The sequence below is a fragment of the Streptomyces sp. NPDC001493 genome, assembly GCF_053597235.1.
The window spans coordinates 170,353-285,695 of sequence record NZ_JBSFHV010000004.1 but is presented as its reverse complement, the minus strand read 5'-3'; the positions used below and the strand labels follow the sequence as shown (position 1 = coordinate 285,695).

Below are 115,343 nucleotides of genomic sequence, written 5' to 3'. Positions count from 1 at the left end.
ACGTAACCGAGCTTGTCGTACGTGATGCCGGGCACCGAGCCGCTGACGGCGTCGAGCTGGCTCTTGACCTGCTCGGTCGCGCCGGGCTTCGTGGCGACCATCAGCGTGACGGACTTCTCGCCCTGGGCCTCGGCCTGCGCCAGGACCTCGGCGTCGGAGGTGCCGAGCTTGTCGCCGGACGGGCTCGCGGCGGCGGGCTTGACGGTGGTCGGGGCCGGGTCGTCGGCGGCGAAGACCGGGGTGGTGGCGGTGGCGGCGAGCGCGGCCACCAGACCCGCTGCGGCCGCCACCCGGGCGACCCGTCTCGCCGTCGGTATGGAGCCGGGGGAATCCTTGGTCATCAGCATCCCTGCGATCGGAAAGAATGAGTCCGGAATTCGGTACCGGATGACCGCTCACCCTTTCGTATCCGACAGGGTTTTGTGGAGAGTTGACGGAGGCGCGTAGACGACATGGCGTAGATCCGCCACCGTTGCCCCTGCGTCACCGGGGAGAAAAGGTGTCAGATCATGACCTTGTCGAAGCCTCCGGTCCCGTCCCGCCCGGAGCCCGCCCCTCCGGTCAGCGGGGCAACGCGACCACGTACGCAGCGGGTTCGCGGTCCCGCGCCGCGCTCAGCGCCGTCCGGACCGCGTCCGCCTGCTCCTCCATCGCCTCGCGCAGCCGCTCCGCGCGGAGCCGCACCACGGTGACCCCGAGCCGCTCCAGGTGCTCCCGCCGCACCGCGTGCGCGACCGGGGCCGGCTCGCCCTCCGCCCGGCCGCCGTCGCCCTCCGCCCGGCCGCCGTCGTGCTCGTGGCCCGCGCGGGAGCGGTCGCGTTCCGCCCGGCCGCGGGGCCCGCGCGGGGCGGGCCAGGGCGCGGAGGCGGCGGCGTGGCGGGACGCGTGGGCCGTGTCCAGCTCCACCGCCACCGCCTCCTCGGGCCAGTAGGCGTCCACGCTGCCCAGGTGCGGGCCGCCGGGCAGCCGCAGGTCCACGTTCCACACCGGCTCGGGCAGCCGGTGCAGCCGCACCATCGCGTACAGCCGCTCCTCGGCGATGCTCCGGCCCTCCGCGAGCAGCAGCTCCACCGCGCGGGTCACGGCGGGCCGGCCCAGCAGCTTCGCCGCGCTCAACTCGGCGACGAGCGGGCCGGGTTCGCAGTGTCCGTCGCGAACCGCCTCGGTCAGCAGCAGGCGTACCGCGACCGGCTCGTCGAGCCCGGCCACCACGTCGGCGACGGCCCGCTCCGCGGTCACCACCGGAATCCCGCCGACCGTCGTCCGCTCCCGGGGGAGGGCCGCGCGCACCACCCGGACGAAGCCCGCCGCCCGCAGCCGCCTGGTGCGCGGCACGAGCACGTCGACGCGGGTGAGCGCCGGTACGGGCGGGGCCGCGGCGAAACCGTGCAGCGCCAGCGCCGCCACCCCGGTGACGACGGCGTCCCCGGCGGCGGCACCCGTACCCGCCGTGAGGTCCGTACCCGCCGTGAGGTCCGTACCCGCCGCGGTGTCCGTGCCGCGGCGCCCGGTGGCGGGGCGCCCCGCGTACAGCAGCGCCGCGCGCAGCCGCTCCCGCCCGTCGGCCGGTCCGGTGTGCAGCAGGTAGACGCCGGGCAGCAGTCGCTGCCAGGGGCCGCGGGGCGTGCAGCGCTCGGAGACCTGGGCGGCGGTCAGGCCCCGCCGCCGCAGCTGCGCGCCGCTGACCACCCGGAGGTCCGCCCCGGGCGTGCGGGGGAGGGCGGCGCGGAGGGAGGACAGGGAGGTGTCGTGGTTCATGCACAGGGGCCTTCCGCCGACGGACCGGCCGCTAACCCCTGTTACAGGCCCGTCGCCATACCAGGACAGCCCGGCTCCGCTGCGTACGGACCGATGATCGAAATGGCCCGCCGTGCGGGGGTTGCCCCGGCGTCGGAGCCGTACGCGACCGGGGGTTCCCCCGGCATCAGGGTCGGCCGTACACGGCCGTGCGGGCCGCCCCCCCCGGGAAGAGGGGGGACGGCCCGCACGGGGAGCGGCCGGGTCAGGCCGCCGCGTCGCACTCCTGACCGCGCAGCGAGCGCGCCAGGTCGTCGCGGGCCTCCAGCACCAGACGGCGCAGCGCGGGCGCGGCGTCCTCGTGCTCCTTCAGCCAGGCGTCGGTGGCCTCCAGGGTCGCCGGGTCGTCCTGGAGCCCCGGGAACAGACCCGAGACCACGTCCATCCCGATCTGGATGGAGCGCTCCTTCCAGACCCGCTCGATCGCCGCGAAGTACTTACCGGCGTACGGCGCGAGGAGTTCGCGCTGCGAGGGCCGGACGAAACCGGCGATGGTCGCCCCCACCAGCGCGTTGGAGAGCCGGTCGGACTCCACGACCGCCGCCCACGCCTGGTCCTTGACCGCCGCCGAGGGGCGCGCCGCCAGGCACCGCACCTGGTGGCGCTTGCCCGACGCCGTGTCGTCGCGGGCCAGTTCGGCGGCGATCGCCGCCTCGCCGGCCACGCCGTGCGCCGCCAGCGGGAAGAGGAACGCCCAGCGCAGCTCTTGGTCGACGTCGAGTCCGTCGATCGTGGCGGAGCCGTCGAGCAGCTCGCCCAGCAGGCGGAAGTCCTCGTCCGAGGAGGCCGTCGAGGCGAAGAACCGGGCCCAGGTCAGCTGGTCCTGGCCGCCCGGCACGGCGAGCCGCAGCTCGCGCAGCGCGCCCTCGGCCAGCAGTCGGCCGCCCTCCTCGCGCCAGGCCGGGGCCGCGTAGTGGGTGAGCGCGGAGTGGGCCCAGTTGTGCAGCATCTGGAGCACCCCGATGTCCGTCTCGCGCCCGGCGAAGGCGAGGACCAGGGCGATGAACTCGCGGGCCGGCATCAGCCCGTCGCGGGTCATGTTCCACAGCGCCGACCAGCAGAGCGCGCGGGCCAGCGGGTCGGTGATCGCGCCGAGGTGGTCGCGCAGGGTGGCGAGCGACCGCTCGTCGAAGCGGACCTTGCAGTACGTCAGGTCGTCGTCGTTGACGAGGACCAGCTCGGGCTTCTCGGCCCCGGCCAGCCCGGCGACGACCGTCCGCGCCCCTGCCACGTCCGTCTCGACGCGGGCGTACCGCGTCAGCGCGCCGTTCCCGTCGTGCCGGTACAGGCCCACCGCGATCCGGTGCGGGCGCAGTTCCGGGTGGGAGGCGGCGGCCTCCTGGACCACCGCGAGCTCGGCGATCCGGCCCTCGGAGTCGTACGACACCACCGGGGTGAGGCTGTTGACGCCCGCCGTCTGGAGCCAGGCGCGGGACCAGGCCGTCATGTCGCGGCCGGAGGTGTCGGCGAGCACCGACAGCAGGTCGCCGAGGCGGGTGTTGCCGTAGGCGTGCTGCTTGAAGTAGCGCCGGGCGCCTTCGAGGAACGCGTCCCGCCCGACGTACGCCACGAGCTGCTTCAGGACGGAGGCGCCCTTGGCGTACGTGATGCCGTCGAAGTTCAGCTTGGCGTCCTCCAGGTCGCGGATGTCGGCCGTGATCGGGTGGGTGGAGGGCAGCTGGTCGGCCCGGTAGGCCCACGCCTTGCGGTTGTTGGCGAAGGTGATCCAGCCGCTGGTGAAGCGGGTCGCCTCGACCATCGAGAAGGAGCCCATGAAGTCCGCGAAGGACTCCTTCAGCCACAGGTCGTCCCACCAGCTCATGGTGACGAGGTCGCCGAACCACATGTGCGCCATCTCGTGCAGGATGACGTTGGCCCGGCGCTCGTAGGACGCGGTGGTGACCTTGCCGCGGTAGATGTACTCCTCGCTGAAGGTGACCAGACCCGGGTTCTCCATCGCGCCGAGGTTGTACTCCGGCACGAACGCCTGGTCGTACTTCCCGAACGGGTACGGGTAGTCGAAGTGGTCGTGGAAGAAGTCCAGGCCCTGCTTGGTGATGAGGAAGACGTCGTCCGCGTCGAAGTGGCGGGCGAGACCCTTGCGGCACATCGCGCCGAGCGGGATCTCCAGCGTGCTGCCGTCCGCGAGGGTACGGGAGTAGTGGTCGGTCACGTAGTGGTACGGCCCCGCCACCACGGCGGTGATGTACGTCGAGATCGGCTTGGTCTCGGCGAACCGCCACACCCCGTCCTCGTGGGACTCCTCGGCGCCGTTGCTCCACACCCGCCAGCCCTCGGGGGCCGCCACCTCGAAGCGGTACGGGGCCTTGAGGTCGGGCTGCTCGAAGTTGGCGAAGACCCGGCGGGCGTCGGCCGGCTCGTACTGCGTGTAGAGGTAGACCTCGCCGTCCTCCGGGTCGACGAACCGGTGCATCCCCTCGCCGGTCCGGCTGTACGCGCACCGCGCGTCGACCACCAGGACGTTCTCGCCCTCGGCGAGGCCGTCCAGCGCCACCCGGGTCCCGTCGAAGACGGCCGCCGGGTCGAGCGCGGTGCCGTTCAGGGTCACCGCGTCCACGCCCGGGGCGATCAGGTCGGCGAAGGTGGAGGCACCCGCGCGGGCCGAGCGGAAACGGATCGTGGTCACGGACCGGAAGGTGCGCGGGGCGCCCTCCTCCTCGGCCCCTCCGACGGCGGACCGCAGGTCGAGCGCGATCTCGTATCCGTCGACGGTCAGCAGCTCCGCCCGCTCGCGGGCCTCTTCGCGGGAAAGGTTCTCACCGGGCACCGGCACTCCTTCGTGACTCGATTTCGAATGTTTTGATCCTCGCATGCCGCTCCGTGGGGAATCCCCGGGGAATCTCCTCACGGTCCGGTCCCCGGGGAATCTCCCGACGGTTCCACGCGTTGTGCCGCGCGGAGACCGACGCTGCCAAGGAGAGACATGTCCGACACCACCACCGCACCCGGCAAGACCCCCGCGGACTTCTGGTTCGACCCGCTCTGCCCGTGGGCGTGGATGACCTCCCGCTGGATGCTGGAGGTCGAGAAGGTACGCGACGTCGAGGTCCGCTGGCACGTGATGAGCCTGGCCGTCCTCAACGAGGACAAGCTGGACCAGCTGCCCGACGAGTACCGCGACCTGCTGGAGAAGAAGGCGTGGGGCCCGGTCCGGGTCGTCGTCGCCGCCCAGCAGCTGCACGGTGACGAGGTCACCGGCCCCCTCTACACCGCGCTCGGCACCCGCTTCCACAACAACGGCGAGGGCCCGACCCGCGAAGCGGTCCTCGGCGCGCTCGCCGAGGTGGACCTGCCCGCCTCGCTCGCCGACTTCATGGACGACGCCACCTACGACGCCGAGCTGCGCGCCTCCCACCAGGAGGGCATCGACAAGGTCGGCCAGGAGGTCGGCACCCCGGTCATCGCCGTGCCCGGCGCCGACGGCGAGCAGGTCGCGTTCTTCGGCCCGGTCGTGACCCCCGCCCCCAAGGGCGAGGCCGCGGCGAAGCTCTGGGACGGCACGCTGCTGGTCGCCTCGGTCCCCGGCTTCTACGAGATCAAGCGGACCCGCACCCAGGGCCCGATCTTCGACTGATCCGCACCGCCGTACGGGGCACGGGTGGGCGCGGGGCCTGGACGGCCCGGCGCCCACCCGTATTCGTTCGCACACCCGCAACACGCGAACCCTTGTTCCCCCGGTGCGTCCGCCGCATGATCGGCGCATGCCCGCCGACAGACCCCCGCGACCCGCGCCCGCCCTGCCCCGCCGGGTGCGCGTCGGTTACGGCCTGGGTTCCCTCGCCACCGGCACCTTCTCCACCGTGCCCGGTCTCGTCCTGCTCTACTACCTCACCGACGTGCTGGCCGTGCCCGCCGCCGTCGCCGGGGCCGCCGTCTTCCTCCCCAAGGCGTGGGACGTCCTCGTCAACCCGCTGGTCGGCGCGGCCTCCGACCGCAGCCGGCTGCGCGGCGGCCCCCGCCGCCCCTTCCTGCTCATCGGCGCCTGCACCCTGCCGCCGTCCTTCGCGCTGATCTTCGCCGCGCCGGACCTGCGCGGGGGAGCCGCCGCCGGATACGTCGCCGTGCTCTTCCTGCTCGCCGCGACCGCGTACGCCGTGTTCCAGGTGCCGTACGTGACGATGCCCGCCGAGATGACCGAGGACCCCGTCGAGCGCGGCCGGGTACTGGCCTGGCGGGTCGCGTTCCTCGGCGTCGCCATCCTGCTCTCCGGCGCGCTGGCCCCCGCGATCGCGCACGCGGACGGCGACACCCCCGCGAGCTACCGGCTGATGGGCGTCGTCGTCGCCGTGCTCCTCGCGGCGGGCATGTTCGGCGCCTGGTTCACCACCCGGTGGGCCCCCACCGTCGCCCGCAGCGAGGCCGAACCCTCCCTGCGGGCCCAGCTCGCGGCCGCCCGCACCAACCGCCCCTTCCTCCACCTCGCCGGGATGTGGACGCTCCAGGCCCTGGCGATCGGCGTGATGCTCGCGGGCGTCCAGTACTTCGCCACCTACACCCTGGGCTCGGCGTCCGCGGTGACCCCGCTCTTCGCCTGCATGATCGGCCCGCTGGTGCTCTTCATGCCGCTCTGGAACCGGCTCGCCCGCCGCAAGGGCACCCGGTACGCGCAGTGGTGCGCCTCGCTGCTCTACATCGCCGGGGCCGTCGCCCTCGCCTTCACCGGGGTGGCCGGTCCGGTGGCCGGCTACCTCGCGGTGGCCGCGGTCGGCATCGCGTACGCCGGTCTCCAGCTGCTGCCGCTGACCCTGCTCGCCGACACGCTGGCCGCCGACGCGGTCCGCACCGGCAGGCGCAGGACCGCCACCTTCACCGGACTGTGGACGGCCGCCGAGACCCTCGCCTTCGCCCTGGGCGCAGGGGTGTTCGCGCTGGTCCTCGCGGTGACGGGGTTCCGTTCCTCGGACGCCGACCACGAGGTCGCCCAGCCCGCCGCCGCCCTCACCGGCATCACCGCCGGGATGAGCCTGCTGCCCGCCGTCCTCGCCGCCGCGAGCCTCTGGCTGCTGCACCGCTACCGCGAGGAGCCCGAGCCCACCGCCGTGACCCCTTCCGCCCCGAAAGCCGCCCCGAACGAGGACCTGACCCGTGCCGACTGACCCCGTACCCGCCCCCGCCGCGACCGGGCGGCCCGCCGCCGAGGTGCTGGCCGAACTCCGTGCCCTGCGCGGCGCCGACGCCCCCACCCGGGGCGGGCGCACCTTTGCCTACGTCTACGACGCCGGGCTCGACGGACTCGACGAGCTGACGGCCGAGGCGTACACCGCCTTCGCCACCGTCAACGGGCTCGACCCCACCGTCTTCCCCAGCGTCGCCCGGCTGGAGAACGACCTGGTCCGGGCCGCCGTCGACCTCCTCGGCGTCCCCGGTGCCCAGGGGACCTTCACCAGCGGCGGCACCGAGAGCATCCTGCTCGCCGTCAAGACCGCCCGCGACCACGCCCGTGCCGTACGCGGGGTGACGGACCCCCAGCTGGTGCTGGCGTCCACCGCCCACGCGGCCTTCCACAAGGCCGCCCACTACCTGGGCCTGGAACCGGTCGTCGTCCCCGTCGACCCGGTCACCTTCCGGGCCGACGCCGGGGCGATGGCCGCCGCCCTCACCGACCGCACCGCCCTGGTGGTCGCCTCCACCCCCTCGTACGCCCACGGGGTGATCGACCCGGTCGCCGAGATCGCCGCCGCCGCCTCCGCGCGCGGGGTGCTCTGCCACGTCGACGCCTGCATCGGCGGCTGGCTCCTGCCCCATCTGCGGCGCGCCGGACGGGACATCCCGGCGTTCGACCTGTCGGTGCCCGGTGTCACCTCGCTCTCCGTCGACCTCCACAAGTACGGGTACGCCGACAAGGGCGCCTCGGTGGTCCTCTACCGGGACGCGGAACTCCGCCGCCACCAGTACTTCGCGCACGCCGGGTGGCCGGGCTATCCGGTCGTGAACCCCACCGTGCAGGGCACCAAGTCCGGCGGACTGCTCGCCCAGGCATGGGCGGCCCTCCACCACGTGGGCGAGGACGGGTACACCGCACTCGCCGGCCGCGTTGCCGAGGCGTCCGACCGGCTGCTGGCCGGGCTGCGCGCCCTGCCCGGCCTCCGGGTCCTCGGCGAACCCGCCGCCGGACTGGTCGCGTTCACCGTGCTCGGACCGGAGGCGGGGGCCGACGGAAAGAGCGGGGCGGACGGGGACGGCGGAGAGGACGGGGCGGACCGGGCGCCGGGTGAGGGAGCCCCCGACCTCAGCCTGCTGCTCCACCTCGCCGACGAGATGCGCGAGCTCGGCTGGTACCTCCAGCCCCAGCTCTCCTTCGACGGCCTCCCGCCCAACCTGCACCTCACGCTCACCCCGGCCACGGTCGGCCAGGTCGACGCCCTCCTCGCCGACCTGGCGAAGGCGCTGGTCTCCGCCCGCGCGCTGGAACCGGTCGCGGTCGACCCCGCGCTCGCCGCGCTCGCCGCCGGTCTTGACGCGGACACGCTCGGGCCGGAGGAGGTGGCCGGGGTGCTCGCCTTCGCCGGGCTGGACGGGGACGCCGGTCTGCCCGGCCGGATGGCCCCGGTGCTGGTGCTGCTGGACGCCCTGCCGGGACGGCTGAAGGAGCGGCTGCTCGCGGAGTTCATCGGCGCGGTGTTCCGGGTCTGAGGGGTACGGCGCTCCCGAGGCGGACAGGGGAGAGCCCCCGCGGACCATGTCTCCGTGGGGGCTCTCCGTCCATCCGCCTGCCGGGTGAGGGTTGAGAAGACGATCACGAGGCAGGACGCTTCAGCGCCGGGGCTCGGCGGCCGGGCTCAGGGCGCGAGCAGCAGCACGTTCTCGCGCGCCTTGGCGGCGGCGTACCGCTGGGCCACGTCCTGCCAGTTGACGACCCGCCACATCGCCTCGATGAAGTCGACCTTCTGGTTCTTGTACTGAAGGTAGAAGGCGTGCTCCCAGGCGTCGAAGACGAGGATCGGTACGGACCCCTGGCCGACGTTGCCCTGGTGGTCGTAGACCTGCTCGACGATCAGCCGGCCGCTCAGCGGCTCGTACGCGAGCACGCCCCACCCCGAACCCTGGGTGGTGGCGGCGGCCTTCGTCAGCTGGGACTTGAAACCGGCGAAGGAGCCGAAGGAGGCGGTGATCGCGTCCGCGAGGTCGCCGACGCCGTCCGCCGCGAGGGGTTCGCCACCGCCGTCGCCGCTCATGTTGTGCCAGTAGATCGAGTGCAGGATGTGGCCGGAGAGGTGGAACGCGAGGTTCTTCTGGAGGCCGTTGACCGCGCCCCAGGCCTCCTTGTCCCGCGCTTCCTCCAGCTGCTCCAGGGTGTCGTTCGCGCCCTTCACGTACGCCGCGTGGTGCTTGTCGTGGTGGAGCTCGATGATCTGCGGGTTGATGACCGGTTCCAGCGCCGCGTAGTCGTACGGGAGTTCCGGGAGCGTGTAGGTGGCCATGGTGGGGACCCTTCAGATGCTCAGCAGTTGTTATTGCAACCTATGTGCAAGTGCAGGCTAGCAGGAAGAAGATCAGGCGAGGGAGAGGGGAGAGGGAGAGGGTCCGTCGGACCTGCCCGTACGCGAAAAGGAGCGGCGGCCCGGGGAATCTCCCCGGACCGCCGCTCCTTCCCGACGTACGGCCGTCAGCGCGTCGCCGCGCCCCGCCGCTGCCGGATCAGCCCGACCGCGATCAGGACCACCGTCAGCGCGCCGGTGGCCAGCAGCTGGTCGCGCGTGTCGGGCTGGCGGAGCATCAGCACGAAGATCCCGGCCATCGCCAGCAGCGCGACCACCGTCGCCACCGGGAACAGCCACATCCGCACCACCAGCTTCTCCGGCGCCTCGCGCTCGGTGCGGCCGCGCAGGACCAGCTGGGAGAGGGCGACGAAGACCCAGACGACCAGGATCACCGCGCCGATCATGTTGAGCAGCCACGGGAAGACGTCGTCGGGCCGCCAGTAGCTCAGCAGCACGCAGACGAAGCCGAAGAGCGAGGAGGCCAGCACCGCGTTGCGCGGCACGCCGGACGAGATCCGGCCGAGCACCTTCGGGCCCTGACCGCGCGCCACCAGCGAACCCGCCATCCGGGAGGCGCCGTAGATGTTGGCGTTCATCGCGGAGAGCAGCGCCACCAGGATCACCACGTCCATGATCCGGCCCGCCGCCGGGATGCCCAGGTGGTCGAGGGTGGCGACGTACGGGCCCTTCTCCACGACCTTCGGGTCGTCCCACGGCACCAGCACCACGATGACCGCCATCGACCCGACGTAGAAGAGTGCGATCCGCCACATCGCGGTCCGGACCGCCTTCGCGACCCCGCGCACCGGGTTCTCCGACTCGGCCGCCGCGATGGTGACCGTCTCCAGCCCGCCGTACGCGAAGACGGAGGCCAGCAGCCCGATGATGAACCCGTTCGCCCCGTGCGGCAGGAACCCGCCGTCACCGGTGAGGTTGGCGGAGCCGGGGGCGTCCACGTCGGGCAGCACCCCGGTGATCGCCAGTACGCCGAGGACCAGGAAGAGCGAGATGGCGCCGACCTTCAGCGCGGCGAACCAGAACTCGAACTCGCCGAAGTTCCGTACCGCCGCCAGGTTGGTGCCCAGGAAGGCGGCCATGAAGAGCGCCACCCACATCCACTGCGGGGTGCCCGGCAGCCAGCCCGTCACGATGTCCGCCGCGCCGATGCCCTCCAGCCCGACCGCGACCGAGAGCAGCACCCAGAACGACCAGCCCGCGGTGAACCCGGCCCACGGCCCGAGCGCCCGCTCGGCGTGCACCGAGAAGGAGCCGGACGCCGGGTGGGCGGCCGACATCTCGCCGAGCATCCGCATCACGAGCATGACCAGCAGCCCGGAGACCGCGTAGGCGATGACGATCGAGGGACCCGCCGAGGCGATGCCCGCGCCCGAGCCGACGAAGAGCCCGGCGCCGATGACCCCGCCGAGCGCGATCATCGACAGATGGCGCTGCCGGAGGCCGTTGCCGAGCGAGGAACCGTCCGGGGCGGCAGCCTGCGCGCCGGGCGGTACGGCGGCCGGGGTGGGGGACCCGGTGGGCGCCGGCGGACCGGCGGCGGGGGAGGAGGCGGGGGTGCGGGGCATCGACGAGCTCAGTTCGGTCGGCGGGCCCGGGGGCGGGTCCGCGAGGGCGGTCGAGCCGCTGACCAGGGAGGTTCCTGGCTTGGGGGTGGCGGCCCGGGGGACCCCTCAATCTGAGCGGAAGTACCGCTCAGCGGGCAGATGTGTCCGCCATACGGTCACCAGGTCCGCACACCACGTCCACCGGGCCCACCCCCGGGCCCGTCGCGACGTCTGCTCAGCGGCCCGCCGACGCGCCCCGCCGCCCCGCGAACTCACGTACCCACGCGACCAGGAGTACCAGCGCCGTCGCCCCCGCCGACCACAGCACCTGCCCGCGCGCGGAGCCGTCGGCGAGCATCAGCACGAGCACCGCGGCCAGCGCCGCCAGCGTCACCCAGGTCAGATACGGGAAGCACCACATGCGCAGCACCGGCCCCCGCTCCGGCCCGCGCGCGGCCGCCTCCCGGTCGATGCGCGGGCGCAGCCGCAGCTGGGAGAGGGCGATCAGCGCCCAGACGAACAGCAGCACCGCCCCGACCGAGTTGAGCAGATAGAGGAACACCGTCTCCGGCCACTCCAGATTGAGGAGTACGGAGACGAAGCCGAAGGCTACCGAGGCGAGCACCGCCCGGCGCGGCACCCCGCCGCCGTTCCTCGTCACCCCCGACACCTTCAGCAGCCCGCGCGGCGCCTCGCCCCGCTCGGCCAGCGAGAAGATCATCCGCGAGGAGCCGTAGAGGTTCGCGTTGAGCGCGGAGAGCAGCGCCACGAAGATCACGACGCTCATGATCTGCCCGGCGGACGGCACCCCGATCGAGTCCAGCACCTTCACGTACGGGCTCAGCCCCGCCTGCTGCGCGGTCCACGGCAGCACCGTCACGATCACCAGCATCGAGCCGACGTAGAAGAAGAGGATGCGCACCACCGCGCTGCGCACCGCCCGCCCCACCGCGCGCGCCGGATCGTCGGTCTCGGCGGCGGCGATGGTGAGGACTTCGAGCCCGCCGAAGGCGAAGACCACCGTCAGCACCCCGGAGACCACCCCGCTCCAGCCGTTCGGCAGGAACCCGCCCCGGCCCGTGAGGTTGGTCAGGCCCACCGGACCGGTGTCCGGCAGAACCCCGAAGACGGCGAGCGTGCCCAGCACCAGGAAGGCGACGATGGCGCAGACCTTCAGCGCGGCGAACCAGAACTCGAACTCGCCGAAGTTCTTCACCGCGGTGAGGTTGGCGGTGGTGAAGACCACCATGAAGAGCAGCACCCACGCCCACGGCTCGACCGCCGGCACCCAGCCGTTCGCGATCCGCGCCGCCGCCGTCGCCTCCACCGCCAGCACCACCACCAGCAGGAACCAGTAGAGCCAGCCCACGCTGAACCCGGCCCAGCGCCCCAGCGCGCGCTCCGCGTGCACGGAGAAGGAGCCCGAGGCGGGCATCGCCGCCGACATCTCCCCGAGCATCCGCATCACCAGCATCGCCAGGGCGCCCGCGATCAGGTACGACACGATGATGGCCGGTCCCGCGACCGCGATCCCGGCGCCCGAACCGACGAACAGCCCCGCCCCGATCACCCCGCCGAGGCCGAGCATCGTCAGATGCCGTTGCTTGAGTCCGTGGGAGAGGGGCTCGGCGGGGGCGGGGGGTGGTGCGTCGCGCATGGGGGGTGAGGCCGCTCTGAGTCGATTTAGTGGGGAACCTACAGCGTCTCACGGAGCGAGACAGCTCCGAGGAAGCCGTCTGTGCTGCACGTGCCGGAGTGATGAGGCTCACGCCGAGGCGTGGTTGCCCCGGCGTCTTTGTGTGAACCTCACCAAGTCACGGCCCGGCCCTTTGTGGGCGACACACGGTGATCAGCGGCAGGCCCTTCGACTAACGTCAGCCGCAGGCTCGCCTTCTCGGCTCCAGCCCTCCCGTCCGTCCCGCCCCACCCTCACCCGCGGAGTCCCGATGAGCACTGCTGCCGCCCCCGTCCGTACCGGAGTGGTCCTCGCCGACCTGCTGCCCGCGGTCCGCAACCGCGCCGCCGTCGACACGGCCCTCGTCCTGGGCGGCGCCGCCCTCACCGGTCTCGCCGCGCAGATCTCGGTCCCGATCCCCGGCTCCCCGGTCCCCGTCACCGGCCAGACCTTCGCCGCGCTCCTCATCGGCAGCGCGCTGGGCGCCCGCCGCGGCTTCCTCTCGATGGCGCTGTACGCGGTCGTCGGCATGGCGGGCGTGCCGTGGTTCTCCGGCGGCACCTCCGGCGCGGGCGGCGCCAGCTTCGGCTACATCCTCGGCATGCTGCTCGCCGCGACCGTCGTCGGCGCCCTCGCCCGCCGGGGCGGTGACCGCTCCGTGCTGCGTACCGCGGGCACCATGGTGGTCGGCTCCGCCGTCACCTACGCCGTCGGCGTCCCGTACCTCGCCCTCTCCACCGGCATGTCGGCGAGCGCGGCCGTCGCGGCCGGCCTGACGCCCTTCCTCATCGGCGACGCCGTGAAGGCCCTGCTGGCGATGGGCGCGCTGCCCGCCTCCTGGAAGCTCCTCGGCCGCCGCGGCTGACCCTTCCCGTACGACCCCGAAAGGCCCGCCGGACGCGTTCCGGCGGGCCTTTCGCGCTGTCCGCGTACGCGGGCCCTTCGCGCTGTCCGCGTACGGGCGTCAGCCCCGCACCGCCGCCCGGCGCCCGCGCCGCTCCCGTACCAGCGCCACCGCGACCACCACCGCCGCGACCAGCAGGGAGAGCAGCACCTGCTCGCGGCCCGCGTCGTCGGTCAGCATGTAGACCAGGACGAACGAGATCATCGCGATCGTCGCCCAGGTCAGATACGGGAAGAGCCACATCCGCACGACCGGCCTCCCGGGCGACTCGCGCTCGATCATGGGGCGCATCCGCAGCTGGGTGAAGCAGATGACCAGCCAGACGAAGAGCGCCACCGCCCCCGAGGAGTTCAGCAGGAAGGCGAAGACGGTGTCCGGCCACTGGTAGTTGAAGAAGACCGCCACGAAGCCGAAGACGACCGAGGAGAGGATCGCCGCCTGCGGGACGCCCCGCTTGTTCACCCGGGTGAAGGCCCGGGGCGCGTCGCCCCGGCCGCCGAGCGAGTAGGCCATCCGGGAGGCCGTGTAGAGGCCGGAGTTGAGGCAGGACAGCACGGCCGTCAGCACGATGACGTCCATCACCTGCCCGGCGTGCGGGATGCCGATGGAGTCGAGCGCGGCGACGTAGCTTCCCTTGTCCACGATCGACGGGTCGTTCCAGGGCAGCAGCGTCAGCACCACGAAGATCGAGCCCAGGTAGAAGACGGCGATCCGCCAGATGACGCTGTTGGTCGCCTTCGAGACGGCACGCCGGGGGTCCGAGGACTCACCGGCGGCGAGCGTGACGATCTCGCTGCCCATGAAGGAGAAGACCACCATCAGCACCCCGGTGAGGATCGCCCCCGGCCCCTTCGGCAGGAAGCCGCCGCTGTCGGTGAGATGGGCGAACCCGGAACCCGCGTTGTCCGAACCGGGCAGCACCCCGAAGACCGCGAGCAGCCCGACGATCACGAAGGCACCGATGGCGACGACCTTGATCCCGGCGAACCAGAACTCGAACTCGCCGTAACTGCCGACCGAGATCAGGTTCGTGGCGGTCAGCACGGACATCACGATCAGCGCCCACCCCCACTGCGGTACGGCCGGCACCCAGCTCTCCAGGATCGCGGCGCCCGCCGTGGCCTCCACGGCGAGCACGACCACCCAGAAGAACCAGTACAGCCAGCCGATGGAGAACCCCGCCCAGCGCCCGAGCGCCTGGTCGGCGTAGGCGGAGAAGGAACCCGAGCTGGGCCGCGCGGCCGCCATCTCACCGAGCATCCGCATCACCAGCACCACCATCGTGCCGACCAGGGCGTACGAGACGAGGATCGCGGGACCGGCCGCGGCGATGCCCGCGCCGGAACCCACGAAGAGGCCCGCGCCGATCACCCCGCCGATGGCGATCATCGAGAGGTGCCGGTTCTTGAGCCCGGCCTTCAGCTCGCCGCCCGGGCCGCTCTCGCCGCCCGGGCCCGGGCCCGGGCCCGGGCCGCCGGTTTCTCCCGGGCCGCGCGCACCTCCGGCCCCGGCGGCTCCGCCTTCCGGCTCGCCACCCGGCTCCGTCACCGTGGTCCCCGAGGTCATGGAGGTCTCCTCACGTGGTCCGGGCGGACCGCGAGGAACCGCCCCTGCCTCCGCGGCGGTTCCGGTGACGATCCGGCCGCCACCCCGCGAAGGGCTCCGACCCCGCTGACGGCTACCCTGCCGCGTCCGTGCCACACTTTCCGGCATGCGCGTGTACCTCGGATCGGACCATGCCGGCTACGAACTCAAGAACCACCTCGTCGAGTGGCTGACGGCCCACGGCCACGAGGCCGTGGACTGTGGACCCCACATCTATGACGCCCAGGACGACTACCCGCCGTTCTGCCTCCGCGCCGCCGAGAAGACGGCCGCGGACCCGGACAGCCTCGGCATCGTGATCGGCGGCTCCGGCAACGGCGAGCAGATCGCCGCCAACAAGGTAAAGGGCGTCCGTGCGGCGCTGGCCTGGAGCGAGCAGACCGCCGCCCTCGGCCGCGAGCACAACAACGCCAACGTGGTGGCCATCGGCGGCCGGATGCACTCCCAGGAGGAGTCCACCAAGTTCGTCGAGATCTTCCTGAACACGCCGTACTCGAACGAGGAGCGCCACTCCCGGCGCATCGAGATGCTCGCGGCGTACGAGGAGACCGGCGCGCTCCCGCCGATCCCCGCCCACCACCCGCAGCAGGGCTGACCCCCGGGGCCGCACCCGCCCGACCACCCACCGTGCCGCCAGGCCACCAGGCCCTGGCGGCACGTCCGTTTCCGCCGCCTCCCCACGCCGCCCGCCCACCGCGTCCGACGTCCGCGCCCGCCCCGCGGTCCGTCGTCCCCGTCCGTCCCAAGCCCGTCAGGAGAAGCCGCCCGTGCCCGAGGGACACACCATCCACCGCCTCGCCGCCGACCACCGCGAGCGGTTCGCCGGGCGGCCGGTGCGGGTCAGCAGCCCGCAGGGGAAGTTCGCCGCCGGCGCGGCGCTCCTCGACGGCCAGGTGCTCGACGCCGTCGACGCCCACGGCAAGCACCTCTTCCTCGGCTTCGGCCCCACCGGCTGGGTCCACATCCACCTCGGCCTCTTCGGGAAGCTCGGCTTCGGTACGGTCCCGGCCCCACCGCCCTCCGGCACGGTCCGCCTCCGGCTGCTGGGCGACGACCAGTACGCCGATCTGCGCGGCCCCACCACCTGCGCCCTGATCACCGAGCCCGAGAAGCTGGCGATACACGAGCGCCTCGGCCCGGACCCGCTGCGCACCGACGAGGACGGCACCCGCGCCTGGCAGCGGATCTCCCGCAGCCGGATCACCGTCGCCGCCCTGCTGATGGACCAGAAGGTCGTCTCCGGCGTCGGCAACGTCTACCGCGCCGAGGTCCTCTTCCGCCACGGCATCGACCCGTACCGCCCCGGCAAGGACCTCACCCGCGCCGAGTGGGACGCGATCTGGGCCGACCTCGTCCTGCTGATGCGCGAGGGCGTACGGAACAACCGGATCGACACCGTCCGTCCCGAGCACCTGCCCGAGGCGATGGGCCGCCCGCCCCGCGTCGACGACCACGGCGGCGAGGTCTACGTCTACCGGCGCGACCGGCGCCCCTGCCACATCTGCGGTACCGACGTCCGCACCGCCGAACTGGCGGCCCGCAACCTCTTCTGGTGCCCCACCTGCCAGAAGCGCTGACGCGCCGGCCGGTCCGGTGCCGGGCGTACGCCGGGGGCGCCGCGTACCCCGCTGCGCGCGCTTCCACCCCATCGAAAGCATGTTCCGGCAAGGTCGCACCCGGCGCCCGCCCCGGATGCTCCGGCCCGCTCCGTTCCGGGGGCGTACGCCACGCCTACCAGCCTCTCCACCGGCGGGGCGACCCTATTTCGTACCGCCGCCGACCGGGGTCCCCCTGCACGGGGAGCCGTTCGGTCGATAAGGTCCCGACAATGGCCTCTCGTGACGGAGTGAACGCGCACGTGGCCCGGTGGCGGCGAACGGCCCACCGGGCCCGCATCGCGCTGCGCCGGTCCGGGGTCGACTACTTCCGCGGTGACGGGTCCGACTGGATAGCCTTCGCGGGCCTGCTGCTGACGATCCCGGCCCTCACGGTGGCCACGGTGTGGAACCCGGAATGGTTCTCGCCCACCGCCCTGGTCCTGCCGATCGTCGCCGGCGGCCTGCTGCTCCGCCCCTCCAGCCTGCTCACCCTGTACGCGGTGGCGGCGGGCGCGCTGATCGTCGAGTCCTTCACCCTCGGTACGGCCCCGGCCGACGTCACCGTCACCCCGGGCAACGTGCTCGTGGTCGGCGCCTGCGGCTTCTTCGGGCTGGTGCTCGCCCAGTTCCGGGCCCGCGTCGGAGTGCCCTGGCGGCGCGGCGGCACCATGCTCTTCGACCTGCGCGAACGCATCCGGGTCCAGAGCGCGCTGCCCCGGCTGCCGAAGGGCTGGCACTGCGAGATGTCGCTGCGCCCCGCCGGAGGCCAGTCCTTCTCGGGCGACTTCGTCGTCGCGGCACGCACCCACGGCGGACGCACGCTGGAGGTCGTCCTCACCGACGTCTCCGGCAAGGGCATGGACGCCGGCTCCCGCGCCCTGCTGCTCTCCGGCGCCTTCGGCGGACTCCTCGGCTCGCTGCCCCCGCACGGCTTCCTGCCCGCCGCCAACGGCTACCTGCTCCGCCAGGACTGGGACGAGGGGTTCGCCACCTCGATCCACCTGGTGCTGGACCTGGAGTCCGGCGACTACGAGATCCTCTCGGCGGGCCACCCGCCCGCCCTCCAGCTCAACGCCGCGACCGGACAGTGGGAGGAGAAGGCCGCCGAGGGCCCGCTCCTCGGTGTCTACGACGGAGCGGATTTCGACGCGGTCAAGGGCTCCCTGGCCTCCGGCGACGTACTGATGCTCTTCACCGACGGCCTGGTCGAGGCGTCGGACCGGGACATCGCCGACGGCATCGACCGGCTGACCGGCGAGGCCGACCGGTACGTCACGACCGGCTTCGAGGGCGCGGCCTGGCATCTGATCGAAGCGTGCGCGAAGGACGTCAACGACGACCGCGCCCTGCTGCTGCTCTCCCGCCGGGGCTGACTCTCCCGCCGGGGGCGAACCGGATCGGGTCGGCAGCGGGGTCCGACCGTGCGTCCACCCGGCTCAGGCCGACAGCGGGACCGGGCCGTCGCCCCCGGGCCGGTCGGCCTTCCCGCCCGGCAGCACCCGCGCCAGCCACGAGGAACGGCTCGCGGCGAGCGGCGAGAGGACCGCGAGCACCAGGACGTACCCGGCGATGAACGGGGCCAGCCGTTCGTTCAGCCCGGCACCCGCCGCCATGGCGGCGAGGATCAGCGCGAACTCGCCCCGGGCCAGCAGCGTGGTGGCGATGTTCGCGACGGCCCGGGGCCCGAAGCCGTACACCTTCGCCGTGGCCAGCCCCGCGCACACGTTCATCGCGGCGGTCAGGGCGACGGCGGCCAGCACCGGCCAGACGACGCCGGTCAGGTCGCCCGGGTCGATGGAGAGGCCGAAGGAGAAGAAGAAGATCGCGCCGAACGCGTCCCGCAGCGGGTGGACCAGCCTCCGGATGCGCTCGCCCGAGCTGGTACCGCCGAGCATCAGGCCGACCATGAAGGCGCCGATGGCGTCCGCGACGCCGAACCACTCGGAGACCCCGGCGACGAAGACCGCCACGCCGAGGAAGGAGATCACCAGGAGCTCGTCGTCCTCGGTGCGGATCAGCCGGGAGACCGCCCGGGTGCCGAACCGGACCACCAGCGCGAGCAGCACCAGGAAGCCGAAGGCCTTCCCGCCGTCCAGCAGGGCCGCACCCAGGCTGTCCGCACCGGACAGGACGGGCTGGAGCGCGGCGAGATAGAGGGCCAGGAACACGTCCTCGACGACGATGATGCCGAGGATCGGCCGGGTCTCCGGGTTCCCGAGCCGCCCGAGGTCCACGAGGACCTTGGTGACGATCGCCGACGACGAGATACCGAGCACCCCGGCGAGGACCAGGGCCTCCGAGGCCCCCCAGCCGAGCGCGAACCCGAAGCCGAGACCGGCACCGACGTTCAGGGCCAGATAGACGCCGCCCGCGACCGCCATCCTGCGGCCGCCGGTCCGCAGATCGTCGAGGTGGAACTCCAGACCCAGGTAGAAGAGCAGCAGCACCAGGCCGAGGGCCGCGAGCATCTCCAGATCGTGCGGGTCGGCCACCAGCACGATGCCGGGGGTGTGCGGACCGAGGAGCATCCCGGCCAGGATGAACAGCGGGATGGTCGGCAACCCGATCCTGGCCCCGGCGCGGGCGAGCAGGGCGGCGGCCAGAAAGGCGCCTCCCATGGCGATGAGCGTGTCGGCGTGTCCGATGGGCCTGATCCTTCACTAGGTCGACAAGTCGAGACGGAAGGTAAAGAAGAGGTCAAAGAATCTCCTCTGTGGACGTTACCGAACGCACCTCGGAACGAGCGGCGCCCACGAGCTGACGGGCGTCCGACCGGGCCGGAAGCCGTCCGGACGGGGGCGCGGGAGGGATGGGTGGGCAGGGCGGCGGAGGGCCGCCGTACCGCTGCGGGAGGGGGAAGAGGCGGCGGTACGGGAGCGGGCCGGCCGGGACATGTGTCCAGGTGCGGCGACTTCCGGGTCTCCATGTCGATCAATCGCCTCCGGACCGAATGAATTCGGCCAACCCTGGCCCGAACTGGGACCGACCTGCGGTCCTGCGGCCCAGGTGGTTCGTCGGCCCAGGCGGTCCGCGGCCCGGGCGGCCCGGCCGGATCAGCGGGTGGCGGGGCTCCGGCGGAAGGCCCAGTCCATGTCCGGCTCGGTCGCGAACCGCATCACCCTGCGCACCGGCGGGGTGCACAGCAGCGTCACGGCCACGGCCGCGACGACGGAGACGACGACCAGCCCCGCGGGGCCGGAGAGCCACGCGTTCTCGTCGATCAGCCCCGCGTACTCGGCGCCCCTGATCAGGAAGCCGTGCAGGAGGTATCCGCAGATGGTCCCGGCGCCCAGCGCCGTGAACCAGGTCGTCCGGGACGGCACCCAGGACAGGAAGCCGACGGTGAGCAGCAGGGCGCAGCCGAACATCAGCAGTGTCATCACCACTCCGGACCACCAGGGCGCGCCCAGCTCCTGGGCGCTGTCGCTGCGGTAGAACCAGCCGAGCTGCATGTGCGGGGCCACCGCGTACGCGAACACCAGCGCCCCGGCGAACAGCGGCAGCGAGAGCAGCCGCACCCGGCGCCGGCGCACCCACGCGAAGTGCTCGGGCCGGGCCATGACGCCCAGGACGAAGAACGGCAGGAACTGCAGCACGCGCTGGAGGTCCAGATCGTCGCCGATGCCGGGGCAGACCGAGGCGAGCGCGGCTATGGCGAGGGCGACCGGGAGCGGATGGCGCAGTGTCCGCCAGAGCGGGGTGGTCAGCCGCCAGATCAGCAGGGCGGCCAGGAACCAGGTGAGGAAGAGCGGGTCGAGCAGGGTGATCGGAGCGTGCGGCTCTCCGCCCGCGTACCGCCTGAACAGCGAATAGGCCGTCTCGAAGACCACATAGGGGACCGCGACCCCGGTGACGAGCCGCTTCATCCGGGCCGGGCTCGCGTCGAACGACCGGGAGAAGTAGCCGGAGACGAGGATGAACGCGGGCATGTGGAACGTATAGATGATCATGTACAGCGCGTGGGCCGCCCTGCTGCCGCCCATCACCGGTTCCCAGGAGTGCGCCACGGCGACGAGCACGATGGCCAGATACTTCGCGTTGTCGAAGTACGGATCGCGCTTCCTGGCCGCCGGAACGGTCCCCCGCGAGGACGGCGAGGATGCCGGGGGAGCCTCGGCCGCGGTCGCCGCGGATCTCTGTCCGGGCTCCGGGTCCAGGGTCTCCGGCGGGAGCGCGGTCCTCTGTGTACGGCTCGGAGCAGGAAGCATTCGAAAAACCTAAACCTGTCTTTCGCTTTTCGTGAAGCGCGTCGGAAGCCTCGCGCCTGCCCGCCAATTCGACGCCGAAACCCTTGAGTTATGTCCGCTATGCCGGTCTAATTGTCGCCCAAATCGGGCAAATAGCGCCAGAATTGAGATGCGTGAATTACGGCACTCTCTCCAACTCCCGCCCCCGTCGCCTCTCGGCTCCGTGAAATGCGCGTGGCCTGTGGGGAGGGAGTGAATTCTTGCCGGGGGCGCCGGAACCGAATCTCCCGGCGGGGTGTGGCGGGCCGGGGCCGCCCTACGCCGCTTCCGTGCGGGCCCAGGTGCGGTTTTCGCCCCTCGGGTGCGTCCTGGGGCCCGAGGTGTGCGGGGGGCGCAAATGGCGAAAATCAGCCAGGTCGATCCGTCACCCGGCGGCGCCATCACGGGAGTTGATGGCACGATGGAGTGAACGGAGGGCGCGCGACGGAGCACGCCCCCGGGCCGGCAAGGCGGACCGACCTAGGGTGTGAGCAGTCGTGGCCATTTCACTGTCTGTGGTGCTGATGTTGGCGATCATCCTGGTGGTGCTGATCCGCGGCGGATCCATCAAGGCCGGGCCGGCGATCGTCGCGATCCTCTTCGGGTTCTTCCTGGCGTCGACGGGCATGGCGCCCGCCATCAACAGGTTCATGAACTCCATAGCCGACACGATCAACCAGATCAGCTTCTGAGCCGCGAGCGGTCCGCCGCTCGTCCCGCGTCCGAAGACCGCCGGGCCGCCGACCGCCGTCCCCACGGCCGGCGGCGCGAGCGCGTGCGGGGCGGTGGCGCGAGCCGCCCCCGGGTACGCCGAAGGCCCGGTGTCACGTCCGTGGAATCACGGGACGCGGCGCCGGGCCTTCGTCATGGAGCGGGCGACGGGAATCGAACCCGCGTAGCTAGTTTGGAAGACTAGGGCTCTACCATTGAGCTACGCCCGCACAGCCGCACCGGCGCCGTGAACGGCCCCGGGTACGAAGAGCATCGTAGCGGGTCGGAGCCGGTGCCCGCACACCCGTGTCCGGGGGTGCGCCGGGACGGAACCGGCCGGACCGTGCCGCGCGCCCCCGCCTCCTGCCGTAGGCCCGGGCGCGTCATCTGCCGCAGGGCCGCCGGAAAGCGGCGGATGGGCGCCCTTTCTGCATGTACCCTCTGTGTCGCACCGACGGGGTGTGGCGCAGCTTGGTAGCGCGTCCGCTTTGGGAGCGGAAGGTCGTCGGTTCGAATCCGGCCACCCCGACCACCAGGAAGATCGCATTGGGGGAGTCCTCCCCCTTGCCGTTACTATGCAAATTGCGTGCCCGTGTGTCTGATGAGCCGGGCCGATCCGCGAAGCCGCCGACAGGCGGCGGGCGGGACCCCCCGAAGTCAGCCACCAAGGAGACCGAACCGTGAAGAGCGCCGTGGAGACCCTGAACCCGACCCGGGTTCGGCTCAGCATCGAGGTGCCCTTCGAGGAGCTCAAGGACAGCCTCGACGCGGCGTACAAGAAGATCAACCAGCAGGTCACGGTGAAGGGCTTCCGCAAGGGCAAGATCCCGGCCCGCGTCATCGACCAGCGGTTCGGCCGCGGTGCGGTTCTGGAGGAGGCCGTCAACGACGCCCTCCCGAAGTTCTACACCGAGGCGGTCAACGAGGGTGAGCTGAATGTCCTCGGCCAGCCCGACGTCGACATCACCGAGCTGAAGGACGGCGAGCTGCTCTCCTTCACCGCCGAGGTGGACGTGCGCCCCGAGATCGAGATCCCGGACTACTCCGGCATCGAGGTCACCGTGGACGCCCTCGAGGTCACCGACGAGGACATCGAGAAGGCCGTGGAGCAGCTCCGCGAGCGCTTCGCCTCCACCAACCCGGTCGAGCGCGCCGCCGCCGAGGGCGACGTCGTGACGATCGACCTGCAGGCCAAGGTCGACGGCGAGGTCCTGGAGGACGGCGTGGCCGACGGTGTCTCGTACACCATCGGTTCCGGCGAGCTCCTCGACGGCATCGACGAGGCCGTCAAGGGCCTGGAGGCCGGTGGCGAGGCCACCTTCACCTCCGAGCTGAAGGGCGGCTCGGCCGAGGGCAAGGAAGCGGAGGTCACCGTCAAGGTCACCGCCGTCGCCGCCCGCGAACTGCCCGAGCTGGACGACGAGTTCGCCCAGATGGCGAGCGAGTTCGACACGCTGGAGGAGCTGCGCGCCGACAGCCGCAAGCGCCTGGAGAACACCAAGCAGTACGACCAGGCCACCCAGGCCCAGGAGCGCGTCCTCGAAGAGCTGCTGAAGCTCGCCGAGGTCCCGATCCCGGAGAAGCTGCTCGCGGACGAGATCAACACCCGCAAGCACAACCTGGAGCACCACCAGCTCGGCCAGATGGGCCTCGACCTGGCGAAGTTCCTGGAGATCCAGGGCAAGACCGTCGAGGAGTTCGAGGCCGAGACCTCGGAGCAGGCCGTCAAGGGCATCAAGACCCAGTTCCTGCTGGACGAGATCGTCAACAAGGAGAAGCTGAACGTCAACCAGGAGGAGCTCACCGAGCACCTCATGCGGCGCGCTGCTTCCTCCGGCATGAGCCCCGACCAGTTCGCCCAGGCCGTCGTCGAGGGTGGCCAGGTGCCGATGCTCGTCGGCGAGGTCGCCCGCGGCAAGGCGCTCGCGCTGGTCGTCGAGGCCGCGAAGGTCACCGACACCAACGGTGAGATCGTCGACCTGGAGGACGAGGAGGAGACGGCCGAGGCCGCCACCGCCGACTCCGACGAGGCCGCCGCCGAGGAGAAGACGGAGGCCTGAGCCTCCCCCTGATCCGCACGACGGGCCCCGGACGCTTCACGCTGTCCGGGGCCCGTCGTCGTACCCGCCGCAGCCGGTACGACGACGGGCCGACAGCCCCCCGGGGCGCCCTCGCGCACCCCCCGGCCGCCCGGCCCGCGCCGGGGGCCCGTAGGCTCCCGCACGAGGGTCCGCGGGCCGCTCCGGCGCATCCGCGACGAACCCTCAGAACCCTTGTGCGCACTGCGTACCTTGCGCTCCCAGCGAACAGTTGTGGAAGCGGGATGGTCTTGTTCAACCTGCGCGTTAGGGTCCATGAAGAGGAAGGGTCGGGTAGTCCCGGCCCACCCGGTACGAAGACGCTGAGACGGCCGGAGCCGTCAGAGACGAGCAGGTGGATACGTGACGAATCTGATGCCCTACGCCGCCGGAGAGCCGTCCCTCGGTGGTGGCCTCGGCGACCAGGTCTACAGCCGACTGCTCGGCGAGCGCATCATCTTCCTCGGTCAGCAGGTCGACGATGACATCGCCAACAAGATCACCGCACAGCTGCTGCTCCTTGCCGCCGACCCGGACAAGGACATCTACCTCTACATCAACAGCCCCGGTGGCTCCGTGACGGCCGGCATGGCCGTCTACGACACCATGCAGTACATCCCGAACGACGTCGTCACCATCGGCATGGGCATGGCGGCCTCGATGGGCCAGTTCCTGCTCACCGGCGGCGCCGCGGGCAAGCGCTTCGCGCTCCCCAACACCGACATCCTCATGCACCAGGGTTCGGCCGGCATCGGCGGTACCGCCTCGGACATCAAGATCCAGGCCGAGTACCTGCTCCGCACCAAGACGCGGATGGCGGAGATCACCGCCCACCACTCCGGCCAGACCGTGGAGACGATCATCCGCGACGGCGACCGCGACCGCTGGTACACCGCGGAGGAGGCCAAGGAGTACGGCCTCATCGACGAGATCATCACGTTCGCGTCGGGCATCCCGGGCGGCGGCGGCACCGGCGCCTGATCCGGCTCACCCCGGACGGCCCCGCTTCCGCACACACCTCTCGTACGCCATGAACGTGCGCCGAGAAACCAGCCCACAGAACGCCACCAGGATGGTGAACACCCACATGAACAACTTCCCCGGCGCCTCCGCGAGCGGCCTCTACACCGGCCCGCAGGTGGACAACCGCTACATCGTGCCGCGCTTCGTGGAGCGCACCTCGCAGGGCGTGCGCGAGTACGACCCGTACGCGAAGCTCTTCGAGGAGCGCATCATCTTCCTCGGCGTGCAGATCGACGACGCCTCGGCCAACGACGTCATGGCGCAGCTGATGTGCCTGGAGTCGATGGACCCGGACCGCGACATCTCGATCTACATCAACAGCCCCGGCGGCTCGTTCACCGCGCTCACCGCGATCTACGACACGATGCAGTTCGTGAAGCCGGACATCCAGACGGTCTGCATGGGCCAGGCGGCCTCCGCCGCCGCCGTCCTGCTGGCCGCCGGCACCCCCGGCAAGCGCATGGCGCTCCCGCACGCGCGGGTGCTCATCCACCAGCCGTCCTCGCAGACCGGCCGTGAGCAGCTCTCCGACCTGGAGATCGCCGCCAACGAGATCCTGCGCATGCGCACCCAGCTGGAGCAGATGCTGGCCAAGCACTCGACGACCCCGCTGGAGAAGATCAGCGAGGACATCGAGCGCGACAAGATCCTTACCGCCGAGGAGGCTCTGGCGTACGGTCTGGTGGACCAGATCGTCTCCACCCGCAAGACCTCGGCCGGAGCCGCGGTCTGACGTCGGTCTTTTCCCCTTGGCACGCACATCCGACCGGTCTCCGGCCGTGTGAACCGTGCCAAGGGGGGCCCGAACGGGGGGCCAGGCAAGGTACCGTCGAAGAGAGGCACCAGGAGTCGCTGAACCAGGCGTCTCCCAGGCGAAGGGGAAGCACCTCGTGGCACGCATCGGTGATGGCGGCGACCTGCTCAAGTGCTCGTTCTGCGGAAAGAGCCAGAAGCAGGTGAAGAAGCTCATCGCGGGACCCGGTGTGTACATCTGCGACGAGTGCATCGATCTCTGCAACGAGATCATCGAGGAGGAGCTCGCCGAGACCTCGGAAGTGCGCTGGGAAGAGCTTCCCAAGCCGCGCGAGATCTACGAGTTCCTGGAGGGGTACGTCGTCGGGCAGGAGCCCGCGAAGAAGGCCCTCTCCGTCGCGGTGTACAACCACTACAAGCGGGTCCAGGCCGGGGAGAACGGCGGTGGCTCGGGTCGCGACGACGCGATCGAGCTGGCCAAGTCGAACATCCTCCTGCTGGGCCCCACGGGATCCGGCAAGACGCTGCTGGCGCAGACGCTGGCCCGCATGCTCAACGTCCCGTTCGCCATCGCCGACGCGACGGCGCTGACGGAGGCCGGCTATGTCGGCGAGGACGTCGAGAACATCCTGCTCAAGCTGATCCAGGCGGCCGACTACGACGTCAAGAAGGCCGAGACCGGGATCATCTACATCGACGAGATCGACAAGGTCGCCCGCAAGAGCGAGAACCCGTCGATCACGCGCGACGTCTCGGGCGAGGGCGTGCAGCAGGCGCTGCTGAAGATCCTGGAGGGCACCACCGCCTCCGTGCCGCCGCAGGGCGGCCGCAAGCACCCGCACCAGGAGTTCATCCAGATCGACACGACGAACGTCCTGTTCATCGTGGGCGGCGCCTTCTCCGGACTGGAGAAGATCATCGAGTCCCGGTCCGGCGCCAAGGGCATCGGCTTCGGCGCGACGATCCGGTCCAAGCTGGAGATCCAGGCGAGCGACCAGTTCCAGGAGGTCATGCCGGAGGACCTGGTCAAGTTCGGCATGATCCCCGAGTTCATCGGCCGCCTCCCCGTTCTCACCTCGGTCCACAACCTGGACCGCGAGGCGCTGCTCCAGATCCTCATCGAGCCGCGCAACGCCCTGGTGAAGCAGTACCAGCGGCTCTTCGAACTCGACGGTGTGGAGCTGGACTTCGAGCGCGAGGCGCTGGAGGCCATCGCCGACCAGGCGATCCTGCGGCAGACCGGCGCCCGCGGCCTGCGCGCCATCATGGAGGAAGTCCTCCAGTCCGTGATGTACGAGGTCCCGTCCCGCAAGGACGTCGCCCGCGTGGTCATCACCCCGGACGTGGTCCGCAACAACGTGAACCCCACGCTGGTCCCGCGCGAGCCGCGCACGATCGGCAAGAACGACGGCGGCCGGCACGAGAAGTCCGCGTAACTCCCGCCCGCAGCAACGCCCGAGGGGCCCGTCCGCACCGAATGTGCGAGCGGGCCCCTCGGGCGTCTTGGCGATCTGGTACCTCCGCGGCCGTCAGAGCTTGGTGCGGCCGGTGTTGTAGAGCTTCGCCGCGAGGGCCGCCGCCTCGTCCTGGCTCATCGGCTTGTTGGTCATGGCGCCGCCGACGTCGAAGCCGATGACGATGCCCACGGTGCTGTAGTCGGCCCAGACGCAGACCGGCATGGTCATTTCCTTGGGGCCGTTCGCGGCGGTGCCGTCGGCCTTGTCGTTGATCATCTTGGCGTCCTGGCACTTCATCAGGGCGCCCTTGAACCCGGCCGGCTTGACCTCCTTGGGGCTGCCGACCAGCGACCCTCCGTCGGAGCCGCCGAGCTCCGCCTTCTTCGCGGCGCTCGCGAACGACGCGTCGATGACCTTCGCGGGATCGGCGATCTCGCCCCAGCTGCCCTCCAGGAGGAGCATCTTCGCGGTGAGCGGGTTCTTCTCCAGGTCGCCGCTCACGTACGTGGTGCTGACCTGGCTGGGGTTCTTGATGCCGATGGCCTCGGCGTCCGTCTTGTCCTTGCCGGTCATGGGGGCGCCGGGCTTGGCGTCCGTGGTGTCCTGCTTGTAGTCGTCCACCGAGGCCGGCGGCGTGATCTTGTACCCCTTGGTGGAGTCCGCGACATCGCTGTTCGACCCCGAGGTCAGCAGGTACGCCCCACCCGCGACGACGGCCAGCGCCACGACGACGGCCGCCACGATCAGGCCCGTCCGCTTCTTCTTGGGCTGCTCGAACGGGGGCACCCCCGGCTGCCCCGGGACTCCCGGCCCGCCGTACGGGGGAGCGGGCGGCTGCTGCCCGTACGGGCCCGGCTGCTGGGCGTACGGCTGAGCCGGCTGCTGCTGCCCGTACGGACCGGGCTGCTGGCCGTACGGTCCGGGCTGCTGGCCCTGCGGGTGGCCGTAGCCCTGCGCGGGCGGGGCCGGGGGCTGCTGCGGCGGGACACCCTGGGGAGCCTGCTGGGGGTAGCCGTAGCCGGGCTGTCCGCCCTGCGGCTGCTGCTGCCCGTACGGGTTCGGCTGCTGCCCGTACGGTCCGGGCTGCCGGCCGTAGGGGCCGGGCGGGCCCTGCGGCGGGCCGCCGTACGGTCCCGGCTGGTCGTTGCTCATGACGCTGTCCCCTCCAGAATGCTTATGCGTTCCGAACATCCTGTCGGAAGCGGCTCCGGAGCAGGGAATCCGCAGGCGTACCGTTACGGAACAAACCCGTTTCGGGGCACGTCTGTGACAGCCCTAAACTGTCCCCGTGACCGAGAACTCAACGCACGCGACCGCCAGCAACCCCGAACTGCCGACCCAGTACGCGCCGGCCGAGGTAGAGGGGAAGTTGTACGAGCGCTGGGTGGAGCGCGGTTACTTCACGGCGGACGCCACGAGCGAGAAGCCCCCGTACACCATCGTCATCCCGCCGCCGAACGTCACCGGTGCCCTCCACCTCGGCCACGCCTTCCAGGTCACGCTGATGGACGCGCTGACCCGGCGCAAGCGGATGCAGGGCTTCGAGACCCTCTGGCTGCCCGGCATGGACCACGCCGGGATCGCCACCCAGAACAAGGTCGAGCAGCAGCTCGGCGAAGAGGGCAAGTCCCGCCACGACATCGGCCGCGAGGCGTTCACCGACCGCGTCTGGCAGTGGAAGGAAGAGTACGGCGGCCGCATCCTCGGCCAGCTCCGCCGCCTGGGCGCCGGTCTCGACTGGTCGCGCGAGCGGTTCACCATGGACGAGGGCCTCTCCCGCGCCGTCCAGACGATCTTCAAGCGGCTCTACGACGACGAGCTGATCTACCGCGCCGAGCGCATCATCAACTGGTGCCCGCGCTGTCTGACGGCCATCTCCGACATCGAGGTCGACTACCAGGACGACGACGGCGAGCTCGTCTCCCTGAAGTACGGCGAGGGCGACGAGACCCTCGTCGTCGCCACGACCCGGGTCGAGACGATGCTCGGCGACACCGCCGTCGCCGTCCACCCCGACGACGAGCGCTACGCCCACCTCATCGGCAAGCGCATCAAGCTCCCGCTCACCGACCGCACCATCCCGGTCGTCGCGGACACCCATGTCGACCCCGAGTTCGGCACCGGCGCGGTCAAGGTCACGCCCGCCCACGACCCGAACGACTTCGCCATCGGCCGGCGCCACGACCTGGAGTCGCTCACGGTCATGGACGAGCGCGGCGTCATCACCGTGCCCGGCCCCTTCCAGGGCCTCGACCGCTTCGAGGCGCGCTCCGCCATCGTCGCCGCCATGCGCGAGCAGGGCCGTGTCGTCGCCGAGAAGCGCCCGTACGTCCACTCCGTGGGCCACTGCTCCCGGTGCAAGACGACCATCGAGCCGCGGCTCTCCCTCCAGTGGTGGGTCAAGGTCGAGACGCTGGCCAAGGCCGCCGGCGACGCGGTCCGCGACGACCGGGTCACGCTGCACCCCAAGGAGATGGAGAAGCGGTACTTCGACTGGGTCGACAACCTCAACGACTGGTGCATCTCGCGCCAGCTCTGGTGGGGCCACCGCATCCCCGTCTGGTACGGCCCCGAGGGCCAGGTCGTCTGCCTCGGCCCCGACGACGAGGCGCCCACCGGCGAGGGCTGGACGCAGGACGAGGACGTCCTCGACACCTGGTTCTCCTCCGGCCTGTGGCCGTTCTCCACGCTCGGCTGGCCGGAGAAGACCCCGGACCTCGAGAAGTTCTACTCGACCGACGTCCTGCTCACCGGCCACGACATCATCTTCTTCTGGGTCGTCCGGATGATGATGTTCGGCCTCTACGCCATGGACGGCGAGATCCCGTTCAAGACCGTCGCCCTCACCGGCCTGGTCCGCGACGAGTTCGGCAAGAAGATGTCGAAGTCGAACCCGAACGCCGTCGACCCGCTGACCTGGATGGACGCCTACGGCTCCGACGCCGTCCGCTTCACCCTGGCCAACGGCGCCAACCCCGGCGCCGACGTGCCGATCGGCGAGGACTGGGTCAAGGCGTCCCGCAACTTCGCCAACAAGATCTGGAACGCCACCCGCTTCGCCCTGATGAACGGCGCGACGGTCGACGGCCCGCTGCCGGACGCCGCCGCGATGACCGCCACCGACCGCTGGATCCTGTCCCGCCTCAACAAGACCGTCGCCGACGTCGACCGGTTCTACGAGGAGTACGAGTTCGCCAAGGTCTCCGACGCCCTCTACCACTTCGCGTGGGACGAGGTCTTCGACTGGTACGTCGAGCTGTCGAAGACCACGTTCTTCGCGGGCGGCGAGCAGGCCAAGGTCTCCGGCCGGGTCCTCGGCGAGGTCCTCGACGTCACGCTGCGGCTGCTCCACCCGATCGTGCCGTTCGTCACCGAGACGCTCTGGACCACCCTCACCGGTGGCGAGTCCGTCGTCGTCGCCGCCTGGCCGAAGGACTCCGGCTTCCGCGACGAGGCGGCCGAGGCCGAGATCGAGCTGGTCCAGCAGGTCGTCACCGAGGTCCGCCGCTTCAAGGGCGACCAGGGCCTCAAGGCCGGCCAGAAGGTCCCGGCCCTGCTGACCCTCGACGGCACCGCGCTGGCCCCGCACGAGGCGGCCATCCGCCAGCTGCTCCGCCTCCAGCCGGCCGAGGAGGGCTTCCACGCCACCGCCACGCTGCCGGTGGCCGGTGCGCAGGTCGCCCTCGACCTCTCCGGGACCATCGACGTCCCGGCCGAGCGCAAGCGCCTCACGAAGGACCTGGGCGCCGCCGAGAAGGAGAAGGCCCAGGCCCACGGCAAGCTCGGCAACGAGGCCTTCCTCGCCAAGGCGCCGGACAACGTGGTCGAGAAGATCCACGCCCGGCTCGCCAAGGCCAACGCCGACATCGAGCGGATCACCGCCCAGCTGGCGAACCTGCCGCAGGACTGACGGCCCGGACGAGGCCCCGCACCCCGGACGACCTGGGGTGCGGGGCCTCGCCGTATACCACCGGTCCGCCGCCCGGTGCGGGCGCTGCGCGCGATGTCCGCGGCGATCCGTAGACTGGGCCCCGTGAGTGAGCCCCGCCCTTCAGACCGGCACGACGCGTCAGAGTCCGACGACACCTTCTCGGAGATCGTGGACGAAGCAACCCAGCGCGACCCCGACCTGGCGGTGATCGAGGCCGGGAGCCGCACCCTGCGCACCCAGTCCGGGCCGCCGGTGTCCGACGCGCCCCCGGCCACGCCCGAGGACCCCGAGACCGCCGCGGCGCTGCGCGCCGTGGAGCAGGAGCTGGCCGGGCGCTGGGGTGAGACCAAGCTCGAACCCTCCGTCACCCGGATCGCCGCCCTGATGGACGTGCTCGGCGAGCCGCAGCGCGCGTACCCCTCGGTCCACATCACCGGGACGAACGGCAAGACCAGCACGGCCCGCATGATCGAGGCCCTGTTCAACGCCTTCGACCTGCGCACCGGCCGTTACACCTCGCCGCACGTCCAGTCGATCACCGAGCGGATCAGCCTGGACGGCTCCCCGATCGCCCCCGAGCGGTTCGTGGAGACGTACCAGGACATCAAGCCGTACGTCGAGATGGTCGACGCCCAGCAGCCGTACCGCCTCTCCTTCTTCGAGGTGCTGACGGGCATGGCGTACGCGGCCTTCGCCGACGCGCCGGTCGACGTCGCCGTGGTCGAGGTCGGCATGGGCGGCACCTGGGACGCCACCAACGTGATCGACGCGAACGTCGCCGTCGTCACCCCCATCTCGCTCGACCACACCGACCGGCTCGGCAACACGCCCGCCGAGATCGCCGGGGAGAAGTCCGGGATCATCAAGCAGGGCGCGACGGTCGTGCTGGCCCAGCAGCCGGTGGACGCCGCGCAGGTGATGCTCAAGAAGGCCGTCGAGGTCGACGCGACGGTGGCCCGCGAGGGCATGGAGTTCGGCGTCGTCTCCCGCGAGATCGCGGTCGGCGGCCAGCTGCTGACGCTGCGCGGACTCGGCGGCGCGGCCTCCGAGTACACCGACATCTTCCTCCCGCTGTACGGCGCCCACCAGGCGCACAACGCGGCGGTGGCGCTCGCCGCGGTGGAGGCGTTCTTCGGCATCGGCGGCGAGCAGACCCGCTCGCTCGACATCGACGCGATCCGCACCGCCTTCGCCTCGGTCCGCTCGCCGGGCCGTCTGGAGGTCGTCCGCTCCAGCCCGACCGTCGTCCTGGACGCCGCCCACAACCCGGCCGGCGCCGCGGCCACCGCCGAGGGCATCTCCGAGGCCTTCAGCTTCTCCCGGCTCATCGGGGTCGTCGGTGCCAGCGACGACAAGGACGTGCGCGGGCTCCTCGAAGCCTTCGAGCCGATCTTCGCCGAGATCGTCGTCACCCAGAACTCCAGCGCCCGGGCGATGGACGCCGACGCCCTGGCCGCCGTCGCGGTCGAGGTCTTCGGCGACGACCGCGTCCAGGTGGAGCCCCGGCTCGACGACGCGCTGGAGGCGGCGATCACCCTGGCCGAGGAAGAGGACGAATACGCGGGCGCCGGCGTGCTGGTGACCGGTTCCGTGATCACGGTCGGCGAGGCCCGGCTGCTCCTGGGAAGGGGCTGACCCCCTGTGCGTACCCTCTGCGCGTCGACACTGATCGGCGAGTTCTTCGTGATCGGCTTCGCCGGGCTCGTCGCGATGAAGTCGGACGACCTGACCGCGGCGACCGTCTGGACCGTGTGCGGCATCGGCATGCTGCTCTCCGTGCTGCTCTGCGGCATGCTCACCCGCCCCGGTGGTGTCGCACTGGGCTGGGCGCTCCAGATCGCGCTCGTGGTGAGCGGCTTCTTCGTCCCGGTGATGTACATCCTCGGTGTCGCCTTCGCCGCCCTGTGGTGGGCGTCGGTCCACTACGGCCGGAAGATCGACGAGGCGAAGGCCCGCTGGGCGGCCCTGGAGGCCGACGCCGCGTCGGCCACCGGCTGACCCTTCGCCCACCCCTGAGCTTGACGCAGCGTAACCCCCACCCGTCGGGGCCCGGTCCGGCCCCTGTAATCTCGCTCTCCCGCACCCCGCCACCCGCAAGGAGCCGCACGACATGACCCAGCGCACCCTCGTTCTCCTCAAGCCGGACGCGGTCCGGCGTGGGCTGATCGGCGAGATCGTCGGCCGCATCGAGCGCAAGGCGGGCTGGCGGATCACCGCCCTGGAGATGCGCACGCTCGACGGGGACACGCTGGAAGCCCACTACGGCGAGCACAAGGGCCGCCCGTTCTACGAGCCGCTCGTGGAGTTCATGGCCTCCGGTCCCGTCGTGGCCCTGGTCGCCGAGGGCGAGCGGGTCATCGAGGGCGTCCGCGCCCTGGCCGGCCCGACCGACCCGATCGCCGCCGCGCCCGGTTCCGTCCGCGGCGACTTCGGGACGATCACCCGGGAGAACCTCATCCACGCCTCGGACTCCGAGGAGTCCGCGGAGCGGGAACTGAAGCTTTTCTTTCCGGGTCTGTCCTGACGGCCGATCGGCCAAACAGCGCTGGTGACCCGGGGCGACCGAAGTAATTCGGTCGCCCTTCGGTATACGTACACCGATCGCGGGAACGCATCCCACCGACGTAACGTCACCATGGGTGGGACGGGTAGTCGTTCCACCCGGTAAGGCGAATGACCCTCGCGCTGCGTACGTGCACCCGGCACTACGATGGAAGCTTCCACACCCGCAGCGCGCCGGATTCGCCGAGCAGAACCAGCCATCATGCTTTCTCGGGAAGGCACCGCCGCATCCTCATGGGGAACAAGGGGAACTCAATGTCGTTCATCGGTCGTGACATGGCTATCGACCTCGGGACTGCCAACACGCTGGTGTACGTCAGGGGGCGCGGCATCGTCCTGAACGAGCCGTCCGTCGTGGCCATCAACACCAACACCGGCGGCATTCTCGCGGTCGGCTCCGAGGCCAAGAAGATGATCGGCCGTACGCCGGGCAACATCGTTGCCGTACGGCCGCTGAAGGACGGCGTCATCGCCGACTTCGAGATCACCGAGCGGATGCTCCGCTACTTCATTCTCAAGATCCACAAGCGCCGCTACCTGGCCCGCCCGCGCGTCGTCGTCTGCGTGCCCTCCGGCATCACGGGGGTCGAGCGCCGCGCCGTCATCGAGGCGTCGACGCAGGCCGGTGCCCGCCAGGTGCACATCATCGAGGAGCCCATGGCGGCGGCCATCGGCTCCGGCCTCCCCGTCCACGAGGCCACCGGCAACATGGTCGTCGACATCGGCGGCGGCACCACCGAGGTCGCGGTGATCTCCCTCGGCGGAATCGTCACTGCCCAGTCGATCCGGGTCGCCGGGGACGAGCTGGACAACGCGATCATCCAGCACATCAAGAAGGAGTACTCCCTCCTCCTCGGTGAGCGCACCGCCGAACAGATCAAGATCACGATCGGTTCCGCGTACGACATGGACAAGGACGAGCACACCGAGATCCGCGGCCGGGACCTCGTCTCCGGGCTGCCCAAGACGGTCGTCATCTCGGCCGCCGAGGTGCGCAAGGCCATCGAGGAGCCGGTCAACGCGATCGTCGACGCCGTGAAGACGACGCTCGACAAGTGCCCGCCCGAGCTCTCCGGCGACGTGATGGACCGCGGCATCGTCCTCACCGGCGGCGGTGCGCTGCTGCGCGGGCTGGACGAGCGGCTGCGCCGCGAGACGGGCATGCCGATCCACATCGCCGAGGACCCGCTGGACTCGGTGGCGCTCGGATCCGGCAAGTGCGTCGAGGAGTTCGAGGCGCTCCAGCAGGTCCTGGACGCCCAGCCGCGCCGCTGAGCGGTGCGGCCGACGGGCCCCTGACACACCTTCGGTCTGCCGTGCGGGCGCTGCCGCCCCGTACGGCAGATCGTTGATATACAGGCACGAACATTCCTACGAGGAAGGCACGGCCGCCGCACGTGAGGGACACACGAGAGAGCCGGCTGCTCCTGGTGCTGCTGATCGTCATCGCGTTCGCACTGATCACGGTGGACATCCGCGGCGGCGAGGACTCGCCGGTGGACGGCGCCCGGCAGGCCGCCGCGACGGTCTTCGGACCTGTCGAGAACGGCGTGGCGGCGGCGGTGGACCCGGTGGGCAACGCCATCGGCGCCGTCCGGGACTCCGGGGACCGGCACGACAGGATCGCGGCCCTGGAGAAGGAGAACGCCGAGCTCAAGACGGAGCTCGGCAGCGACGCCCGCACCAACAGCCGGGTCCGCCAGCTCGACGCGATCCTCAAGAACGCGAACGCCGGCCAGTACGGCATCAAGGGCGCCCAGGTCATCGCCATAGGAGCGGCCCAGGGCTTCTCCTGGACGATCACCATCGACGCCGGCTCCAAGGACGGCATCGCCCGCGACATGACCGTGCTCAACGGCGAGGGACTCGTCGGCCGCGTCACCACCGTCGGCCCGAACACCGCGACCGTACTTCTCGCCAACGACCCGGACTTCACCGTCGGCACCCGGATGGAGAAGACCGACGAACTCGGCTTCGCCACCGGCCAGGGCACCAGCCCGCTCTCGGTGCAGTTCCTCAACGGCAAGGCCAAGGTGGCGAAGGGCGACCGGCTCGTCACCTTCGGATCCAGCAAGGGCAAGCCGTTCGTGCCCGGCGTCCCGGTCGGCGAGGTCGTCCGCGTCGACCCGTCCAACGGCGACCTCACCCGGACCGTCTACGTCAAGCCGTTCGTCGGCTTCACCAAGCTCGACATCGTCGGCATCGTCGTGGAGGCCCCCCGCACGGACCCGCGCGACGCGGTCCTGCCGAAGAAGGCCGCCAAGCCGGCCAAGCCGAAGCCCACCCCGACCGTCACCGTGACCGTCCAGCCCAACGGCGACCTCGTCGACGGCAACGGCAAGGTCGTCGGCAACATCCACCAGACGCCCGGCGCGACCGCCTCGGGCGAGGCGGCGGCCGGAGCCACCGACGTCGCCGCGCTCCCCGACGCGAACGCCAATGCGGACGCCGACGCGAACGCCAACGCAGACACCGACGCCGCCGCCGACCCCGACGGCCAGGCAGACGACCAGGAGTAGGGCAGAACCCCATGCGCTTGAACCGGACGCTGCTCTCCGTCGCCCTCGTCGTGGTCGCCCTCGTGGTCCAGGTATCCGTGCTCGCACGGCTCCAGCTCCCCGGAGCCGTCCCCGACCTGCTGCTGCTCACCGTCCTCGGACTCGCCTTCGTGTACGGGCACGTCAGCGGCGCGCTGATCGGATTCGGCGCGGGCATCCTCGCCGACCTGGCCCCGCCCGCCGACCACGCCGCCGGGCGCTACGCCCTGGTGCTCTGCGTCATCGGCTACCTCGCGGGGCTGTTCCGGCCGGAGAACGGGCAGCTCAAGTCGGCTTTCGGCCCCATGGCGTTCGTCGTCGTGGCGGCCGTCGGCACCACCCTGCTGTACGCGCTCGTGGGCGCCCTCGTCGGCGACACCGCGGCCCGGCACGTCGGCCTCACGAGCCTGGTGTTCACGGCCACCGTGTACGACCTGCTGCTCGCGCCGTTCGTCGTACCGCTGATCATGGGGCTCGCCAGACGCACCGAGAACGACCCGGTCTCCGAGTCGGCCGGCGGCGACGTCTCCGCCGGCTGGCTCTCCTCGGGCACCGGCCTGACGATCGGCAGCCAGCGCGGCGGACTCCGCGTCAGGGCCGCCCGCAATCGCGCCGCGCGCGCGGGAAGGATCAAGGGGGTCAAGCGACTGTGAGGCCGGACCAGCACCCGAGCACCACCGACGGGGGCGCACCGTGAGCAACATCCCCGAGACCGGCCGGACCCAGCGCGTCCAGATCCGCCTCGTCGTCATCCAGATCCTCGTCTTCTCCCTCCTCCTGACGCTCGGCGGCCGGCTCTGGTACCTCCAGATCCGCAACGGCCAGGAGTACACCGACGAGGCCAAGAACAACCACGTCCAGCAGGTCGTGCAGCCCGCCGTCCGGGGCGACATCCTCGACGCGCGCGGTGTGCCGCTCGCCGACAACGAGACCCGTCTCGTCGTCTCCGCCAGCCGCACCGAGCTGCTGAAGATGAAGGACGACGGCGACGCCGTCCTCACCCGCCTCGCCGACGTCCTCGACATGAAGCCGCAGGACGTGAAGGACAAGGTCCGGCTCTGCGACGCGAAGACCCCGCAGCCCTGCTGGAACGGTTCGCCCTACCAGCCGATCCCGGTCACCGACGAGGCCACCACCCAGCAGGCCCTCCAGATCCGCGAGCGCGCCGAGGACTTCCCCGGCATCACCGCCGAACCCACCGCCGTACGCCGGTACGCGGCCCCCGGCGGCGCCAACACCGCCCAGGTCCTCGGCTACCTCTCCCCGGTCACCGACGAGGAGATCACCAAGGCCCAGGACACCGAGTCGCCGTACCTCCGCTCCGACCAGGTCGGCCGCTCCGGCCTGGAGCGCACGTACGACAAGGAGCTGCGCGGCAAGGCGGGCGTCACCCGCTACGAGGTCGACAACCTCGGCCGGGTCATCGGGCAGGCCGCGAACGACCCGGCCGAGCCCGGATCGTCCGTCGTCACGTCGATAGACGCACGCGTGCAGTCCGTCGCCGAGTACGAGCTCGACAAGGCGATGAAGACGGCCCGCAAGGAGTTCGACAAGAACACCGACATGAACTACAAGGCCGACTCCGGCGCCGTCGTCGTGATGGAGGCGAAGACCGGCCGGGTCGTCGCGATGGCCTCGCTGCCGGACTACGACCCCAACGCCTGGGTCGGCGGCATCTCCGCCAAGGACTACACGAAGCTCACCACCAAGAAGTCCAACTACCCGCTGCTGAACCGCGCGATCCAGGGCCAGGCGGCCCCCGGCTCCATCTTCAAGGTCGTCTCCTCCACGGCGGCGGTCAACGCCGGGTACCCGTTCGACGGAAACTACCCGTGCCCCAGCTCGTACTCCATCGGCGGCCAGACCTTCAAGAACTTCGAGTCCCAGGGGTACGGCTCCATCACCATAGGCCGCGCCCTGGAGGTCTCCTGCGACACCGTCTACTACGGCATCGCGCACAAGGAGTGGCTGAAGGACGGCGGCACCAACCCGAAGAAGAACCCCGGCGACTGGTTCTACAAGACCGCGCACCAGTTCGGTCTCGGCAAGGAGACCGGCATCGACCTCCCCAACGAGGTCACCGGCCGCGTCCCGGACCGCCAGTGGAAGGAGAACTTCTTCAAGGCCAACAAGGCCTTCTGGTGCAAGGACGGCAAGAAGGACGGGACGTACGCCCAGCAGATCGAGTACGAGAACTGCCGCGAAGGCGACAAGATGCGCGCCGGTGACTCCGTCAACTACTCGATCGGCCAGGGTGACACCCTCGTCACCCCGATCCAGATGGCCACCATCTACGCCGCGATCTCCAACGGCGGCACCCTCTACGACCCCACCGTCGGCAAGGCGATCGTCAGCGGCGACGGCAGGACGGTCCAGGAGATCAAGCCCGTCTCGCACGGCAAGCTGCCCTTCACCGGGACCACGCGCGACGACATAGACGAAGCCCTCGCGGGTGTCGCGACCCGGGGCAGCGCCGCCTGGCGGTTCGGCGGCTGGCCCCAGGACAAGATCCCGATGCACGCCAAGACGGGTACCGCCGAGGTCTACGGCAAGCAGACGACCTCGTGGTTCGCCACGTACACCAAGGACTACTCGATCGTCATGACGATCTCCCAGGGTGGTACCGGCTCCGGCGCCTCCGGCCCCGCCGTGCGCAACATCTACAACGCCCTCTACGGCCTCGACGCCGAAGGCAAGCAGGACCTCAAGAAGGCGCTGCTGCCCACGCCGCAGAAGACCCTGCCGAAGATCCAGCCCGACGGCACGATCAACGCGCCGAAGGTCAAGCCGTACGACCCCGACGCCAACAAGCCCCTCGGCGAGGGGCAGCAGGCGCTCGCCGCGACGCTCGGGAGGCGTGACTGATGGCCGGTGGCTTCTCCGTCTCCGGGTACGGCCCCGAGCGGTCCTCCTGGGCCTGGCTCACCGCACGCGACTCGGTCGTGCGGCGGCTCGACTGGCCGCTGCTCGGTTCGGCGCTCGCGCTCTCCTTCATCGGGTCGATGCTCGTCTACTCGGCGACCCGCGGACGCGACAGCCTCACCCACGGCGACCCGTACTACTTCCTCTTCCGCCACGCCCTCAACACCGGCATCGGCTTCGGCCTGATGATCGGCACGATCTGGCTCGGCCACCGCACCCTGCGCGGAGCCGTACCGATCCTCTACGCGTTCTCCGTCGTCCTGGTGCTGGCGGTCCTCAGTCCGCTCGGCGCCACGGTCAACGGCGCGCACGCGTGGATCATCATCGGCGGCGGATTCTCGCTCCAGCCCTCCGAGTTCACCAAGATCACCATCATCCTCGGCATGGCGATGCTGCTCGCCTCCCGCGTCGACGCCGGTGACCAGCTCCACCCCGACCACCGGACCGTCGCCAAGGCGCTCGGGGTCGCCGCGATCCCGATGGGCATCGTCATGCTCATGCCCGACCTCGGGTCGGTCATGGTGATGGCCTTCATCGTCCTCGGCGTCCTGCTCGCCTCCGGCGCCTCCAACCGCTGGGTCTTCGGACTCCTCGGCACGGGCGCCCTCGGCGCCGTCTCGGTCTGGCAGCTGGGACTGCTGGACGACTACCAGATCGCCCGGTTCGCCGCCTTCGCCAACCCCGCCCTGGACCCGGCGGGCGTCGGCTACAACACCAACCAGGCGCGCATCGCCATCGGTTCCGGCGGCCTCACCGGCACCGGGCTCTTCCACGGCACCCAGACCACCGGCCAGTTCGTCCCCGAGCAGCAGACCGACTTCGTCTTCACCGTCGCCGGCGAGGAGCTGGGCTTCGTGGGCGCCGGGCTGATCATCGTCCTGCTCGGCGTCGTCCTCTGGCGCGCCTGCCGCATCGCCCGCGAGACCACCGAGCTCTACGGCACGATCGTGGCCGCCGGGATCATCGCCTGGTTCGCCTTCCAGGCGTTCGAGAACATCGGCATGACCCTCGGCATCATGCCGGTCGCCGGTCTGCCGCTGCCCTTCGTCTCGTACGGAGGGTCGTCGATGTTCGCCGTCTGGGTGGCGATCGGGCTGCTCCAGTCGATCCGGGTGCAGCGGCCGATGAGCGCCTGAGCACCCGCACGGTGCGTACCCGCCCTCCGGCCCGGTGGCAGCTGCCACCGGGCCGGAGGGCTGTCCGGGCCCGTGAATCCACCGGGCCCCGGCGTTAGATTCGGAGCATGGCCGACGTGAAGCGCGAGATCGAGCGGAAGTACGAAGCGGCTCCCGGCATCCGGCTGCCCGACCTCACCGGGGTGGCCGGAACGGCCGCGTCCGTGCCCCGCGGGGTCGTGGAACTCGACGCGGTCTACTACGACACCGAGGACTTCCGGCTGGCGGCGGGCTCCGTCACCCTGCGCCGCAGGACCGGCGGCGACGAAGAGGGCTGGCACGTGAAGTTCCCCGTCGCCCCCGGCGTACGCGACGAGATCCGCGCGCCGCTCGCCGACACCCTGCCCGACGCGCTCGCCGGACTGATCCGCTCCCGGGTCCGCGGCCGGCCCGTGGTCCCGGTCGTCCGGCTGCTCTCCTCGCGCGACGTCCACCACCTCACCGACGCCGGGGGCCGGCTGCTCGCCGAGCTGAGCGTCGACACCGTCCTCGCGGAAAGGCTCACCGGGGACGGGGCGGGAGCCGCCGCCGGGTGGACCGAGATCGAGGTCGAGCTGGCCGACGACGGCGACCCCGCCTTCCTGGACGCCGTGGAGGAGCGGCTCGCCGGGGCGGGCGTACACCCCTCGGCCGCCGCCTCAAAGGTGGGCCGGGCGCTCGCCGAGACGGCACCGGGGGAGAACACGGCACCGGGGGAGATGACCGGGCCCGGGGCGCGGGCGGGCGGGGAGCCCGGCACCGCGGGCGAGCAGGTCCTCGCCTACGTACGCCGTCAGACCGAGACGATCGTCACCCTCGACCCGGCGGTCCGCCGCGACCTGCCCGACGCGGTGCACCGGATGCGGGTCGCCACCCGGCGGCTGCGCAGCGCCTTCAGGACGTACCGGAAGGTCCTCGACCGGGCCGTCACCGACCAGCTGGGCGCCGAGCTGAAGTGGCTCGCCGCCGAACTGGGGACCGCCCGGGACCACGAGGTCCTGGAGGCGCGGCTGTCCGGCCGCGTCGACGGGGTGGAACCCGCCCTGCTGCTGGGGCCGGTGCGGGGCAGGCTGGAGCGGTGGGGGGCGGCGGAACGCGCCGACGCCCGTCGCCGGATCCTCGGGGCGCTCGACAGCGAGCGCCACCTCGCGCTGCTCGACGGCCTGGACGCGCTGCTCGCCGGCCCGCCGCTGCTGCCCGCGGCCGGCGAGGACGCCGCCCCGACGCTCGCCCGTGCGGTGCTGAAGGACCACCACCGGCTCGCCGCCCGGGTCCACCGTGCCCTGGACCTGCCGCCGGGCCACGACCGCGACCTCGCGCTGCACCGGGCCCGCAAGGCGGCCAAGCGCACCCGGTACGCGGCCGAGGCGGCGCGCCCCGCCCTCGGCAAGCCCGCCAAGCGCCTCGCCAAACGGGTCAAGGCCGTGCAGAGCCTGCTCGGCGACCACCAGGACGGTGTGGTCGCCCGCGGCACCCTGCGCGCCATGGCCGTGCACGCCCACGGAGCCGGTGAGTCCGCTTTCACCTGGGGACTTCTGTACGGCCGCGAGGAGGCGGCGGCGGCCCGGCTGGAGGACGAACTGCCGCACGTGTGGGCCCGCGCGGCCGGGGCCCGGCTGCGGGCGGCGTTGAAGAGCTGAGCAGCGGGGTACGCTGGATGGTCACCCCTGCCAGCTCACGAAGGTTCGCGAGATGTCTGCCGAGTCGGTCTTCCCACAGCTCGAAGCTCTGCTCCCGCATGTGCAGAAGCCCATCCAGTACGTCGGCGGTGAGCTGAACTCCACCGTCAAGCCGTGGGACGAATGCGACGTCCGCTGGGCGCTCATGTACCCCGACGCGTACGAGGTCGGTCTGCCCAACCAGGGCGTCATGATCCTCTACGAGGTGCTCAACGAGCGCGAAGGGGTCCTCGCCGAACGCACGTACAGCGTCTGGCCGGACCTCGAAGAGCTGATGCGCGAGCACAAGGTGCCCCAGTTCACCGTGGACAGCCACCGGCCCGTCGGCGCGTTCGACGTCTTCGGGCTGAGCTTCTCCACCGAGCTCGGCTACACCAACATGCTCACCGCCCTGGACCTGGCGGGCATCCCGCTGGAGTCCAAGGACCGCACGATGGACGACCCGATCGTGCTCGCGGGCGGCCACGCCGCGTTCAACCCCGAGCCCATCGCCGACTTCATCGACTGCGCGGTCATCGGCGACGGCGAGCAGGCGGTCCTGGAGATCACCGAGATCATCCGCGCCTGGAAGGCCGAGGGCCGGCCCGGCGGCCGGGACGAGGTGCTGTTCCGCCTCGCCCGTACCGGCGGCGTCTACGTCCCGCGCTTCTACGACGTCGAGTACCTCCCGGACGGCCGCATCGCCCGTGTCGTGCCCAACAAGTCGGGCGTGCCGTGGCGTGTGTCCAAGCACACGGTCATGGACCTCGACGAGTGGCCCTACCCGAAGCAGCCGCTGGTCCCGCTCGCCGAGACCGTCCACGAGCGGATGTCCGTCGAGATCTTCCGCGGCTGCACCCGCGGCTGCCGTTTCTGCCAGGCCGGCATGATCACGCGCCCCGTGCGGGAGCGAAGCATCACCGGCATCGGCGAGATGGTCGACCGCGGCCTGAAGGCCACCGGCTTCGAGGAGGTCGGCCTGCTCTCGCTCTCCTCCGCCGACCACACCGAGATCGGCGAGATCGCCAAGGGCCTCGCCGACCGGTACACCGAGGACAAGATCGGCCTCTCGCTGCCGTCCACCCGCGTCGACGCGTTCAACGTGGACCTCGCCAACGAGCTGACCCGCAACGGCCGTCGGTCCGGTCTCACCTTCGCCCCCGAGGGCGGCTCCGAGCGCATGCGCAAGGTCATCAACAAGATGGTCTCGGAGGAGGACCTGATCCGTACGGTCGCCACCGCGTACGGCAACGGCTGGCGCCAGGTCAAGCTGTACTTCATGTGCGGCCTGCCCACCGAGACCGACGAGGACGTCCTCCAGATCGGCGACATGGCGGTCAACGTGATCGCCAAGGGCCGCGAGGTGTCCGGCCAGAACGACATCCGCTGCACCGTCTCCATCGGCGGCTTCGTCCCCAAGCCGCACACCCCGTTCCAGTGGGCGCCGCAGCTGAGCGCCGAGGAGACCGACGCGCGGCTCGCCAAGCTCCGCGACAAGATCCGCGGCGACAAGAAGTACGGCCGCTCCATCGGCTTCCGCTACCACGACGGCAAGCCCGGCATCGTCGAGGGCCTGCTCTCGCGCGGTGACCGCCGCGTCGGCTCGGTCATCCGCGCGGTGTACGAGGACGGCGGCCGGTTCGACGGCTGGCGCGAGCACTTCAGCTACGACCGCTGGATGGCCTGCGCCGACAAGACGCTCCCCGGCTTCGGCCTGGACGTCGACTGGTACACCACCCGCGAGCGGACCTACGAGGAGGTCCTGCCCTGGGACCACCTCGACTCCGGCCTGGACAAGGACTGGCTCTGGGAGGACTGGCAGGACTCGCTCGACGAGACCGAGGTCGAGGACTGCCGCTGGACCCCCTGCTTCGACTGCGGCGTCTGCCCGCAGCTCGACCTGGACATCCAGATCGGCCCCACCGGCAAGAAGCTGCTGCCGCTCACCGTGGTGAAGTGACCGGCGCGCCGGCCGGCGTACCAAGCGTGTGACAAAGGCCCGTCCCGGGGATCTCCCCGGGGCGGGCCTTCCGCATGATGGCTCCATGGAGAGCGAGAAGGACCCCCACGGCACACCGGCCCCCGGGGTGCCGGGACAGCGGCCCGGGCCCGGCCGGCACCAGGTGCCCGCCGGATACGAACCCGGCGACGGCTGCGTCGTCGAACTCGTCCGCATCCCGGTCCGGATCGTCGCGGTGCTCGTCGTGCTGCCGGTGCGCGTCGCCTGGGACCTGCTCGTCGTCACGTTCCGCGCCCTGGAGCGGATGGTGCTGCGGCCGCTGGGCCGTGGCGTCGCCTGGGCGTGGCGCTGCCTGGTCGTCCTCCCGGTTGCTTGGGCGTGGCGTTACTTGGTCGTCGTCCCGGTGGTCTGGGTGTGGCGTCACTTGGTCGTCGTGCCGCTGGTCTGGGCGTGGGCGTATCTCGTGGTCGTGCCGCTGGTGTGGCTGTACCGCGCGGTGCTCACCCCCCTCGGCCGTGCGCTGGTGCTGGTGGTCCGGGCGCTGACCGTGTGGCCGGTGGTCGTCCTCTGGCGGTACGTGCTGGTACCGGTCGTCCGGTACGGGGTTCTCATCCCGCTCGGGTGGCTGTACGCGGCCGTCCTCACCCCGGCCGGACACGGGCTGCGGAGCCTGTACCGCACCCTGCTCGTCCTGCTGGTCCCGCTCGGCCGCGGGCTCGTCGTCGCACTGCGGTGGCTCGGCCTCGTCCTCTTCGTCCTGCCCTTCGTCGGCCTCTGGCGGTACGTCCTGACCCCCCTCGGTGTCGCCGTCGCCCGGCTGGCGCACATCCTGCTGGTGGTGTCGCCGGTCTGGTTCTGGCGGTCGGTGCTCACCCCGCTCGGGCGCGGGCTCGCGTGGTGCCTGCGGGTGCTGGTCGTCGTCCCCGTCGCCTGGCTCTGGCGGCGCGTCCTCCACCCGGTGCTCCGGGAGACCGCGGCGGCGCTCGTGGTGGCCTGGCGGGTCACCGGAATGATCAGCCGGGCGCTCGGGCGGGCCCTGGTGTGGCTGCTCCGCACTCTCCTCGTCGCCCCGCTGACCTGGTGCTACCGCACCCTCTGCACCCCGGTCGGGCACGCCCTGCGCGACTGGGTGTGGAAGCCCGCCCGTACCGTCGCCGCGGCGACCGGACGTGCCGTGCGCGACACGCTGCGTACGGCACGCGACGCCGTCCGCCAGGCCCGCCGCGACGCATGGCACGCGTTCACCGGCCGACCGGCGAACCCGGAGGTCGGCGGACCCGGGAGGGTTACTGCGCGTACTCTGGGTGAGGAGCACCATGCGACACCCGTGCACGGCGCGGCGCCCGCACCCGAGATCTCCCCGCCCGGCACAACCACAGGCCGGAGGGGGTGAGCCGGGGCTGGCCCCCCGTGACGACCTGTACTTCGTGGGCGGCGCGTGACCGCGCCCGCCCCGCACCGAGGAGAAGAACCACTGGGCAAGCGACAGCCCGAAGGCCCGCCGCCCGCACCGGCGGTGCAGCGCATCCGACTGCGCTACACCAAGCGCGGCCGCCTCCGGTTCACCAGCCACCGAGACTTCCAGCGTGCCTTCGAGCGGGCCCTGCGCCGCTCCGAGGTGCCCATGGCCTACTCGGCGGGCTTCACCCCGCACCCCAAGGTCTCGTACGCCAACGCGGCTCCGACCGGCACCGGCAGCGAGGCCGAGTTCCTGGAGATCGCGCTCACCGAGTACCGCGACCCGAAGGTCCTGCAGGACCTCCTCAACGATTCCCTCCCGGACGGCCTCGACATCACCGACGCCGTGGAGGCCCGGACCTCCGGGCTCGCCGACCGGCTGACCGCCTCCGTGTGGGAGATGCGCCTGGACGGCGTCACCGTCCAGGACGCCGAACAGGCCGTGGCCGCCTTCCTCGCCGCCGAAACGGTCGAGGTCCAGCGCCGGGCGAAGAACGGTATGCGTACCTTCGACGCCCGCGAGGCCGTGGTCGATCTGCAAGCCCTCGATCCACAGGCCGATGGGTCCGTGGACACCGCCTGTGCGATACTGCGCCTGGTAGTGCGGCACATGACACCCGCCGTACGACCCGACGACGTCCTGTCCGGTCTCCGAGCTGTGGCCGACCTGGCGCCGCCGGTCCCCGTAGCGGTGACCAGGCTGGCGCAGGGGCTCTTCGACGAGGAGTCCGGCACGGTGACCGACCCGCTCGCGCCCGACCGCGACGCACCCCCGGCCGTCCCCGCGACGGCCCCCGGGAGTGTCGCGACGGCGCCTGAAGGTTCGGGTTCCGCGTAAGGCGGTCGTTGTAGCGCGGCCCCCGGGAAGGCACCGGGGTCGGGCCGCGCACTGACCAGAAGACTTTCGCCAGGCCGTACGCACACCGCGTACGGAACCGGCGAGCCAGACATCAGCTCCCGTGCGGCGCCCGCGCCCCGGACAGCGGGGTCGCGCAACCACGCGACCACCCCGCCGGACCGGACCAGCGCGGCGCCCGGGAGCGCGACGGGAGAACCGCCCGCATGCTTGAGCCGACCGAACCCGGCACGACCGGGAACAACGAAGAGAACACCCCCGGGGACAAGCTGCCGCCGCGCCGCAGGCGCCGCGCCGCTTCCCGCCCCGCCGGCCCGCCGTCCGGCGGAGCCGCGAAGACCCAGGACGAGACGCCGGCCGTCGAGGCCGCTCCGGTGGCCGAGGCCGCCGTGGAGGCCGAGCCCGCTGCCGAGGCGCCGCGCGGCCGTCGTCGTGCCGTCCGTAAGGCGACGTCCCCGGCCGGTGCGCCGAAGGGCGCCGCCGTGGAGGCTCCGGTGGCCGAGGCCGTCGTGGAGCCGGTCGAGGAGAAGGCCGTGGAGGAGCCGGTGGAGGCTCCGGCGCCGCGTGCCCGTCGTCGTGCCGTCCGTAAGGCGACCGCTCCGGCCGGTGCGCCGCAGGCCGCCGACACCACCGCCGTCGCCGAGGAGATCGTGGTCGAGGCCGCTCCGGTGGCCGAGGCCGTCGAGGAGGCCGAGCCTGTGGTCGAGGCGCCGCGCGGCCGTCGTCGTGCCGTCCGTAAGGCGACGTCCCCGGCCGGTGCGCCGAAGGGCGCCGCCGTGGAGGCTCCGGTGGCCGAGGCCGTCGTGGAGCCGGTCGAGGAGAAGGCCGTGGAGGAGCCGGTGGAGGCTCCGGCGCCGCGTGCCCGTCGTCGTGCCGTCCGCAAGGCGACCGCTCCCGCCGGTGCGCCGCAGAGCGCCGCGCCCGAGGAGATCGTGGTCGAGACCGCTCCGGTGGCCGAGGCCGTCGTGGAGCAGGCCGCCCCCGAGGAGACCGTGGTCGAGGCGCCGCGAGGCCGTCGCCGCGCCTCCCGCAAGGCGACCTCGCCCGCCGGTGCGCCGCAGGCCGCCGAGCCCGCCGCCGAGCCGGCCGAGCCGGTCGGCGAAGCCCTTCCCGAGGCCGTCGCCGAGGAGCTCGCCGCCGAGCCCGAGGAGGTCGCGGAGACCGCGCCGCGCGGCCGTCAGCGCCGCCGCGCCACCGCCCCCGCCGGCCGCCCGGCCGCTCCCGCCACCAGCTCCGCCGCTCCCGCCACCAGCCCGGCCGCTCCCGCCGGCCGCCCGGCGTTCACCGCGACCGAGGAGCCCGTCCGCCGCGGTCGCCGCGCGACCCGCCCGGCCGTGGCCGTCTTCCAGGCGCCGGTCTTCTCCGAGCCGATGTTCCAGACCCCGGAGACCGCGGCCGCCGCGGCCGCCGCCGCTCCGCCGTACGTGGAGCCGGAGGACGAGGAAGAGACCGAGGACACGCAGCAGGCCGTCGAGGCGCCCGCGCCCGCCGAGCCCGCCGGGCAGACCCCGCGCCGCCGTCGCCGCCGTCGCGGCGAGGCCCCCGAGGCCGAGCAGACCGTCGCGCCCGTCGAACCGGAGGCGGAGCCCGAGGCCGAGGACGCGACCGAGACCGAGACCGAGGCGGAGCACGAGGCCGCCGACGACAACGAGTACGGCGACCGCCCGTCGCGCCGCCGCCGTCGCGGTGGCCGGCGCCGCCGCCGCGGTGACGCGGGCGACGGCGACGAGGGTTACGAGACGGAGCACTCCGCCCCGTCCGACTCCTCCGCCGACCGTGGAGACGAGCAGCAGCCCGCCGTGACGCACGCCGACGACAACGACGGCGACCACGACGAGGACGACGAGCGCCACGACTCCGCCGCCGGCGGATCCAGCAGCAGCCGTCGTCGCCGCCGCCGTCGCCGCCGCAGCGGTGACGCGGTCGACAACGGCACCGACAACGGAGCCCACGCCTCCGGCTCCGACGACCCGGAGCGCACGGTCGTCAAGGTCCGCGAGCCGCGGGAGCGCCGCAGCCGCGAGTCGGCCGACCGCGAGCCCGGCACCGGCTTCGACGAGGTCCAGTCCATCAAGGGCTCGACCCGTATGGAGGCGAAGAAGCAGCGCCGCCGCGAGGGCCGCGAGCAGGGCCGCCGCCGCGTCCCGATCATCACCGAGGCCGAGTTCCTGGCCCGCCGCGAGGCCGTCGAGCGGGTCATGGTCGTCCGCCAGAGCGGCGAGCGCACCCAGATCGGCGTCCTCGAGGACAACGTGCTCGTCGAGCACTACGTCAACAAGGAGCAGGCCACCAGCTACGTCGGCAACGTCTACCTGGGCAAGGTCCAGAACGTGCTGCCGTCGATGGAGGCCGCGTTCGTCGACATCGGCAAGGGCCGCAACGCCGTGCTGTACGCCGGTGAGGTCAACTTCGAGGCGCTCGGCATGGCCCACGGGCCGCGCCGCATCGAGACCGCCCTCAAGTCCGGCCAGTCGGTGCTCGTCCAGGTGACGAAGGACCCGATCGGCCACAAGGGCGCCCGCCTGACCAGCCAGGTCTCCCTGCCCGGCCGCTACCTCGTCTACGTGCCCGAGGGCTCGATGACCGGGATCAGCCGCAAGCTCCCCGACACCGAGCGCGCCCGGCTGAAGACCATCCTCAAGAAGATCGTTCCCGAGGACGCGGGCGTCATCGTGCGCACCGCCGCCGAGGGCGCGAGCGAGGACGAGCTCCGCCGTGACGTCGAGCGCCTCCAGGGCCAGTGGGAGGAGATCCAGCGGAAGTCGCGTGCCACCGGCAGCTCCAACGCGCCGACGCTGCTCTACGGCGAGCCGGACATGACAGTCCGGGTCGTCCGCGACATCTTCAACGAGGACTTCTCGAAGGTCATCGTGAGCGGCGGCGACGCCTGGGAGACGATCCACGGATACGTCTCGCAGGTCGCCCCCGACCTGACGGACCGGCTGTCGCGGTGGACCTCCGAGGTCGACATCTTCGCGACGTACCGCATCGACGAGCAGCTGATGAAGGCGCTGGACCGCAAGGTCTACCTGCCCAGCGGCGGCTCGCTGGTGATCGACAAGACCGAGGCGATGGTCGTCGTCGACGTCAACACCGGCAAGTTCACCGGCCAGGGCGGCAACCTCGAAGAGACCGTCACCAAGAACAACCTGGAGGCGGCCGAGGAGATCGTGCGTCAGCTGCGGCTGCGCGACCTCGGTGGCATCGTCGTCGTCGACTTCATCGACATGGTGCTGGAGTCCAACCGCGACCTGGTGCTCCGGCGCCTGCTGGAGTGCCTGGGACGCGACCGTACGAAGCACCAGGTCGCCGAGGTGACCTCGCTGGGGCTCGTCCAGATGACCCGTAAGCGGGTCGGCCAGGGCCTGCTGGAGTCGTTCTCCGAGACCTGCGTCCACTGCAACGGGCGCGGAGTGATCGTGCACATGGAGCAGCCGACGACGTCCGGCGGCGGCGGTGGCGGCAAGCGGTCCAAGAAGCGCCGCGGCGGCGCGGACCAGGACCACGGTCACGAGCAGGACCACCAGCACGAGCAGGACCACGGTCACGAGCCGGAGCACGAGTCCCTGGCGGAGGTCGCCGCCGAGGTGGCCGAGCCGGTGGCGCTGCCGGAGCCCGAGTTCGTCCCGGACGAGGAGCTGTACAGCAGCCCCGCCGAGGCGGAGGCGGCGGCTTCCCGCGGCCGTGGGCGTCGCAGGGCGACCCGCAAGGTGTCGGCCCCGGCCGGCGCTCCCAAGGCCGCCGCCCCGGCGCCGGTCGTCGAGGAGAAGCCGGTCGTCGAGTCGGCGCCGGTCGTCGAGTCGGAGCCGGCCGAGGCCGCGCGGCCGGTCGCCGAGCCCGCGCCGGTCGTGGAGGCCGTCGTGGAGCCGGAGCCCGTCGTGGAGCAGGAGGCCCCCGAGGCCGCGCCCCAGGGCCGTACGCGCCGCAGGGCGACCCGTAAGGCGACCTCTCCGGCGGGTTCGCCGAAGCAGGCCGCCCCGGCGGAGCCGGTGACCCCCGTCGAGCCCACCGCCGAGCCGGTGGCCGTCGAGGACCCGGTCGTCGAGGCGCCCGCGCCGGTCGCCGAGGCGCCGGTGGAGGCCCCCGAGGCAGCGGCTCCGCCGCGGGCCCGCCGCCGGGCGACCCGGAAGGCGACCGCTCCGGCGGGCTCGCCGTCCGGTGCCGGTGAGGCCGAGATCGTCGTCGTGACGGGTACGCCCGCCGCGGCCGACGAGGTCGCCGAGGCGCCCGTCGCCGAGGCCGGAGACGCCGAGGAGGCCGCGCCCGCCAAGAAGACGGCGGCGCGCAAGACCGCCAAGAAGGCTCCGGCCAAGAAGGCGGCCCCGGCCAAGAAGGCGGCGGCCCCGGCCAAGAAGGCGACGGCGGCCAAGAAGACGACGACCGCGAAGAAGACGACGACGGCCAAGAAGGCGCCGGCGAAGCGGGCGACCAAGAAGGCCGTCGCCGCCGAGCAGTCGGCCGGTTCGTCCTCGGCCGGTTCCGAGGAGTGACCGCGGGCTGATCCCGTACGCACCACCACCGGTGGGCCGTTTCCCCGACGCGGGGGAGCGGCCCACCGGCGCGTCCCCGGGCACTGGGCCGTGTGTGCCCGCGCCCTTGTACGGCCAGGGCCCCTGCGCGGCCCGTCCGGGCCGCTCGCGGACCGGTGGAGCTCTTCGGGAGGCGTACGCCGGGCGGGAGTCCCCGTACGCCGCACGGGGACGCGAGGGCTCGCCGGGGGCGGTTTGACCCGTCGGGCGGTGGCCCCGTAGCCTTGACCCTCGGCGTGTTTGTCTGTGCGCCTACCCCTGAGCACATCCCTCCCGGTGCGGTTCCGCGCCAGGAGAGGCCGCTCATCCTTCCGGATCGTCCCGGGCTCCGGCCCGTGCGAGCGGCTGGCATCAGGGGATCCGTTCCGAGCGAGAGAGAGATCCGCGTGTACGCCATCGTGCGCAGCGGTGGCCGCCAGCACAAGGTTGCTGTCGGTGACATCGTTGAGGTTGACAAGATTTCCACTGCCAAGGTTGGCGACACGGTCGAGCTCTCGACCCTGCTCGTTGTCGACGGCGAAGCCGTGACCAGCGACCCGTGGGTCCTGGCCGGCATCAAGGTCCAGGCCGAGGTCGTGGACCACCACAAGGGCGCGAAGATCGACATCCTTCGCTACAAGAACAAGACCGGCTACCGCCGTCGCCAGGGTCACCGCCAGCAGTACACGGCGATCAAGGTCACCGGTATCCCCGCGGCTGCGAAGTAAGGGACTGAGACATGGCACACAAGAAGGGCGCATCGTCCACTCGGAACGGGCGCGACTCCAATGCTCAGCGGCTCGGCGTGAAGCGCTTCGGCGGTCAGGCCGTCAACGCCGGTGAGATCCTGGTCCGCCAGCGCGGCACCCACTTCCACCCGGGCACGGGCGTCGGCCGTGGCGGCGACGACACGCTGTTCGCGCTGACCGCCGGTGCGGTGGAGTTCGGTACGCACCGCGGCCGCAAGGTCGTCAACATCGTTCCCGTCGCCGCCTGATCTTCCGGCGAGCACGGTAACGACGCAACACCTTCCGAGGGCGGATCTCAGCTTTCCCGGTCGACGGGGAAGCGGGTCCGCCCTCGGCGTGTTACATCAGAGACAGATCCGTAGATAGCAGTACCTGGAGGCACCCACCATGACCACCTTCGTGGACCGCGTCGAGCTCCATGCCGCCGCGGGTAACGGAGGCCACGGCTGTGCCTCCGTCCACCGTGAGAAGTTCAAGCCCCTCGGCGGACCCGACGGCGGCAACGGCGGACGCGGCGGCGACGTGATCCTCGTCGTCGAGCAGGCCGTGACCACGCTGCTCGACTACCACCACCACCCCCACCGCAAGGCCACCAACGGCCAGCCCGGCGCGGGCGACAACCGTTCGGGCAAGGACGGCCAGGACCTGGTCCTGCCCGTGCCGGACGGCACCGTCGTCCTCGACAAGGACGGCAACGTCCTCGCCGACCTCGTCGGCCAGGGCACCACGTTCGTCGCCGGACAGGGCGGCCGCGGCGGCCTCGGCAACGCCGCGCTCTCCTCGGCCCGCCGCAAGGCCCCCGGCTTCGCGCTGCTCGGCGAGCCGGGCGAGGACCGCGACATCGTCCTGGAGCTCAAGACCGTCGCCGACGTGGCGCTGGTCGGCTACCCGAGCGCGGGCAAGTCCTCGCTGATCTCGGTGCTCTCGGCGGCCAAGCCGAAGATCGCGGACTACCCGTTCACGACGCTCGTCCCGAACCTCGGTGTCGTCACCGCCGGTGAGACCGTCTACACCATCGCCGACGTCCCGGGCCTCATCCCCGGCGCCAGCCAGGGCCGCGGCCTCGGCCTGGAGTTCCTCCGCCACGTCGAGCGCTGCTCGGTGCTCGTGCACGTGCTGGACACGGCGACGCTGGAGTCCGACCGTGACCCGGTCTCCGACCTCGACATCATCGAGGAGGAGCTGCGTCAGTACGGCGGCCTGGAGAACCGGCCCCGCATCGTCGCCCTCAACAAGGTCGACATCCCGGACGGCCAGGACCTGGCCGACATGATCCGCCCGGAGCTGGAGGCGCGCGGCTACCGCGTCTTCGAGGTTTCCGCGATCGCCCACAAGGGCCTCAACGACCTCTCGTACGCGCTGGCCGGGATCGTCGCCGAGGCCCGTGCCGCCAAGCCGGTGGAGGAGGCGACCCGCGTCGTCATCCGCCCGAAGGCCGTCGACGACACCGGGTTCACCGTGACCGTCGACGAAGAGGGCATCTACCGGGTGCGCGGCGACAAGCCCGAGCGCTGGGTGCGTCAGACCGACTTCAACAACGACGAGGCCGTCGGCTACCTCGCGGACCGGCTGAACCGCCTCGGCGTCGAGACCGCCCTGATGAAGGCCGGCGCCCGCGCGGGCGACGGTGTGGCCATCGGTGCCGAGGAGAACGCGGTCGTCTTCGACTGGGAGCCGACGATGATGGCCGGCGCGGAGATGCTCGGCCGCCGTGGCGAGGACCACCGCCTGGAGGCCCCGCGCCCCGCCGCGCAGCGCCGCCGGGACCGCGACGCCGAGCGGGACGACGCGCAGAAGGAGTACGACGAGTTCGACCCCTTCTAAAGGGAGCCGTTCCAAGAGCCGTGAGGAGCACCGGGCACGTGAAGCCCGGTGCGGGCCTCTCCGCCGGCACCGCAGCAGGGCCCCGGGCCCCGCGCGGTCGCCGGGGGAGGGGCCCTCGGGCGTTCGGGGGCGGGCGGTGCGGCGCTACGGAATCCAGGAAGCCCCCCGGACGGGTGAGGCGGGGCGGTGCGTGTCCGCCGGTCGGGTGAAACGAAGAGGCCGTCCGCGGTGCTCAGCCGGGACATCGGCCGCTCAACCGTGTGGTGTCGGTCACCTGCTCGCGCGGCACTTTCGCAGGTAACGGCCCTGCTCACACGGGAACGGCGGGTGTCGTAGGGGCGGCCCCCACTCGACGTCCACCTTGCGAGATGGTAACGGAGAGTGCAACCATCGGGGGGTTCCCGAGCCCTCGCAAGGTAGGTCGTCTGTGTCTGTGCAGCACATAGCCCAAGCCCGTACCACAGCAGTCGTGCTCGCCGGGGGTACCGGTCAGCGCGTGGGACTGTCCATCCCCAAGCAGCTGCTGAAGATCGCAGGCAAGGCTGTCATCGAGCACACCCTGTCGATCTTCCAGCAGTCCGAGTCGATCGACGACATCATCGTGCTGATGGCGCCCGGCTATGTCGCCGACGTCGAGAAGATCGTCGCGAAGGCCGGCCTGACCAAGGTGGTCAAGGTCATCGAGGGCGGGACGACGCGCAACGAGACCACCGAGCGGGCCATCTCCGTGCTCGGCGAGGGCCTGGCGGAGGGCGAGGACCGCAACGTCCTCTTCCACGACGCCGTGCGCCCCCTGCTGTCGCAGCGCGTCATCACCGACTGCGTGGACGCCCTCGGACGGTACGAAGCGGTGGACGTCGCCATCCCGTCCGCGGACACGATCATCGTGACCCGCACGCACGGCGGCGACGGCGAGTTCATCACCGAGGTCCCCGACCGCTCCCGCCTGCGCCGGGGCCAGACGCCGCAGGCGTTCAAGCTCTCCACCATCCGCCGGGCGTACGAGGTCGCGGCCGGCGACCCGAACTTCCAGGCGACCGACGACTGCTCGGTGGTCCTGAAGTACCTGCCCGACGTGCCGATCTACGTCGTCGCGGGCGACGAGTACAACATGAAGGTGACCCAGCCGGTCGACGTCTTCATCGCGGACAAGCTCTTCCAGCTGGCCTCCACGGCCGTACCGTCGCCCGCCGACGACGCGGCCTACCGGGAAGCGCTGACCGGGAAGACCATGGTCGTCTTCGGCGGCTCCTACGGCATCGGCGCGGACATCGCCGCCCTCGCCGAGTCGTTCGGCGCCAAGGTCTACGCGCTCGGCCGGTCCACCACCGGTACGCACGTGGAGAACCCGGAGCACATCGACGACGCGCTCTCCACGGCGTACGCCGAGACCGGCCGGGTCGACTACGTCGTCAACACCGCCGGGGTGCTGCGGATCGGCAAGCTCGCCGAGACGGACAACGCGACGATCCAGGAAGCCCTGAACGTCAACTACCTCGCGCCGGTCCAGATCGCCCGGGCCTCGCACAAGTTCCTCGCCGAGTCCAAGGGCCAGCTGCTCCTCTACACCTCCAGCAGCTACACCCGGGGGCGGGCCGAGTACAGCCTGTACTCCTCCACCAAGGCCGCCATGGTCAATCTCACCCAGGCGCTCTCGGACGAGTGGGCCGGTGACGGGGTGCGTGTGAACTGCGTGAACCCGGAGCGCACCGCCACCCCGATGCGTACGAAGGCCTTCGGCGACGAGCCCGCGGGGTCGCTGCTCTCCTCCGAGGCGGTCGCCCGGACCTCCCTCGACGTGCTGCTCTCCGAGATGACCGGGCACGTCATCGACGTCCGGCAGCAGGACCCGACCCGGGGCGCCTCCGAGGCATCGGGCTTCGAGCAGGCGCTGGCCGCCGTCCTGGACCGACAGGCCGATGTGTAATACTGCTTGACAATCCACCATTCGGACCCCTGTCGTTCACCTTCGCGTGAACGGCAGGGGTCCGAATTCGTGAAGCTAATTCTTCACAATTCCCCCGCAAGGTATAAGTCGGAACCCTCGGGAGCGGTACTTCGTGTTTTCGAAAGCCATTCGCGTGGCGAGAGTGGGCAGCGGTTCTGAGCTCGCCGCCGCAATTCTCCTGGCCCTGGGATTCCCGTGCGTCATGCTCGCGGCGATACTCCCCAATATCTGGCTGTTCTCCGCGGCGGTCCTCGTCACATATCTGGCCGACCGTTATCTGCACCACTGCGGCAGTTATCTCGTCAATCGCCTTGCCGCCGTCCGGGCCGGTCTGTCGATTCGTTTTCTCGTGCGTGAGCTGCTGCTGATCCTGCTCATGTCGCGCATGGGATACGGCGAGGGGGCGTTCTTCTACACGACGGTCGCCTGTCTCCTGGCGTTCTACGGTCTCCAGGCGCCGCAGAGCGCGATGGTGACCCTCATCCGGCTCCGCCGCAAGCTGCCGGTGGTCACCCGGAACATCGACCTCGGCCCCGTCGGCATAGGGGACGCGCCGCCGCGTCTGCTGATGAGCCGACCCGCCGAGAAGATGCTCCACTTCGACGTGTTCGCCATGGTGGGCGTGGTGGCCGCGATACAGAGCGGCACCGACGCGATCGCCTACGCCGGCCTCGGGCTGACGCTCTTCCTCGCGGTGGTCTACATCCTCGCGCTGCTGCCGTACGTGCGGCCCAGCCGTCTCGTGCCGCCGGAGGCCAAGGTCCTGGCGGCCGTCGACAACTGGCTGCGCGAGTACAAGCCGACCGTCATCCTCTACTTCTCCGGTTCCAAGGACTCCGCCTACCAGGTCAACATGTGGCTGGAGACCATGGGCCGGCTGAGCGGCCGCCCGATGATCGTGCTCCGTGAGCGGGCCATCGTCCCGCAGCTCGCCGGCACGTCCGTCCCGGTCCTCTGCGTCCCCGGTGGCGTGCACCTGATGAACATGGACCTCTCGACGGTGCGGGTCGCGCTCTACGCGGCCAACGTCGGCAAGAACATCCACATGCTGCGCGTGCCGACCATGAAGCACGTCTTCATCGGGCACGGCGACAGCGACAAGCTGGCCAGCGTCAACCCGTACAGCAAGGCGTACGACGAGGTCTGGACGGCGGGCCGGGCCGGCCGCGACCGTTACGCGCTGGCCGACGTCGGCGTCCGTGACGAGGACATCGTGGAGGTGGGACGGCCGCAGCTGGCCTCCATCACCTCCTGGACCGGAACGCCGAAGAACCCCGTCCCGACCGTGCTGTACGCGCCCACCTGGGAGGGCTGGGACGACAACCCGGGCAACACCTCGCTGCTGCTCGCCGGTGAGAACATCGTCCGCCGGCTGCTGGAGTCCGAGAAGCCCGTCCGGGTGCTCTACAAGCCGCACCCGTTCACCGGCACCCGCAGCCGCAAGGCGGCCGCCGCCCACCTGCGGATCACCGCGATGATCGAGGACGCGGCCGCCCGCCGCGCCACCGACCCGCGCTGGGCCGAGCAGAGCGCGGCGCTCCGGGGTGAGCAGGCCGAGGCCGGCGCCGAGCTGGCCCGTATCGAGGCGAGGCTGACCGAGCTGGCCGGCGGTACCGGTGAGACGGCCCGCGACGAGGCCGAGCTCTCGCGCAACTCGCTGGCCGACCCGGCGCGCGAGGCCGAGACCGCGAAGCTGCGGGACGACTGGAACACCGCCTACTGGCGCTCCCGGGGCTGGTGGCAGCACCAGGTCATCTCCGGATCGACCATGCGCCTGTACGACTGCTTCAACGAGTCGGACGCCATGGTGTCGGACATCTCCAGCGTGGTCTCCGACTTCATCGCCAGCGGCAAGCCGTACGCGGTGACCGACTCGGCCGAGCTGGGCGAGGAGGAGTTCAAGCGCCAGAACACGGCCGTCCGGGCCGCGGTGATCCTCTCCAACGACGCGAGCGAGCTGGACCGGCTGCTCGCGGCCGTGTCCGACCCCGCCGCGGACGACCGGGCCGAGGGCCGGCGCGAGCTGAAGGAGTACCTCCTCGGGCCCGACGAGCCGACCTCGCTCGTCCAGTTCGACCGTGCCGTCCAGGCGCTGGCCGCCCGGGCGGAGACGCGCAATCTCGGGGTGGCTCATCTCAGCGAACACGTGAATGGCTGAATCTCGCCAGAGATGACCGAAAAGTAGTGCACGATGGCCCGTTCTCCCCTCTTGGGGGGCGAGAACGGGCCATCGTGACGCACATCACTTTTCGCACTTGAGGGGCGCGCACAACCAATGCTGTGCGTCCGCTGTCATCTCTATTCGTGAACGACACTCGAATTCCAGACGTCAGCGTGATCATCGGCGCTTACGAAGCCATGCCCTACCTCATCCGCTGCCTCCAGTCCGTGGAGGCGCAGACCCTGCCCGCCGACCGCTTCGAGCTCATCGCGGTCGACGACGGGTCGAAGGACGGCACCGGCGCGTACCTGGACGAGTTCGCCGCACGTACCGCCGTCCCCACCACCGTGATCCACCAGGCGAACTCCGGCGGCCCGAGCGGACCGCGCAACGTGGGCCTCGCCCGCGCGCGCGGCCGGTACGTCTTCTTCCTCGACGCCGACGACTTCCTCGGCTTCGAGGCGCTGGAACGCATGGTCGCCATCGCCGACAAGGCCGGCACCGACGTGGTGCTCGGCAAGATGGTGGGCGTCAACCGGGGCGCCGCCGGGTCCATGTGGGGACGCCACGACGAAGAGCGCGTCGACATCTTCGACTCCCGCGTCATCTACACCCTCAGCGCCCAGAAGCTCTTCCGCCGCGAGCTGCTGACCCGCCACGGGATCACCTTCGACGAGAAGATGCGCAACGGCGAGGACGCCCTCTTCACCATGGAGGCCTACCTCCGGGGCGCCGGTGTCTCCGTCGTCTCCGAGTACGTCTGCTACTACCTGGTGGGCCGTGACGACGGCCTGCACGTCACCCGCAGCGGCAGCTACGAGCCCCGGTTCGAGGCGCTGCAGGCGCTGGTCGAACTCATCGCCGAACTGGTGCCCGAGGGGCCGAAGCGTGACTTCCTGATGGCCCGTCCGTTCACCGTGGGGCTCATCCAGCAGTTCGGCCCGGCCGTGGTCAAGGAGAGCGAGGAGGTCCGTGCCCACAAGCTGGAGCTGGCCGCCCCGATCACCAAGTACTGGACCCCGGGCGTCGCGAAGCTGATCAAGGTGAACGAACGCCTCCGGCTCGAATGCGTCGCCCGCGGCCGCCTGGACCTCCTCGCCGACATCCACCGGTACATCGCCGCCCGGCACACCCCGAAGGTCGTCCGGGCCGACGAGGGGGAGGCCGCGTACCTCGTCTACCCGCACTTCCGGAAGCCCGAGGCGGGCCTTCCCGACTCGGCGTTCGAGATGACGGTGCCGGAGTGGTCCCCGGGCAAGCGGCTGCAGGCGCCCCCTCGGCCGAAGCCGGGCCAGCCCAAGCCCACGCCGACCCTGGCCCGCAGGGTGGTTCGCCGGGTTCGTCGTGACATGAAGCGGTGGAAGTCCTCGGTCTGACCCGACGGCCCGGAGCGGGCGGCCGGGACCGGGATGGTGGCAGAGTTACTCGTCGGGAAACCTCGCGGGAACTCGAAGTAATATCCCATGGAATGAAAGCGGCCTCGGGAACGCCTGCCATCCGGCTTCCGGCCACCGACCACGCAGCTTGGGGACACCACACGTGAAGGCACTCGTACTCTCCGGTGGGGCGGGCACCCGCCTGCGCCCGATCACCCACACGTCCGCGAAGCAATTGGTACCGGTCGCCAACAAGCCGGTTCTCTTCTACGGGCTCGAAGCGATCGCCGACGCCGGTATCACCGAGGTCGGCATCATCGTGGGCGACACCGCCGCCGAGATCCGCGAAGCGGTCGGCGACGGCTCCGCGCTCGGCATCGAGGTCACCTACATTCCCCAGGACCAGCCGCTCGGCCTGGCGCACGCGGTGCTCATCGCGCGCGACTTCCTGGGCGACGACGACTTCGTGATGTACCTCGGCGACAACTTCATCGTGGGCGGCATCACCGGCCTCGTCGAGGGCTTCCGCGGAGACCGTCCCGACGCGCAGATCCTGCTGACCCGGGTGCCCAACCCGACCTCCTTCGGCGTCGCGGAGCTGGACGCCGAAGGCCGCGTCGTCGCGCTGGAGGAGAAGCCGAAGGAGCCCAAGAGCGACCTCGCCCTCGTCGGCGTCTACCTCTTCACCCCGGCGATCCACGAGGCCGTCCGCTCGATCGAGCCGTCCTGGCGCGGCGAGCTGGAGATCACCCACGCCATCCAGTGGCTGATCGACCAGCAGCGCAACGTCCGCTCCACCACCATCTCCGGCTACTGGAAGGACACCGGCAACGTCACCGACATGCTGGAGGTCAACCGGTCCGTCCTGGAGACCGTCGAGCCGGCCACGGACGGCGCGGAGGTGGACGAGCACAGCGAGATCATCGGCCGCGTGCGGATCGAGCCCGGCGCGAAGGTCACCGGCAGCCGCATCGTCGGTCCCGCGATCATCGGAGCCGGTTCGGTCATCAGCGACGCTTACGTCGGTCCCTTCACCTCGGTCTCCGAGGGCTGCCGGATCGAGGACAGCGAGATCGAGTACTCCATCGTGCTCCGGGGAGCCTCCATCACCGGTGTCCGCCGCGTGGAGGCGTCGCTCATCGGCCGCGACGTCGAGGTCACCCCGGCGCCCCGCAACCCGTCCGCCCACCGACTCGTCCTCGGCGACCACAGCAAGGTGCAGATCTCCTCATGACGACCAACATCCTGGTGACCGGCGGAGCCGGCTTCATCGGCTCGCACTACGTCCGCACCGTCCTCGGCCCCCAGGGCCCCGGCGACATCACCGTCACGGTGCTGGACAAGCTCACCTACGCGGGCAACCCCGCCAACCTCGACGAGGTCCGCGACCACCCGGGCTTCTCCTTCGTCCAGGGCGACATCTGCGACGCCGAACTCGTCGGCAAGCTCATGGCCGACCACGACCAGGTGGTGCACTTCGCCGCCGAGTCGCACGTGGACCGCTCCATCGACGGGGGCGCCGAGTTCGTCCGTACGAACGTCGTGGGCACCCACACCCTGATCCACGCCGCGCACCTGGCCGGGATCAAGACCTTCGTGCACATCTCCACCGACGAGGTCTACGGCTCGATCGACGAGGGCTCCTGGCCCGAGACGCACCCGCTGGAGCCCAACTCGCCGTACTCCTCGGCGAAGGCGTCCAGCGACCTCATCGCGCTCTCGTACCACCGCACCCACGGCCTCGACGTGCGGGTGACCCGCTGCTCCAACAACTACGGGCACCACCACTTCCCCGAGAAGGTCATCCCGCTCTTCGTCACCAACCTGCTCGACGGCAAGACCGTCCCGCTCTACGGCGACGGCGCCAACGTCCGCGACTGGCTGCACATCGACGACCACGTCCAGGGCATCGAGCTGGTCCGCACGAAGGGCCGCGCCGGCGAGGTCTACAACATCGGCGGCGGCACCGAGCTCTCCAACAAGGAGCTCACCGGCCTGCTGCTGGAAGCCTGCGGCGCCGACTGGGAGACCAGCGTCACCTACGTCGAGGACCGCAAGGGCCACGACCGCCGCTACTCCGTGGACTGCACCAAGATCCGCGAGGAGCTCGGCTACGTCCCGCGCAAGGACTTCAAGCAGGGCCTCGCGGAGACCGTGCAGTGGTACCGCGACAACCGCGCCTGGTGGGAGCCGCTGAAGGACCGGGCCGCCCTGTGAGCCCCGTCTGGCTGGTGACCGGAGCCGGCGGAATGCTGGGCCGGGACGTCCTGGCGAAGCTGGCCGCGGAGGGCATCGACGCCGTCGCCGCCGACCGCGCGGCGCTCGACGTCGCCGACCCGGCCGCCGTGCGCGCCGCCTTCGCGGAGCACCGCCCCGCCGTCGTGGTCAACTGCGCCGCCTGGACCGCCGTGGACGACGCGGAGAGCCAGGAGGAGGCCGCGCTGCGCGTCAACGGCACGGGCCCCGAGGTTCTCGCCGAGGCGTGCCGCGAGCACGGCGCCGTGCTGCTCCAGGTCTCCACGGACTACGTCTTCGCCGGCGACGCCGACAAGCCGTACGCCGAGGACGCCCCGACGGCCCCGCGCAGCGCCTACGGGCGGACCAAGCTGGCCGGTGAGCGCGCGGTGCTGGAGATCCTCCCGCAGACCGGCTACGTGGTCCGTACGGCCTGGCTGTACGGAGCGGGCGGCGGCAACTTCGTCCGCACGATGATCAAGCTGGAAGGCATCAAGGAGACCCTGGACGTCGTCGACGACCAGCGGGGACAGCCGACCTGGACAGCCGACCTGGCGGACCGTCTGGTCGCCCTCGGCCGGGCCGCCCTCGCGGGCGACGCCCCGGCGGGTGTCTACCACGGCACCAGCGGCGGCGAGACGACCTGGTTCGGCTTCACCCGGGAGATCTTCCGGCTGCTGGGCGCGGACCCCGAGCGGGTCCGTCCGACCACCAGCGAGGCCTTCGTCCGGCCCGCTCCCCGCCCGGCGTACAGCGTGCTCGGCCACGACCGCTGGTCCGCCGCCGGGATCGCGCCGGTCCGCGACTGGCACGAGGCACTGGCGGAGGCGTTCGACGCCCTCGTCGCCGCCGAGCGCGGCTGACCGCCCGACGCGCCGTCACCACGGCCGGACCCCCGCCCACCCCGGCGGAGGTCCGGCCGTCGGCGTTCCCGCCCGGCCCGGCCCGGCCCGTTCCGGCCGACGCCGGGGAATGCCGAACGCCCGGAAACGCCGCATGCCCAGGAACGCCGAACGCCCGGCCGGTGACCCCGGCCGGGCGTTCGCGTACGGGCTGTCGCCGGGTCAGCCCCGGGCGCGCAGCTGCTCGTAGTAGGCCTGGCAGTCCTCGTAGGAGGGCAGCAGACCCTGTGCCTCGGCCTCGGCCAGCGTGGGGGCGGCGGCGTCCTTGTCGGAGAGCAGCGGGGTGATGCCCTCGGGCCACTCGATGCCCAGTTCCGGGTCGAGCGGGTTGATCCCGTGCTCGCGGCCGGGGGCGTACCCCTCGGAGCAGAGGTAGACCACGGTGGCGTCGTCGGTCAGCGCCATGAAGGCGTGCCCGAGGCCCTCGGAGAGGTACACCGCGTGGTGGTCCACGTCGTCGAGGCGGACGGCCTCCCACTGCTTGTACGTGGGGGAGCCGACCCGGATGTCCACGATCACGTCCAGCACCGCGCCGCGCACGCACTTGACGTACTTGGCCTGGCTCGGCGGGACGTCGGCGAAGTGGATGCCCCGCAGGGTGCCCCGGCTCGACACCGAGCAGTTGGCCTGGGCGAGCTGGAGCCCGTGGCCGGCCGCCTCGGTGAAGTCGGCTGCCTTGAACCACTCGTGGAAGCTACCCCGGCTGTCGGGGAAGACCTTGGGCTCCTGGACCCAGGCTCCGGCGATGTCGAGCTGCCGCATCTGATTCACGTTCCTGTTCTTTTCGCTTCTCGTGTACTTCTGGTTCTCCGGCCGGGCTGTGCCCCGGCCGTCCGGTACCGGACGGCCGACGGGTCAGCCGGCCACCTTCGCGGCGAGCCCGCGCGCCTTCTTGCGGGCCTTCGCGGGCAGCCGGCGGACGATCGGCCCGCCCACGCTCCGCAGCGCGCTGCGCACGGTCGCCTTGCGGCGGGCGGAGGCCATCGCGCTCAGCATGGCGGGGCTCACCTCGGGCAGGTCCGACACGAGGACGATCTTCCCGCCCCGCTCCACCCGTACGTCGGCGAGGGGCACGGCGGCGCTCTTGGCGCCGTCCAGCCGGACCGAGAGCTTCCACTCGCCCGGCGGCACGTCCGCGGCCTTGGCGGGCACCGACACGTGGGCACGGCCCTGGACGGGGCGCAGCGTCGTCGGGAACAGCCGGTCGGTGCCGCCGGCGGCGGTCAGCACCAGTTCGGCCTTGGAGGCCGCCGTGGCGGTCGTGGTGACGATGTCCAGGCGCAGTTCCGTCCTGCTGCCGGGGGTGCGCAGGACCGGGCGGCCCTCCAGGTACACGGCCAGCTTCTTGGCGCGGCGGGCGACGTCCAGGGTGAGGTTGCCGTGCGGGTCGGTGAAGTACGGGATGACCGCGCGGGCGGGCGAACCCAGCGAGGCGGGCAGGCAGTCCGCGTCGACCCCGGGGGCACGGTCGGCGCCGAGCCGGGCCTTGCGGACCACGCCGAGGCCGCGCAGTGGCACCCAGATGTCCCAGAAGCCGCGCGAGACGCGCCCGCGGCTCTTGACGCCCTCCGAGGTGACGTGGCCGTGGCCGGTCAGCACGACCTCGAAGACGCCGTCGGAGACCTCCTTGACCTCCGAGGTGAACTTGGCTGGGCAGGGCCACTCGACGGCGGTCTCGCGGTTGCGCAGCGAGATCTCGGCCATGTAGCCGTCGAGGTCGTCCTCGACGTCCAGCAGCTCTCCGGCCGGCAGCAGGCCCGCCGTGAGGTCGGGGTGCAGGTGGAGGCGGCCGTCGCGGCGCACCAGGGTCACCGGCGCCTGGTCGTCGCCGTGCACGAGGCGGCCGGTGATGTCGAGCCGGATGCGGCCGTCCGGCTGCCACTCGAACTTCTCCAGGCGGGCGGCCGCCTTGATGGAGCCGGCGAGCCGGGCGATGCGGAGCAGGCCCTCGCGGTCGTCGTTGCGCAGCAGGGTGGAGCGGAGCCGCTGGATCGGGCCGAGCCCGTCGTGCACGCCGTCGTGCATGAAGTCGCGTGCCAGGGGCTGGACGGCGTCGATCATCTCGTCGCGGTAGTCCGGCGCGTACTTCTGCACGGCGGGTTCACTGAGGCGCGACAACATCTCCACACGGTAGAACCGGCGCAGCAGAAGGTCGCGGAATTCGCCCGGCTCGGTGTTCTCCACGACGACGTCGAGAACCTCGCGGAGGTTTCCGTAATAGCCCGAGGGGATGAGCTTCGCGGAGCCGGCGTTCTGGCCGTCGTCGCGCCGCGAGTAGTAATAGCAGGTGTAGTTCCCGAGAATGGAGACGACCTTCGCCGGGAAGTACGCCTGCATCATGTAGAGCTGGTCCTCAAGGCGGCGCTTGCCCTCGGGATAGGCGATCGAGTTCTCGCGGAGGAATTCCGTCCGGAACATCTTGTGCGGCGTCAGGGAGTCGTAGAGCGGCGCGTCGCGCAGCGTGCACTTTTCCCGGTTGACCTTGAAGACGCCGTGCGGGACACCGCGGAAGTTGCTGGCCACCTTGCCGATGACGATGTCGGAGCCGTTGCGGTGCCCCATGTTGTAGAGACGCAGCAGAGCCTCGGAGGCCAGGTAGTCGTCCTGGTCGAGGAACTGAACGTATTCGCCCTTGGCCTCCGCCACGCCGATATTGCGAGGCTTGCCCGGCCACCCCGAATTGGGGATGGTGATCACACGGAAGTGCGGGTGCTCGGTGGCGAGTTTTTCGAGCCGCTCGCGTGTGTCATCGGTCGAGCCGTCATTGACGAACAGCACTTCGAATTCGCTCGCGGGCAGGGTCTGACGCAGCAACGAGTCGATGGCGGGATCGATGTACTTTCCCGGGTTGTACACCGGAATGATGACGCTGACTTTGACTGACACAACTGTGTCCCATCTCTTGTGGGAACCCTGAACGCGAAGGCGGTGTCGGGATCGGAGACCGATTGAGGGCGAGGGTCGCCGCCCGGAAGCACCATAGCGGTTGTGGCGCATCGAACAGTTCGGTCCGGGCGTGATGTCATGTACGGTGCACCAGAGGTATGGGGCCGAGCAGGCCCTCCTGCGCGGCCAAGTGGTGTACGCAACAACGGCCTTGCGCTCTTGCGGCGTTGCTCTCGCACATGCCTCGCGTGCCGGTCGGGAAGCCGGTTCGCCGCTTCTTCGGTTAGAGGTGCCGTCATCACACTTACGCGTAATGCCGTCGGCCGGATCAGATGGTCCCACGGGTCGGTCGCCGACTGCTTCAAAGGCCGGAACAACAGTCTCGGATTCATCCGGCTGTGTCTGGCCTCCGCGGTCGTCGTCTCGCATGCCAGCGTGCTGGGATTCGGGGACAAGGAGTTCGGCCACTGGTTCAGCCACGGGCAGACCGACCTCGGCAAGCTCTCCGTCTACGGCTTCTTCGTCCTGTCGGGGATTCTCGTGACCCGGAGCGGCAACCGGCTCCCGCTGGGCCGCTACCTCTGGCACCGCGCCCTGCGCCTGCTGCCCGGCCTCTGGGTCTGCCTCGCGGTGACCGCCTTCGTCGTCGCCCCCTTCCTCTACTGGCGCCAGCAGGGAAGTCTGGACGGTTTCTGGGGCCACGACAGGGGGCCGCTCGACTACATGGAGTCGAACTGGGCCATCGCACCCCGCCAGAACGACGTCTCCGGGGTCATCGCCCACTCCGCCGGTTCCGGCCTGGCGCACAGCCCCAGCATCGACGCCGCGCTCTGGTCGCTGCGCTACGAGGTGCTCTGCTACTTCGCCGTCGCCCTGCTCGCCCTGACCGGCGTGCTCGCCCGCGCCCGCCGCGTCGTGCTCCTGGTGGCCGTGGTCCTCGGCTTCTTCGTGATCAACCCGGCCCTGGCCACCCCGCACTGGGCGGGATTCTCCGACTCGTCGTACGCCACGAGCTTCGAGATCTTCCCCGTGATGGGCAAGTTCGATCCGGACATCCTCATCTATCTCGGTTTCGCGTTCGCCATCGGTGCCGTGATCGAGATGTACCGGGAGCGCATCCCGGTCAGCGACCCGCTGGGTGTCCTCTCGGTCGTCCTGCTCCTCGGCAGCATCCACTACGGGTACCTCTTCGTCGTCGGCATCCCCGCCTTCGCCTACCTGCTCCTCTGGCTCGCGATCCGGCTCCCCGGGCCGTTCCGCCGCATCGGGGCCCGCAACGACCTCTCGTACGGTGTCTACATCTACGGATTCGCCGTCCAGCAGTCGCTGACCGCCGTCGGCTTCGCGCGCTGGGGATTCTGGCCCTACCTCGCGATGTCGCTCGGCGGCACTCTGGCGGTCGCGGCGCTCTCGTGGCACCTGATAGAGAAGCCCGCGATGCGGCTCAAGGACATCGGCCGCAAGCCGGCCGCCCGCACCGCCCCCGTGGCCGCCCAGCCCGCTCCTCCCGGGGAGACGGAGGACGCGGCCGCCGAGTCCGGCCAGGACCGGGCGCTCGCGGACAGCGGCAGCCGCACGGGCGGCTGACGCCCCGCACGCACCCACCGGAACGCCCCGGCCACCGCGGACGCCGTCGACCGACCGACAGCGCCCGCCGCGGCCGGGGCGTTCCCGTGCGCCGCGCCGCCCGCCCGCGGCCCCGGGACCGCCGTTACCACTCCGTGTCCAGGAGGCGGAACAACGGTGCGTACGGTGCCCGGACTGGCATACATTCGCCCCTGTGACATCGGTAGCGGAGACAGTGGCAAGACAACAGGTGACCGAGGCCCGCAGGATCGTCGTCAAGGTGGGCTCCTCCTCGCTCACCACCGCGGTGGGCGGACTCGACGCCGACCGGGTCGACGCGCTCGTGGACGTCCTCGCCAAGGTCCGCAGCGGCGGCGAGCGGGAGATCGTCCTCGTCTCCAGCGGCGCCATCGCCGCCGGGCTCGCCCCGCTGGGCCTGCACCGCAGACCGAAGGACCTCGCCCGCCAGCAGGCGGCGGCCAGCGTCGGCCAGGGGCTGCTGGTGGCCCGCTACACGGCCTCCTTCGCCCGCTACGGCGTACGCGTCGGCCAAGTCCTGCTGACGACCGACGACACCAGCCGCCGCGCCCACTACCGCAACGCCTACCGGACCCTCGACCAGCTCCTGGAGATGGGCGCCCTGCCCGTCGTCAACGAGAACGACACCGTCGCCACCGACGAGATCCGCTTCGGCGACAACGACCGCCTGGCCGCCCTCGTCGCCCACCTCGTCCACGCCGACCTGCTCGTCCTCCTCTCCGACGTGGACGGGGTGTACGACGGCGACCCCAGCACGCCCGGCACCTCGCGGATCGCCGAGATCACCGGCCCGCAGGACCTGGCCGGCGTCACGATCGGCAGCGCGGGCAAGGCCGGCGTCGGCACCGGTGGCATGGTCACCAAGGTGGAGGCGGCCCGGATCGCCACCGCCGCCGGCATCCCGGTCGTCCTCACCTCCGCCTGGCACGCCGCCGACGCCCTCGCCGGACGGGACACCGGGACCTGGTTCCACCCCACCGGCCGCCGCTCCGCCGACCGCCTGCTCTGGCTCGCCCACGCCTCCGCCCCGCAGGGCGCGCTCCTCCTCGACGAGGGGGCCGTACGAGCCGTCGTCGAACGCCGCACCTCGCTGCTGCCCGCGGGCATCTCGGGCGTGGACGGCGACTTCACCGCCGGAGACCCGGTCGAACTCCGCGACCCCGAAGGACGGGCGGTCGCCCGCGGCCTCGTCAACTTCGACGCCAGGGAAATCCCCCAGCTGCTCGGCCGCTCCACCCACGACCTGGCCCGCGAACTCGGACCCGCCTACGAACGCGAGGTCGTACACAGGGACGACCTCGTCGTTCTCATGCCCCCCTCCACGCCCCGAATCGGCTGAAACTCCGCACTCCTGACGGAGACCTTCACCAAAACCGCCCCACGCCCGCCCTCGGGCTGGTCAACTTTGTAGCGGGGGTACGCAGGGGAACAGCACAGCAACACATCCACAGGAGGCCGCCGGTGAGACGAGCGCGCCCGGGGGCGCCGCCCCGAGGAACGGGCACCCGCGCACTGACCAGCGTGGGAGCGGGAACCGGCTTCGACCGGAGTCCGCCCGCCGACCGCACGTCCGACCGGGCCGAGGACCGCACCACCGGCCACGACCCGGTAGCCGCGAAGGGGGAAGCCACACAGTCCCGGCTGTGGCACATCACGCTCTGCGTGTCCGGGGCCGAGACACCGCTGGGGGAGATCAGACGCGGCCTGGAACAACTCGCCCACGACCACCCCTTCCTGCTGACCAGCCGGTACGCGAACGACCACGCGGAGATCCGGTACTGGGAAGAGGCCCGTGACCTGCACGACGCGGCGGCCGTCGCCCTGAGGCTCTGGGGCGAGCACCGCTCCACCGCCCAGCTGCCGCCGTGGGAGATCGTCGGCCTCGAAGTCATCGACCGGGAGACCTACCACCAGCGCGTCGCCGAGGGATACGGCCCGCCGCCCGCCGCACCCGTCGGCGTGCACCCCTACTGACCCCGGCGGCGGGAGCGCGCGTCCGGCCCGCTCCCGCCCCGGGCGGTCTCCGGCGTCCCGCATCATCGAACCGGTTGCCGCGCCGGGCGGTCTCCGGGCGTCCCGCATCACGGAACCGGCTGCCGCGCCCTGGCGGTCTTTGGGCGTCTCGCATCACGAAATACGGGCCGGACGAGCACAGGCCGCGCACTACCCTGCGGGCATGACCACGCTCACCCCGTACGACAACATGTCCCCGGTCGCGCAGGCCGCCTACCGGGCGCGCGCCGCAGCCGCCGACATCGCGCCGCTCCCGCGCGCCGCCAAGGACGACGCACTGCTCGCCGTGGCCGACGCGCTGGAGGTGCGCGCGGGCGAAATCATCGAGGCCAACGCCGAGGACGTCGACCGCGCCCGGGCCGCGGGTACCGCCGAATCGGTCGTCGACCGGCTCACGTTGACGTCCGAGCGCATCCGCGCCATCGCCGCCGACGTACGCCAGGTCGCCTCCCTGCCCGACCCGGTCGGCGAGGTCGTGCGCGGCTCCACCCTCCCCAACGGCATCGACCTGCGCCAGGTCCGGGTGCCGCTCGGCGTGGTCGGCATCATCTACGAGGCCCGCCCCAACGTCACCGTCGACGCCGCGGTCCTCTGCCTCAAGTCCGGCAACGCCGTACTGCTGCGCGGCTCTTCGTCCGCGTACGCCTCCAACACCGCCCTCGTGCGCGTGCTGCGCGACGCGGTCGGCGGCGCCGGGCTCCCGGCCGACGCGGTGCAGCTGGTCCCCGGCGAGACCCACGACTCCGTCCGCGAACTCATGCGGGCCCGGGGCCTGGTGGACGTCCTCATCCCGCGCGGTGGCGCCGGGCTCATCCGCCGGGTCGTGGAGGAGTCCACCGTCCCCGTCATCGAGACCGGCACCGGCAACTGCCACGTGTACGTCGACGCGCACACCGACCTGGCCATGGCCGTCGACATCCTGGTCAACTCCAAGGCGCAGCGCCCCAGCGTCTGCAACTCCGCCGAGACGCTCCTCGTCCACCGGGACGTCGCCGACCAGTTCCTGCCGCTGGCGCTGGACGCGCTGGCCGAGGCCGGAGTCACCGTGCACGGCGACGAGCGCGTCCTGACGTACGCCGAGGGGTCCAAGGCGACCGTCGTGCCGGCCACCCCGGAGGACTGGGAGACGGAGTACCTCTCCTACGACATCGCCGCCGCCGTGGTGGACTCGCTGGACGCCGCCGTGGCGCACATCCGGCTCTGGTCCTCCGGCCACACCGAGGCGATCGTCACCACCTCCCAGGCCGCCGCACGCCGGTTCACCCAGCTGGTCGACGCGACGACGGTCGCCGTCAACGCCTCGACCCGCTTCACCGACGGCGGCCAGTTCGGATTCGGCGCGGAGATCGGCATCTCCACGCAGAAGCTGCACGCCCGGGGCCCGATGGGGCTGCCGGAGCTGACCTCCACGAAGTACATCGTCACCGGCGACGGTCACACCCGGTAGCCGGGCCGGACCTGCCGGGGAGACTTCTCCGTCGCCCGGTCGGGGAGACTTCTCCGTCTCCCTGACCGGACCGCCCCTCCACGGCTACGCTGATTCCGTGGACGACGCGGGGGGCAGGCCGTTCCCGGACGGCTCGGAGCCCGACGACGACCGCGGGGGCGCGGACGAGGACTTCGCCACCGTGGTCTTCGACGAGGACTTCGTACGGGCCGCGAGAATCCACGAGCCCACCGCGGTGGAGCGGCTGGTCGCCGCCGCCGAGGCACGCGCCGAGGCCGAGGCCACCCGGTCGCGTTCGGCGGGCGCCGCCCGCGACGGCGACCCGTACGACCACTACGGCCCCGGATACGCGGGCGGGCGCGGCGGTGCGCTCGACCCCGACGACCTCGACTACGACCCCGGCCACGGCATCGGCAGGGGCCCGTACGGCCCCCACGGCGGCTCGCTGCGCCCCTACCGGGGCTCCGCGCGCTGGCACCGGCCGGTCGCCTGGCTCCTGGCGCTGGTGATGGGGATCGGGATGGTCGCGCTCGCCTTCAGCGCCGTCTACCGCGGCGCCTCGGCCGACAGCCAGGACCACGTCCCGCCCGCCACCAGCGGCGTGGACACCACCGCGGACCCGGCCGGCCCGGCGGACCTGCCGCCGTCCGCGCCGGTGGGCCGTCACGCCCCGGCCGCTGCCGTCCCGCACACGCCCTGAGCGTGCCCCCGACCGTGGTTCCCGCGCCCGGAGCGCGTGCCGTGTCACCCGTCCGGCCGTGTCGCCCCGTAGCGCCCAGTCGTGCGAACTGTGCGGTTGGCCCCGGCGACCGCGTTTACGCGAGGGGCATTCGACCTACTCTCACTGTGTGACCCCTCTTCCGGAGGGGGCTTCTCGCTGCCCTCGGCCGCCTGGCCGGGCAGACCGTTGCGCACCGACCTCGGCCGGTGGTGTGGAGATCGGGAGAAGTCATGGCAGGCCGCGGAGATCCACCGGAAGAGCAGCCCGAGAGCCACGCCGACGGTGAGGACGAATACCGCTCGCTCGTCTTCGACGAGTCTTTCGTCCGGGCTGCCCGACTCCAGGAGTTCTCCGCCCAGGAACGCATGGGCGAGCACGCCCGCGCCGTCCGCTCCCTGCCCCGGCGCTCCTCGCGCAAGAGCCCCGGCCTCGCCACCACGATGGTGGTGCTCGTCGCGCTCGCCTTCGCCACCGCCGTGTACATCGGCTTCCGCCAGCCGCTGCCCGCCCCCGTGCCCGGTCGCGCGGAACCGCTCCAGGCCACCGTCGTACCGCTCGCCCCGCGCGGAGCCGTACCGGGAGGGACTCCCGGCTCGCTCATCGAGCACGGCCCGGCCGCGCACTTCCGCGTCGGAGCGGCCGGGATCAACCTGCCGGTGGTCCGGCGGACCGACAACTTCTCCGTCAGCCAGGTCATGGCCGCCCTGGCCACCGCCAAGGACTTCCTGGTGGAGTCATCGCTCGACCCCGACGTCCTCGGCGGCCGGGAGACCGGGACGGTCAAGGCCCTGCTCGACCCGGACCAGGCCGCCGAGTTCGACCTGAGCATGGAAGGCCCGGCCGGGGACGGCAGGCATCCGGCGGCCGGCTGGCTGGTGCGCTTCGACCCGGCCCACGCCGAACTCGCCGACCCCGCGATCCGGGTCTTCGGGACCCTCGCCTACTCCGAGACGGACGCGAGCCGGCTGGAGGTGGTCGCGGACCACACCTTCACCTACGCCGTGCGCCCGGCCGTCAACGGTCCCCAGCAGGTGGACGGCGCCTCCCTGTTCACCGTGCACCGGCTGCTGCACTTCCGCTTCGACCGGGACGACCTGAGGCTGCACCGGCTGGAACTGCGCACCGCGTACGTACAGGCGGGACCCGAGTCCTGTTCCTCAGGGGCCTCCCCGGCGCTGCGCCCGCTGCTCGCCGGGGAGCGCGCCGACCCCGCCGGGCCCGGGGGCACCGATCCGTACGCGACCGGGACCCCCGCGGGCGGGCTCTGCGGAACGCTGGAGATCAGCCCGCCGCTCGGCCAGGCTCCGCCGGCCCTCCTGGCCCCGGTGTACCCGAGCCCGGGACTCACGTAGCGCCGGGCCGAGCCCGGGGCTCACCAGGGCCGGGGACCTGGGCGGCCTACTCCGGACCTGCGGCCGGGTCCGGTGCGCCGCCGCGGGCGCCGCCGGTGAACCGGTCCCGGAGCTTGCCGCCCAGGTCCCCGGCACCGCCCGCGACGTCGCCGACGAGCTTCATCAGCGGGTCCTTGCTGGTGCGGACCGTGTCGGCGTAGTGCGCGGCGGACTCGCGGAAGGAGTCCGTCACCGAGGTGTCCTTGTCCTCCTCGCGGCGCGGGTAGTGGCCGTCCATGATGCGCTGGTAGTCCCGGGTCTCCGCCCAGCTCTTCAGCTCGGCCGCCCGCACGGTGGTGAAGGGATGGGAACGGGGCAGCACATTGAGGATCTTCAGCACGGAGTCGCGCAGATCGCCCGCCTTCTCGTACTCCTCGGCCTGGGCGAGGAACGCGTCGACGTTCATCTCATGGAGGTGATTGCCGCCGGCTATCTTCATCAGGCCGCGCATGGAGGCCCGGAGGTCCTGGCCCACCAGCAGCCCGGCCCGGTCGGCCGAGAGCTCCGACTTGCGGAACCACTCGCGCAGCGCCGTCACGATGGCCAGCACCGCGACATTGCCCAGCGGTATCCAGGCCACCTTCACCGCGAGGCCCGTCAGGAAGAGCAGCACCGTGCGGTAGACGGAGTGGCCGGAGAGGGCGTGCCCCACCTCGTGGCCCACGACGGCCCGCATCTCCTCCTCGTCCAGCAGCTCCACCAGACCGGTGGTGACCACGATGATCGGCTCGTCGAGTCCGATGCACATCGCGTTGGGCTGGGGGTTCTGCGTGACGTACATCGCCGGAACCTTCTCCAGGTCCAGGATGTAGCAGGCGTCACGCAGCATGGTGTGCAGATGGGTGAACTGCTCCTCGCCCACCCGCACCGAGTCGGAGAGGTAGAGAAGCCGCAGGCTCCGCTCGGGCAGCAGGCCGCTGAGTGCCTTGAAAACAGTGTCGAACCCGGACAGTTTGCGCAGCGCCACCAGTGCCGAGCGGTCCGTCGGGTGCTCGTACGCCCGGGAGGAGATTCCCGGGAACCGCCTGCGCCGCCTGCTGGGTTCGTTCGTACGGGTGTCGCCGGTCATCTGATCCCCCTGGTCGCTGCGGGACGCCGCCCGTCCCCCTGACACCGGTCAGCCTAGGTGCTGGCGCTACGGTGTGCGGGGGGCTGTGGACAACCAAGAGGAGCACCCGGAATGCCGCACACCGTCGCACTGCTTGCCGCTGCCGCGGACGACCAGGGACCGGGCAACACGGTCCGCATCGTGCTGCTCGTCTCGCTCGTCGGAGCGGCCCTGATGGCCTGGCTGCTGCTGCGTGGCTACCGCAACAACGACTCCAACGACTGAGTCGCCGTGAGCGTGCCCGACGGACCCGCATACGATGTGCCCGACGTCTTCCTTCCGACTCCCGATCGATAGGTCCTGCCGAAGATGAGCCTCACGAGCACCGCCCACCAGCTGGTCCTTCTCGCCTCCGAGGGCGGCGAAGGCGGCAACCACGAAAGCCTCAACCCGTACGTGACCGGCGGCGGCGCCTTCATCGCCCTGCTGCTCCTGCTCTTCGTCACCACCCGTTTCAACCGCGACCGCTGAGCGGTGACGCCGTGCCAGTAGGGTCTGCACGCATGGGAGAGCAGGAAGTGCCTACCGGCCGCGGCAAGCGCCGAATCGGCGTCATGGGCGGGACGTTCGACCCGATCCATCATGGACACCTGGTGGCGGCCAGTGAAGTGGCCGCCCAGTTCCACCTGGACGAGGTCGTGTTCGTGCCGACCGGGCAGCCGTGGCAGAAGAGCCACAAAGAGGTCTCGCCGGCCGAGGACCGCTACCTGATGACGGTCATCGCCACGGCGTCGAACCCGCAGTTCTCGGTGAGCCGCAGCGACATCGACCGCGGGGGACCGACGTACACGATCGACACCCTGCGGGACCTGCGGGAGACCCACGGGGACGCGGACCTCTTCTTCATCACCGGCGCCGACGCGTTGTCCCAGATCCTCACCTGGCGAAACGCCGAGGAACTCTTCTCGCTCTCCCATTTCATCGGTGTGACCCGGCCGGGCCACGTGCTCACCGACGCGGGACTGCCCGCCGGCGGTGTCTCCCTGGTGGAGGTCCCCGCCCTGGCCATCTCGTCGACGGACTGCCGGTGGAGGGTCGCGCAGGGCGATCCGGTCTGGTATCTGGTGCCCGACGGTGTGGTCCGTTACATCGACAAACGCCAGCTGTACCGAGGCGAATGAGCCACGGAGAGGGGCACCGGTGGTGAACGACCGACAGAACCCGTACGACCCGTACGGACAACAGCCGCAGATCATCGGCTACGACGCGTACGGGCAGCCGGTGTACCAGCAGCAGCCCGAACAGCAGGGCTACGACCCGTACACCTCCCCGCAGGACCCGTACGCCTACGGGCAGCCGACGCAGAGTCAGCAGCAGGGCGGGCAGACGGGCCAGCAGCAGGGCGGGCAGGCGGGCTACGGCTACGACCCGTACGCCCAGCAGCAGCCGCAGCAGCTCTACGATCCGTACACCGGCCAGCCGCAGCAGCCGCAGCAGCCGCCGCAGGGCGAGCAGGGGTACGGATACGGCGGCGGCTACGGCTACGACACCGGGCAGCAGCCCGTGGTGGTCGACGCGACGGCCCAGCAGTGGAACGTCCCGCAGCAGAACACGACGGCCCCGCCGCAGGCCGCACCCCAAGCCGCACCCCAGCCCGCCGCCGCCCCGACGCGCGCGCCCCAGCCGGAGCCCGGGGCCCAGGGGGCCGGATTCCAGGAGCCCGGGGTTCCGGAGCAGCGCCGTTCCTCCCAGGACTACCGCACCGGGCAGTTCTCGTTCATCGAGGAGCCGGACGAGGACTCCGAGGACGTCATCGACTGGCTGGCGTTCACCGAGAGCCGCAGCGAACGGCGTGAGGAGGCCCGGCGCAAGGGCCGCAACCGGCTGATCGGGCTGATCGTCGTCGTGGCGCTCGTCGTCGTCGCCGGGGTGGGCTACCTCTGGTCGGCCGGCAAGCTTCCCGGTTCCGCCGCCGAGGACGGCAAGGCCGCCACCGCCGGCGGCCCGCAGCAGCGCGACGTCATCGTCGTGCACCTGCACAACACCAAGGGCGGCGGCACGTCCACGGCGCTGCTGGTGGACAACGTCACGACCAAGAAGGGCGCCACCGTCCTGCTGCCCAACTCCCTCGCGGTCGCCAACGACGACGGCACCACCACCACGCTCGGCGAGTCGGTGGAGGACGACGGCAGCACCGGTACCCGCGAGGCGATCGACACCCTCCTCGGTACGAAGATCAGCGGCACCTGGCGCCTGGACACTCCGTACCTGGAGAACCTCGTCGAGCTGGTCGGCAACATCGAGGTCGACACCGACACCGACGTCCCCGACACCAAGAAGGGCGCCGCGCCCCTGGTCCACAAGGGCGAGGCGCAGACCCTGAGCGGCACGATGGCCGTGGCGTACGCCACGTACCAGGCCAAGGGGGAGCCGGAGGCGAAGCAGCTGGCGCGGTTCGGGCAGGTACTGCGCGGGGTGCTGCGCAAGATGTCCGAGGACCCCAAGGCGGCGACGATCACCGTGCAGACGCTCGCCCAGATCCTCGACCCGTCGCTCCCCGAGGCCGACCTCGGCGCCTCGCTCGCCAAGCTCGCCGGCCACGCCAAGGTCGGGGACTACACCACCGAGGTCCTGCCGGTGCAGGACGACGGCACCCTGAGCGACGCGGCGACCAAGAGCGTGGTGAAGGACGTCCTGGGCGGAGCGGTACGGGCCCCGGACAAGGACGCCGCGGTCCGGGTCGGCGTGAAGAACGCCTACGGGGACACGGACGCCCTCGACGCGGCGCGGGTGGTGCTGGTGAACGGCGGCTACTCCTTCGTCGACGCAGGGAAGACGGACACCAGGTCCACCTCGCAGGTCGTCTACGGAACGGCCGACGACAAGGCCAAGGCGGTGGAGGTGGCGAAGACGCTCGGCCTGCCCGAGACCGTCGTGACCAAGGGGGAGGCCGCCGCGAACGCGGACGTCTCCGTGGTGCTCGGCCAGGACTACGTGTTCCAGAAGCCCTGACCCCGACCGCGCCCCGGGACCCGAACCCGTCGACCGGCCCGCAGGGGCCCTCGCGCCGAGCCGGCGCGGGGGCCCCTGCGGCGTACCGGGGGAATTCCCAGTCGGCGCTGTCGGCGGTCCGTGAGACCCTAAAGAACAGTCCCGCGATTTCTGGCGGGCACGCGACGACAGCGACGGAACCCCGCCGCTCCGTCCGCGTGCCGCTCCGCCAGGGACGACGGAACAGCTTCCAGGGACTGCCCCGACCGCCGACGAAAGCCTGCATGTGACCGCCACGGACCGCTCCATCGAGCTCATCACCGCCGCCGCCCAGGCAGCGGCCGACCGGCTCGCGCACGACATCATCGCCTACGACGTCAGTGACGTCCTGTCGATCACCGACGCCTTCCTGCTGGCCTCGGCCCCCAACGACCGCCAGGTCAAGTCGATCGTCGACGAGATCGAGGAGCGGCTCCAGAAGGAGCTCGGCGCCAAGCCGGTGCGCCGCGAGGGCGACCGCGACGCCCGCTGGATCCTGCTCGACTACGTCGACATCGTCATCCACGTCCAGCACAGCGAGGAGCGCGTCTTCTACGCGCTGGAGCGCCTGTGGAAGGACTGCCCCGAGATCGCGCTCCCCGAGGACGCGCTGAAGACCCGGGGCAAGGCCGAGGAGCACGCCCGGCTCAACGGCACCACGGAAGGTGACGCGAGCTGAACGGCAGCGGCAGCGGCCGGGGCCGCCGAGTAGTCCTCTGGCGGCACGGTCAGACGGCGTGGAACCTGGAGCGGCGCTTCCAGGGCACCACCGACATCGAGCTGACCGGCACCGGAGTCGCGCAGGCCCGCCGGGCGGCCCGCCTCCTGGCGTCCCTGAAGCCCGACGCCGTCGTCGCCTCCGATCTGCGGCGCGCGGCGGCCACGGCCGCCGAGCTGTCCGCCGTGACGGGCCTCACGGTGACCCACGACACCGGACTGCGCGAGACCTACGCCGGCGAGTGGCAGGGGCTCACGCACGAGGAGATCATCGGCCGGTACGGCGAGCAGTACGCCGCGTGGAAGCGCGGCGAGCCGGTACGCCGGGGTGGCGGCGAACTGGAGACCGAGGTGGCCGACCGGGCCGCTCCGGTCGTCCTGGATCACGCCGACCGGCTGCCGGACGGCGGCACCCTCGTCGTGGTCAGCCACGGCGGCACCATCCGTACGACGATCGGCCGGCTGCTCGGACTGGAGGCCCACCACTGGGAGGGCCTCGGTGGACTCAGCAACTGCTGCTGGTCGGTGCTGGGCGAGGGCGCGCGCGGCTGGCGCCTGCTGGAGCACAACGCCGGAACCCTGCCCGAACCGGTGCTCGGCGACGACACCTGAGGGGCCGCCCGACCACCCCGGAGTGCGCCTCCGGGAGGGCGGCACCGGCACCTCCGGGAGGGCGGCACCGGCCGGATTTCACTTTCTGGCTGGTCACAGGCTAGAGTTCTTCTTGTTCGCAGCGCGGAAAACACCGAAACGGTGAGGACGCGGAGAAGGACAGCGAACAGCGGGGCTATAGCTCAGTTGGTAGAGCGCCTGCATGGCATGCAGGAGGTCAGGAGTTCAATTCTCCTTAGCTCCACAGATGAAGATCCCGTCCCCTTGGGGGCGGGATCTTCTGCGTGTGCCGGTTCTGCGTGTGCCGGTTCTGCGTCTTCCTCGTGTGCCGGCCCGGTTCTGTCGGGGCGTCCCGGCGTCGTGCCGAGCTGTCGTGCCGACTGCCGCGCCGTCCCGCATCCGTCCCGCTGCCGTTCGTCCGGGTACCGGTCGCCGCTCCTTCCGTACCGGTCCGTGGGCGGCGGTCGCCTGCGTCTTCGTCCGCCGTGCGGCCGGGCGCTCGGGCTGACGTGGCGTCAGCAGCCCTTCGGGCCCGGTTCGACGGGCTTCCCCTCTTGCGGTGTCATGGCAGAATCGGAGCGCCGGAGGGGGCGACGGACCGATCGGGAGGGAGCACGATGCCTGCGAGCCGCGTGCGGGTCCCCGGTCAGCCTTGTGCGTCCGATGCCCCAGCTCCGCCCGCCCGTCCCGTAGTTACCGTGATTCCCGAACACAGGTCCGGTCCCGGCGGCCCGTCCCGCAGCTTCTCCCAGGTGGTCCAGACACCGGAGGGCGGCGGGGTCAGGTGCGCGCGCACGGCCAGCGGCCACAGCTGGAGCTGACTGCATGGGTGCGCACAGGCGGAAATGCGACTGGTGTGGCAGCGGTACGCCCATCGTCAGGGACATGGATCCGATCAACGCGGACTACCAGTACTGGTGCGAAGAGTGCGCACGGGCGCTGATCATAAAAGGCGACCCCATCGAGACGTACCGCGAGCTCGAGGGGGAGCCCATCTACGGGCGGCTCCTGGAGGAGCACTGCACCCTCAAGAGGTTCTACTCCTTCGCCACGGCCTGACGGCGGCGTCGGCGATCGGGTCCACGGAGGTGCGGCGGGGGCGCAAGGCCGGTGCAAATCGGGCATAGCGGACCGAGCCGGAATGGATTTGGGGAGTACCGGGGAGGCCGTGTAATGTTCTCGATGTCGCCAAGGGAAACCGGAACGGCAAGCGAAACAAGGGGCTATAGCTCAGTTGGTAGAGCGCCTGCATGGCATGCAGGAGGTCAGGAGTTCAATTCTCCTTAGCTCCACAGTGAAGAAGGCGGGCCATCCGAATCGGATGGCCCGCCTTTTCGTTGTCAGATGTTTCCCGTTGCCTCTCGCGGGCTACGCCGGGCCGATCGGGCTTCGTCGCCGGACCGCGTTGCCGTACCTCGTCGTCGGCCCTCGTCGCCGGACCTCGCGCCCCCGCCCGTGCTTCCTGTGGTCGCCTCACCTGCAGGCCGTCCCCCGGCCGTCCCCCGGCCGTCCAGCAGGTGGCCGCTCCCGGTGAGGCTCCGGCCCTGTGCGGTACCCTGACGCCATGCGTGCCGTACGCCTTCTGCTTAGCGAGCCGCGCTGATCACTACCGACCGGTGAGAACGCCTGGTCGGACTCGGCGCGGCGTCCCCTCCTGTGCGAGGGGATTTTTCGTTTCCGTAGACGCGCGTCCTTCGACGTGGGCGCCGGCAGATGACGATCGATGGAGCTTTGAGGATCATGAGCGAGACGAATTCCGCAGCCGAGACGGCTGCGCCGCACCGCTACACGGCGGCGATGGCCGCCGACATCGAGGCACGCTGGCAGGACTTCTGGGACGCCGAGGGCACCTACGAGGCGCCCAACCCGACCGGCGACCTGGCGGGCGACCCGGAGCTGGCCGCCAAGCCCAAGAAGTTCATCATGGACATGTTCCCGTACCCCTCGGGCGCGGGTCTGCACGTCGGCCACCCGCTGGGTTACATCGCCACCGACGTGTACGCCCGCCACCAGCGGATGTCCGGCCACAACGTCCTGCACACCCTGGGCTTCGACGCCTTCGGCCTGCCCGCCGAGCAGTACGCCGTGCAGACCGGCACGCACCCGCGGATCTCCACCGAAGCGAACATGGAGAACATGCGGGCCCAGCTGCGCCGGCTGGGCCTGGGCCACGACAAGCGCCGCTCCTTCGCCACGATCGACGCGGACTACTACAAGTGGACCCAGTGGATCTTCCTGCAGATCTTCAACTCCTGGTACGACACCGACGCCGACAAGGCCCGCCCGATCGCCGAGCTGGTCGCCCAGTTCGAGAGCGGTGAGCGGTCCACGCCGGACGGCCGTTCCTGGCAGGACCTGTCCGCCGTCGAGCGCGCCGACCTGCTGAGCGAGTACCGCCTGGCGTACGCCTCCGACGCCCCGGTCAACTGGTCGCCGGGCCTGGGCACCGTCCTCGCCAACGAGGAGGTGACCGCCGACGGTCGCTCCGAGCGCGGGAACTTCCCGGTCTTCAAGGCCAAGCTGCGCCAGTGGAACATGCGCATCACCGCCTACGCCGACCGTCTGCTGGACGACCTGGACGGTCTGGACTGGCCGGAAGCCATCAAGCTGCAGCAGCGCAACTGGATCGGCCGTTCCGAGGGCGCGCGCGTCGACTTCCCCGTCGACGGCGCCGGTGCGATCACCGTCTTCACCACCCGCCAGGACACCCTGTTCGGCGCCACCTACATGGTGCTGGCGCCCGAGCACGAGCTGGTCGAGCGGATCATCCCGGCCGCCTGGCCCGAGGGCACCCACCCGGTCTGGACCGGCGGCCACGCCACGCCCGCCGAGGCCGTCACCGCCTACCGCAAGCAGGCCGCGGCCAAGTCGGACGTCGAGCGCCAGGCCGAGGCCAAGGACAAGACCGGCGTCTTCACCGGCGCGTACGCGACCAACCCGGTCAGCGGCGACAAGGTCCCCGTCTTCATCGCCGACTACGTCCTGATGGGCTACGGAACCGGCGCGATCATGGCCGTCCCGGCGCACGACACCCGCGACTTCGCGTTCGCCCGCGCCTTCGAGCTGCCGATGCGCTGCGTCGTCGAGCCGTCGGACGATCGCGGCACCGACCCCGCCACGTGGGAGGACGCCTTCTCCTCGTACGAGGCGAAGCTGGTCAACTCGTCCAACGACGAGATCTCGCTCGACGGCCTGGGCGTCGTGGACGCCAAGGCGAAGATCACCGAGTGGCTGCGCGAGCACGGCGTCGGTGAGGGCACCGTGAACTTCCGGCTGCGCGACTGGCTGTTCAGCCGCCAGCGCTACTGGGGCGAGCCCTTCCCGATCGTCTACGACGAGGACGGCATCGCCCACCCGCTGCCCGAGTCGATGCTGCCCCTGGAGCTGCCGGAGGTCGAGGACTACTCGCCGCGCACCTTCGACCCGGACGACGCGGACACCAAGCCGGAGCCCCCGCTGTCGCGGAACGCCGACTGGGTCAACGTCACCCTGGACCTGGGCGACGGCAACGGCCCGCGCAAGTACCGCCGCGAGACCAACACCATGCCGAACTGGGCCGGTTCCTGCTGGTACGAGCTGCGCTACCTGGACCCGAACAACGAGCAGAAGCTGGTCGACCCGGCGATCGAGCAGTACTGGATGGGCCCGCGCGAGGGACAGCCGACCGGCGGCGTCGACCTGTACGTCGGCGGTGCCGAGCACGCGGTGCTGCACCTGCTGTACGCGCGTTTCTGGTCCAAGGTGCTGCACGACCTGGGCCACGTCTCGTCCGCCGAGCCGTTCCACAAGCTGTACAACCAGGGCATGATCCAGGCGTTCGTCTACCGCGACGCCCGGGGCATCCCGGTGCCGGCCGCCGAGGTCGAGGAGCGGGACGGACAGTTCTTCTTCCAGGGCGAGAAGGTCAGCCGCGTCCTGGGCAAGATGGGCAAGTCCCTGAAGAACGCCGTCACCCCGGACGAGATCTGCGCCGAGTTCGGCGCGGACACCCTGCGCCTGTACGAGATGGCGATGGGCCCGCTGGACGTGTCGCGCCCGTGGGACACCCGCGCCGTGGTCGGCCAGTACCGCCTGCTGCAGCGGCTGTGGCGCAATGTCGTCGACGAGGAGACCGGCGAGGTCACCGTCGTGGACGCGGAGCCCGGCGAGGACACGCTGCGCGCGCTGCACAAGGCGATCGACGGCGTCGCCCAGGACATGGCCGGAATGCGGTTCAACACGGCCATCGCCAAGGTGACCGAGCTGAACAACCACCTGACCAAGGCGGGCGGCCCGCTGTCCCGCCCGGTGGCCGAGAGCCTGGTCCTGCTGGTGGCCCCGCTCGCCCCGCACGTCGCCGAGGAGCTGTGGCGCCGGCTGGGCCACACCGAGTCGGTCGTGCACCAGGACTTCCCGGTGGCCGACCCGGCGTACGTGGTGGACGAGACCGTCACCTGCGTCGTCCAGGTCAAGGGCAAGGTCAGGGCCCGCCTGGAGGTCTCCCCGTCCATCACGGACGCGGAGCTGGAGTCGCTGGCCCTGGCCGACGAAGCCGTCGTCGCCGCCCTGGGCGGGGCCGAGATCCGCAAGGTGATCGTGCGGGCTCCGAAGCTGGTCAACATCGTCCCCGCGTGACCGTTTCCGCGTGAGGCCCCGGGGACCTGGGTAGGCAGCCACGAGGCGCCTCCCGGGGCCCCGGGCCACCGGGCACGGCTGCCAGGGCTTTCCCCTACGGGCAGGTTGGGGGTTCCGACGGAACCCTCGGCCTGCCCGTTGCGTTTACGGTGGAGAGGGTGGCCGTCACCGGGTGGCCGCCGGAGCACCGTTACAAGCTTTCCGATCCGCATCCCGACCCGATCGCCGACTGCCGAGGGGCGCTCATGGAGACCTTGCTCTTGATCCTGACGCTGCTCTTCGTCGCGTTCGTGGCCCTCGGCGTGTACGCCGGGGTGAAGGCCGTCAAGGCCGCCAAGCGGGGCGTCGACCGGACACTCACCCAGGCCCGGCGGACGGTCGAGGAGACCACCCTGCGGGCGAAGAGTTACGGCCAGCCCGGGGTCACCGGCGAGCTGGCGCAGCTGCGGCTCTCCCTGCGCACCGCGATGCGCGCGACCCAGGAGACGCTGGGGGCCGGGGCCGCCGAGGACGCCTCGCTCTCGGAGTCCCTGGGGCTCTTCCAGCGGCTCAGCGCGCACGGCCGGGAGCTGGACGACGAGCTGAGGCGGCTGGAGCGGGAGCCCGACCGCGCCACGGTGGCGACACTGATGCCCGGACTCCGGGAGCGCACCGAGCGCATCACGAAGTCCGCCGACTCGCTCCGCTGGGCGGCCCGTGACCGTGCCAGGCGGTTCGCCGACGACGACTTGGACGCCCTCAACGCGCAGATCGACGTGGAGGCCGGGGCGCTGCGGCACTGGACGACGGGCGAGGAGCCGACGGCTACGGCTCCCCGGACGCCGCACGGTTCCGGGGAGAACAGGAGCTCCGGTGCGTCCCGTGGTTCCGGCGCGCCCCAGGGGTTCGGGGCGGCCGCGCCGGGGGCGGGGCGGGAGACCGCGCGCGAGCTGCCGGAGTCAGGTCCCGCCGCGCGGATCAGGCCGCCGTGGCAGAAGTCGGCCCGGCCGGAGACGACGAACTGAGCGTCGGGGCGTCGGGCGTGGAGCGTCGGGGCTTCGAGCGGGACGCCTCCGCGCGTGGTGCGGCGTGGTGGGTGGTGGCCCCGGGCGGCGGCGCCGTAGATGGCAAGATGCCTCCCGCACCATCCGTAAAGGATCAGCGGCCCGGGGTCGGGCTGCAGCGCCACTCCACCGGAAGGTAATCTCCGGCTCATGTCCCGCCATGTCGCGATCGTTACCGATTCAACGGCCTACTTGCCTCCCCGGACGATGGAGCGGCACGGCATCACAGCGGTGCCGCTGACCGTCGTCCTCGGCGACCAGGCGTTGGAGGAGGGCACGGAGATCTCGTCCCGTTCGCTCGCGGTGGCTCTCCAGAAGCGCCGTTCGGTGACCACGTCCCGCCCCAGCCCGGAGGTCTTCGCCGAGACCTACCGGGCGGCGGCCGAAGCGGGTGCGACCGGTGTCGTCTCGCTGCACCTGTCCGCGGAGTTCTCGGGAACGTACGACGCCGCGCTGCTCGCCGCGAAGGAAGCCCCGGTGCCGGTGCGGGTGGTGGACACCGGGATGGTCGCGATGGCCCTCGGATTCTGCGCGCTGGCGGCGGCCGAGGCCACCGAGGCGGGCGGCGGACTTGACGACGCGGTACTGGCGGCGGAGCGGCGGGCACGTGTGACCTCCGCCTACTTCTACGTGGACACCCTCGACTACCTTCGCCGGGGCGGCCGGATCGGGGCGGCCCAGGCGCTGTTCGGGTCCGCGCTGGCCGTGAAGCCGTTGCTCCAGCTCGACGGCGGGCGCATCGAGCTGCTGGAGAAGGTACGGACGGCCTCCCGGGCCATCGCCCGGCTGGAGGAGATCGTCGCCGACCGGGCAGGTACGGGCGCCGTCGACATCGCGGTGCACCACCTCGCGGCTCCGGAACGGGCCGAGCGGCTCGCGGAACGCCTGCGGGAGCGGGTGCCCGGGCTGGTGGACCTGCACGTCAGCGAGGTCGGTGCGGTGATCGGCGCGCACACGGGGCCGGGGCTGCTCGGCGCGGTGATCTCGGAGCGGTGACTTCGGGGGCGGTGATCCCGGCCCGGTGTTTTCGGGCCGGTTTCCCTCCTTCGGGTGGCGGAGTTATCCACAACTGGGCGGTTGTCCACGGAAATCAGGGCTGCTCAGCGGGTTTGCTCGGAAGTGCCTAACGTCCTGAGGCATGGCTCTTCGATCAGCTCATCCGCGTCCGTTCTCGTCCGCTCCCGTCCCCGGCCTCCCCGACCTCTCCGGTCTTCCCGCACTTCCCGACTCCCGGTACCCGCAGCCCGCTGACGTCGCGTCCGGACCCGGGACTGTTCGTGGTGCCGTCTCCGGTGTTCGCCCCGGGCGGCGTGCGAGGGGGCGGCCGGAGGAAGAGGCGGCGGTGGCGGGGCGCCGCCGGGCCGACGCGTTGCTGGGCGAGGCGGAGGCGGGGCCGGTGGCCGAGCCGGCGGGGGTGTCGGTAGGGGTGCCGGTGGGGGAGGAAGCCACCGGGGCCGTGGCTCGTGCCGCTCTGCGGGAGCGGTTACCTCTCTGGTTCCAGCTCCGGTGCGCCCTCGAACCGAAGGCGACGGCCGCCCTGGGCGTGGTTCTGGCCGGCCTCGCGGTCCTGGCCGGGGTGCACTTCTGGACCGCCGGGCCGGAGCCCGTACGCGTCCCCGAAGCGGTGCGGGCTGCGGCCGAGGTGTCCGCCCTGCCGCGTACGGAGATCGTGGGGGGGCTCTCGCTGTCGGCGTCCCCGTCGTCACCGCCACGGCCGTCCGCCGCCGTTGCTCCCGACGCCGTGGCCGCCGACCGGATCGTGGTCGACGTGAACGGCAAGGTGCGGCGGCCGGGCGTCCAGCATCTGAGGGCCGGATCGAGAGTCGCCGACGCGCTGCAGGCCGCCGGGGGCGTACTCGCGGGGACGGACATCACCGGCCTCAACCGCGCCCGGATCCTCAACGACGGCGAGCAGGTGGTGGTCGGGATCCCCATGGCCCCACCGCCCCCGGGGGCGGTGGGCGGACCGGGCGCGGGCGGCGGAGGGGCGGCGCAGACCGGGCCCCTGAGCCTCGGCTCCGCCACCGCCGAGCAGCTGGAGACACTGCCGGGGGTCGGGCCGGTCCTGGCCCAGCACATCGTCGACTACCGCACCGAGCACGGGGGATACGGCTCCGTCGACGAACTGCGGCAGGTCACGGGCATCGGTGACCGGCGCTTCGCCGATCTCCAGCCCCTGGTGCGGCCATGATCCGGGACACCGGAGCCCCCGTCCGCCCGGAGTGCCCGGCGGCTTCCGGAACGAGTAGGGGCGAGGGTGCGGGCACGCGTACGGCTGCGGGCTCGGGTGCGGGGCAGGAAGGCCCGGCCGATCTGCGGCTGGTGCTGCCCGCTCTCGCCGCCTGGGTGTCCGCCGCGCTCTGCCTCGTCCTCCCCGGGGCCTGGACGGCGGTGGGGGTCGCCGTCTGTCTCGTTGCGGCCCTGGTACTCCTGCGCATGGCGCGGGGCAAGGGGAGCCGCCGGCCCACCGGGAAAGTCGCGGTCTGCGCCGTACTGCTGTGTGCGGCGGCCGGGGCCGCTTCGGCTGGGCTGCACGTGGCCGACGTCCGCCGAGGTCCGGTACCGGAGCTGGCGCGGGCGCACACGGAGGTGGAGGCGGAGGTGACCGTCACCTCCGATCCGGTACGGACGCGGGCCCAGGTGCGGGGCAGCCGGAGCATGCCGGCCCTGCTGCTGATCGACGCCGAGGTCACCCGGCTCGCGCTCCCCGGCCCCGGCCCGGGTCCCGGATCGGGTGTGGCTTCTCCCGGCTCCGGTGCGGCTCCCGCCGTCGGGGAGGCCTACCGGCTCCGCACGCCGGTCGTCCTCATGGTGTCGCCCGGCGCCGCGACGCGGGCGTGGGGGAGCCTGCTGCCCTCCACGGGTCTGCGGGTCGGCGGCCGGCTCGTCCCCTCCGCGCGCGAGGGCGAGCGGAGCGCGGCAACCCTGCGGGTGGCGACGGGCACCGCGCCACGGATCGTCACCGGGCCCGTCTTCACGCAGCGCCTGGCGGGGGAGTTGCGCGGAGGGCTGCGCCGGGCCACCGAGGGGCTCGGCCCGGACGCCCGGGCGCTGCTGCCCGGCCTGGTGGTCGGCGACACCTCACGCGTCCCGACCGAACTGCACGACGCCTTCCGGTCCACCGATCTCGCGCACTTGCTATCCGTATCCGGTGCGAATCTGTCCATTCTGCTCTTCTTGCTGATCGGCCCTCCGGGTGCTGCCCTGAGTGCCGAACGGCGGGGCCTCGCACCCCGGCTGGGGCTGACCTTGCGCACGACGGCGCTGATCGGTGGCCTGATCGCCCTCGCGTTCGTGATCGTCTGCCGGCCGGAGCCGAGCGTGCTGCGGGCGGCGGCGTGCGGAGTGATCACGCTCCTCGCCATCGGGACCGGCCGGCGCAGAGCCCTGATTCCCGCGCTGGCGGCGGCGGTTCTGCTGCTGGTGCTGTACGACCCGTGGCTGGCCAGGAGTTACGGCTTCCTGCTCTCCGTCCTCGCCACCGGATCGCTGCTCACGCTCGCGCCGAGCTGGGGAGCAGCCCTGTGCCGGAGGGGGGTTCCCGCGAGGCTCGCCGAGGTGCTGGCCGCGGCGGCGGCTGCGCAAGCCGTCTGCGCGCCCGTCGTCGTGGTGCTGGCCTCCCGGGTGAGCCTGGTGGCGATCCCGTGCAACCTGCTCGCCGAGTTCGCGGTGGCGCCCGCGACGGTCCTCGGGTTCGCCGTGCTCGCCGCGGCCCCGGTGTCGATGCCCGCGGCGCAGGTGCTGGCCCGGATCGCGGGGTGGCCGGTCGAGTGGATCGCGGGTATCGCCAGAACGGGCGCCGGGCTGCCCGGGGCGGAGGCGGCCTGGCCCGGCGGCTGGGGAGGGGCCGCGCTGCTGGCGGGAGCCACGCTGCTCGTGGTGGTGGGTGCCCGCCGCTTGGGCCGGCACCCCTGGGTCTGCTCGGTGGCCGCGCTGCTGCTGGTCCTCGCGGTGTTCAGACCCGTGCCGTTGACCCGCATGGTGACGGGGTGGCCTCCGCCGGGCTGGGCCTTCGCCCTCTGCGACGTCGGGCAGGGCGACGCGATGGTGCTCGCGGCCGGTGACGGGACCGGGGTCGTCGTGGACGCCGGCCCCGAACCGGCACCCGTCGACCGGTGCCTGCGGGAGCTGGGCGTCCGACGTGTGCCACTGCTGGTGCTGACCCACTTCCACGCGGACCATGTGCGCGGCCTGCCCGGCGTGCTGCGGGGCAGGACGGTGGGCGCGGTCCAGACGACCGGCCTCGAACAGCCGCCGGAGCAGGCCGCGTTCGTACGGCGGACCGCCGCCGACTCGGGCGTACCGCTTGTTCCGGTGGCGGCGGGGGAACACCGCCGTATCGGGGCACTCGACTGGCAGGTCCTGTGGGCCGGGGCGGGCGCCGGGGCGACGGCTGCGGCTCCGGGCGTACCGGAGGAGCCGAACGACTCCAGTGTCACCCTGCTGGTCACGGCGCGGGGCGGCCTGCGGCTGCTGCTCCTGGGCGACCTCGAACCCCCGGCCCAGCAGGGGCTGATACGCGCCCACCCCGAACTGTCCGGAGTGGACGTGCTCAAGGTGGCGCACCACGGCTCGGGTTTCCAGGACCCGGGGCTGATGCGCCGGGTGCGGCCCAGGCTCGCGCTGATCTCCTGCGGCGCAGGGAACCCGTACGGGCACCCCGCCCCGCGCACCGTGGCCGCACTGGCGGCGGGCGGCGCGAAGGTGCTGCGTACGGATGTGGACGGGGCGATCGCCGTGAGCGGCGCGGGGGCGGGGCTGCGGGTGGTGGGCCGTCGGTAGGAGGCTCCGGTACGGGGAGGCCGGTACGGGGGTCCGGCGCCGGGAAGGGGAGTGGGGTGTCCGCAATACGGACCATTCTGTGAGAGGTGGCGTCAATAAGGATGTTCGGTAACAGCCCGTCACAGCACCGTGCATCCCCGTACGAGCAGCTCTGTTTGCCTCGAACGTGGCAAGAATGATCGAATGCATTTTCGTCGGCGGGCCGCTGCTCCGACAACGACGTCCAGCTGTAGGGGCCCCAGGTGATCGCCCCCAGGAGTGCGCATGTTCGGCCGTTGGTTTCGCAGCAATGGACAATCGGGTGTCGCCTCCGGTGGCGCCCTCGCCGGAGTCACCGTGCCGCAGTCCGCGGGCGTGATCAGCTGCCGGGTGCTCGACCCGGTCGACCAGCCGGTGCTGCAGGCCGAGTTCGTCGTCACGGACGCCGGAGGCCGCAGGGTCTTCGGCGGCGACACCGACCCGTACGGGAGGATCCTCGCGGCGGTCCCGGCGGGCGAATACCGACTGGGCGTCACCTCCGAGGGATTCACGCCCTTCCACGGCCCGGTCACGGTGACCGAGAGCGGCCACGCGAACCTCGGCGACGTGCGGCTCCAGCTGGCGCAGCCCCCGCAGCTCCCCGCCCCCGGCGACTGGGAGATCGAGCCGACCCACACCCAGATCGGCTTCACCGCCCGGCACATCGGCATGGCGCGCGTCCACGGCAGGTTCAACACCTTCGCCGGCGCCATCCGCATCGCGGAGCACATGGAGGACTCGGCGATGCACGTCATCATCGACGCCGCGTCGATCGACACCAATGTCCAGATGCGCGACGACCACCTGCGGTCGGCCGACTTCCTGGACGTCGGCCGCTTCCCGACGCTGGAGTTCTACAGCGAGCGGTTCGTGCACCGCGGCGGGAGCCGGTGGGCCGTCACCGGGGCGCTCACCCTGCACGGCGTCAGCCGTACCGTGACGCTGGAGACCCAGTACCTCGGTCTCGGTAACGGGCTGGAGGGCGAGGCGCGGGCCGCCTGCCGGGCCACCACCGAGCTGCACCGCGAAGACTTCACCCTCACCTGGCAGACGATGCTGGCCAAGGGGATCGCGGTCGTCGGCTCCAGCATCTCCATCGAGATGGACATCCAGATCGTCCAGAAGAGCTGATCCCCCGGGCAGGGCCCGGGCCTCACGGGGGCCATGGACCCTGCCCCGCCCGGCGCCCCTCTCGCCCCCGCTCCCGCAGCGGCCTCTACGGGGCCTCCAGCCACCCCTCGTACTCCGCCGCGAAGGCGTCGAGCTCGGCGGTGTCCAGCTGCCCGTCCGGGTCCTCCACGACCACCAGCCACTGGGCGTCCTCGGCGTCGTCCTCACCGGCCAGCGCGTCCCTCAGCAACTGCGGTTCCTCGCCGACGGCGAAGCGGTCGGGGAGTTCTTCGGCAACCTCCCGGGCGGCATCGCGGTCGGGCAGCACCAGTACATGTCTCACATCGCTCACCCACCCATTCTCGCCCGCGTGCCACCGTGCCCCGGACCGCGGGGATCGGGGACCTGGGATCGGGGACCGGAGGCCGGACCCCGCACCGGCCGGACCGGATCCCCCACCTGTCGGCCCGGGCGGCAGCAGACCGGGCTGTCGGTGGGGCGTGGGATGCTGGACGGCGATGGCCACCAGAAGGAATCCCACCGACGACCCGCTCGCCCCTGTCACGCTCGCCGTGGGCCAGGAGGACCTCCTCCTCGACCGCGCCGTGCAGCAGGTGGTGGCGGCAGCCCGCGCCGCCGACGCCGATACGGACGTCCGCGATCTCGCCTCGGAGCAGTTGCAGCCCGGCACGCTCGCCGAGCTGACCAGCCCGTCCCTCTTCGCCGAGCGGAAGGTGGTGATCGTCCGCAACGCCCACGATCTCTCCGCCGACACCGTGAAGGACGTCAAGGCGTACCTCGACTCCCCGGCCGAGGAGATCACTCTGGTGCTGCTCCACGCGGGCGGCGCCAAGGGCAAGGGCCTGCTGGACGCGGCCCGCAAGGCCGGAGCGCGTGAGGTCGCCTGCCCGAAGACGACGAAGCCGGCCGAGCGGCTCACCTTCGTACGGTCGGAGTTCCGGGCGCTGGGCCGTTCGGCCACCCCGGAGGCGTGCCAGTCCCTCGTGGACTCCATCGGCAGCGACCTCCGGGAGCTGGCGAGCGCCGTCTCCCAGCTCGTCGCGGACGTCGAGGGCACCATCGACGAGGCCGTGGTCGGGCGCTACTACACGGGCCGCGCCGAGGCGTCCTCGTTCACCGTCGCAGACCGGGCGGTCGAAGGACGGGCGGCCGAGGCGCTGGAGGCGCTGCGCTGGTCGCTGTCGACGGGGGTCGCCCCCGTCCTCATCACCAGCGCCCTCGCCCAGGGCGTCCGGGCCATCGGCAAGCTCTCCTCGGCCCGGGGGGGACGCCCCGCCGACCTGGCCCGCGAGCTGGGCATGCCGCCGTGGAAGATCGACCGCGTGCGCCAGCAGATGCGCGGCTGGACCCCGGACGGGATCGCGGCGGCGACCCTGGCCGTGGCCGCCGCCGACGCGGGCGTCAAGGGCGGCGGGGACGATCCGGAGTACGCCCTGGAGAAGGCGGTCGTCGCCGTGGCGCGCGCCGCCCGCGCCGGCCGCTGAACCCGGGCTGCTGAACTCCGGCCGCTGAGGTCAGGGCCGGAGGGCGGAGCCTCCTTGGCATCCGTGCCCGCGCATCCGTGCCGAGTGCCCGCGTACCCGTGCCGCGTGCCCACGCCACCCACGCGAAAAGGCCCACCCACGCGGAAAGGCCCCGTTCGTCGCCCCGGGGGAGGGGGACGAACGGGGCCTTTCCGTTCACGCTGTGTGTGCCGCACCCGCGTGGCGAACGCAGGTTCGGTGTGCGGCACGGGGTGCCGGTCAGGAGCGGGAGAGAGGGCCCGCTGTGTCCGTTCCGGCGATCACATCAGGGTGCTCAGGCGCTGAGGGAGGCAACCTTGGAGGCCAGGGCCGACTTCTTGTTGGCCGCGGCGTTCTTGTGGATGACACCCTTGGAGACGGCCTTGTCGAGCGCGCGGGAAGCGTCGCGAGCGGCCGTGGTGGCCTTCTCGACGTCACCGGCGACGGCAGCCTCACGGGCCTTGCGGATCGCGGTCTTGAGCGACGACTTGACGGCCTTGTTGCGCAGGCGCGCCTTCTCGTTGGTCTTGTTCCGCTTGATCTGGGACTTGATGTTCGCCACGAGAGAGCCTTTTCAGGTTCGTTGGATCTTCTGAGTGCGCCGCGCGTCTCCGCGGTATCACCCAGGGAGCCACGAGGCACAGCTGCCCACGGTACCAGTCACCCTCCTACCGGCCCAAACCCGTGGCTCGGGCCCAGGCGTGGGACGATGGAAGCTACGTATAGATCCGACCGACCCGACATCGACCCGAGACACGGCGTTCGGCGTCTCAAGAATCAGGACCCTGCGTGCCCGCGACTCCCACCAACGTGCCTGCGCCGAGCCGTACCGACCCGGCGCTGATCCGCAACTTCTGCATCATCGCGCACATCGACCACGGCAAGTCGACCCTTGCCGACCGGATGCTCCAGCTGACGGGCGTGGTCGACCAGCGGCAGATGCGCGCTCAGTACCTCGACCGGATGGACATCGAGCGCGAGCGCGGTATCACCATCAAGTCCCAGGCGGTCCGTCTGCCGTGGGCGCCCACCACGGCGGAGGGCAAGGGCAGCACCCACATCCTCAACATGATCGACACCCCCGGTCACGTGGACTTCACGTACGAGGTGTCGCGCTCGCTCGCCGCCTGCGAGGGCACGGTCCTGCTGGTCGACGCTGCCCAGGGCATCGAGGCGCAGACCCTGGCCAACCTGTACCTGGCCATGGAGAACGACCTCACCATCGTCCCGGTGCTGAACAAGATCGACCTTCCGGCCGCGCAGCCCGAGAAGTTCTCCGAGGAGCTGGCGAACCTCATCGGCTGCCAGCCGGAGGACGTCCTCAAGGTCTCCGCGAAGACCGGTGTCGGCGTGGACGCGCTGCTGGACCGGGTGGTCCGGGACGTTCCGGCCCCCGTGGGCAACGCGGACGCCCCCGCCCGCGCGATGATCTTCGACTCGGTCTACGACTCCTACCGGGGCGTCGTCACGTACGTCCGTGTGGTCGACGGCCAGCTCAACAAGCGCGAGCGCATCCGGATGATGTCGACCGGCGCCACGCACGAGCTGCTGGAGATCGGTGTCTCCTCGCCGGAGATGACCCCGTCGGACGGCCTCGGCGTGGGTGAGGTCGGTTACCTCATCACCGGTGTGAAGGACGTCCGTCAGTCCAAGGTCGGTGACACGATCACCTCCCTGAACAACGGGGCGACCGAGGCGCTGGGCGGTTACAAGGACCCGAAGCCGATGGTGTTCTCGGGGCTCTACCCGCTGGACGGCTCGGACTACCCGGACCTGCGCGAGGCCCTGGACAAGCTCCAGCTCAACGACGCGGCCCTGGTGTACGAGCCGGAGACCTCCGCCGCGCTCGGCTTCGGTTTCCGTGTGGGCTTCCTCGGCCTGCTCCACCTCGACGTGGTCCGTGAGCGACTGGAGCGCGAGTTCGGCCTCGACCTCATCGCCACCGCACCCAACGTGGTGTACCGCGTGACGATGGAGGACGGCACCGAGCACATCGTCACCAACCCGAGCGAGTTCCCCGAGGGCAAGATCGACTCGGTCCACGAGCCGGTCGTCCGGGCCACCGTCCTCGCGCCCAGCGAGTTCATCGGCGCGATCATGGAGCTCTGCCAGAACCGGCGCGGCACCCTGATCGGCATGGACTACCTCTCCGAGGACCGGGTGGAGATCCGCTACACCCTGCCGCTCGCCGAGATCGTCTTCGACTTCTTCGACCAGTTGAAGTCCAAGACCCGCGGGTACGCCTCGCTCGACTACGAGCCCACCGGCGAGGAGTCGGCGCAGCTCGTGAAGGTCGACATCCTGCTGCACGGCGACAAGGTGGACGCGTTCTCCGCGGTCACCCACAAGGACAAGGCGTACGCGTACGGCGTGCGGCTCGTCGCCAAGCTGCAGAAGCTCATCCCCCGGCAGAACTTCGAGGTGCCGATCCAGGCGGCCATCGGCTCCCGGGTCATCGCCCGTGAGACCGTCCGCGCCATCCGCAAGGACGTCCTCGCCAAGTGCTACGGCGGTGACATCTCCCGTAAGCGGAAGCTGCTGGAGAAGCAGAAGGAAGGCAAGAAGCGGATGAAGATGGTCGGCAACGTCGAGGTGCCGCAGGACGCGTTCATCGCCGTCCTGTCCACCGACGAGTCCGGCGCCGAGGGCAAGGGCAAGAAGTAGCCCCGCCCCGCGGCTCCACCGCCGCGGTATCTCCGTGTTCGAGGCGTCACACGTTCGGGCCCCTGTTCCTCCGCACCGCGCGGTGGGCAGGGGTTCGTTCGTTATCAACCGGCCGCCCGTGGCCCCTTACGCGGAAACCGGGCGCGCTTTACCCTGATCACGGCTCGGCTAGTTACTCGCCAGTTAAGCAAGCCGGTGGCGCACCGGCCGTACAGCCGGTGGTGAGCCGGTCGTACAGGGCGGGAACAGTCGAGCGAGCGGGACGAGCAGGACGCGCGGTGGATCAGGATCACGCGCAGAGCGGGAACGAGAAGCAAGCAGACACAGCAGGATCACCAAGCGGCCGGTCGTAGCGATGCCGCAGGCCCGGAGGACGTCGTGAGCGACACACCACAGACCCTGATCGACAACCGACCGCCCTCCGTGGCGAATCTCTTCATCGAGCGGGTGGCCGCCACGCCGGACGGCGAGGCGTACCGCTACCCGGTGCCCTCGTCCACGGGCGAGGGTCCGGACGAGTGGAAGTCGCTGACCTGGGGCGAGTCCGCCGAACGGGTCTACGCCATCGCGGCGGGCCTGATCGCGCTCGGCGTGCGGCCCGAGGAGCGGGTCGCGCTCGCGTCCTCCACCCGCGTCGAGTGGATCCTCGCCGACCTGGGCGTGATGTGCGCCGGCGCCGCGACGACCACGGTCTACCCCTCCACCAACACCGAGGAGTCCGCCTTCATCCTGGCCGACTCCGAGAGCCGGGTGCTGATCGCGGAGGACGCGGCCCAGGTCGCGAAGGCCCGCGAGTCCCGTGCCGAGCTGCCCGACCTCACCCGCGTCGTCGTCATCGACCCGGCCGCCGCCGAGCCCGCCGAGGGCGACCCCGAGGGCTGGCTGCTGACCCTCGCCGAGCTGGAGGCGCGGGGCGCCGCGTACCTGGCGGAGCACCCGGAGGCCGTCGAGGAGCGGGTGTCGGCCATCACCGCCGACCAGCTGGCCACCCTGATCTACACCTCCGGCACCACCGGGCGGCCCAAGGGCGTGCGGCTGCCGCACGACAACTGGTCGTACATGGCCAAGGCCATTCCCGCGAGCGGGCTGATCAGCGGCGACGACATCCAGTACCTCTGGCTGCCGCTCGCGCACGTCTTCGGCAAGGTGCTGATCTCCGGCCAGATCGAGGTCGGCCACATCACCGCCGTCGACGGCCGGGTCGACAAGATCATCGAGAACCTCCCGGTGGTCCGGCCCACCTACATGGCCGCCGTCCCGCGCATCTTCGAGAAGGTCTACAACGGCGTCGCGGCCAAGGCCCGCGCCGGTGGCGGGGCCAAGTACAAGATCTTCCAGTGGTCCGTGGGCGTCGCCCGCGAGTACGCCAAGGTCTCGCAGGACAACTTCCGCCGTACGGGCACCGCCTCCGTCCCCTTCGCCCTCGGCGCCAAGCACCGGGCCGCGGACGCCCTCGTCTTCGCGAAGATCCGCGAGGCGTTCGGCGGCCGGCTGCGCGCCTGCGTCTCCGGCTCCGCCGCCCTCGCCCCCGACATCGGCTACTTCTTCGCCGGTGCGGGCGTGCACGTCCTGGAGGGGTACGGCCTCACCGAGTCCAGCGCAGCCTCCTTCTGCAACCCCGGCGAGGCCTACCGCACCGGCACCGTCGGCAAGCCGTTCCCCGGCACCGAGGTCCGCATCGCCGACGACGGCGAGGTGCTGCTGCGCGGCCCCGGCATCATGGAGGGCTACCACCGGCTCCCGGAGAAGTCGGCCGAGGTGCTGGAGTCGGACGGCTGGCTGCACACCGGCGACATCGGCGAACTCTCCGTCGACGGGTACCTGAGCATCACGGACCGGAAGAAGGACCTGATCAAGACCTCGGGCGGCAAGTACGTCGCGCCGGCCGAGGTCGAGGGCCAGTTCAAGGCGGTCTGCCCGTTCGTCTCCAACATCCTGGTGCACGGCGCGGACCGGAACTTCTGCACCGCGCTCATCGCCCTGGACGAGCCCGCGATCCTCGGCTGGGCGGCCGAGAACGGCCTGGACGGAAAGTCGTACGCCGAAGTGGTGGCCGCCCCGCAGACCGTGGAGCTCATCGAGGGCTACGTCAACGAGCTCAACGCGGGACTTCAGCGGTGGCAGACCATCAAGAAGTTCCGCCTGCTCCCGCGTGACCTGGACATCGAACACGGCGAGCTGACCCCCAGCCTCAAGCTGAAGCGGCCGGTCGTCGAGCGCGAGTACAAGTCGCTGATCGAGGACATGTACGCGGGGACGCGCGAGGCCTGAGAGCGGGCGCGGGACGGCGCGGGCCCCGGGGCGGTACGGCAGACGGCCGTGCCGCCCCGCGTTCCCTCCGCACCCGATCCGCGACCGGCGTCCCCCGGCGGGCGCGCCGGGCCGGGTACGCCGCGCCGTGATCGCGCTCCCCGCTGCCTACGTCATGCGCCCGCCGTGCGCCCCGGCGTGCGACCCGCGCGGGGTTGGCGTGTATTCCTTCTCCCAGTTCGGTAACTCCGTGCGCCTGTGCACGGCCGGTCTGTCACTCTGTCGTGTGTCGGCGGCGTTTCGAGATCCGGAGGAGCCGCACCGTGGGGCCAATTCCACTGCAACGGGCCACCATTCACCGGCCGGGTGGCACCGACGCGGACGGGGCGGGCGGACCCCCGCTCGTCAGTACGACCAGTCTGCCCGCGACACCGCAGTCCCCGTCCGGGGCCCGTCGGTTCGTCCGTGCCGTGCTCGCCGAATGGGCCGGGCTCGGGGTGCCCGCCGCCGTGGGGTTCAGCGACCGGCTCGCCGACGACCTGGTGAACGTCGCCAGCGAGCTGGTCACCAACGCCGTGGTGCACGCCGGGACCGTGGTCGACGTGCTGGTGCGCCTGGAGCACGCGACGGGCGAGGAACCCGCCGCCCTGGTCCTGGAGGTCACCGACCACCACCCGGCCCGCGCGACCGGCGAAGAGACCGGGGAGCCGGTCACCGCCCCCAAGGCGCTCCCCGGCGCGGGCGCGGCCACCCCGCCCGCCGTCACCGCCCCCGACGCCACGGCCACCGCCACCGCCCCCGGGGCAACCGCCGTCGGCGAGCCGTACGGTCTGGCCGAATACGGTCGCGGGCTCGACCTCGTCGCCGCGCTCTCCGTCGCCTGGGGCATCACCTACCGCACCGGGCACAAGACCGTCTGGGCCCGGCTCCTCGTGGACGACTGGGGCGTCGGCGCACCGGCCCGGGCGGACACCCCGGTCGAGCACCGGCAGGGCGCGGACCCCGCCGCGGCGGCCGCCGGCCATCCGGCCTTCGTGCCCCCGCAGCCCGCCGCGGACCATCTGGTGGCCGCCGCTCCGCCCGGGGCGCGCGACGACAGCGTCTGGGACCGGCAGGGTGCGCTCGCCTTCCTCGCGGAGGCGTCCGACCTGCTCACCGGGCAGCTCGACGAGGAGCTGGTGGCGACGATAGCGGGCCGGATGCTCGTCCCCCGGCTGGTCGACTGGTGCGCGATCTGGCTGGACGAGGAGGGTTCCGGCGCCCCGGGCGCGCCCCGCCTCACCCGCGTACGGCACGGCGACGAGCCGGGCGCCGGTCCGCTGGGCGGTGCACTGGAGAGTGAACCGTTCCGGCTGCCGGGCGGCGCCGGACCGGGACCCGTGCCGCTGCCCTGGCCGCCGGGCGGCCGGGAGCCGGGCGCCCACGACGGGGCCGCCCTCGCCTGCCGCATCACGGCGGGCGGCCGCGGTCTGGGCACCGTGCTCGTCGGCCGCGACCACGACTCCGGCGCCGAGCTGCCCGCGGCCGTGGTCGGGGTCGTGGAGGACTTCGTACGCCGCCTCGGCCAGGCGGTCGGGGCCGCCCGCGCCTACACCCGGCAGGCCACCATCAGCCGCATCCTCCAGCGCGGGCTGCTGCCCAACAAGGTCGCCGACATCCCCGGCATGAGCAGCGCCGTCGTCTACGAGCCCAGTGACGACGGCGTGGTCGGAGGTGATTTCTACGACATCTTCCCGTGCCCGAAGAGCCGCTGGTGCTTCGTCCTCGGCGACGTCCAGGGCAGCGGCCCGGAGGCCGCCGTGGTGACCGGCCTGGCCCGGCCCTGGCTCCGGCTGCTGTCCCGCGAGGGTTTCGGCGTCGGCGAGGTGCTGGACCGGCTCAACCGGCTGCTGCTCGACGACGCCATGGAGGCCGCCGAGGCCGCCGCTCTGATGGTCGCGGCGGCGGGCGGGCAGCAGCTGACGGACGCCGGGCAGTCCCGGTTCCTCTCGCTGCTCTACGGCGAGGTCGTCCCGCTCCCCGGCGGCGGCGCCCGCTGCACGGTGGCCAGCGCGGGCCACCCGCTGCCCCTGCTGCTCCGCCCGGACGGCACGGTGCGCCCGGTCGCCGAGCCGCAGGTGCTGCTCGGGGTGGTGGAGGACGTGGCGTACGAGAGCCAGAGCTTCGTCCTGGAGCCGGGCGACAGCCTGCTCTGCGTCACCGACGGGGTCACCGAGCGGCGCTCCGGCTCCGCGCTCTTCGACGACGGCGACGGCCTCTCCCGGGCCCTCGCGACCTGCGCCGGGCAGAGCGCGTCGCAGGTCGCGGAGGAGATCCGCCGGGCCGTGCACGGCTTCTCCGAGCTGCCGCCGGACGACGACGTGGCCCTGCTGGTGCTGCGCGCCGACTGAGCGGCCGGGCCCGGTCCGCGCTGCCGGGCCCGGCCGCTCGGTGGGGCCCGGGCCGTGCCGCCGGGCCCGTCGGCTCACTCCTGGCCGGCGTGCTCCTCGGTGGTGCGGGAGTCGGTGAGGGTGAGGGCGCCGACCGCGGCGATCAGGCCGACGACGACCGCCAGCACGGCGTAGGTGATCCGCTCGCCGTGGAAGAACGAGGCCACCAGGGCGCCGCTCCAGGTGCCCGCGGGCAGCTGCGTGGTGACCAGGGCGGCGATCAGGGTGCCGACCACGGCGGTGCCGATGCTGCTGCCGACCTCCTGGGCGGTGTCGTTGAGCGCCGTACCGATCGACGTGCGGTTGCCGGGCATCGCGTCGACGAGCGCGATGGCGCAGATGGTCATGACGGTGCGCAGGCCGATGGTCATCACGACCATGCAGACCGCGATGGCGAGGTACCCGTGGCTGACGCCCCAGGACAGGCCGGCCAGTGAGCCGGCCAGGCAGGCCGCGCCGACGAGGCAGGCGACGCGGTGGCCGAACCGTCCCGCGAGCCATTCGGAGAGCGGGGTCGCGGCGATCATGGTCACGATGAGCGGCAGGTTGGCCAGGCCGGCCCGGACGGGGCTCCACCCGTAGGCGTACTGGAAGTGCAGGATCAGCCCGAACATCACGGCGGCCATCGCGATGGCCGTGCCGATCTGCGCGATTGCCGCGCCCCGGACCGTGCCATTGGAGAAGAGGCGGAGGTCCAGCATGGGGGAGGTGCTGCGGCGCTCGTGCGCCACGAAGGCGAGGCCCGCGGCGAGGGCGCCGAGGAGCGAGGCGAGGGTGGCCGCGGAGAGCCAGCCGTGCTCGACGCCGCTGGTCAGCGCGTAGCAGGCGAGGCCGATGGTGGCGACGCTCAGCGCGGCGCCCGGCAGGTCGAGCCGGTCGCGGGTCAGGTCCTCGGGACGGTCGGCCGGGACGCCGAGGCGGACGCCGACGGCCGCGATCAGCGCGATCGGGGCGTTGACGAGCAGGAGCCACTGCCACCGCGCGTGGGCCAGGGCGGTGCCGCCCAGCAGGGGACCGAGGATGAATCCGGAGAGACCGACGGTGATCATCAACGTCATCGCGCGCATCCGCAGCGCCTTGTCGTCGAAGAGCCGGAAGACCAGCGAGTTGGTGATGGGGGCCATCGCCGCCGCGGCGATGCCGAGACCGGCCCGCAGGGCGATGAGCTGGCCCGAGGTGCTGACCGCGGCGACGCCCAGACTCAGCAGGCCGAACACCGCCAGGCCCACCAGCAGCACCCGCCGGCGTCCGAGCCGGTCGGCCATCGATCCCGCCGTGAGCAGCAGACCGCCGAAGGTCAGGGAGTACGCGCCGGTGACCCACTGGAGCGCGGTCGTACCGCTGCCGAGGTCCCGGCCGATCGTGGGCAGCGCGATCGACAGCAGCGTGTTGTCGACCATCTCGACGAAGAAGGCCAGGCAGAGCGCGGCCAGGGGTATCCAGGCCGCTCGCAGGGACGGGTAGGTGCGCGACGCGCCGGGCGGCGCGTCGGTGGTGGCGGTCGTGGTCATGGCGGGCCTCCTCGCGGAACGCCGCCGACTGTCGAACGACGTTCTATAGAACGTTGTTCCAAGATAGAACGACGTTCGATGATGATGCAAGCTGTGATTGGATGGGGTACATGACAGGCCCGCGACCACGACCCGCCGACCGCCCTTCCCGAGGACGGCAACGTGCCTCGCACTCCATCGAGGCCGTGCTCACGGCGGCCGTGGACCTGCTCGACGAGGCGGGCGAGCCGGCGCTCACCCTCCGCGCCCTCGCCGCCAGGCTCGGCACCGGCGTCGGCAGCATCTACTGGTACGTCTCCGGCAAGGACGAGCTGCTCGACCGGGCCATCGACCACGTGCTCGGCGGGGTGCTGACCGCGGTCGAGGGACAGGCGAGCAGCGGCGACCCCATCGACGACCTGCGCGTGATGGCCGTCACGCTCTTCGACGCGATCGTCGACCGGCCCTGGCTGGGCGGGCACTTCATGCAGAACCTCAGCTCCCGGGGCAACTCGCTGCGGCTCTACGAGGAGCTCGGGCAGCGCACCCTCCGGCTCGACCTCACGCCGAAGCAGCGGTTCCACGCCGTCTCGGCGGTCGTGGGCGTCGTCGTCGGCAGCGCCGCCGACATGGGGCAGGAACCGCCCCGCGAGGTGGTCGACGGATCCGTGGGCCGCGACGAGTTCCTCGGCCGCTACGCCAGCATGTGGCGCGGCCTCGACCCCGAGCAGTTCCCCTTCGTGCACGACATCGTCGACGAGTTCGACGGGCACGACGACAAGGAGCAGTTCCTCGCCGGGCTGGAGCTGACGCTCGCCGGCCTCCGCCTCCAGGCGGGAGCCTGACACCGGGCGGGACGCGTGTGGCCGGGGCCACTCCGGCGGCGAGCGACAATGGACGGTATGCCTTCCGTACTGCCCGATGGTGAGCCCGTGCCCGACGACGGGGCGCTGCCCCGCCACGCCCTGGAAGGCGCCGCCGACCGCCCCCTCGGCTTCTACCTGCACGTCCCGTACTGCGCGACCCGCTGCGGCTACTGCGACTTCAACACCTACACCGCCACCGAGCTGCGCGGTTCCGGCGGCGCCCTGGCCTCCCGCGACAACTACGCCGCCCACCTCGTCGAGGAGGTCCGCCAGGCCCGCAAGGTCCTCGGCGACGACCCGCGCCCGGTGCGCACGGTCTTCGTCGGCGGCGGCACGCCCACCCTGCTGGCCGCCGCCGACCTGGTCCGGATGCTCGCGGCGATCCGCGACGAGTTCGGGCTCGCCCCGGACGCGGAGATCACCACCGAGGCCAACCCGGAGTCGGTGAACCCGGCCTATCTGGCGGAGCTGCGCGCGGGCGGCTTCAACCGGATCTCCTTCGGCATGCAGAGCGCCAGGCAGCACGTGCTGAAGATCCTGGACCGCACCCACACCCCGGGCCGCCCCGAGGCCTGTGTGGCCGAGGCGAGGGAAGCCGGGTTCGACCACGTCAACCTGGACCTGATCTACGGCACCCCCGGCGAGTCCGACGACGACTGGCGGGCCTCCCTGGACGCGGCGATCGGCGCCGGACCCGACCACGTCTCGGCGTACGCGCTGATCGTGGAGGAGGGCACCCAGCTGGCCCGCCGCATCCGGCGCGGCGAGGTCCCGATGACCGACGACGACGTGCACGCCGACCGTTACCTCATCGCCGACGAGGCGATGGCCGCCGCCGGGTTCTCCTGGTACGAGGTGTCGAACTGGGCCCGGACCCCCGAGGGACGCTGCCTGCACAACGAGCTGTACTGGCGCGGCGCCGACTGGTGGGGTGCCGGACCCGGCGCGCACAGCCACGTCGGCGGGGTGCGCTGGTGGAACGTGAAGCACCCGGGGGCGTACGCCCAGGCGCTCTCCGAGGGCCGCTCGCCCGGCGCGGGCCGGGAGATCCTCTCCGCCGAGGACCGCCGCGTCGAGCGCGTCCTGCTGGAGCTCCGGCTGCGCGAGGGCTGCCCGCTCTCCCTCCTCAAGCCGGACGGCCTCGCCGCCTCCCGCCGGGTCCTCGGCGAGGGCCTGCTGGAGCCGGGACCGTACGAGGAGGGCCGCGCGGTCCTCACCCTGCGCGGGCGCCTGCTCGCCGACGCGGTCGTCCGCGACCTGGTCGACTGAGGCCGAGGCCACGAGCCGGGCCGAGGGCACGAGCAGGGCCGAGGGCACGAGCAGGGCCGAGGGCACGAGCAGGGCCGAGGCGACGAGCAGGGCCGAGGGCACGAGCAGGGCCAGGGCCGGGACGCGGGGTCACGGCGTGCGGAGCCCCGGGGGCCAGTTTCGGCGCCGGGCCCGCGGGCTTGCCGCACACGACGCGTCCCGGCGGCGCCGCGAGGGGATCCGGGTGTCACCCCGGAAGCGTGACGAAGTCGATCAGTTCCTCGACCCGGCCCAGGAGTTGCGGCTCAAGATCCTTGTACGAGCGGACCCCCGACAGAATGTGCTGCCAGGCCGCACCGGTGTTCTCCGGCCACCCCAGCGCCCGGCACACCCCGGTCTTCCAGTCCTGCCCGCGCGGTACGGACGGCCATCCGGCGATCCCCACCGAGGCGGGCTTCACGGCCTCCCAGACGTCGATGAAGGGGTGCCCCACCACCAGCAGGTGCGGATCGGACACCTCGGCCGCGATCCGGGACTCCTTGGAACCCGGTACGAGATGGTCCACCAGCACCCCGAGCCGCGCGTCCGGCCCAGGACCGAACTCCCGCACGATCGCCGGGAGGTCGTCGATGCCCTCCAGGTACTCCACGACCACCCCCTCGATCCGCAGGTCGTCGCCCCACACCCGCTCGATCAGCTCCGCGTCGTGCCGGCCCTCCACGTAGATCCGCCCGGCCCGCGCCACCCGCGCCCGCGCACCCGGCACCGCCACCGACCCGGAGGCCGTACGCGCCGGAACCACCGGACCGCCGGACGACGGGCGCACCAGCGTCACCACCCGCCCCTCCAGCAGGAAGCCGCGCGGCTCCATCGGGAACACCCGGTGCTTGCCGAACCGGTCCTCCAGCGTCACCACCGGCCCCTGGGCGGACTTCTCGCAGCGGATCACCGCACCGCAGAAGCCGGTGGACACCTCCTCCACGACCAGATCCGGATCGGCGGGCACCTCGGGCACGGGGGCGGACCTCTTCCACGGCGGGGTCAGGTCCGGCTGGTAACTGCGCATGGCACGACGATAATTCGGCCGCCGTCCCGCGCGGGGGACCGCCCGCCCCGGCGGACGGCCTTCACGCCTTCATGAGCTTCATGTGCTTCACGCCTTTACGCCTTCACGCGCTTCACACGCCGAAGCGCCCCGCCAGCAGCTCCCGCTGCGCCCGCACGAACGCCGCGTCCACCGCCGCCCCGTGCCCCGGTACGTACACCGCGTCCTCGCCGCCCAGCGCCAGGAGCCGGTCCAGGGCGGCGGGCCAGCGGGCGGGCACCGAGTCCGGGCCCGTCTGCGGCTCACCGGACTCCTCGATCAGGTCCCCGCAGAGCACCACCGCGGGCGCCCCCGAGGAACCGGCCCCGGGCACCAGGACCGCCAGATCGTGCCCCGTATGGCCCGGCCCCACATTGGCGAGCACCACCTCGCGCCCGCCGCCCAGGTCGAGCGTCCAGCGGTGGCACACCTCACGGCCGGGGAACACCAGCGCGTCCACCGCCTCCGCCGCGTCGTGCTCGGGCAGACCGTTGCGCACCGCGTCGGCGTGCATCTCGTCCACCGACCGCCGCATCCGCGCCGCCGCCCCGTACGCCCCGAACACCTCCGTGCCCGCGAAGGCCGCGGTGCCGAAGACATGGTCGAAGTGGGGATGGCTCAGTGCGACATGGGTCACTCTGCGGCCCAGCAGCCGCTGCGCCTCGGTCCGCAGCCCGACGCCCTCGCGCAGGCTCGCCCCGGTGTCCACCACCAGCGCCCGGTCCGTACCGGCGACCAGGGCGGCGGTCGCGTCCCAGCCGGGAAGCCGTCGGCGGCCCACCCCGTGGCCCAACCGCTCCCAGCCCAGCTCTTCCCAAGAGAGGTCCATGAGGAGACGCTATCCGCATCGACCTGCGCGGTCTCGCGGACCGCGGCCGGTCGCCCTTGCCCGGTGCCCTCCCCACCCCCGTACACTGGCCGGGGGAAAGCTGGCACTCAGACGCACAGAGTGCCAGGCAGAAGCCACCACGACCGACAGCTGGAGGTGTGCGCGATGCTCAGCGAACGCAGACTTGAAGTGCTGCGCGCCATCGTCCAGGACTACGTCGGCACCGAGGAGCCGGTCGGCTCCAAGGCGCTCACGGAGCGGCACCGGCTCGGGGTCTCCCCGGCCACCGTCCGCAACGACATGGCGGTGCTGGAGGACGAGGGCTTCATCGCCCAGCCCCACACCAGCGCCGGGCGCATCCCCACGGACAAGGGATACCGCCTCTTCGTCGACCGGCTCGCGGGCGTCAAGCCCCTGTCGTCGCCGGAGCGCCGGGCGATCCACAACTTCCTGGACTGCGCGGTCGACCTCGACGACGTCGTGGCCCGCACGGTACGGCTGCTCGCGCAGCTGACCCGGCAGGTCGCCATCGTCCAGTACCCCTCGCTGACCCGCTCCACGGTGCGTCACGTGGAGCTGCTGGCCCTGTCGCCGGCCCGGCTGATGCTGGTCCTGATCACCGACACGGGCCGGGTCGAACAGCGTATGATCGACTGCCCCGCGCCGTTCGGCGAGACCCCTCTCGCCGATCTGCGGGCCCGGCTCAACAGCAGGGTCGTGGGACGCCGCTTCAGCGACGTCCCCCAGCTCGTGCAGGACCTGCCGGAATCCTTCGAGAACGAGGACCGCGGGACGGTTTCCACGGTCCTTTCCACTCTCCTCGAAACGTTGGTCGAGGAGACGGAGGAGCGGCTGATGATCGGCGGCACCTCCAACCTCACCCGCTTCGGGCACGACTTCCCCCTGGTGATCCGGCCCGTGCTGGAAGCGCTGGAGGAGCAGGTCGTCCTGCTGAAGCTGCTCGGTGAGGCCACGGACTCGGGCATGACCGTACGGATCGGGCACGAGAACGCCCACGAGGGCCTCACCTCCACGTCCGTCGTCACGGTCGGCTACGGTTCGGGCGACGAGGCAGTCGCCAAACTCGGCGTGGTCGGACCGACCCGCATGGACTACCCCGGAACGATGGGAGCGGTACGCGCAGTGGCACGTTACGTCGGACAGATCCTGGCGGAGTCGTAAGTGGCCACCGATTACTACGCCGTGCTCGGCGTACGGCGCGACGCGTCGCAGGACGAGATCAAGAAGGCATTCCGTCGGCTCGCCCGCGAGCTGCACCCGGATGTCAACCCCGACCCGAAGACCCAGGAGCGGTTCAAGGAGATCAACGCCGCTTACGAGGTGCTCTCCGACGCCCAGAAGAAGCAGGTCTACGACCTGGGCGGGGACCCGCTGTCGGCCTCGGGCGGCGGCGGCGCGGGCGGCTTCGGCGCCGGCGGCTTCGGCAACTTCTCCGACATCATGGACGCCTTCTTCGGCACGGCGTCGCAGCGCGGACCCCGTTCGCGCACGCGGCGCGGCCAGGACGCCATGATCCGGCTGGAGATCGACCTCGCCGAGGCGGCCTTCGGAACCACCAAGGACATCCAGGTCGACACCGCCGTCGTCTGCACCACGTGCAGCGGCGAGGGCGCGGCCCCCGGCACCTCGGCCCAGACCTGCGACATGTGCCGCGGCCGCGGTGAGGTGTCCCAGGTCACCCGGTCCTTCCTCGGCCAGGTCATGACCTCGCGGCCCTGCCCGCAGTGCCAGGGCTTCGGCACCGTCGTGCCGACCCCCTGCCCGGAGTGCGCCGGCGACGGCCGCGTCCGCTCGCGGCGCACCCTCACGGTCAAGATCCCCGCGGGTGTCGACAACGGGACCCGCATCCAGCTGGCCGGCGAGGGCGAGGTCGGCCCCGGCGGCGGTCCCGCCGGTGACCTCTACGTCGAGATCCACGAGGTCTCGCACCCGACGTTCCAGCGGCGCGGCGACGACCTGCACTGCACGGTCACCATCCCCATGACGGCGGGCGCGCTCGGCACCAAGGTGCCGCTGGAGACGCTCGACGGCGTGGAGGAGATCGACATCAGGCCCGGCACCCAGTCCGGCCAGTCGGTCCCGCTGCACGGACGCGGCATCACGCATCTGCGCGGCGGCGGCCGGGGCGACCTGATCGTGCACGTCGAGGTGCTGACCCCCAGCAAGCTCGACGCGGAGCAGGAACGCCTGCTGCGCGAGCTGGCCAAGCTGCGCGGCGAGGAGCGGCCCACCGGGCAGTTCCAGCCCGGACAGCAGGGTCTCTTCTCCCGTCTGAAGGACGCCTTCAACGGCCGCTGAGGCCCGTACGGCTCCGTACGTACACATCCGCACCGCCCGCCGGGATCCGTCCCGGCGGGCGGTGCGCGTGTGTCCGGCCACCACGCAGGGCGCCGGACCGGACGACCGCGTACGGCTGCGGCACGGCGGACCGGATCTGGCACGTCGTACGGATGCGGCACGGCGGACCGGACGTGGCACGTCGTACGGATTCGGCACGGTGGACCGGACATGGCACGATGCGGGGATGTCCTCCCTGACCGATCTCTGCCGATATCCGATCGTGCAGGCACCGATGGCGGGCGGGACCTCCTCCCCCCGGCTCGTCGCCGCCGTCGCCGACGCGGGCGGGCTCGGCTTCCTCGCCGCCGGGTACAAGTCGGCCGAGGAGATGCGCCAGGAGATCGACCAGGTCCGCGCGGCGACCGGCGGCCCCTTCGGCGTGAACCTCTTCATGCCGCAGCCCCCGCCCGCCGACCCCGGCGCCGCCGCGGCGTACCGCGACCGCCTCGCGGCCGAGGCCATCACGTACGACACCCCGCTCGGCGACCCCGACGGCGGTGACGGTTACGACGGCTCCGACGGTTACGACGCCAAGGTGGCGGCCCTGCTGGCCGAGCCGGTCCCGGTGGTCTCCTTCACCTTCGGCTGCCCCAGCCGCGACACCCTGGACGCCTTCGCCCGCGCCGGTACGTACACGATCGTCACGGTCACCACCGCCGAGGAGGCGCGCGACGCCCAGTGGGCCGGGGCCGACGCCGTCTGCGCCCAGGGTGTCGAGGCGGGCGGCCACCAGTCCACCCACCACGACGACCCGCGGGCCGACCACACCGGCATCGGGCTGCTCACCCTCGTCACCCAGGTCCGCGAGACCGTCCAGCTGCCGGTCGTCGCGGCGGGCGGGCTGATGCGCGGCGCGCAGATCGCCGCCGTCCTCGCGGCCGGTGCCGACGCCGCCCAGCTGGGCACCGCCTTCCTCGCCTGCCCGGAGTCCGGCGCGCACCCGCTGCACAAGCAGGCCCTGACCAGCCCGATGTTCGTCCGTACCGCGCTCACCCGCGCCTTCTCCGGACGGCCCGCCCGGGGCCTGGTAAACCGTTTCGTCCGCGAACACGACCCGTACGCCCCCGCCGCCTACCCCCAGGTGCACCGCGTCACCGCCGGGCTGCGCAAGGCGGCGGCCCGGGCCGGGGACGCCCAGTCCATGGCGCTCTGGGCGGGGCAGGGCCACCGGATGGCACGCGAGCTGCCCGCCGGGGAACTCGTCGAACTGCTCGCGGCGGAAATGTCGGAGACGGCCCAGCGCGCCGTCGGCATGAGGAGTGAACAGTGACCGCACCGGTCTTCGTCGTCGAGAAGCTGCCCAGCGGGCCCGAGTTCGTGCTGGAGGGCCCCGAGGGACGGCACGCCGTCTCCGTGAAACGCCTCCAGCCCGGCGAGGAGGTCGTGCTGACCGACGGGCTCGGCCGCTGGGCCGAAGGCGTCGTACGCGCGGCCGAGGGCAAGGACCGGCTGGTCGTCGCCGTGCGGCCGGTCCAGGAGGAGGAGCTCCCCGCGCCCCGGATCACGGTCGTCCAGGCCCTGCCCAAGGGCGACCGGGGCGAGGTCGCCGTCGAGACGATGACCGAGACCGGCGTCGACGCGATCGTGCCCTGGCAGGCCGGCCGCTGCATCACCCAGTGGAAGGGCGACCGGGGGCTCAAGTCGCTCGCCAAGTGGCGCTCCACCGCCCGCGAGGCGGGCAAGCAGTCCCGCCGGGTGCGGTTCCCCGAGGTCGCCGAGGCGATGTCCACCAAGCAGGTCGCGGCCCTGCTGGCCGTCGCCGACTTCGCGGGCGTGCTGCACGAGGACCGCGACTGCGACAGCGAACCGCTGGCCACCGCCGAACTCCCCGCGACCGGCGAGATCGTGCTCGTCGTCGGCCCCGAGGGCGGGGTCTCCCCGCAGGAGCTGGATGCCTTCGCCGCCGCCGGGGCCCGTACCTACCGGCTGGGCCGCAGCGTGCTGCGCACCTCCACCGCCGGGACCGCCGCGACCGCGCTGCTGCTGGGACGCACCGGCCGCTGGGGCTGATTCGGTACGGGCGGCCGACGCCCGTGCCGCCCGGCAGCGGGCGGCCCCCGCCCCGATACGATGGGCCGAACGGATCATCAGCGTCACCACCACCCACCGAGGAGGCCGGCCCATGGCGGGAGAGCCGCAGTCCGACTGCCTGTTCTGCAAGATCGTCTCGGGGGAGGTCCCGGCGACCATCGTCCGCGAGAGCGACACCACCGTCGCCTTCCGGGACATCAACCCGCAGGCACCGACCCACGTCCTGGTCATCCCGAAGGTCCACTACCCGGACGCCGCGTCGCTCGCCGCCGCCGAACCGCAGATCGCCGCCGACGTGCTGCGCGAGGCCGGCGCGGTCGCCACCGAGGACAAGGTCGACGGCAACGGCTACCGCGTGGTCTTCAACACCGGCGCAGGCGCCGGCCAGACCGTCTTCCACGCGCACGCGCACGTCCTGGGCGGCCGCGGCCTCCAGTGGCCCCCCGGCTGACCGGAGCGCCCATCCATGTCCGCACGTGAGCTGGTGGTGCTCGGCACCGCCAGCCAGGTCCCCACCCGCCACCGCAACCACAACGGCTACCTGTTGCGCTGGGACGGCCAGGGCATCCTCTTCGACCCCGGCGAGGGGACCCAGCGCCAGATGCTGCGGGCCGGTGTCGCCGCGCACGACATCGACCGGATCTGCGTCACCCACTTCCACGGCGACCACTCCCTCGGGCTGGCCGGGGTGATCCAGCGGATCAACCTCGACCGGGTCCCGCACCCCGTCACCGCCCACTACCCGGCGAGCGGGCAGCACTTCTTCGAACGGCTCCGGTACGCCACCGCCTACCGCGAGACCGTCGAGCTCACCGAGGCCCCGGTCGCCGCCGACGGGGTGCTCGCCACCACCGACGCGTACACCCTGGACTCGTTCCGGCTCTCGCACCCCGTCGAGTCGTACGGCTACCGCCTCACCGAACCGGACGGGCGCCGCATGGTCCCCGCGCTCCTCGCCGCCCACGGCATCCAGGGCCCCGACGTCGGCCGCATCCAGCGCGAGGGCTCCCTCGACGGCGTCCCGCTCGACGCGGTCTCCGAGCACCGGCCCGGACAGCGGTTCGCGTTCGTCATGGACACCAGGCTGTGCGACGGTGTGTACAGGCTCGCCGAGGGCTGCGACCTGCTGGTCATCGAATCGACCTTCCTCGACGAAGACCTCGCCCTGGCCACAGACCACGGCCACCTGACCGCCGGCCAGGCGGGCCGGGTGGCCGCCGAAGCGGGCGTACGCCACCTCGTACTCACCCACTTCTCCCAGCGGTACGACGACCCGGAACTCTTCGAGGTCCAGGCCCGCGCCGCCGGGTTCGAGGGCGCACTGACCGTCGCCCAGGACCTGACCGTGGTACCGGTCCCCACCCGGCACCACTGAGACATCACCGATGAACCGGCGCCCACCCGGGCACCACCGACCCACCCGCAGGTGCCGGCCGACCCCGGCACCACCGATCCACCGATCCGCCGACCCACCGGTGCCCACCCGGCACCACCGCAGTACCGGTGCCGACCCCGGCACCACAGCACCACCGATTCACGTCACCACCCCCCTCCGTGAGCGAGACACCGTGCACCTCCCCAAGGCAGAACTCCACCTCCACATCGAAGGGACCCTCGAACCCGAGCTGGCCTTCGCGCTGGCCCGGCGCAACGGGGTGACCCTGCCCTACGCCACCACCGACGAGCTGCGCACCGCGTACCTCTTCGACGACCTGCAGAGCTTCCTCGACCTGTACTACGCGCTGATGGCCGTGCTCCGGACCGAGGAGGACTTCGCCGAACTCGCCGACGCCTACCTCACCCGGGCCGCCGCCCAGGGCGTCCGGCACGCGGAGATCTTCTTCGACCCGCAGGCGCACACCGCCCGGGGCGTGCCCATCGGCACCGTCATCGAGGGCCTCGGCCGCGCGCTGGAGCGCAGCGAGGAGACGCACGGCATCTCCACCCAGCTCATTCTCTGCTTCCTGCGCGACCAGTCGGCCGAATCGGCCCTGGAGACGCTGGAGGCCGCCAAGCCGTACCTGCACCGCATCACCGCCGTCGGCCTCGACTCCGCCGAGGTCGGCCACCCGCCGGCCAAGTTCCGAGAGGTCTACGAGGAGGCCGGGAAGCTCGGCCTGCGCAAGGTCGCCCACGCGGGCGAGGAGGGCCCGCCGGAGTACATCCGCGAGGCCCTCGACGTCCTCGGCGTCGAGCGCGTCGACCACGGGCTGCGCTGCATGGAGGACCCCGAGCTGGTCGCCCGGCTCGTCGCCGACCGCGTACCGCTCACCCTCTGCCCGCTCTCCAACGTCCGGCTGCGCGCCATCGACATCCTGGAGGAGCACCCGCTGCCCGCCATGCTGGCGGCCGGGCTGCACTGCACGGTGAACTCCGACGACCCGGCCTACTTCGGCGGATACGTCGGAGACACCTTCCACGCGGTCCACGAGGCGCTCGCCCTCGACCACGAGCAGCTGCGCACGCTGGCCCGCAACTCCTTCGAGGCGGCCTTCCTCGACCACGACGAGGAGCGCAGGGCGCGCTACCTGTCCGAGGTCGAGGCGTACGCGTTCGACTGACCGTCCCCGCCCGCCGGACCGGCCGTCCGGAACGCGCTCCGCCCCAGCCGCCTGCGGCGCAGGGCGGGTACGGCGAGTTCCGTGACGGCCTGCTCCGGCGCGCCGAGCTTCGGTACGGCCCCGGGCAGACCGCCCGTCGTCGCGGCGAGCAGCGCGGCCGGTGCGCCACCGCGGCGGCGCACCGAACCGGGCACCAGCGGACGCCCGCCGGCGTGCAGGGCCACCGCCGTGACCGGGGCCGCCACCAGCAGGGTCGCCGCCCCGAGGATCAGGCCCATCGCGGGGAACCCGGCCCCCTCGGAGAGCACGCTGCCCAGCACCGGCCCGCAGGCCACCCCCACCGAGGAGGCGGACCCGGCGAGCACCGCCCAGCGGCCCCGTATGTCGAGCGAGGCGGCCAGGCCGATCAGGTACGAGAGGACCACCGGGTAGACGGTGTTCCACAGGATCTCGCCGGTCGCGAACGAGCCGAGACCGCGCGCCGAGGCGCTCAGCACGATGCTCCCGGCGATGACGACCGTGCCGCAGCCGATCGGGACCGCGCGGCCCAGCCGGGAGCCCAGCGCCCCGGCGCCCATGACCCCGAGCAGTCCGGCGCCCAGTGCGGCGGCGAACACCGCGCCGACGGTGACCTCGGAGAGCCCGACCTGGTCCACGCCGATCCGGCTGCTGACACCCCAGAGCGCGTTCTGCGCCATGGACCAGACGAGCATGCCGCCCGCCAGCAGGAGACCCGAACGCCGGTGCGGCAGGCGGCCGGTGACCGGGGTGCCGGTCGCGACGGGGACCGGTGTGCCGAGCCGGGAGGTGGCCGGCCAGACCAGCAGGGCGACCAGCGCGATGGCGGCGAAGGGAAGCCGGTGGCCGCCGCCCAGGTGCGGGATCGTCAGGTAGAGGGCGCCCGCGGTCGCGGAGACGCTGAGCAGCCCGAGCGAGGAGGTGCGGTGCGGGTCGCTCTGCGCCGCGATCCCGGACGCGGCCACGGCGGTGGCCGTACCGGAGCCGAAGCCGCCGACCACCGCGCCCAGCACCACCAGCGGCACCGAGGTGGTCAGCGCGGCGCAGCCGTACCCGGTGACCGCGAGGAGCAGCCCGAGCCGCGCGGGGCCACGGGCCCCGAACCGCTCGACCCGGCCCGCGAGCGTGAAACCGGCGGAGGCCGAACTCAGCAGCAGGGCGCTGCCGACGAGGCCGGCCTGAGCGGTCGTCAGGCCGAGATGGGCGCTGAGCCGCCCGACGACGGTGGGAAGGAGGTAGGCAGCGAGGTAACCGGCGGTGAACACGGCGACCAGGGGCCACGCGGCGCGAGGGCGCGAGGACATGGGCGTTCCTGAAGACATGCCGGAGGCCGGCAGGGGGGTGTGGGGAGAGGTGGAGCAGGGGTGAAGAGAGGTGGGGGAGCACCAGGGTGACGCGAGAAATGGGGGCGTAGGGCGGTTCCCCGCTCTTCCCACCCGATCGTGTTCGCCGGGCAATTTGTATCAAGCACGCACAGGTGATCGAAAGGCGGGATTATGTGATCCGCGTCACTTATGTGTTTGTTGTCGTTCCACAGGGGTAGCGGTGCAGGTTCGCCCAGGCCGGCCGGAGTGGCGCGAGGGCGTGTGGGGCCTGCGGAAGCGCATGTGAATCGGGCAGACTGACCGGATTCCGCAGGGTCGCGGAGCACGTCGGCAAAGACCGCCGACGGAGCGCACCGACGAGCCCGCGGACCACGTCGTCACGGCATGCCGACAGCACGGCACGTCAACAGCACCGCACGCCCGGGGAGCGAAAGATGAGCACGGAGAGCAGCCCAGCCGTCGATCCACTGGTGGGGCTGCGCGTCCCCGAGGACCCGGCGTGCGACGTCTTCCTGACGGGCACCGTCTTCCTCGACATCATCTTCACCGGCCTCGACAGCGCCCCCGTGCGCGGTACGGAGTCCTGGGCCCGGGGCATGGGCTCAAGCCCCGGCGGCGTCGCCAACATGGCCACCGCCCTCGCCCGCCTCGGCCTGCGCACCTCGCTGGCCGCCGCCTTCGGCGACGACCACTACGGCGAGTACTGCTGGGACGCGCTCGAACAGGGCGAGGGCATCGACCTCTCCATGTCGCACACCGTCCCCGGCTGGCACTCGCCCGTCACGGTCTCCATGGCGTACGAGGGCGAGCGCACGATGGTCTCGCACGGCCACGAGGCACCGCTCCCGGCCGCCGCCCCCGGTACGGAACACCGCGCGTTCCCGCACTGCCCGCCGCGCGCCCGCGCGGCCGTCGCCTCGCTCACCCCCGGCCGCAGCGAACCCTGGGTCGCCGCGGCCGCCCGGCACGGCGCGCAGATCTTCGCCGACGTCGGCTGGGACGACACCGGCCGCTGGGACCTCGCCGCCCTCCCCGACCTCGCGCACTGCGCCGCCTTCCTGCCCAACGCGGAGGAGGCCATGCGCTACACCGGCCGCGACACCCCCCGCGCCGCCGCCCACGCGCTGGCCGAACACGTACCGCTCGCCGTGGTCACCCTCGGCGCCGAGGGCGCCTACGCCGTGGACGCGGCCACCGGCACCACCGCCGAGGTCCCCGCCATCGACGTGGCGGCCCTCGACCCCACCGGCGCGGGCGACGTCTTCGTCGCCGGATTCGTCACCGGCACCCTCGCCGACTGGCCGCTCGCCGACCGCCTCGCCTTCGCCGGCCTCACCGCCGCCCTCTCCGTACAGGAGTTCGGCGGCTCGCTCTCCGCCCCCGGCTGGGCCGAGATCGCCGCCTGGTGGCAGCAGGTACGCACCTTCGAGGCCCAGGACCCGGCCGCCCTGGAGCGGTACGCCTTCCTGGAGCGCCTGCTGCCCGCCGCCAGCCGCCCCTGGCCGCTGCGCCGCGCGGTCCCCACCATCGGCTTCAGGGCGCCCTGAGCGGGCCTCTCCGGTGCGCTCAGGGCGTACCGGAACGGGGTGCAAAACCCCTCGGCGTTGTCGGCGCGGAGTCGTAGGCTGGACGCAGAGGTTGTCGACCGGCGAGAACCCCGCAACAGGAGGTATGCGCAGGCCCGAGGGCCGGCCCATGACTCAGTCACCCACACGGCCACAGGCGCGTGCCCACATCAGGATCCCGGCCGCTCACCCCATGGTGATGCTCCTGGGATCGGGCGACTCGCTGCTGCGCGTGATCGAAACGGCGTTCCCGGCCGCCGACATCCATGTCCGGGGAAACGAGATAAGCGCTACGGGCGACCCCGCCGACGTCGCCCTCATCCAGCGCTTGTTCGACGAGATGGTGCTGGTGCTCCGCACCGGGCAGCCGATGACGGAGGACGCAGTGGAACGCTCGATCGCCATGCTCAGGGCAGCCGGCAACGGCGAGGGCGACCCCCAGGGCGAGACCCCGGCCGAGGTCCTCACGCAGAACATCCTCTCCAACCGCGGTCGCACGATCCGCCCCAAGACGCTCAACCAGAAGCGGTACGTCGACGCCATCGACAAGCACACCATCGTCTTCGGCATCGGCCCCGCGGGCACCGGCAAGACCTACCTCGCCATGGCGAAGGCGGTCCAGGCGCTCCAGTCGAAGCAGGTCAGCCGCATCATCCTGACCCGGCCCGCCGTCGAGGCGGGGGAGCGGCTCGGCTTCCTGCCCGGCACGCTCTTCGACAAGATCGACCCGTACCTGCGCCCGCTCTACGACGCGCTGCACGACATGCTCGACCCCGACTCGATCCCGCGCCTGATGGCGGCGGGCACGATCGAGGTCGCGCCGCTCGCATACATGCGCGGTAGGACCTTGAATGATGCTTTCATCATCCTGGACGAGGCCCAGAACACCAGCGCCGAGCAGATGAAGATGTTCCTCACCCGCCTCGGCTTCGACTCGAAGATCGTCATCACCGGTGACGTCACCCAGGTCGACCTCCCGAACGGCACCAAGAGCGGTCTCCGGCAGGTCCAGGAGATCCTCGACGGCGTCGAGGACGTCCACTTCTCCCGGCTCACGTCCCAGGATGTCGTCCGGCACAAGCTCGTCGGCCGTATCGTCGACGCGTACGAGAAGTACGACGACCGAGCCGGTACCAACGGGAAGTAGTTTCAGCGCACCATGTCGATCGACGTCAACAACGAGTCCGGAACCGAGGTCGACGAGCAGGCGATCCTCGACATCGCCCGCTACGCCCTCGCCCGGATGCGGATCCACCCGCTGTCCGAACTCTCGGTGATCGTGGTGGACACCGACGCCATGGAGCAGCTCCACATCCAGTGGATGGACCTCCCGGGCCCGACCGATGTCATGTCCTTCCCGATGGACGAGCTCCGTCCGCCGTCGAAGGACGACGAGGAGCCCCCGCAGGGCCTCCTCGGTGACATCGTGCTCTGCCCGGAGGTCGCGAAGCGGCAGGGCGAAGAGGCCGAGACGCGGCACTCCATGGACGAGGAACTCCAGCTCCTCACCGTCCACGGAGTGCTGCACCTCCTCGGGTACGACCACGAGGAGCCCGACGAGAAGGCCGAGATGTTCGGCCTCCAGGCCGCCATCGTGGACGGCTGGCGGGGCGAGCGCGGGCTGACCGGGCCCTCCCCGGCTCCCACGGTCTCGTGAGCTTTCCGCTCGTCGCCGGAGCCGTCCTGCTGGTGATCGTCGGCTGGCTCGCCGCCTGCGCCGAGACCGCCATCGCCCGCATGTCCAGCTTCCGGGCCGCCGAGGCGGTCCGGGCCGGACGGCGCGGCAGCGCCAAACTCGCGCAGGTCGCCTCCGACCCGACCCGCTATCTCAACGTCGCCCTGCTCGTGCGGGTCGCCTGCGAGATGGCGGCCGGGGTCCTCGTCACGTACGCCTGCCTCCAGGAACTCTCCGAGACCTGGGAGGCGCTGGCCGTCGCGATGGGGGTCATGGTCCTCGTCAGCTACGTCGCCATCGGCGTCTCGCCCCGCACCATCGGCCGCCAGCACCCGCTGAACACGGCGACCGCCGCCGCGTACGTCCTGCTGCCGCTGGCCAGGATCATGGGCCCGATCCCGCAGCTGCTGATCCTCATCGGCAACGCCCTCACCCCCGGCAAGGGGTTCCGCAAGGGACCGTTCGCCAGCGAGGCCGAGCTGCGCGCGATGGTCGACCTCGCGGAGGCGGAGTCGCTGATCGAGGACGACGAGCGCCGCATGGTGCACTCCGTCTTCGAGCTGGGCGACACCCTCGTCCGCGAGGTGATGGTGCCCCGCACCGACCTGGTCGCCATCGAGCGGTACAAGACCATCCGCCAGGCCCTCACCCTCGCGCTGCGCTCCGGGTTCTCCCGGATCCCGGTCACCGGCGAGAACGAGGACGACATCGTCGGGATCGTCTACCTCAAGGACCTGGTCCGCAAGACCCACATC

At 71.7% G+C, this 115,343-nt stretch carries 90 protein-coding genes and 4 tRNA genes (2 of these 94 only partly in view); 74 read left to right on the top strand and 20 right to left on the bottom strand.

All coding sequences use genetic code 11. From position 1 onward, the window contains the following. The 3 genes from ACWCWD_RS08965 to pepN all read right to left on the bottom strand — a co-directional run. Positions 1 to 347 carry the 5' portion of a S8 family serine peptidase gene (locus ACWCWD_RS08965; RefSeq protein ID WP_450771327.1) on the bottom strand. The gene continues 2,959 nt to the left of window position 1, outside the view, so 347 of the gene's 3,306 nt are visible here — the first part of the coding sequence; the start codon lies at positions 345 to 347; its stop codon lies off the left edge, out of view. A 214-nt stretch (positions 348 to 561) separates the two neighbouring features. Then, positions 562 to 1,758: a hypothetical protein gene (locus ACWCWD_RS08960; RefSeq protein WP_450771326.1), complete on the bottom strand. Its 1,197-nt coding sequence runs from the start codon at positions 1,756 to 1,758 to the stop codon at positions 562 to 564. A 244-nt stretch (positions 1,759 to 2,002) separates the two neighbouring features. After that, positions 2,003 to 4,585, bottom strand: coding sequence for an aminopeptidase N (gene pepN / locus ACWCWD_RS08955; RefSeq protein ID WP_450771325.1), 2,583 nt, complete (start codon positions 4,583 to 4,585; stop codon positions 2,003 to 2,005). A 156-nt stretch (positions 4,586 to 4,741) separates the two neighbouring features. Here pepN and ACWCWD_RS08950 point away from each other — a divergent pair, with 156 nt between their 5' ends. The 3 genes from ACWCWD_RS08950 (at position 4,742) to ACWCWD_RS08940 (ending at position 8,451) form a co-directional block, all read left to right on the top strand. Further along, positions 4,742 to 5,392, top strand: coding sequence for a mycothiol-dependent nitroreductase Rv2466c family protein (locus ACWCWD_RS08950; protein WP_450771323.1), 651 nt, complete (start codon positions 4,742 to 4,744; stop codon positions 5,390 to 5,392). 127 nt (positions 5,393 to 5,519) lie between these two features. Continuing rightward, entirely contained in the window at positions 5,520 to 6,914 is a 1,395-nt protein-coding gene (locus ACWCWD_RS08945) for an MFS transporter (protein WP_450771322.1), read from the top strand. Next, a complete protein-coding gene (locus tag ACWCWD_RS08940) occupies positions 6,904 to 8,451 on the top strand; it encodes a pyridoxal phosphate-dependent decarboxylase family protein (protein ID WP_450771320.1) in 1,548 nt (515 codons plus the stop codon). Before ACWCWD_RS08945 ends, ACWCWD_RS08940 begins: the two co-directional genes overlap by 11 nt. Positions 8,452 to 8,597: 146 nt before the next feature. Here ACWCWD_RS08940 and ACWCWD_RS08935 read toward each other — a convergent pair whose 3' ends face one another. From ACWCWD_RS08935 to ACWCWD_RS08925, 3 genes are all read right to left on the bottom strand, one after another. Continuing rightward, positions 8,598 to 9,239 carry a superoxide dismutase gene (locus ACWCWD_RS08935; protein WP_450771318.1) on the bottom strand — a complete coding sequence of 214 codons (642 nt, stop codon included), beginning with the start codon at positions 9,237 to 9,239 and terminating at the stop codon, positions 8,598 to 8,600. A 185-nt stretch (positions 9,240 to 9,424) separates the two neighbouring features. Further along, entirely contained in the window at positions 9,425 to 10,882 is a 1,458-nt protein-coding gene (locus ACWCWD_RS08930; RefSeq protein ID WP_450771316.1) for an amino acid permease, read from the bottom strand. A gap of 214 nt (positions 10,883 to 11,096) precedes the next feature. Beyond that, positions 11,097 to 12,518, bottom strand: a complete 1,422-nt coding sequence (locus ACWCWD_RS08925; RefSeq protein ID WP_450771315.1) for an amino acid permease — start codon at positions 12,516 to 12,518, stop codon at positions 11,097 to 11,099. A gap of 289 nt (positions 12,519 to 12,807) precedes the next feature. Between ACWCWD_RS08925 and ACWCWD_RS08920 the strand changes: the two genes are divergently transcribed. Continuing rightward, positions 12,808 to 13,401: a biotin transporter BioY gene (locus tag ACWCWD_RS08920; RefSeq protein WP_450771314.1), complete on the top strand. Its 594-nt coding sequence runs from the start codon at positions 12,808 to 12,810 to the stop codon at positions 13,399 to 13,401. A gap of 99 nt (positions 13,402 to 13,500) precedes the next feature. Here the strand turns inward: ACWCWD_RS08920 and ACWCWD_RS08915 are convergent, their stop codons facing one another. Then, entirely contained in the window at positions 13,501 to 15,006 is a 1,506-nt protein-coding gene (locus ACWCWD_RS08915; protein WP_450771313.1) for an amino acid permease, read from the bottom strand. A 145-nt stretch (positions 15,007 to 15,151) separates the two neighbouring features. Here ACWCWD_RS08915 and ACWCWD_RS08910 point away from each other — a divergent pair, with 145 nt between their 5' ends. From ACWCWD_RS08910 to ACWCWD_RS08900, 3 genes are all read left to right on the top strand, one after another. Then, the gene (locus ACWCWD_RS08910) at positions 15,152 to 15,640 is read left to right on the top strand and encodes a ribose-5-phosphate isomerase (protein ID WP_386892267.1); all 489 of its coding nucleotides are present in this window, start codon (positions 15,152 to 15,154) and stop codon (positions 15,638 to 15,640) included. 172 nt (positions 15,641 to 15,812) lie between these two features. Next, positions 15,813 to 16,622 carry an Fpg/Nei family DNA glycosylase gene (locus ACWCWD_RS08905; RefSeq protein ID WP_450771311.1) on the top strand — a complete coding sequence of 270 codons (810 nt, stop codon included), beginning with the start codon at positions 15,813 to 15,815 and terminating at the stop codon, positions 16,620 to 16,622. Between the two features lie 251 nt (positions 16,623 to 16,873). Then, positions 16,874 to 18,016 (top strand): PP2C family protein-serine/threonine phosphatase, encoded by a 1,143-nt coding sequence (locus ACWCWD_RS08900; RefSeq protein WP_450771310.1) that lies wholly within the window; start codon positions 16,874 to 16,876, stop codon positions 18,014 to 18,016. Between the two features lie 63 nt (positions 18,017 to 18,079). Here ACWCWD_RS08900 and ACWCWD_RS08895 read toward each other — a convergent pair whose 3' ends face one another. Both ACWCWD_RS08895 and ACWCWD_RS08890 read right to left on the bottom strand, forming a co-directional pair. Then, positions 18,080 to 19,261 (bottom strand): cation:proton antiporter, encoded by a 1,182-nt coding sequence (locus tag ACWCWD_RS08895; RefSeq protein ID WP_450771308.1) that lies wholly within the window; start codon positions 19,259 to 19,261, stop codon positions 18,080 to 18,082. Between the two features lie 435 nt (positions 19,262 to 19,696). Continuing rightward, on the bottom strand, positions 19,697 to 20,851 hold the full coding sequence (locus ACWCWD_RS08890; RefSeq protein ID WP_450771307.1) for an acyltransferase family protein: 1,155 nt from the start codon (positions 20,849 to 20,851) through the stop codon (positions 19,697 to 19,699). Between the two features lie 515 nt (positions 20,852 to 21,366). Here ACWCWD_RS08890 and ACWCWD_RS08885 point away from each other — a divergent pair. Further along, on the top strand, positions 21,367 to 21,561 hold the full coding sequence (locus ACWCWD_RS08885; protein WP_327175820.1) for a hypothetical protein: 195 nt from the start codon (positions 21,367 to 21,369) through the stop codon (positions 21,559 to 21,561). A 175-nt stretch (positions 21,562 to 21,736) separates the two neighbouring features. On the opposite strand, the gene ACWCWD_RS08880 is transcribed toward ACWCWD_RS08885, so the two are convergent. Beyond that, a tRNA-Gly gene (locus ACWCWD_RS08880) sits at positions 21,737 to 21,810 on the bottom strand. 225 nt (positions 21,811 to 22,035) lie between these two features. Here ACWCWD_RS08880 and ACWCWD_RS08875 point away from each other — a divergent pair. The 5 genes from ACWCWD_RS08875 (at position 22,036) to clpX (ending at position 26,870) form a co-directional block, all read left to right on the top strand. Further along, positions 22,036 to 22,112 (top strand) — tRNA-Pro (locus ACWCWD_RS08875). 148 nt (positions 22,113 to 22,260) lie between these two features. After that, positions 22,261 to 23,640 (top strand): trigger factor, encoded by a 1,380-nt coding sequence (tig, locus tag ACWCWD_RS08870; RefSeq protein ID WP_450771305.1) that lies wholly within the window; start codon positions 22,261 to 22,263, stop codon positions 23,638 to 23,640. Between the two features lie 393 nt (positions 23,641 to 24,033). Next, positions 24,034 to 24,639: an ATP-dependent Clp protease proteolytic subunit gene (locus ACWCWD_RS08865; RefSeq protein WP_386892301.1), complete on the top strand. Its 606-nt coding sequence runs from the start codon at positions 24,034 to 24,036 to the stop codon at positions 24,637 to 24,639. A gap of 91 nt (positions 24,640 to 24,730) precedes the next feature. Continuing rightward, positions 24,731 to 25,414 (top strand): ATP-dependent Clp protease proteolytic subunit, encoded by a 684-nt coding sequence (locus tag ACWCWD_RS08860; protein ID WP_390963309.1) that lies wholly within the window; start codon positions 24,731 to 24,733, stop codon positions 25,412 to 25,414. Positions 25,415 to 25,571: 157 nt separating this feature from the next. Then, positions 25,572 to 26,870 (top strand): ATP-dependent Clp protease ATP-binding subunit ClpX, encoded by a 1,299-nt coding sequence (gene clpX, locus ACWCWD_RS08855; protein ID WP_450771303.1) that lies wholly within the window; start codon positions 25,572 to 25,574, stop codon positions 26,868 to 26,870. Positions 26,871 to 26,963: 93 nt separating this feature from the next. Here clpX and ACWCWD_RS08850 read toward each other — a convergent pair whose 3' ends face one another. Then, on the bottom strand, positions 26,964 to 28,043 hold the full coding sequence (locus ACWCWD_RS08850) for a hypothetical protein (protein WP_450771302.1): 1,080 nt from the start codon (positions 28,041 to 28,043) through the stop codon (positions 26,964 to 26,966). Between the two features lie 136 nt (positions 28,044 to 28,179). On the opposite strand from ACWCWD_RS08850, the gene ACWCWD_RS08845 reads away from it, so the two are divergent. From ACWCWD_RS08845 to rfbD, 23 genes are all read left to right on the top strand, one after another. Then, entirely contained in the window at positions 28,180 to 30,801 is a 2,622-nt protein-coding gene (locus ACWCWD_RS08845; RefSeq protein WP_450771300.1) for a valine--tRNA ligase, read from the top strand. Between the two features lie 123 nt (positions 30,802 to 30,924). Then, the gene (folC, locus tag ACWCWD_RS08840; protein WP_450771299.1) at positions 30,925 to 32,457 is read left to right on the top strand and encodes a bifunctional tetrahydrofolate synthase/dihydrofolate synthase; all 1,533 of its coding nucleotides are present in this window, start codon (positions 30,925 to 30,927) and stop codon (positions 32,455 to 32,457) included. A 6-nt stretch (positions 32,458 to 32,463) separates the two neighbouring features. Further along, on the top strand, positions 32,464 to 32,820 hold the full coding sequence (locus ACWCWD_RS08835; RefSeq protein ID WP_450771298.1) for a DUF4233 domain-containing protein: 357 nt from the start codon (positions 32,464 to 32,466) through the stop codon (positions 32,818 to 32,820). Between the two features lie 112 nt (positions 32,821 to 32,932). Next, positions 32,933 to 33,346: a nucleoside-diphosphate kinase gene (ndk, locus tag ACWCWD_RS08830; protein WP_266704304.1), complete on the top strand. Its 414-nt coding sequence runs from the start codon at positions 32,933 to 32,935 to the stop codon at positions 33,344 to 33,346. Between the two features lie 293 nt (positions 33,347 to 33,639). After that, entirely contained in the window at positions 33,640 to 34,659 is a 1,020-nt protein-coding gene (locus ACWCWD_RS08825; RefSeq protein WP_124268240.1) for a rod shape-determining protein, read from the top strand. A 122-nt stretch (positions 34,660 to 34,781) separates the two neighbouring features. Continuing rightward, the gene (mreC, locus tag ACWCWD_RS08820) at positions 34,782 to 35,903 is read left to right on the top strand and encodes a rod shape-determining protein MreC (protein WP_450771297.1); all 1,122 of its coding nucleotides are present in this window, start codon (positions 34,782 to 34,784) and stop codon (positions 35,901 to 35,903) included. Positions 35,904 to 35,914: 11 nt separating this feature from the next. Next, positions 35,915 to 36,574, top strand: coding sequence for a rod shape-determining protein MreD (mreD, locus tag ACWCWD_RS08815; RefSeq protein WP_450771295.1), 660 nt, complete (start codon positions 35,915 to 35,917; stop codon positions 36,572 to 36,574). Positions 36,575 to 36,614: 40 nt separating this feature from the next. Then, the gene (gene mrdA / locus ACWCWD_RS08810) at positions 36,615 to 38,786 is read left to right on the top strand and encodes a penicillin-binding protein 2 (protein WP_450771294.1); all 2,172 of its coding nucleotides are present in this window, start codon (positions 36,615 to 36,617) and stop codon (positions 38,784 to 38,786) included. Beyond that, positions 38,786 to 39,979, top strand: coding sequence for a rod shape-determining protein RodA (rodA, locus tag ACWCWD_RS08805; protein ID WP_450771293.1), 1,194 nt, complete (start codon positions 38,786 to 38,788; stop codon positions 39,977 to 39,979). Before mrdA ends, rodA begins: the two co-directional genes overlap by 1 nt. 107 nt (positions 39,980 to 40,086) lie before the next feature. Further along, the gene (locus ACWCWD_RS08800) at positions 40,087 to 41,637 is read left to right on the top strand and encodes a CYTH and CHAD domain-containing protein (protein ID WP_450771291.1); all 1,551 of its coding nucleotides are present in this window, start codon (positions 40,087 to 40,089) and stop codon (positions 41,635 to 41,637) included. A gap of 52 nt (positions 41,638 to 41,689) precedes the next feature. After that, the gene (locus ACWCWD_RS08795; RefSeq protein ID WP_386892292.1) at positions 41,690 to 43,615 is read left to right on the top strand and encodes a TIGR03960 family B12-binding radical SAM protein; all 1,926 of its coding nucleotides are present in this window, start codon (positions 41,690 to 41,692) and stop codon (positions 43,613 to 43,615) included. An 85-nt stretch (positions 43,616 to 43,700) separates the two neighbouring features. Beyond that, positions 43,701 to 45,008, top strand: a complete 1,308-nt coding sequence (locus ACWCWD_RS08790) for a hypothetical protein (RefSeq protein ID WP_450771288.1) — start codon at positions 43,701 to 43,703, stop codon at positions 45,006 to 45,008. A gap of 123 nt (positions 45,009 to 45,131) precedes the next feature. Continuing rightward, the gene (locus tag ACWCWD_RS08785) at positions 45,132 to 45,911 is read left to right on the top strand and encodes a TIGR03936 family radical SAM-associated protein (RefSeq protein WP_450771480.1); all 780 of its coding nucleotides are present in this window, start codon (positions 45,132 to 45,134) and stop codon (positions 45,909 to 45,911) included. 224 nt (positions 45,912 to 46,135) lie between these two features. Further along, on the top strand, positions 46,136 to 50,419 hold the full coding sequence (locus ACWCWD_RS08780) for an Rne/Rng family ribonuclease (RefSeq protein WP_450771287.1): 4,284 nt from the start codon (positions 46,136 to 46,138) through the stop codon (positions 50,417 to 50,419). A 425-nt stretch (positions 50,420 to 50,844) separates the two neighbouring features. Next, entirely contained in the window at positions 50,845 to 51,165 is a 321-nt protein-coding gene (gene rplU, locus ACWCWD_RS08775; protein ID WP_365920392.1) for a 50S ribosomal protein L21, read from the top strand. A gap of 11 nt (positions 51,166 to 51,176) precedes the next feature. Then, on the top strand, positions 51,177 to 51,434 hold the full coding sequence (gene rpmA, locus ACWCWD_RS08770) for a 50S ribosomal protein L27 (RefSeq protein ID WP_014045902.1): 258 nt from the start codon (positions 51,177 to 51,179) through the stop codon (positions 51,432 to 51,434). A 139-nt stretch (positions 51,435 to 51,573) separates the two neighbouring features. Next, a complete protein-coding gene (obgE, locus tag ACWCWD_RS08765; protein ID WP_450771285.1) occupies positions 51,574 to 53,010 on the top strand; it encodes a GTPase ObgE in 1,437 nt (478 codons plus the stop codon). A 427-nt stretch (positions 53,011 to 53,437) separates the two neighbouring features. Beyond that, a complete protein-coding gene (locus tag ACWCWD_RS08760) occupies positions 53,438 to 54,937 on the top strand; it encodes a D-ribitol-5-phosphate cytidylyltransferase (RefSeq protein ID WP_450771283.1) in 1,500 nt (499 codons plus the stop codon). 133 nt (positions 54,938 to 55,070) lie between these two features. Further along, on the top strand, positions 55,071 to 57,116 hold the full coding sequence (locus tag ACWCWD_RS08755) for a hypothetical protein (protein WP_450771282.1): 2,046 nt from the start codon (positions 55,071 to 55,073) through the stop codon (positions 57,114 to 57,116). Between the two features lie 200 nt (positions 57,117 to 57,316). After that, a complete protein-coding gene (locus ACWCWD_RS08750; RefSeq protein ID WP_450771478.1) occupies positions 57,317 to 58,495 on the top strand; it encodes a glycosyltransferase family 2 protein in 1,179 nt (392 codons plus the stop codon). A 163-nt stretch (positions 58,496 to 58,658) separates the two neighbouring features. Next, positions 58,659 to 59,729: a glucose-1-phosphate thymidylyltransferase gene (locus tag ACWCWD_RS08745; protein WP_450771281.1), complete on the top strand. Its 1,071-nt coding sequence runs from the start codon at positions 58,659 to 58,661 to the stop codon at positions 59,727 to 59,729. Further along, a complete protein-coding gene (gene rfbB, locus ACWCWD_RS08740) occupies positions 59,726 to 60,712 on the top strand; it encodes a dTDP-glucose 4,6-dehydratase (RefSeq protein ID WP_266704268.1) in 987 nt (328 codons plus the stop codon). The genes ACWCWD_RS08745 and rfbB overlap by 4 nt, the downstream gene beginning before the upstream one ends. Further along, positions 60,709 to 61,593, top strand: a complete 885-nt coding sequence (rfbD, locus tag ACWCWD_RS08735) for a dTDP-4-dehydrorhamnose reductase (protein WP_450771280.1) — start codon at positions 60,709 to 60,711, stop codon at positions 61,591 to 61,593. Before rfbB ends, rfbD begins: the two co-directional genes overlap by 4 nt. A gap of 201 nt (positions 61,594 to 61,794) precedes the next feature. On the opposite strand, the gene rfbC is transcribed toward rfbD, so the two are convergent. Next, complete coding sequence (gene rfbC / locus ACWCWD_RS08730; protein ID WP_327179997.1) at positions 61,795 to 62,394, bottom strand: dTDP-4-dehydrorhamnose 3,5-epimerase; 600 nt, start codon at positions 62,392 to 62,394, stop codon at positions 61,795 to 61,797. Between the two features lie 93 nt (positions 62,395 to 62,487). Then, the gene (locus ACWCWD_RS08725) at positions 62,488 to 64,518 is read right to left on the bottom strand and encodes a glycosyltransferase family 2 protein (RefSeq protein ID WP_450771278.1); all 2,031 of its coding nucleotides are present in this window, start codon (positions 64,516 to 64,518) and stop codon (positions 62,488 to 62,490) included. Positions 64,519 to 64,815: 297 nt separating this feature from the next. Between ACWCWD_RS08725 and ACWCWD_RS08720 the strand changes: the two genes are divergently transcribed. The 6 genes from ACWCWD_RS08720 (at position 64,816) to ACWCWD_RS08695 (ending at position 71,656) form a co-directional block, all read left to right on the top strand. Further along, positions 64,816 to 66,105, top strand: coding sequence for an acyltransferase family protein (locus tag ACWCWD_RS08720; protein ID WP_450771477.1), 1,290 nt, complete (start codon positions 64,816 to 64,818; stop codon positions 66,103 to 66,105). Between the two features lie 229 nt (positions 66,106 to 66,334). Continuing rightward, entirely contained in the window at positions 66,335 to 67,462 is a 1,128-nt protein-coding gene (gene proB, locus ACWCWD_RS08715; protein WP_450771476.1) for a glutamate 5-kinase, read from the top strand. A gap of 122 nt (positions 67,463 to 67,584) precedes the next feature. Continuing rightward, a complete protein-coding gene (locus ACWCWD_RS08710) occupies positions 67,585 to 68,097 on the top strand; it encodes a hypothetical protein (RefSeq protein ID WP_450771277.1) in 513 nt (170 codons plus the stop codon). Positions 68,098 to 68,299: 202 nt separating this feature from the next. Next, entirely contained in the window at positions 68,300 to 69,583 is a 1,284-nt protein-coding gene (locus ACWCWD_RS08705) for a glutamate-5-semialdehyde dehydrogenase (protein ID WP_450771276.1), read from the top strand. Positions 69,584 to 69,680: 97 nt separating this feature from the next. Beyond that, complete coding sequence (locus ACWCWD_RS08700) at positions 69,681 to 70,283, top strand: SCO2584 family spore wall biosynthesis protein (protein WP_450771274.1); 603 nt, start codon at positions 69,681 to 69,683, stop codon at positions 70,281 to 70,283. Positions 70,284 to 70,534: 251 nt separating this feature from the next. Continuing rightward, the gene (locus ACWCWD_RS08695) at positions 70,535 to 71,656 is read left to right on the top strand and encodes an SCO2583 family membrane protein (RefSeq protein WP_450771273.1); all 1,122 of its coding nucleotides are present in this window, start codon (positions 70,535 to 70,537) and stop codon (positions 71,654 to 71,656) included. A 46-nt stretch (positions 71,657 to 71,702) separates the two neighbouring features. Here ACWCWD_RS08695 and ACWCWD_RS08690 read toward each other — a convergent pair whose 3' ends face one another. After that, on the bottom strand, positions 71,703 to 72,764 hold the full coding sequence (locus ACWCWD_RS08690) for a M48 family metallopeptidase (RefSeq protein ID WP_450771272.1): 1,062 nt from the start codon (positions 72,762 to 72,764) through the stop codon (positions 71,703 to 71,705). A 111-nt stretch (positions 72,765 to 72,875) separates the two neighbouring features. Here ACWCWD_RS08690 and ACWCWD_RS08685 point away from each other — a divergent pair, with 111 nt between their 5' ends. From ACWCWD_RS08685 to ACWCWD_RS08615, 15 genes are all read left to right on the top strand, one after another. After that, positions 72,876 to 73,028, top strand: coding sequence for a hypothetical protein (locus ACWCWD_RS08685; RefSeq protein ID WP_327175789.1), 153 nt, complete (start codon positions 72,876 to 72,878; stop codon positions 73,026 to 73,028). Positions 73,029 to 73,112: 84 nt separating this feature from the next. Continuing rightward, positions 73,113 to 73,274, top strand: a complete 162-nt coding sequence (locus ACWCWD_RS08680; RefSeq protein ID WP_327175788.1) for a hypothetical protein — start codon at positions 73,113 to 73,115, stop codon at positions 73,272 to 73,274. A 32-nt stretch (positions 73,275 to 73,306) separates the two neighbouring features. Continuing rightward, positions 73,307 to 73,924, top strand: coding sequence for a nicotinate-nucleotide adenylyltransferase (nadD, locus tag ACWCWD_RS08675; RefSeq protein ID WP_327175787.1), 618 nt, complete (start codon positions 73,307 to 73,309; stop codon positions 73,922 to 73,924). Positions 73,925 to 73,946: 22 nt separating this feature from the next. Then, entirely contained in the window at positions 73,947 to 75,755 is a 1,809-nt protein-coding gene (locus tag ACWCWD_RS08670) for an LCP family protein (protein WP_450771269.1), read from the top strand. 265 nt (positions 75,756 to 76,020) lie between these two features. Beyond that, positions 76,021 to 76,452, top strand: coding sequence for a ribosome silencing factor (gene rsfS / locus ACWCWD_RS08665; protein WP_450771267.1), 432 nt, complete (start codon positions 76,021 to 76,023; stop codon positions 76,450 to 76,452). After that, positions 76,449 to 77,102, top strand: coding sequence for a histidine phosphatase family protein (locus ACWCWD_RS08660; protein WP_450771474.1), 654 nt, complete (start codon positions 76,449 to 76,451; stop codon positions 77,100 to 77,102). The genes rsfS and ACWCWD_RS08660 overlap by 4 nt, the downstream gene beginning before the upstream one ends. A gap of 171 nt (positions 77,103 to 77,273) precedes the next feature. Continuing rightward, positions 77,274 to 77,346: transfer RNA gene (locus tag ACWCWD_RS08655), tRNA-Ala, on the top strand. 581 nt (positions 77,347 to 77,927) lie between these two features. After that, complete coding sequence (locus ACWCWD_RS08650; RefSeq protein ID WP_275494237.1) at positions 77,928 to 78,161, top strand: hypothetical protein; 234 nt, start codon at positions 77,928 to 77,930, stop codon at positions 78,159 to 78,161. A 160-nt stretch (positions 78,162 to 78,321) separates the two neighbouring features. Then, a tRNA-Ala gene (locus ACWCWD_RS08645) sits at positions 78,322 to 78,394 on the top strand. Between the two features lie 448 nt (positions 78,395 to 78,842). Further along, positions 78,843 to 81,716 carry a leucine--tRNA ligase gene (gene leuS, locus ACWCWD_RS08640; protein WP_450771266.1) on the top strand — a complete coding sequence of 958 codons (2,874 nt, stop codon included), beginning with the start codon at positions 78,843 to 78,845 and terminating at the stop codon, positions 81,714 to 81,716. Positions 81,717 to 81,961: 245 nt separating this feature from the next. Beyond that, positions 81,962 to 82,720, top strand: a complete 759-nt coding sequence (locus ACWCWD_RS08635) for a hypothetical protein (RefSeq protein ID WP_450771264.1) — start codon at positions 81,962 to 81,964, stop codon at positions 82,718 to 82,720. A 189-nt stretch (positions 82,721 to 82,909) separates the two neighbouring features. After that, positions 82,910 to 83,755 carry a DegV family protein gene (locus ACWCWD_RS08630; RefSeq protein ID WP_450771263.1) on the top strand — a complete coding sequence of 282 codons (846 nt, stop codon included), beginning with the start codon at positions 82,910 to 82,912 and terminating at the stop codon, positions 83,753 to 83,755. Between the two features lie 346 nt (positions 83,756 to 84,101). Then, positions 84,102 to 84,950 (top strand): helix-hairpin-helix domain-containing protein, encoded by an 849-nt coding sequence (locus ACWCWD_RS08625; RefSeq protein ID WP_450771261.1) that lies wholly within the window; start codon positions 84,102 to 84,104, stop codon positions 84,948 to 84,950. Continuing rightward, entirely contained in the window at positions 84,947 to 87,541 is a 2,595-nt protein-coding gene (locus tag ACWCWD_RS08620) for a ComEC/Rec2 family competence protein (RefSeq protein ID WP_450771260.1), read from the top strand. The genes ACWCWD_RS08625 and ACWCWD_RS08620 overlap by 4 nt, the downstream gene beginning before the upstream one ends. 264 nt (positions 87,542 to 87,805) lie before the next feature. Continuing rightward, positions 87,806 to 88,690, top strand: coding sequence for a YceI family protein (locus tag ACWCWD_RS08615; protein WP_450771259.1), 885 nt, complete (start codon positions 87,806 to 87,808; stop codon positions 88,688 to 88,690). 85 nt (positions 88,691 to 88,775) lie between these two features. Here ACWCWD_RS08615 and ACWCWD_RS08610 read toward each other — a convergent pair whose 3' ends face one another. Continuing rightward, positions 88,776 to 89,021: a hypothetical protein gene (locus ACWCWD_RS08610; RefSeq protein WP_450771258.1), complete on the bottom strand. Its 246-nt coding sequence runs from the start codon at positions 89,019 to 89,021 to the stop codon at positions 88,776 to 88,778. Positions 89,022 to 89,187: 166 nt separating this feature from the next. Here ACWCWD_RS08610 and holA point away from each other — a divergent pair, with 166 nt between their 5' ends. Further along, positions 89,188 to 90,174 carry a DNA polymerase III subunit delta gene (holA, locus tag ACWCWD_RS08605; RefSeq protein WP_450771257.1) on the top strand — a complete coding sequence of 329 codons (987 nt, stop codon included), beginning with the start codon at positions 89,188 to 89,190 and terminating at the stop codon, positions 90,172 to 90,174. A 313-nt stretch (positions 90,175 to 90,487) separates the two neighbouring features. Here the strand turns inward: holA and rpsT are convergent, their stop codons facing one another. After that, positions 90,488 to 90,754 (bottom strand): 30S ribosomal protein S20, encoded by a 267-nt coding sequence (gene rpsT, locus ACWCWD_RS08600; RefSeq protein ID WP_327175777.1) that lies wholly within the window; start codon positions 90,752 to 90,754, stop codon positions 90,488 to 90,490. Positions 90,755 to 90,981: 227 nt separating this feature from the next. Here rpsT and lepA point away from each other — a divergent pair, with 227 nt between their 5' ends. The 3 genes from lepA to ACWCWD_RS08585 all read left to right on the top strand — a co-directional run bounded on the left by lepA (position 90,982) and on the right by ACWCWD_RS08585 (position 97,496). Further along, positions 90,982 to 92,856: a translation elongation factor 4 gene (lepA, locus tag ACWCWD_RS08595; RefSeq protein WP_450771256.1), complete on the top strand. Its 1,875-nt coding sequence runs from the start codon at positions 90,982 to 90,984 to the stop codon at positions 92,854 to 92,856. A 378-nt stretch (positions 92,857 to 93,234) separates the two neighbouring features. Further along, on the top strand, positions 93,235 to 95,127 hold the full coding sequence (locus ACWCWD_RS08590) for an AMP-dependent synthetase/ligase (protein WP_450771255.1): 1,893 nt from the start codon (positions 93,235 to 93,237) through the stop codon (positions 95,125 to 95,127). A 302-nt stretch (positions 95,128 to 95,429) separates the two neighbouring features. Then, positions 95,430 to 97,496 (top strand): SpoIIE family protein phosphatase, encoded by a 2,067-nt coding sequence (locus ACWCWD_RS08585; RefSeq protein ID WP_450771254.1) that lies wholly within the window; start codon positions 95,430 to 95,432, stop codon positions 97,494 to 97,496. A 74-nt stretch (positions 97,497 to 97,570) separates the two neighbouring features. Here the strand turns inward: ACWCWD_RS08585 and ACWCWD_RS08580 are convergent, their stop codons facing one another. After that, positions 97,571 to 99,046, bottom strand: coding sequence for an MFS transporter (locus ACWCWD_RS08580; protein ID WP_450771252.1), 1,476 nt, complete (start codon positions 99,044 to 99,046; stop codon positions 97,571 to 97,573). 176 nt (positions 99,047 to 99,222) lie between these two features. On the opposite strand from ACWCWD_RS08580, the gene ACWCWD_RS08575 reads away from it, so the two are divergent. Together ACWCWD_RS08575 and hemW are read left to right on the top strand one after the other, a co-directional pair. Beyond that, entirely contained in the window at positions 99,223 to 99,870 is a 648-nt protein-coding gene (locus tag ACWCWD_RS08575) for a TetR/AcrR family transcriptional regulator (protein ID WP_450771473.1), read from the top strand. A gap of 57 nt (positions 99,871 to 99,927) precedes the next feature. Next, entirely contained in the window at positions 99,928 to 101,160 is a 1,233-nt protein-coding gene (hemW, locus tag ACWCWD_RS08570) for a radical SAM family heme chaperone HemW (protein WP_450771251.1), read from the top strand. Positions 101,161 to 101,386: 226 nt separating this feature from the next. On the opposite strand, the gene ACWCWD_RS08565 is transcribed toward hemW, so the two are convergent. After that, positions 101,387 to 102,205, bottom strand: coding sequence for a DUF3097 domain-containing protein (locus tag ACWCWD_RS08565; protein ID WP_450771249.1), 819 nt, complete (start codon positions 102,203 to 102,205; stop codon positions 101,387 to 101,389). A 112-nt stretch (positions 102,206 to 102,317) separates the two neighbouring features. Then, the gene (locus tag ACWCWD_RS08560) at positions 102,318 to 103,052 is read right to left on the bottom strand and encodes an MBL fold metallo-hydrolase (RefSeq protein WP_450771248.1); all 735 of its coding nucleotides are present in this window, start codon (positions 103,050 to 103,052) and stop codon (positions 102,318 to 102,320) included. A gap of 165 nt (positions 103,053 to 103,217) precedes the next feature. Here ACWCWD_RS08560 and hrcA point away from each other — a divergent pair, with 165 nt between their 5' ends. From hrcA to ACWCWD_RS08525, 7 genes are all read left to right on the top strand, one after another. Further along, positions 103,218 to 104,234 carry a heat-inducible transcriptional repressor HrcA gene (hrcA, locus tag ACWCWD_RS08555; protein ID WP_450771246.1) on the top strand — a complete coding sequence of 339 codons (1,017 nt, stop codon included), beginning with the start codon at positions 103,218 to 103,220 and terminating at the stop codon, positions 104,232 to 104,234. Beyond that, positions 104,235 to 105,371, top strand: coding sequence for a molecular chaperone DnaJ (gene dnaJ, locus ACWCWD_RS08550; protein WP_450771244.1), 1,137 nt, complete (start codon positions 104,235 to 104,237; stop codon positions 105,369 to 105,371). 226 nt (positions 105,372 to 105,597) lie between these two features. Continuing rightward, entirely contained in the window at positions 105,598 to 106,683 is a 1,086-nt protein-coding gene (locus ACWCWD_RS08545; protein ID WP_450771243.1) for a nitronate monooxygenase, read from the top strand. After that, positions 106,680 to 107,423: a 16S rRNA (uracil(1498)-N(3))-methyltransferase gene (locus tag ACWCWD_RS08540; RefSeq protein ID WP_450771242.1), complete on the top strand. Its 744-nt coding sequence runs from the start codon at positions 106,680 to 106,682 to the stop codon at positions 107,421 to 107,423. The genes ACWCWD_RS08545 and ACWCWD_RS08540 overlap by 4 nt, the downstream gene beginning before the upstream one ends. Positions 107,424 to 107,535: 112 nt before the next feature. Beyond that, positions 107,536 to 107,895: a histidine triad nucleotide-binding protein gene (locus tag ACWCWD_RS08535; protein ID WP_450771240.1), complete on the top strand. Its 360-nt coding sequence runs from the start codon at positions 107,536 to 107,538 to the stop codon at positions 107,893 to 107,895. Between the two features lie 15 nt (positions 107,896 to 107,910). After that, a complete protein-coding gene (locus ACWCWD_RS08530) occupies positions 107,911 to 108,819 on the top strand; it encodes a ribonuclease Z (protein ID WP_450771238.1) in 909 nt (302 codons plus the stop codon). Between the two features lie 193 nt (positions 108,820 to 109,012). Next, positions 109,013 to 110,005, top strand: coding sequence for an adenosine deaminase (locus ACWCWD_RS08525; RefSeq protein ID WP_450771237.1), 993 nt, complete (start codon positions 109,013 to 109,015; stop codon positions 110,003 to 110,005). Here the strand turns inward: ACWCWD_RS08525 and ACWCWD_RS08520 are convergent. Continuing rightward, the gene (locus ACWCWD_RS08520; RefSeq protein WP_450771236.1) at positions 109,969 to 111,327 is read right to left on the bottom strand and encodes an MFS transporter; all 1,359 of its coding nucleotides are present in this window, start codon (positions 111,325 to 111,327) and stop codon (positions 109,969 to 109,971) included. The genes ACWCWD_RS08525 and ACWCWD_RS08520 overlap by 37 nt on opposite strands. A 455-nt stretch (positions 111,328 to 111,782) precedes the next feature. On the opposite strand from ACWCWD_RS08520, the gene ACWCWD_RS08515 reads away from it, so the two are divergent. The 4 genes from ACWCWD_RS08515 to ACWCWD_RS08500 all read left to right on the top strand — a co-directional run. Continuing rightward, a complete protein-coding gene (locus tag ACWCWD_RS08515; protein WP_450771234.1) occupies positions 111,783 to 112,895 on the top strand; it encodes a carbohydrate kinase family protein in 1,113 nt (370 codons plus the stop codon). 148 nt (positions 112,896 to 113,043) lie between these two features. Continuing rightward, positions 113,044 to 114,060, top strand: coding sequence for a PhoH family protein (locus tag ACWCWD_RS08510; RefSeq protein ID WP_266704189.1), 1,017 nt, complete (start codon positions 113,044 to 113,046; stop codon positions 114,058 to 114,060). 12 nt (positions 114,061 to 114,072) lie between these two features. Next, complete coding sequence (gene ybeY / locus ACWCWD_RS08505) at positions 114,073 to 114,570, top strand: rRNA maturation RNase YbeY (RefSeq protein ID WP_327175758.1); 498 nt, start codon at positions 114,073 to 114,075, stop codon at positions 114,568 to 114,570. Then, a protein-coding gene (locus ACWCWD_RS08500) for a hemolysin family protein (RefSeq protein ID WP_450771232.1) crosses the window boundary here: on the top strand, positions 114,567 to 115,343 show its 5' portion. Its footprint extends 537 nt past the window's final position; the window shows 777 of its 1,314 coding nt (coding positions 1-777); its start codon is at positions 114,567 to 114,569; its stop codon lies off the right edge, out of view. The genes ybeY and ACWCWD_RS08500 overlap by 4 nt, the downstream gene beginning before the upstream one ends.

What these genes read in the sequence shown, in the direction of transcription:
- ACWCWD_RS08960 (WP_450771326.1), bottom strand. Translation starts at nt 1,758, where the DNA reads ATGAACCACGACACCTCCCTGTCCTCCCTCCGCGCCGCCCTCCCCCGC.
- ACWCWD_RS08950 (WP_450771323.1), top strand. Translation starts at nt 4,742, where the DNA reads ATGTCCGACACCACCACCGCACCCGGCAAGACCCCCGCGGACTTCTGG.
- ACWCWD_RS08945 (WP_450771322.1), top strand. Translation starts at nt 5,520, where the DNA reads ATGCCCGCCGACAGACCCCCGCGACCCGCGCCCGCCCTGCCCCGCCGG.
- ACWCWD_RS08935 (WP_450771318.1), bottom strand. Translation starts at nt 9,239, where the DNA reads ATGGCCACCTACACGCTCCCGGAACTCCCGTACGACTACGCGGCGCTG.
- ACWCWD_RS08930 (WP_450771316.1), bottom strand. Translation starts at nt 10,882, where the DNA reads ATGCCCCGCACCCCCGCCTCCTCCCCCGCCGCCGGTCCGCCGGCGCCC.
- ACWCWD_RS08925 (WP_450771315.1), bottom strand. Translation starts at nt 12,518, where the DNA reads ATGCGCGACGCACCACCCCCCGCCCCCGCCGAGCCCCTCTCCCACGGA.
- ACWCWD_RS08920 (WP_450771314.1), top strand. Translation starts at nt 12,808, where the DNA reads ATGAGCACTGCTGCCGCCCCCGTCCGTACCGGAGTGGTCCTCGCCGAC.
- ACWCWD_RS08915 (WP_450771313.1), bottom strand. Translation starts at nt 15,006, where the DNA reads ATGACCTCGGGGACCACGGTGACGGAGCCGGGTGGCGAGCCGGAAGGC.
- ACWCWD_RS08910 (WP_386892267.1), top strand. Translation starts at nt 15,152, where the DNA reads ATGCGCGTGTACCTCGGATCGGACCATGCCGGCTACGAACTCAAGAAC.
- ACWCWD_RS08900 (WP_450771310.1), top strand. Translation starts at nt 16,874, where the DNA reads ATGGCCTCTCGTGACGGAGTGAACGCGCACGTGGCCCGGTGGCGGCGA.
- ACWCWD_RS08895 (WP_450771308.1), bottom strand. Translation starts at nt 19,261, where the DNA reads ATGGGAGGCGCCTTTCTGGCCGCCGCCCTGCTCGCCCGCGCCGGGGCC.
- ACWCWD_RS08890 (WP_450771307.1), bottom strand. Translation starts at nt 20,851, where the DNA reads ATGCTTCCTGCTCCGAGCCGTACACAGAGGACCGCGCTCCCGCCGGAG.
- ACWCWD_RS08865 (WP_386892301.1), top strand. Translation starts at nt 24,034, where the DNA reads ATGCCCTACGCCGCCGGAGAGCCGTCCCTCGGTGGTGGCCTCGGCGAC.
- ACWCWD_RS08860 (WP_390963309.1), top strand. Translation starts at nt 24,731, where the DNA reads ATGGTGAACACCCACATGAACAACTTCCCCGGCGCCTCCGCGAGCGGC.
- ACWCWD_RS08850 (WP_450771302.1), bottom strand. Translation starts at nt 28,043, where the DNA reads ATGAGCAACGACCAGCCGGGACCGTACGGCGGCCCGCCGCAGGGCCCG.
- ndk (WP_266704304.1), top strand. Translation starts at nt 32,933, where the DNA reads ATGACCCAGCGCACCCTCGTTCTCCTCAAGCCGGACGCGGTCCGGCGT.
- ACWCWD_RS08825 (WP_124268240.1), top strand. Translation starts at nt 33,640, where the DNA reads ATGTCGTTCATCGGTCGTGACATGGCTATCGACCTCGGGACTGCCAAC.
- mreD (WP_450771295.1), top strand. Translation starts at nt 35,915, where the DNA reads ATGCGCTTGAACCGGACGCTGCTCTCCGTCGCCCTCGTCGTGGTCGCC.
- rodA (WP_450771293.1), top strand. Translation starts at nt 38,786, where the DNA reads ATGGCCGGTGGCTTCTCCGTCTCCGGGTACGGCCCCGAGCGGTCCTCC.
- ACWCWD_RS08800 (WP_450771291.1), top strand. Translation starts at nt 40,087, where the DNA reads ATGGCCGACGTGAAGCGCGAGATCGAGCGGAAGTACGAAGCGGCTCCC.
- ACWCWD_RS08795 (WP_386892292.1), top strand. Translation starts at nt 41,690, where the DNA reads ATGTCTGCCGAGTCGGTCTTCCCACAGCTCGAAGCTCTGCTCCCGCAT.
- ACWCWD_RS08790 (WP_450771288.1), top strand. Translation starts at nt 43,701, where the DNA reads ATGGAGAGCGAGAAGGACCCCCACGGCACACCGGCCCCCGGGGTGCCG.
- ACWCWD_RS08780 (WP_450771287.1), top strand. Translation starts at nt 46,136, where the DNA reads ATGCTTGAGCCGACCGAACCCGGCACGACCGGGAACAACGAAGAGAAC.
- rpmA (WP_014045902.1), top strand. Translation starts at nt 51,177, where the DNA reads ATGGCACACAAGAAGGGCGCATCGTCCACTCGGAACGGGCGCGACTCC.
- obgE (WP_450771285.1), top strand. Translation starts at nt 51,574, where the DNA reads ATGACCACCTTCGTGGACCGCGTCGAGCTCCATGCCGCCGCGGGTAAC.
- ACWCWD_RS08750 (WP_450771478.1), top strand. Translation starts at nt 57,317, where the DNA reads ATGCCCTACCTCATCCGCTGCCTCCAGTCCGTGGAGGCGCAGACCCTG.
- rfbB (WP_266704268.1), top strand. Translation starts at nt 59,726, where the DNA reads ATGACGACCAACATCCTGGTGACCGGCGGAGCCGGCTTCATCGGCTCG.
- rfbC (WP_327179997.1), bottom strand. Translation starts at nt 62,394, where the DNA reads ATGCGGCAGCTCGACATCGCCGGAGCCTGGGTCCAGGAGCCCAAGGTC.
- ACWCWD_RS08705 (WP_450771276.1), top strand. Translation starts at nt 68,300, where the DNA reads ATGACCACGCTCACCCCGTACGACAACATGTCCCCGGTCGCGCAGGCC.
- ACWCWD_RS08695 (WP_450771273.1), top strand. Translation starts at nt 70,535, where the DNA reads ATGGCAGGCCGCGGAGATCCACCGGAAGAGCAGCCCGAGAGCCACGCC.
- ACWCWD_RS08690 (WP_450771272.1), bottom strand. Translation starts at nt 72,764, where the DNA reads ATGACCGGCGACACCCGTACGAACGAACCCAGCAGGCGGCGCAGGCGG.
- ACWCWD_RS08685 (WP_327175789.1), top strand. Translation starts at nt 72,876, where the DNA reads ATGCCGCACACCGTCGCACTGCTTGCCGCTGCCGCGGACGACCAGGGA.
- ACWCWD_RS08680 (WP_327175788.1), top strand. Translation starts at nt 73,113, where the DNA reads ATGAGCCTCACGAGCACCGCCCACCAGCTGGTCCTTCTCGCCTCCGAG.
- nadD (WP_327175787.1), top strand. Translation starts at nt 73,307, where the DNA reads ATGGGAGAGCAGGAAGTGCCTACCGGCCGCGGCAAGCGCCGAATCGGC.
- ACWCWD_RS08650 (WP_275494237.1), top strand. Translation starts at nt 77,928, where the DNA reads ATGGGTGCGCACAGGCGGAAATGCGACTGGTGTGGCAGCGGTACGCCC.
- leuS (WP_450771266.1), top strand. Translation starts at nt 78,843, where the DNA reads ATGAGCGAGACGAATTCCGCAGCCGAGACGGCTGCGCCGCACCGCTAC.
- ACWCWD_RS08635 (WP_450771264.1), top strand. Translation starts at nt 81,962, where the DNA reads ATGGAGACCTTGCTCTTGATCCTGACGCTGCTCTTCGTCGCGTTCGTG.
- ACWCWD_RS08630 (WP_450771263.1), top strand. Translation starts at nt 82,910, where the DNA reads ATGTCCCGCCATGTCGCGATCGTTACCGATTCAACGGCCTACTTGCCT.
- ACWCWD_RS08620 (WP_450771260.1), top strand. Translation starts at nt 84,947, where the DNA reads ATGATCCGGGACACCGGAGCCCCCGTCCGCCCGGAGTGCCCGGCGGCT.
- ACWCWD_RS08615 (WP_450771259.1), top strand. Translation starts at nt 87,806, where the DNA reads ATGTTCGGCCGTTGGTTTCGCAGCAATGGACAATCGGGTGTCGCCTCC.
- holA (WP_450771257.1), top strand. Translation starts at nt 89,188, where the DNA reads ATGGCCACCAGAAGGAATCCCACCGACGACCCGCTCGCCCCTGTCACG.
- ACWCWD_RS08580 (WP_450771252.1), bottom strand. Translation starts at nt 99,046, where the DNA reads ATGACCACGACCGCCACCACCGACGCGCCGCCCGGCGCGTCGCGCACC.
- hemW (WP_450771251.1), top strand. Translation starts at nt 99,928, where the DNA reads ATGCCTTCCGTACTGCCCGATGGTGAGCCCGTGCCCGACGACGGGGCG.
- ACWCWD_RS08565 (WP_450771249.1), bottom strand. Translation starts at nt 102,205, where the DNA reads ATGCGCAGTTACCAGCCGGACCTGACCCCGCCGTGGAAGAGGTCCGCC.
- ACWCWD_RS08560 (WP_450771248.1), bottom strand. Translation starts at nt 103,052, where the DNA reads ATGGACCTCTCTTGGGAAGAGCTGGGCTGGGAGCGGTTGGGCCACGGG.
- hrcA (WP_450771246.1), top strand. Translation starts at nt 103,218, where the DNA reads ATGCTCAGCGAACGCAGACTTGAAGTGCTGCGCGCCATCGTCCAGGAC.
- ACWCWD_RS08545 (WP_450771243.1), top strand. Translation starts at nt 105,598, where the DNA reads ATGTCCTCCCTGACCGATCTCTGCCGATATCCGATCGTGCAGGCACCG.
- ACWCWD_RS08535 (WP_450771240.1), top strand. Translation starts at nt 107,536, where the DNA reads ATGGCGGGAGAGCCGCAGTCCGACTGCCTGTTCTGCAAGATCGTCTCG.
- ACWCWD_RS08530 (WP_450771238.1), top strand. Translation starts at nt 107,911, where the DNA reads ATGTCCGCACGTGAGCTGGTGGTGCTCGGCACCGCCAGCCAGGTCCCC.
- ACWCWD_RS08520 (WP_450771236.1), bottom strand. Translation starts at nt 111,327, where the DNA reads ATGTCCTCGCGCCCTCGCGCCGCGTGGCCCCTGGTCGCCGTGTTCACC.
- ACWCWD_RS08515 (WP_450771234.1), top strand. Translation starts at nt 111,783, where the DNA reads ATGAGCACGGAGAGCAGCCCAGCCGTCGATCCACTGGTGGGGCTGCGC.
- ACWCWD_RS08510 (WP_266704189.1), top strand. Translation starts at nt 113,044, where the DNA reads ATGACTCAGTCACCCACACGGCCACAGGCGCGTGCCCACATCAGGATC.
- ybeY (WP_327175758.1), top strand. Translation starts at nt 114,073, where the DNA reads ATGTCGATCGACGTCAACAACGAGTCCGGAACCGAGGTCGACGAGCAG.